Raw genomic sequence first — 109,820 nt, 5'->3', positions numbered from 1 at the left:
ACGCGCGGCGTGTAGACGATCGACAGGGCCAGCACGACATTGCCGGCCGAGGCGCCGAGCACGGCGACGAGGAAGATCGCCAGCAGGATGTCGGGCAGCGACATCAGCGCATCGACCAGCCGCATGATCGGGCCGTCGAGCTGCTTGAAATAGCCGGCAAGCAACCCGAGCGCCGCGCCCAGCGTGATCGAGATCACCACGACCGAAAAGCCGATGCCGAGCGAGGCGCGCGCGCCCCAAACGACCCGCGAGAAGATGTCGCGGCCGAGCTCGTCGGTGCCGAACCAGTTGACCTCGCTTGGCGGGCGCAGGCGCCGCACCACGCGCATTGCGCCCGGGTCGAAGGGCGAAAGCCAGGGCGCGAACAGCGCCAGCACGAAGGCGATCAGGAGCACGAGCGTCGCGACGAGCACCAGCTTGCGCCGGAACAGGCTGCGGCAGAAGGCGAGGACAGGTGAGTTCATCGTCGCCCCCTCAGTAACGGACGCGCGGATCGACCAGCGTGTAGATCAGGTCGATGAGGAGATTGATCAGGACATAGATCGCGGCGACCGCGAGCAGCGCGCCCTGGATCACCGGATAGTCGCGCCGCAGCACCGCCGAGACCACGAGATTGCCGACGCCGGGCAGCCCGAACACCGTTTCGGTCACGATCGCGCCGCCGATCAGCAGCGCCAGCGTCAGGCCGAGCACGGTGATGACCGGCACGAGGATGTTGCGGAAGGCATGCTCCAGCAGCACGCGCCGCTCGGACAAGCCCTTCGCCCGCGCCGTGCGCAGGAAGTCGGCGCTGAGGATGTCGAGCATGCTGGCGCGGGTGAAGCGCGTGATCAGCGCCGAATTGACCACGCCGAGCACGGCGGAAGGCAGCAGCAGGTGCTGGAGGCGCTCAGTGAGGCTGGCCTCCGGCGAGCCGTATCCCGCGACCGGGAACCAGCCGAGCTTGACCGCGAAGAGCTGGATGAAGATCAGCCCGAGCCAGAAGCTCGGGATATTCGCGGCGAGCATCGCAAGCCCGCTGACCGCCTGGTCGATCGGGCGCCCGCGCCAGACCGCCGAGGCGATGCCGGCCGGCACGCCGATCGCGGTGGCGATCGCAAGCGAGAACATCGCCAGGAAGAAGGTCGGCTCGGCCCGTTCGAGCAAGGCCTGCGTCACCGGCCGCTGCAGGAAGATCGAGTGGCCGAGATTACCGCTCGCGACCTCCTTCAGCCAGAGCACGAACTGCACCACCAGCGGCTTGTCGAGCCCGTAGGCAGTGCGCAGCTTGGCGATGTCCTCGGCCGTGGCCTGGTCGCCGAGCATCAGCGCGGCCGGGTCGCCGGGGGCCAGCCGCGTCAGGAAGAAGACCAGTGCGGCAACGATGAAAAGCACGAGCAGCAGGCCGGCGAACCGGCGTCCGAGATGCGCGAGCATCGGATACGCTCCGTTGGCTGGAGGCAGGCGTTTCGGGAAAAGGAGAAGCGGCGCGGTCGAGACCGCGCCGGGGAGGCGTCAGATGTGACGGCGATCCCTTGGGATCACTTGCCCAGTTCGACGTTCCAGAAGGACGGCCACGGCATCGCCGCGAAACCCTTCATCTTGGCCGAGGCGCCGGAGAGCGCGGCGAAATTGCCGGCGCGGATATAGGGCACCTCGTCATAGACGACCTGCTGGACCTTGGCCCAGAGCGCGCCGCGCTTGGCCGGGTCGGGCTCTGCGTTGAAGGCGGTGAGAGCGGCTTCCTTGGCCGGGCTCGACCACCAGCCGGGCGCGCCTTCGCCAAGCTGCGGCGGCGAGAGCATCGGCTCCGGCAGGAAGGCCGAGTGGGTGATGTAGATGTCCCAGAGCGCGGCATCGCCGCGGCGCTGGATCAGCGTCGCCCAGTCGACGACGTCGAGCTGCACCTTGAAGCCCGCCGCCTTCATCTGCTCGGCCATGACCAGCGCCATGCGATGATGGAAGTCGTACTGCTTGGAGTTCAGGATGCGGATCGGCGTGCCGTCATACTTGGCCTCGGCGAGCAGCTTTTTGGCGCCGGCAGCGTCGGCCTTGCTGTATTTGTCCTTGCCGGCTTCCGAGAAGAAGGGCGAGCCCTTCGGGAAATGCTCGGGCGCCAGCGCGAAAAATTTCGGGTCGCCGAAGCCGGCCATCAGCACCTCTTCGAGGTCGAGCGCCATCTGGAAGGCCTGGCGGACCTTCACATCGGCCATCGGCCCCTGCTTGGTGTTGGTCGGGAAATAGGGGAAGCCGAAGGGCATGGTCAGCACGGCGCGCGCCGCGCTGGCACCGGACAGCTTCTTGAAGGCCTCGACCGGCAGCTGGTCCGAGAACTGGTACTGGCCGGCGATCACGCCCTCGACGCGGGTATTGGCGTTCGGCACGGGAATGAAGCGCAATTCGTCGATCTTGGCTTCGCGCTTGCCGGCATAGCCGGAGGCCGGCTCGCTGCGCGAGGCGTAAGTGTCGTGCTTGACGAGGACGACGAACTGGTCGGGCCTGCGCTCGCGGAACTTGTAGGGGCCGGTACCAACGAATTCGACCAGCGGATTGGCGATCGATTCCTTCGCCATGATCGCGGCGAAGCCGGACGGCAGGGCGAGATGCGCCAGCAACGCCGGCTCGACCTTACTGAGCACGATCTCGACGCTCGACGGGCCCTTGGCACTCAGGCTCGCGACGCTCTTGGCCAGGCCCTTGCCGCGCGGTGTCATCTCCAGCCAGCGCTTCAGCGAGGCGACCACGTCCTCGGCATCGAGCTCGCGGCCGTTATGGAGTTTCACGCCCTTGCGCAGCTCGATCGCATAGGTCTTGCCGTCGGCCGAGACGGTCGGCTGGGCCGCCGCCAGCATCGGCTGGATCGCCCAATTGGCGTCGAAAGTGAACAGCGGCTCGTAAACGTGCTGCATGATCGTGCCGACGAGATCGGCGGTCGAGGCCATCGGATCGAGCGACTGCGGTTCGCCGACCATGGCGAGGTTAGCGCTCGTAGCGCCCTGCGCCAGGGCGGCGACCGGAGCGAGCATCGTCGAGGCCGCGAGACCGGCGGCAAGGCCGCCGAGGCCACGGCGCGTCAGGCCGGCACGAGACAGGACATCGTTCTGCATGATCACTCCCCGTAGAAGCCGCTATTTGCAGCGTTATGAAATTTTATTACGGATCATTTACCGCAGCGGCAGCCGAAAGGCAATCGAGATTCGTCGATACCCCCGCCATGGGCGCAGATCTGCCCGACTTCACCCAACGATCACCGCGGAGCGCTGAAGTCAAATATGTAATTTAATTCCTAAATCCGAACAGCTGAGCAGGTGGCATCTCACTAAGGATGGGGATTCCCGGCCTGACCGGTCCTGCTCAGGCCGCGCCGATCCGCGCCGCCGCAAAGCGCTCGCGCAGCCAGCGCGCCGCCGGTCCGCAGGGGCGCTGCTTGTGCCAGACCATCTCCAGCGCCACCGGCAGGTCGAAATCGTCGAACTGGAGGTCGGGCGTCACGAGATCGGCCGTCACCGGCGAATTCGCGATGACATAGCTGGAGACGAAGGCCCAACCGATGCCCTGCTTGACCAGTTGCAGGATCACCCAATGGCTCTCGACCCACCAGACCTCGGCAGCCACGCGCAGGCGCTGCTTCTCCGGCCCGTCTCCGCGCGCCGCCACGAGGATCTGGCGATGGCGCTTCAGCTCCTCCCAGTCGACACGCGTGCCGGCGAGCGGATGGTCCTTGCCGCAGACCAGCTTGATCGGCACCCAGCCGACCGTCTGGAAGCCGAGCTCCGGCGGCAGCGCCTCCTGGCGCCACATCACCCCGATATCGGCCTGCCCGGCCAGGACGAGCTGGCTGACATCCTCCATCAGCGGAAACAGCAGCTCCAGCTCGACATGCGGGAAATGCCGCGCGAAATCGGCGAAGAGTGCGCCCAGCAGATGCTCGGGATAAAGCTCGTCGATGGCGACGACGAGCCGTGTCTCGACAAGGCTCTCGAAACTGCTGGCGACGCCGATCAGATGCGCGCGCCGGTCCAGGATCACCTTCGCCTCACGCAGCAGGCGCTCGCCCGCCGCCGTCAGCACGGGATTGCGGCCGGCCCGGCTGAACAGCGCGACGCCCAAGTCCTCCTCCAGATTGGCGACCTGCGTGCTCACCGCCGACTGCGCCTTGCGCAGCGCGCGGCCCGCAGCCGAGAAGGAGCCCTGCTCGGCCGCCGCGACGAAGGCCTCCAGCTGCTCGAAGGAGAGATTCATCTATCTGATATCCAGATACAACCTAACTTGAGATAGCCAGATTTAGCGATAGAAGGCACCGCGTCAACGAGAACGACAGGTGTTTTAGATGTCCATGCGCTCCTTCCCCGATCGGGTTCGCCACACGGTGCTGTTCGAGGTCATCGGGCTGGCGCTGGTGATCCCCGGCGGCGCCATGCTCTTCAACCTGCCGGCGACCCATATGGGCGTGATCGGCGTCGGCTCGGCCACCGTCGCAACGCTCTGGAACTTCGTCTACAATCTCGGCTTCGACCACGCGATGCTTCGCTTCACCGGCCATACCCGCAAGAGCCTGCGGCTGCGCGTGCTGCATGCGCTGCTGTTCGAAGGCGGATTGCTGGTCCTGCTGCTGCCGCCGATGGCCTGGTATCTCGGCATGGGCCTGTGGGAGACCTTCGTGATGGACCTCGCCATCGTGGTTTTCTACGTGGTCTACGCGTTCCTCTTCAATCTCGCCTATGACCGGGTCTTCCCCGTCCCGGCGCAGCCACAGCTGGCCGTCGCCTGAGCCTCCCGCCGGCCTGACGCGGTCGTAGCGCTTAGGCCCTCCCAGCCTGCCGGCGATCTGTGCTACGGCAGCCATGGACATTCGCGGGCGATCGTATTCTGATCGCCCGGAACCTCCGGGGCGGCCTGCCCGTCCCGGCGCGAATGCATGTCGCGGCAGCAGGCCGCGCCTTGGGAGGAACGATGACAGGTAAGATCTATGACGGCCCGGCGGCTGCGCTGGAAGGGCTGCTCTTCGATGGCATGACGATCATGTCGGGTGGCTTCGGCCTGTCGGGCAATCCCGAGAGCCTGATCCCGCAGATCCGCGATTCCGGCGTAAAGAACATCACCGTGATCTCGAACAATGCCGGCGCCGATGGCTTCGGCCTGTGGATGCTGCTGCAGAGCCGCCAGATCAAGAAGATGATCGCGTCCTATGTCGGCGAGAACAAACTGTTCGAGCAGCAATACCTCGCCGGCGAGCTGGAGCTGGAACTGAATCCGCAGGGCACGCTGGCCGAGCGCATTCGCGCCGGTGGCGCCGGCATCCCGGCCTTCTACACCAAGACCGGCGTCGGCACCGTCGTGGCCGAGGGCAAGCCGGTCGAGGAATTCGAGGGCCAGCTCTATGTCCGCGAGACCTGGCTGCGCGCCGATGTCGCCATCGTCAAGGCCTGGAAGGCCGATACCGCCGGCAATCTCGTCTATCGGAAGACCGCGCGGAACTTCAATCCGAACATGGCGACCGCCGGCAAGGTGACCGTGGCCGAGGTCGAGGAGATCGTCCCGGTCGGCTCGCTCGATCCCGAGGCGATCCACACGCCCGGCATCTATGTCGACCGCGTCATCAAGAGCACGATCAACGAGAAGCGCATCGAGAAGCTGACCGAGCGCAAGAGGGAGGCAGCCTGATGGCCTGGACCCGCGAAGAGGTCGCCGCCCGCGCGGCCAAGGAGCTCAAGGACGGCTTCTACGTCAATCTCGGCATCGGCATCCCGACGCTCGTGGCGAACTACATCCCTGCAGGTGTGGATGTCACGCTTCAATCAGAGAACGGCCTGCTCGGCATCGGTCCCTTCCCCTATGAGGGCGAGGCCGATCCGGACCTGATCAATGCCGGCAAGCAGACGATCACGGTGCTGCCGAGCTCGAGCTTCTTCTCCTCGGCCGATAGCTTCGCGATGATCCGCGGCGGCCATATCGACCTGACCATCCTCGGCGCCATGGAAGTGGCCGCCAATGGCGACATCGCCAACTGGACCATCCCCGGCAAGATGGTGAAGGGCATGGGCGGCGCGATGGACCTCGTCGCTGGCGTGAAGAAGGTCATCGTCGTGATGGATCACGCCAACAAGGCCGGCGAATCCAAGGTGCTGGAGCGCTGCTCGCTGCCGCTGACCGGCGCGGGCGTCGTCGACATGATCATCACCGATCTCTGCGTGATGACCTGCGACAAGGCCAATGGCGGCGGGCTGACCCTGGTCGAGATCGCGCCGGGCGTCACGCTCGACGAGATCAAGGCGAAGACGCAGGCCGCCTTCGCCGTCGCGCCAAGCCTCGCAAAGGCCGCGTGAGCGGCCTCCTCCGCGCACGGCCGGCGACGACCCCAGCCATGCTGGCCGCGTTCTCGGACGCGGCCACGTTGCGTCATGCCCTCGCCTTCGAGGCCGAACTCGCGCGCGCCGAGGCGGCCGAGAGCCTGATCGGCGCCGAGGCGGCCGAAGCGATCGCTAAGCTTTGCGCCACGATCACGATCGACCCCGCAGAGCTCGCGGAGGAAGCGGCGCTCGCCGGCACGCTGGCGATCCCGCTGGTGGCGCGCTTGCGTGCCGCCCTGAGCGGTGACGCCGCCAAGGTCCTGCACAAGGGCGCCACCAGTCAGGACGTCGCCGACACCGTTCTGGCCTGCCAGATCCGCGCTGCGAGTGAATTGCTCGGTCGCGACCTGACGCGCATCACGACGGCGCTTGCCGTTCTCGCCAAGCGCCACGCCGCGACACCGGCGATCGGCCGCACGCTGTTGCAGGATGCCTTGCCGATCGGCTTCGGCCTGCGCATCGCGCACTGGCAGGCCGGCATCGCGGAATCCGCTGCCCGCCTGCACCATGAAGTCGAGACAGGTGCCGCCCTGCAATTCGGCGGCGCGGCCGGCTCCCGTGCCGGCCTCGACGGCAAAGCGGCGGCCGTCTCCGCCCGTCTCGCCGCGGCGCTCGGCCTGCCCGACGCGCCGCCCTGGCATGCTCGCCGCGGCGGCATCGCCGGCATCGCGACAGCGCTCGCCATTGCCATCGGCGCGCTCGGCAAGATGGCGCGCGACGTCTCGCTTCTCGCCCAGAACGGCATCGCCGAGGCTCGCGAACCCGTCATTCCCGGCCGCGGCGGCTCCTCCGCCATGGCCCATAAGCGTAACCCGACCGGCTGCCAGGTCGCGCTCTCCGCCAGCTTGCGCGCGCCCGGCCTCGTTGCCGGCATCCTCGCTGGCCTACCCGCCGAGCAGGAACGCGGCCTTGGCGGCTGGCAGGCGGAAGGCCCGGCACTGGCCGATCTCTTCCTGCTTGCGGCCGGCGCGACCGAGGCCATGGCGACGGTCGCGGAAGGGCTGGAAATCGACGAGGCCGCCATCGCCCGCAATCTAGCGGCAGCTGGGCTTGGCAACGATATCGGCGAGAGCGCGGCCCTGGTTGCCGCGCTGCTCGCCCAGCACGACTGAGGAACGCGCGATGCCTTTCGCAGCGAATAGCGGCGCCCGCATCTACTGGAAGCTGGAGGGCAGCGAGGACAAACCGGCGCTCGTCCTGCTGAACTCGATCGGCACCGATCTTGGTTTATGGGACGCGGCCATGCCGGCCCTGCTCGGCGCCTTCCGGACCTTGCGTCTCGACACGCGCGGTCACGGCGCCTCCGATGCCCCCGACGGCGACTACACGCTCGCCACGCTGGCGGGTGACGTCGCCGCCGTCATGGACGCAGCCGGCATCGCACGGGCGGCTGTAGCCGGCGTCTCGCTCGGCGGCATGATCGCGATGGAGCTGGCGCTCTCGCGGCCCGAGCGCGTCTCGGCACTCGCGCTGATCTGCACCTCCGCCACCATGGACAAGGCCGCCTGGCAGGACCGGATCACAAAAGTCCGCGCTGGCGGCACCGCCGCGATCGCCGATCTCGCGATGCAGCGTTTCCTGTCGCCGGCCTTCACGGCGGGGCAGACGGCCATCACTGAGAGTGTCCGGCGCAACCTCATTGCCATGAACAGCGAGGGCTATGCGGGAGCCGGCGCCGCGATCCGCGACATGGAGCTGATCGGCCGCATCCCCGCGCTCGCCTGCCCGACGCTGGTCGTCGTCGGCGAGCGTGATGCCTCCACCCCCTTCACTGGCCATGGCGAAAACCTCGTCGCCGCGATCCCCGGCGCTGCGCTGGAACGGCTCGATTGCGGCCATCTCGCCCCGCTGGAAGCGCCCGCCGCGCTGGCCGGCGCCCTGCGCGCCTTCCTCACGCCCGCCCCGGATACACAGGACGCGGCGGAGGCCCTGTTCGAAGCCGGTCTCAAGAACCGTCGCCGCGTGCTGGGCGACGCCTGGGTCGACCGTTCTCTCGCCAATCGCACGCCGTTCAACGCCGAGTTCCAGGCGATGATCACCCGTATCGCCTGGCAGGAGATCTGGAGCCGGCCCGGCCTCGACGACCGCACGCGTAGGCTGCTCGTGCTGGCGATCACCGCGAGCCTCGGCCGCTGGGAGGAATTCCGCCTCCATGTCCGCGCCGGCCTGACCCGCGGCGGCTTCACCCGCGACGACCTCAAGGAGGTGCTGATGCAGACGGCGATCTATGCCGGCGTGCCCGCCGGCAACACCGCCTTCGCTGAAGCCGCTGCCGTGATGAAGGAGATCGAGACGGCCACCTAAGCCACGTCAGGCCTTCGCCCGGTAATCCGAGGGCGACACGCCCGCCCGCTTGGCGAAGAAGCGCGAGAAATAGGCAGGATCGGCAAAGCCCAGCCGGAACGATATCCGCGAGATCGACATCGACGTGTAGACGAGATCACGCCGCGCCTCGATCATCAGCCGATCCTGAATGACCCGCGCGGCGGAGCGGCCGAGCAGTTCCCGGCAGGAGCGCGAGAGATGCGGCACCGAGGTGCCGAGCATCCGCGCATAATCCGTCAGCGCATCATGATGCTGGAAGCGCGTCTCGACCCGCTCGACGAAGCGGCGGACGAGATCGGCCCGCGCATCGCGCGCCGGCTCCGCGACCGCCCGCGCCCCGCGCATCGCCCGCACGAACCAGGCCGCGATCAGGTCCGCATAGGCGCCGAGGGAGAACTCCCGCACCGGCCGGTTGGCGGCGAATTCACCCATCGCCAGCCGGAGCGTGGCATCGAGCCCGGCATATGGCCCCTCGCCGACCGGCACATGCAGCACCGCCGCGCTACCGAGCAGCGCGCGCGCCTCCGGTTCGCTGGCGAACAGGCGCTTCAATGAGGTCGCGGCCGCGCTGGCGACGAAGCCGTCGGTATCGTCGAGGAAGGCGAATTCATGGATCGTCGAGGGCGGCAGCAGCAGCACCGAGCCGGGCGACAAGGCGTGCTCGCGCCCGTCCACGCGCGTGCGTCCTCCCCCCGCCGTGACGAGAAAGAACTGGAACAGGTCGTGATGCATATGCGGCTGGATCGTCCAGCCATGCAGGGAGCTGCGCGCCACGATCGGCTCGATATGCAGCGCGTCGGGAAAGCGCTCCGTCAGGCGTTCGCCATAGAGCCAGTAGGCGGGGACGCTTCTGCCGGGCATGACGCGCTCACGATCGATTTGTCCAAGACAATGCGCGAATCCTCCATTCCGTCAACAACAGCAAACGCATTAGCATCGACCTGCGGATCGAACGGTGCAAACCGCTGCTTCGCGGGAGGCAAAGAAGAACAATGCGGACGCAGGTCGCCATCATCGGCGCCGGGCCCGCGGGATTGCTGCTTGGGCAGCTCCTGTCGCGCGCCGGCATCGACAACGTCATCCTCGAACGGCGCAGCGCCGACTATGTGCTGTCACGCATCCGTGCCGGCGTACTCGAACAGGGCATGGTCGACCTCCTGCACGAGGCCGGCGTCGGCGAGCGCCTGGATCACGAAGGTCTCGTCCATGACGGCTTCTCGCTCGCTTTCGGCGGCGCGCTTCATCGCCTCGATCTGAAAGACCTGAGCGGCGGCAAGACGGTCACCGTCTACGGCCAGACCGAAGTGACGCGCGATCTGATCGAGGCCCGCCAGGCCCTCAGTCGCCCGGCGATCTACGAGGCCGAGGACGTCGCGCTCCACGATTTCGATGGCGCCGCGCCGCGCGTGACCTTCCGGGCGAACGGGCAGGAGCAGGAGCTGCATTGCGATTTCATCGCCGGCTGCGACGGCTATCACGGCGTCTCGCGCGCCTCCGTCCCGGCCAGCGCCTTGCAGACCTTCGAGCGCGTCTACCCCTTCGGCTGGCTCGGCCTGCTGGTCGACAAGCCGCCGGCCGCGCATGAACTGGTCTATGCCAATCACGAGCGCGGCTTCGCGCTCTGCTCGATGCGCTCGGCCGAGCGCAGCCGCTACTATGTCCAGGTCCCGCTGGAGGAAAATGTCGGGAACTGGTCGGACGACGCCTTCTTCGACGAATTGCGCCGCCGCCTGCCGGCCGAGATCGCCGATGCCGTGCAAACCGGCCCCTCGCTCGAAAAAAGCATCGCGCCGCTGCGCAGCTTCGTCGCCGAGCCGATGCGTTTCGGCCGACTTTTCCTCGCCGGCGATGCCGCCCATATCGTACCGCCGACCGGCGCCAAGGGGCTCAACCTCGCTGCCAGCGACATCCGCTACCTCTTCGATGCCTTCCGCGAGCACTATCGCGAGGGCTCCAATGCCGGGCTCGACGGCTATTCGGCGCGCGCGCTCGCCCGTGTCTGGAAGGCCGAGCGCTTCTCCTGGTGGATGACCAACCTGCTGCATCGCTTCCCGGAGCGCGACGGCTTCGACCAGCGCATCCAGCAGGCGGAGTTCGATTATCTCGTCCATTCCCGCGCCGCGGCCACCGCCGTCGCCGAGAACTATGTCGGACTGCCTTATTGAGGGCATTGCCCTCGCGGCAGAAAATTGCGTTGGTGACAACAAGAGGCACGGCGCCATGGCGGCGACCGGCCCGAGCAGCTAGAGCTTCGACCCACGCAAGGCATTTGCGGGATCGCAGGCAGGATCGGGAGGAGATGGAATGACCAAGGGTTTCCTGAACAGATTGCTGCCGGCCGGAGCGCTGGCGCTGGCCGGAGCGCTGGCGCTCGGCGCCACGGCCATGGCTGACACGATCAAGGTCGGCATCATCGGGCCGTTCTCCGGCCCCTTCGCCCTGCAGGGCAAGAATTTCCAGGCTGGCGCCGAGGCCTGGCTGGCGCAGAACGGCAAGACCGTCGCCGGCCACGATATCGAGCTGGTCTATCGCGACCTGCCGACAGCCAATCCGCAGCAGGCCCGCGCGCTGGCGCAGGAGCTGATCGTCCGCGACAAGGTGCAGTATCTCGGCGGCGTCTATTTCACGCCGGACGCGATGGCGATCACCCCGCTCCTGAAGCAGGGCAATGTCCCGCTGGTGATCTTCAACGCCGCGACCTCGGCGATCATGAATTCCTCGCCGCTGGCGGTGCGCACCTCCTTCACCCTGTCCCAGACCACGACACCGCTCGGCAAGGCAGCGGTGGAGCGCGGCGTCAAGAAATTCGTCTCGATCGTTAGCGATTACGGCCCGGGCGTCGATGCCGAGGGCGCCTTCAAGAAGGCGATCGAGGCGGCCGGCGGCGAGGTCAAGGAAGCGATCCGCATTCCCCTGAACACCACCGAGTTCAGCCCGATCATGCAGCGCATCCGCGATGCCGGGGCCGAGGGCGTCTTCGCCTTCCTGCCGTCGGGCCCGCCGACGCTCGGCTTCGTCAAGGCCTTCAGCGATACCGGACTGAAGAAGGCGGGTGTCAAGCTCTTCGCGCCGGGCGACCTGACCCAGGAATCGGACCTGCCGGCTCTCGGCGAGGCGGCGGCCGGCCTGATCACCTCTTTCCACTATGCGGTCTCGCATGATTCCGAGATCAACAAGCGCTTCGTCGCCGCAGCCGAAAAGGCGATCGGCGCACCCGATCTCGTCTCCTTCCCGGCCGTTGGCGCCTATGACGGGATGTTCGTGATCTCCAAGATGATCGCGGCCACGGCCGGCAAGCAGGACGCGGAAAAGGCGGTCGAGGCGGTGAAGGGGCTCGGCTGGGAAAGCCCGCGCGGCCCGGTCAAGATCGATCCCGAGACCCGCCACATCACGCAGACGATCTACCTGCGCGAAGTCGCGAAGGATGCGCAGGGTCGCTGGATCAACAAGGAAATCGCCAGCGTGCCGGAGCAGAAAGATTCCGGCCTGACGAAGTAACGGCCTTAAGCCTGAAACGCGGCGGGAGCGCGCAAGCTCCCGCCCTCCGCTCCCGTTCGACGAGGCCCGCAACATGCAGACCGCGCTGAGCATCGCCGTGGACGCGCTGGCCTACGGCATGGCGCTGTTCATCATCTGCATCGGCCTGTCGCTGACCATGGGCCTGATGCGGGTGGTGAACCTCGCCCATGGCGCCTTCGCCATGATTGGCGGCTACATCGCCTCCTATGCCGCGCGCGATCTCGGCCTCGGCTACGGCTTCGGTATCGTCCTCGCCATGATCGGCACGGTGATCATCGCCGTGCCGTTGGAGCGCCTGCTCTATCGCCGCATCTACGACCGTAGCGAACTCTCGCAGGTGCTGATGACGATCGGCATCACCTTCTGCGTCATCGGCATCACCAACTACTTCTTCGGCCCGACCCTGAAGACCATTCCCCTGCCGGCCGAGCTCGCCCGCTCGGTCGATCTCGGCTTCCGCAGCATCGCCGGGCACCGGCTCTTCGTCATCGCGAGCGGCCTCGTCGTCGCCGGCGGCCTGTGGTTCCTGATCGAGCGCACCGGCTTCGGCATCCATCTGCGCGCCGCCGTCGAGAACGCGCCGATGGCGCGCACGCTCGGGATCCGCACCGAGATCATCTATGCCGCGAGCTTCGCGCTGGCGATCGGGCTCGCGGCCTTCGGAGGCGTGGTCGGCGCCGAGTTCCTGCCGATCGAGCCCTATTACGCGCTGCGCTACATGGTGACCTTCCTCGTCGTCGTCTCGGTCGGCGGCGCGGGCTCGATTCCCGGCGCGCTCGCGGCCTGCCTGCTGCTCGGCGCCATCGACATCACCGCGCGCTATCTCGTCCCGGATTTCGGCAATTTCTTCTTTTATCTCGCAGTGATCCTGGTGGTCTGCGCCTTCCCGCGCGGCCTGATGGGGCGGGCGCAGTAAATGGCGAGCGCGACGCCCCTGGCCGCTGCCCCATCCGCAAGCCGCACGCTCGGCCGCGACCTCCTCGGCCTCGCCGTGATCGCGCTCGTGGGCCTGGCCGGCTACTGGCTCTTTCCCGACAACCTCGCCTTCCTCACCCGCGTCATCTCGGTCGCGCTGCTCGTGCTCTCGCTCGACCTGATCGTCGGCTATTGCGGCGTCGCCTCGCTCGGCCAGGGCGCGCTCTATGGCGCCGGGGCCTATGCTGCCGGCATCGCCTGCGTTCACGGCATCACGGACCCCGTCCTGCTGATCCTGATCGGCGCCGGGGCTGGTGCGGCCATGGGGCTTCTGATGGGCGCGATCATGCTGCGCGCCCATGGCTTGCCGCAGCTCGTGCTTTCGATCGCCATCGTCCAGCTCCTCCACGAGGCCGCCAACAAGGCCTCCTCGATCACCGGCGGCAGCGACGGCCTCTCCGGCATGAGCCCGGCACCGCTCTTCGGCCTGTTCGAGTTCGATCTCTGGGGCCGCAGCGCCTATCTCTTCGGCCTCGGCCTGCTCCTGATCGTCTTCGCCGTGCTGCGCTTCGTCACGCGCTCGCCGTTCGGCATGGTCTGCCGTGGCCTGAAGGAGGATCCGCTCAGGATCAGCGCGCTCGGCATCTACGCCTTCCCGGTCCTGCTCAAGATGTTCGTCATCTCCGGCATTGTGGCCGGCATGGGCGGCGCGCTCGCGGCCATCGCGACGCAGGTCGTGGGGCTCGACAGCGTGAGCTTCGAGGTTTCCGCCAATGCGCTGGTCATGCTGGTGCTCGGCGGCATCGGCCATCTCTATGGCGCGCTGATCGGCACGGTGATCTTCATGGCGCTCGAGCACATCGTCGCCGCGATCAACCCCTTCCACTGGATGACGCTGGTCGGCGCCGTGCTGATCGCCATCGTGCTCTTCGCCCCGCGCGGGCTCTCCGGCACGCTCGATGAATTCGCCCGCCTGCTGACGCGTGACCGCTGGAGGGCCGGGCGATGAGCGCGGTCTTCGAAGTCGCCCACCTTTCCAAGGCGTTCGGCGGTCTCAAGGTCAACAGCGACATCTCGCTGGCGATGAATGAGGGCGAGCGCCTCGCCCTGATCGGCCCGAACGGCGCCGGCAAGACCACCTTCGTCAATCTCGTCACCGGCCGCATCCCGCCAAGCGCGGGCAGCGTCCATCTCGCCGGCGAGGACATCACGAGCCTGGGCGCCGTGAAGCGCGTGCGCCGCGGCCTCGTCCGCACCTTCCAGGTCACGCGGCTCTTCCCGGACATGACGCCGGAAGAGCATGTCGTCATGACCATCCTGCAGCGCCTCGGCCGGGCGACGCGCATCCTCGCCCGCTTCCATGGCGATTCCGAAGCGACAGACGAAGCCGCCGAAATCCTCGCCACGCTCGGCCTGACCGAGGTCGCCCGCCGCAAGGTCGCCACCATCGCCTATGGCCAGCAGCGCCTGCTGGAAATCGCGATCGCTTTGGCGCAGCGCCCCAAGGTCCTCCTGCTCGACGAGCCCGCTGCCGGCGTGCCCTCCAGCGATACGCCGCGCATCGAGGAGGCGCTGGCGAGGCTGCCGGCCTCGCTGGCCGTGCTGATGATCGAGCACGACATGGACCTCGTCTTCCGCTTCGCCAAACGCGTGGTCGTGCTGGCGGCGGGCGAACTCATCTTCCAGGGCCTGCCGGCCGAGGTCGCCAGAGACCCCAAGGTCCGCGAAGCCTATCTCGGGAGCTATGCCCATGCCGGCGGCTGAGCTCGACATCCGCAACCTGAGCGCCGGCTACGGCCAGACCCATGTGCTGGAGGATGTCTCGTTCTCCGTGCCCGCGGGCGGGCGCCTCTCCATCCTCGGCCGCAACGGCATGGGCAAGACCACGCTGATGGCGAGCCTGATGGGCCTGACCCGCCGCTATGCCGGCAGCATCAGCCTTGGCGGACAGGATGTCACCGCGCTCGGCACGGCGGCCCGTGCCCATGGCGGCATCGGCCTCGTCCCGCAGACCCGCGAGATCTTCAAGGGCCTGACGGTGGAGGAGAATCTCTTCGCCGGATTGAAGGGCCGCCCACGCACGGCAATCGAAGAGGCCTACACACTCTTCCCGCGGCTCGGGGAGCGGCGCCGCAATCTCGGTTCCCAGCTCTCCGGCGGCGAGCAGCAGATGCTCGCGACGGCGCGCACCATCCTCGGCCAGCCCTCCGTGCTGCTGCTCGACGAGCCGCTGGAAGGTCTGGCGCCGGTCATCTGCGACATGCTGATGGAGGCGTTCGGCCGGCTCGCTGCCAGTGGCGCGATGACCATCCTCTTCGTCGAGCAGCGGCTGGAGAGCGCGCTCGCCTTCGCCGATGACGTCATCATCCTCGAACGCGGCCGCATCGTCTGGTCGGGCAAGCCTGACGCGCTGCGGGCGGATGCCGACGTGCTCGAACGCTATATCGGCGTCGGCGGGCTGCACTGAGCCGCCGACGCCGGCATTGTCTCACACCACCAGATCGAGCGGCGGCACCGGCTCGCCGCGCGAGACATGCTGCATGTTGGCGAACATACGCTTCACCACCGGCGCGAAATTGTCGGACGCCATGGCGGCGAGATGCGGCGTGGTCACGAGATTGTCCAGGGTCAGAAGCTGGCTGTCCGCCGGCAGCGGCTCGATTTCGTAGACATCCATCGCCGCGCCGGCGATCTCCTTCGCCCGGAGCGCCGTGACGAGATCGGTCTCGTTGACCACGCCGCCGCGCGCGCAATTGATCAGCACCGCCGTCTTCTTCATCTTCCTGAGCGCCGCGAGGTCGATCAGATCCTTGGTCTCAGGCGTCAGCGGGCAATGCAGCGAGACGACATCGGCCTGCGTCAGGATTTCCTCCATCGAGGCATGCTTGACGCCGAGCGCCGCCTCCTCGGCGGCATCGAGGGGCGTGCGCTTGCTGTAGAGGATCGTGCAGCCGAAACCCTTCAAAAGCTTGGCGAAATTCTTGCCGATCGCGCCGAAACCGACGACACCGACTGTCTTGCCGGAAAGCGTATAGGTGTCGGACGGCAACTGGCCCGTGCGCCAGTTGCCCTTCTTCAATTCGGCATTGCCATAGGCGATCAGACGGAGCGTCGAGATCGTCAGGCCGATGGCGAATTCCGAGACGGCGACCGCGTTGGAGCCGGTCGTGCGCGCGACCTTAATGCCGAGCTCCCTGGCGGTCTCGATATCGATATTGTCGTAGCCGACGCCCCATTTATGCAGGAGCTTCAGCTTCTTGGCGGCGCGCAGCACGTCGCCGGAGACGCCGACCTGGCCGGAGATCGCATAGTCGGCCTGGGCGATGATCTCCTTCATGTGCTCGTCGCCGCGGGCGGTGCCATGGGTCAGCACGAAGCCGTCAGGCAGGAATTCGCGCAGGCGGTCGGCCCGCTCGGGCGAGGTCATGTCGAGGAGGCAGATGGTCTCGGGCATGGGATGGTCCAGTCGCAGGATCGGTGAAGATATCGGGTCAGATGGTGAAGCGGGCACCGGCGCGAGCGAGCCCGCCGGAGATGGCGACGGGCGTGCCGTCGGCGCGCCAGCAGGCGGCGCCGGTCAAGGTGCCGTCGGGATTGAAGGCGATGGCGTTCATGCCGCCGGCAACGCGCGGCGAGCGCACGACCTTGTGGCCGCGCGCGATCAGCGCCTGCGCCACGACCTCGGGGATGGCTTCCTCGAGTTCGAGCACGCCGCCCTCGGTCCAGACGCGCGGCGCCTCGACCGCCTCCTGCAGGCTCATGCGGTGGTCGATCAGGTTGACGATGGCCTGCAGGGCCGAAGGGAAGATGCGCAAGGCGCCGGGCAGGCCGAGCGCGAAGGCGAGCCGGCCGTCCTTCACCGCCATCATCGGCGCCATCGAGGTGAAGACGCGCTTGCCCGGCGCGATCGAGAGCGCCCGGCCGGGATGCGGATCGAAGTTGAACATGTAGTTGTTGGCGATCATCCCCGTGCCGGGGATCTGCACGCAGGCGCCGAACAGCCCGTTGATCGTCTGCGTCGCGCTGACGACATTGCCCATGGCATCCGCGACGGTGACATGGGTCGTATCGGCGGATTCGCCGCCGGAGAGCCCGGCCGTCCAGCTCTTCGCCTGCCCCATCTCGATCAGCGCGCGGCGCTCGTCGGCATAGGCCTTGTCGATCAGCCTCGCGACGGGAACCTTGACGAAGGCCGGGTCGGCGGTTGCAACGGCGCGGTCGGCGAAGGCGATCTTCAGGGCCTCGGCAAGCAGATGCACGGCATCCGTCGAACCGAAACCGAGCGAGCCGATATCGTAACCTTCGAGGATGTTGAGCATCTGCGTGATGTGCACGCCCGAGGACGAGGGCGGCGGCGGCCCGATGATCTCATAGCCGCGATAGGAGCCCCGGATCGGCTCGCGCAATTCGATGCGGTAGTTGGCGAGATCGGCCTGATCGATCAGCCCGCCATTTTTCGCCATGTAGTCGGTCAGCGCCCGGCCGAGTTTGCCGCCGTAGAGCGCTTCCGGCCCTTCCGCCGCGATCAGCTTCAGGCTCGCCGCGTAGTCAGTCTGCACGAGCCGCATGCCCGGCTGAAGCGGCTGTCCGCCGGGCAGCAGCATCGCGGCCAAGCCGGGGTCGCGCGCGAGATCGGCGGCGTTGTCGGTGATGCAGTTCGAGAGATAGGGCGTGACCACGAAGCCGCGCTCTGCCAGCCCGATCGCCGGTTGCAACACCTCGGCCAGCGGCAGCGTGCCGAAGCGGGAAAGCGCCTCGCACCAGCCCTTGAGCGCACCGGGAACCGCGACCGCCTTGGCGCCGACCACGTTCTCGCGGTCACGCGTATCGCGCTGCTTGCCGATCTCGTCGGACAGGCACTCGTACATGTCGGCCGTCGCTTGGCCCGGCGCGGTCGAGAGATTGTCGATCACGACATGGCGCCCGTTGGCGAGCCGGATATGGCTTAAGCCGCCGCCGAGGATGCCGACCATCATCGGCTCGGCCACCGTCAGCGCGAAGAGCGAGGCGACGGCCGCATCGATGGCATTGCCGCCGGCGAGCAGGATCTGCGCGCCCGCCGCCGAGGCGAGCGGATGGTTGGTGACGACCATGCCGCGCGAGCCGGTCGCCGGCTTCTTCTCGCAGGTGAAGTCGGCGACGCGCGGGACGGATACGGGAGCGTTCATGACCGGCCTCGTCAGCCCTTCGCCGCGGCGATGGCGTCGAGCACCATCTTGGTCGCGCCGGAGATGTCGCCAAGCTTCTCGCCCGCCTTCACCCGGCCTTGCGTCTTCTCGCCCCGCTCCTGCCGGGCGATGGCGGCATCCGCGATCGCCTCGGCCTCGGCGCGGGGCAGCACCAGCACGCCGGATTCGTCGGCCAGGATCACATCGCCCGCCTTGACCGGGACATTGCCGCAGGAGATCGGCAGGTTGAGCGTGCCGCCGAGATTGTAGAGCCGCGTCGTGATCGGCGACATGCCGCGGCACCACATCGGGAAATCGGAATCCTCGATCTCGGTGAGGTCCGTGCAGGGTCCGTCGACGATGCCGCCGACCGCGCCGGCCGCCTTCGCCGCGACCGTGACGCCGCCGCCCCAGCAGGCATGCTTGTCGTCGCCGAGCCGGTCGACCACGAGGATGTCGCCGGGGCGCAGCAGGCCGAGCGTGTGGTGCAGCAAGGTCGAATCCTGCCCGGGGATCGCCAGAGTCACCGCCGCGGCGGCGATGCGCTTGCCGCGCAGCAGCGGCTGGATGCCGCGATCCATGAAGCCCCAGTGCTGGGAATGGCCGATGGTCGCGGTCTCGACCTTCTGCAGCTTCTCGACCAGCGCCGCCGGAAGCTGCTCGGGCATGGCTTCAATGCGATAATCAGGCATTTCTATCTCCTACTTTCCGACAGCGCGGGCGACGCCGACGAGGCGTTCGACCACGAGAACGACGGCAAGCGTCGCGACGATGAGCACCACGGACAGGGCCGCGATGAGCGGATCGGTGCGCCCCTCGACATAGCGCACCATCTCGACCGGCAGGGTCGAGGCGCGCGGACCGGCGATGAACAGCGAGATCACCGTCTCGTCGAAGGACAACAGGAAGGACAGGCAGGCGCAGGCGATCAGGCCGGGCGTCGCCAGGGGCAGCGTTACCCGCCGCACCACCCGCCAGGGCGTGGCGCCGAGCGTGGCGGCGGCCGCCTCGATATCATCCGGCAGGTTTGCGAGCGCCGTCGCCATCATCCGGATCACGAAGGGCACGGTCACCGTCATATGGCCGAGCACGAGGCCGGGCAGCGTCGCGGTCAGCCTGAGCGGCGAGAAGAACAGCAGCAGCGCGAGGCCGGTGATCAGCGTCGGCAGCAGCAGCGGCGCCAGAAAGAAGCTGGTCAGCGCATCCTTGCCGGGAAAACGCCCCTTCGCCAGAGCGAGCGCCGCGGGCACGCCGACCACGAGCGACAGCACGGTCACGACTGCCGCGATCTGGACGCTGAGCCAGAGAGCCGCCAGCAGGGGACCGTTGCCGGCAAGCTGCTTGAACCAGCGCAGCGAATAACCCGAAGGCGGGAACAGGATGAAATTATCCGCCGAGAAGGCCAGCATGACCACGACGACGATCGGCGCCAGGATCAGCACATAGACCAGTGCCGCGAAGCTGGAGAGAACGCGCCCCGCCCCGGTCATCGCTGCAGCCTCCGCGCCACCACGTTCGAGACCACGAGCAGCGCAAGCAGCAGGACAAGCGTGTAGATCGCGAGCACCGCAGCGACCGGCCAGTTGGTATTGGTCGTCGCCTGCTCGAAGATTTCGGTCGCCAGCACGAAGACGCGCCCACCGCCGAGCAGCTTCGGCGTGATATAGGCCGACATCGAGAGCACGAAGCCCAAACCCGCTGCCAATGCGATCGCCGGCAGACTGAGTGGCAGCGTGACGCGCCGGAAGGTTCGGAACGGCGAGGCGCCGAGCGAGCGAGCCGCCTCCTCCAGCGTGCGGTCGAGCCGGCCGAAGCCGGCGAGCAGCGCCAGGATCATATAGGGCATGATGCTCTCGGCAAGGCCGATGGTGACGCCGGTCCAGTTGAAAACGAGCTTCAGCGGCGTCGAGATCAGGCCGAGCGATTGCAGCGTCGTGTTGACCAGCCCGCGATCGCCGAGAATGGCAAGCCAGCCGAAGACGCGCACCACGCCGGAGACCAGCATCGGCATGATCGCGACGACCGCGAGCAGCCCACGGAAACGGGAATCTGTCCTGAACAGGAAGAGCGAGACGGGATAAGCCATGCACAGCGCGATCAGCGTCGACACCGCCGAGAGCCAGAGCGAGTTCAGCGTCAATTCGAAGGTGAAGCTGTCCTGGAAGGTCGCCCGCGCAGTCTCCAGCGACCAGGCCTCGACCATCGCGCCGGTCGGCCCGACCTCGTTGAAGGCATTGCGGAACAGCCCAAGCGACGGCCAGACATAGACGACGATGAGGAACAGCGTCGCCGGGATCAGCAATAGCGGCAGGCGGCGCGAGGCGGTCATGCTGCCTCACGCGCGAAGACGCGGCTCTCAGTCCGCGGCCAGACCACCGCGACCTCGGTTCCCTCAGCCGGCGCGGCCGAGCCCGAAGGCATCTCGACCGTAAGCTGGCCCCCAGTGCCTTCCACCAGTACCTCGACATGGTCGCCGACGAAGACGCTGCGCAGCACGCGGCCCGTCAGCCGCGCCGTATCGCCACCAGCCGGCTCGGAGACCGGCACGATCCGCATGCGCTGCGGGCGGACGAAGAGATCGGCATCATCAGCCGCCTCGACCGGCACGAGCTGTCCCCAGACGGTCGCGCGCCCCTGCCCGTCGCGGGTCAGCGGCAGGACATTGGCCCGTCCGACGAACTCGGCCACGAAGCGCGTCGCCGGCCGGTCGTAGATATCCTCGGCATTGCCGATCTGGGCGATGCGGCCGCGATGCATCACCGCGATCCGGTCGCACATCGTCAGCGCCTCGACCTGATCGTGGGTGACGAAGAGCGTGGTGATGCCGAGCGTGCGCTGGATCGAGCGGATCTCGTGGCGCATCGCATCGCGCAGCTTGGCGTCGAGATTGGACAGGGATTCGTCGAGCAGCAGCACGGAAGGCTGGATCACGAGCGCACGGGCCAGCGCGACGCGCTGCTGCTGGCCGCCCGAGAGTTCCTTCGGGCGGCGCTGCTCCAGGCCGCTGAGCCGGACCAGTGCCAGCCCCTCCTGAACGCGCTTGTCGATCTCGGCGCGGGAGACGCCGCGCTCCTCCAGGCCGAAGGCGATATTGCGGCCGACCGAGAGATGCGGGAACAGCGCGTAGGACTGGAAGACATAGCCCATGTTGCGCTTATGGGCCGGCAGCCTGGTGATCTCGCTGCCGTCGAGCGTCATCGTGCCCTTGTTCGGCTCGATCAACCCCGCGAGCATGCGCAAGGTCGTGGTCTTGCCGCAGCCGGAGGGGCCGAGCAGCGCGACGGACTCGCCCTGCTCCACCGAAAGCGAGACGTCGTCGACCGCGACGGAGTTGCCGTAGCGCTTCTGCAGCCCGGCGAGTTCGAGATAATTCATCGCCTGCCGCTCAACGTGCCGCCGAGATGACCTCGCGGCGCCAGCGGTTGTTCCACTGGTCGCGCACCTTCAGGACCTCGTTCCAGTCGACCGGGATCATCCGCGCGCGGTTTTCCGGCGAGGCGGCGGTGCGGGCCAGTGCCTTGGCGTCGATCTGCGCCTTGGCATTGGTCGGCGCATAGAACATCCGCTCGGTGAAGGCCTTCTGCGCGCCCTGCGACAGCGCATGCGCGACGAAGGCGGCGGCTGCGGCACGGTTCTTCGAGCCGGCCGTCAGGTTGATGGTGTTGACCTGGAAGACCGAGCCCTCCGGCGGCAACAGCGCCTTGATCTTGCCGCCGGTCTGGTCGGAATAGAGCTGCGCGCGGGCATTCCAGCCGGTCGCGACCTTCGCGACGCCGTTCAGGATCAGCGAGTAGCCGTCCGGATTGGGATCGAAGGTGTTCACGCCCGGCGCCAGCTCCTTCAGCCGCTTCATCGCGGCATCGATCGACTTGCGATAGTCGCCGCCTTCCATCTTCTCGGTCATGGCGGTCAGCGCGAGACCCTGAATGTTCGGCGGCGCCGAGAGCGCGATCTGGCCTTTGAGATCGGGCCGCCAGAGATCGGCGAGCTTGGCGAGCTGGGGGGTAAGCGCCGCGTCCTGGACGATGACGAGATGGTCGAAGGTCACGGCCGGACCGAATTCACCGCCGGCCGCGCGCGCTTCAGGCAGGAGCTCGTTCAGCACCGGAAACTCGGAGGGGCTGAGCTTCTCGAACAGCCCCTCGAGATTGCCGATGCTGGAGGTGGTGACGTCCATGATCGCGACATCGGTCTGCGGATCGGCCTTCTGGGCCCGGACGCTGCCGACCATCTGGGCCGAGGTGCCGCCGGGCACATAGTTCACCTTGACGCCGGGATGCGCCTGCTGGAACGGCTCGATCACCGCCTTGGTGTAGTTGTCCTGGAAGATGCCCGCATAGGACATCAGCGTGATCTGCCCCGAGAGCGTCTGGGCCCGCAGGACGGCCGGCATCGCGATGGTCGCGAGGCCGGACTGGATGGCGAGGCGGCGGGTGAGCATGACAATCTCCTGCTGTGGCGCCGCCTCGGGCGGCTGGTTGGCGCGCTGCCGGCTCAGGCCGGGACCTTGGCCGCGAAATGCGCGATGAAGCGGGCGCAGACGTCCGTCAGCTTCTCCGCCAGCTGCACGCCGGTCTCGGCCGAGCACAGCGTCGGATCGCCCTTGCCGACGCCGTCATGATAGACCTCGTCATATTCGTTGGGCATGCCCACTTCGGCGCCGTCGAAGCTCGCGGTGCCAAGCCCCGTGAAGGGCAGGTCGAGGACGGGGTCGCGCTTCATCGGCTTGCCGGCGGGGATGAAATCCTTGCGGATCAGCTCGGGGAAGAGGTGCAGGCCGAGGCTGGTCAGCGGATCGGCGCCGTGGCCGGAGACCTTGGCCGACTTCTCCGCGCCGACGATGCCCGGCAGCATGCCGTAGGCGATGCGCCAGAGATAAAGGCTCGGCAGCACGATGCGCTCGCGCTGGTAGAGTTCGCGCGCGACCTCGGAGATCGGCCCGACATTGCCGCCATGGCCGTTGATCACGATGATCCGGGTCAGGCCGTTGCGATGCAGTGAGTCGACCATCTCCGCGATGACCGCGGTCAGCGTGCCATGCGAGATGGCGATGCCGCCGACCATCGGACCGAACCAGTCGGCACCGCCATAGGGCAGAACCGGTGCGACCAGCGTGCGCGTGCCGGCCTTGCTCGCCTGCAAGGCGGCAAGCTCGGCGATCTTCTCGGCCAGCAGATAGTCACCCATCGGCGCATGCGGGCCCTGGTCCTCATGGCTGCCCATCGGCAGCAGGATGACGGGGTTGGACTTCAGCAGCTCGCGCGCCTCCCCGCCCGTGATGGTGCCCATATGGACGAGAGGATCGGTCTTGGTAGCCATGGCGTGGTCCTTCCTTGGAGTAGGCTTAGGTCTCGTCAGCGCTCGCTGGTGCGCGGATCGAGAATGTCGCGCAGAGCGTCGCAGAGCAGGTTCATGGCGAGGATGGTCAGGGTCAGCACGGCGCAGGGCCAGAGCAGCAGCAACGGGGCCTGCTCCATGGTCGAGCGCGCGCCGCGGATCATCAGCCCCCAGGACGGCGCCGGCGGCACGACGCCGAGACCGAGGAATGACAGGCCGCTTTCGATCACGACGGCGGCGGCAACGGCGAGCGAGAACTGCACGAGCAGGGGACCTGCGATATTGGGCAGCACGGTGCGGAACAACAGATGCGACTGGCTGGCGCCGAGCGCCCGCGTCGCCTCGACATAGTCGCGCCCCTTCACCGCCAGCACCTCGGCATAGGTCACCCGCGCGAAGCCGGGCAGGTAGAGCACCGAGAGCACGAGGATCAGCGTCCCGGCGCCGGGCCCGAGCAGCGTCACGACCAGCAACGCCAGCAGCACCGGTGGGAAGCACATGATGATCTCGACGCTGCGCACGGTGAGAAAAGCGCCCCAGCTGCGTGCCCAGCCACCGATCAGCCCAAGCGTGATACCGACGAGCCCGGCGAACAGCGCCGAGACGAAGGCGACGGAGAGGCTGGTGCGCGCACCCCAGACCAGCCGCGAGAGCACGTCGCGGCCGAACTCGTCGCGCCCGAGCCAGGAACCGGCCATCGGCCCGGCCAGGCGCCGCGCCACGTCCTGACGGATCGGGTCAGGCAAGGGCAGCAAGGGCGCCGCGATCGCGATGAGCAGGATCGCCGCGACGATGCCGCCGGGCAGGATAAGCCGTTTGATGCCGCGCCGCTTCATCCGTGCTGCACCCTTGGATCGATCGCCGCATGCAGCAGTTCGACGAGGAGGTTGATGAGCAGGAACAGCACCGAGATCGTCAGGATGATGCCGACCACCATCGGATAGTCGCGCCCTTCGACGGCGCGCAGCAGCGGCGTCGACAGGCCCGGCCAGTTGAAGACGTATTCGACCAGCACGGTGCCGCCGAGCAAGGTACCCATCTGGAGACCCAGCACGGTGACGACCGGGTTCAGCGCGTTGCGCAGCACGTGGACAACGAGGGTCCGCCGCGGCGACAGCCCCTTGGCGCGGGCCGTGCGGACATAGTCATGGGCGAGCGCGTCGAGCGTCGCGGCCCGCGTCATCCGGAACAGCACGGCAGCCAGCCCCTTGGCGATGGCGATGGCCGGCAGGGTCAGAAGCTTGAAATGCTGGCCCGGGTCCTGCGTGAGGGGAACGAAACCGCCGGCCGGCATCACCCGAAGCGTCTGCGCCAGCAGCAGGACGAGGAGCGTGCCGACGACGAAGACCGGCACGGCGAGCAGCAGCGCGGTGATCCAGGAGGCGACACGGTCGAAGGCGCCGCCGCGATGGACCGCCGCATAGACGCCGGCCGGAACGCCGATCACCACCGCGATCAGCGTTCCCGCCAGGATCAGTTCCAGCGTGCGCGGCAGCCGGAGCGCGATCTCCTGGATGACCGGATAATCGTCGACCAGCGAGGTCCCGAGATCGCCGCGAACCAGCCCGGCCAGGAACCGGCCGTACTGGACCATGAGCGGCTGGTCGAGCCCGAGCTTCTCGCGCAGTTCCTGCACTGTCGCCGGATCGGGCATGGCGCCGGAGGTCGAGAGCAGCAATTCGGCCGGATCTCCGGGCACCATGTGCAGCGCCAGGAACACGATCGTCGCGACGATCCAGGCCATCGCCAGGGTCAGGAACAGCCGCCGTCCGAGCCAGGCCGCGCTCATCCGAAATACGTCTCCTCGAGCTGGTTGCCGGAGGAGGTCGAGAGCGCACCGGGCAGGTTGGCGAAGCCCTGGATGCCCTTGTCCATGCCGTAGCCCTGCTCGCGCCAGGCGAGACCGACGAGCGGCACCTCCTCGAGGGCTGCGCGCTGCATCTCCCTGTAGATCTCGACGCGCTTGGCCTGGTCGAACTCGGCCCGGCCCCTGGCGAGCGCGGCGATGGTGCGCGGCGCATCGACCTTGAAGGAGCGGCCATGCGTCGGCGAGAGCGAGGTGTCGAGCACCACGGTCAGCCCATCCGGATCGTTGTTGTCCGAGGACACGCCGTGGATCGCCATGTCGTACTGGCCGCGCGTGCCGCGACTGACCCGCGTCGACCAGTCCGGCAATTGCAATTCGGCCTGAATGCCGATGGCGGCCAGATATTGCTGGACGATCTCGGCCGTATCCTTGTGCATGCCGAACTGGGCGGTCGCGAGCAGCGTGGTCTGGAAGCCGTTGCCGTAGCCGGCTTCCGTCAGCAGCGCCTTGGACCGGGCCGGGTCGTAGTTCCAGCCATGCGCCAGCTCCTTGTCGTACCAGGGCGTGCCCTCGACGATCGGCACGCCTTCGAGCGGTTTGCCGCGCCCGAAGAAGGCGACCTTGACGATATCCTCGCGCTTCACGGCATGGGCAACCGCCCGGCGCACGCGCGGATCGTTGAACGGGGGCTTGGTGCCGTTGAAGAGCACGTCCATGAACGGCCCTTCCTGCGTGTCCAGCTTGAGGCGCGGATCGGCCTGCACCGTCGCCATCGACTGCCACGGCACGTATTCGATCATGTCGACATCGCCGGAGATCAGCGCCGCGTTGCGCAGGTTCTCGTCGGCATAGACGATGAACTTGATGCCCTTCGCCTTGGGGATGCCCGGCTTGTAGAACTTGTCGAAGGCCGCAAGCTCCACCGAGGTGCCGCGCTCCTGTCCGACGAGGCGGAAGGGACCGGCGCCGATCGGCTCGTTCGCGTTGGATTTCCGCCAGATGATGAAGGTGTTGTAGTTCGCGAACCAGCTCGGCAGCGTGACCTGCGGTTCCTTGGTGACGAGGCGCACCGTCTGCGGATCGGGAATCTCGACGCGCTCGATCAACTGGAACTGCGTGCGCATATAGGCGGTCGATTTCTCGCCGGCGATCTGCTCGATCGACCATTTCACGTCGTCGGCCGTGACCGGCTCGCCATTGTGGAAGACGCAGCCCTTGCGCAGCTTGAAGACCCAGGCGCCATCGGCATCGCGCGACCAGGACTCGGCCAGCTCGCCACGCAGCTCACCCTTCGCGTCGTAGGAGACGAGACTGCGGTTGATCAGCATCTTGACCGTGCCGGCCGAGGCGCCCGTCGAGACCCAGGGCTGAAGATTCGGCGGGAAGGCCGAGAGACCGTAGCGGATGATGCCGGCGGCGCGTTGCGCGCTGGCAGGACGGATCAGGAAGGGCGAGGCCAGCAGCGGACCGGCAAGACCGGCACCAAGGACGGAACGGCGAGAGATGGTCATCGGCTGATCCTCTGCTGCTGGGTCCGGCTGTCCGCGGGGCGTTATGCCCTGTCGCGTCCCGATGGCGGGAAGGGCGGAGCCGGGCGGATGCGAGCAATAACCGCGCCAGCAATCCGACAGGCGCGGTCGCGCCCGGCCAAACGGCGCGGACTCCGGCTCTCTGTCACGATGGTGGCGTGTACGGTCATGCGGTTCCCCGGCGCGGCTTCACTGTAGACGAACAGATGAGCCACGCTCTTGATGCGTCATGTATACGTGGCGGATTTTTTGTTGTCTACTCTCGAAAGCCCTATGGAAGAGCGAAAGGGGCACGATGTCGATGGCCATGATCGAACAGGACGAGATGGCTGCCTTGCGCGGGAAGCCGACCCGGGAACGGGTCTATCTCTATGTGCGCGAGCAGATCCTGCGTGGCCGCTTCCTCGGCGGCTGCTTCATCGAGGAGGAGGAGATTTCCTCGGCGCTCGGCGTATCGCGAACGCCGGTCCGCGAGGCCTTCCATCGGCTCGAAGCCGAGCGCTTCATCGATCTGCTGCCGCGCCGCGGCGCGCTCGTCCGGCAGGTGACGGCGCAGGAACTGCTCGATCTCTACGAAGCCCGGCGCATGATCGAGGGCCACGCGATCCGACGGATCTGCCGCGAGGAATTGCCGCTGCCGGCAGACATGCATGCGATCCTCGCCGAGCTGGAGCGCCTGCCGCAGGGGGATTACTTCAACCGCGTCGAGCTGAACCGCGAGTTCCATTTCGTGATGATCGCCGCGGTCGGCAATGTCGTGCTGTCCGAGCTCTACCAATCGTTGGGCGCCCGTCAGCAGCGCGTCGCGATGACGGCCATCAATACCGACCCGAGCCGCGTCGTGCGGATCAGCAAGGAGCACCACGCCCTGGTCGCTGCCCTCTCCGAATGGGACGAGGAGAAGGCGCTGGCGATCCTCGAGCAGCACCTGCGCCCGATCGTCGGGGTAATCTCGCGGCTGCCGGAGCAGGCCGGCGAAATCTGACGCGTCAGACCAACTCCAGCATCGCGCGGACGGCATCGCGGCGCTCGCCCAGATGCCGCAGCAGCGGATCGAGATGGGGCACGCGGTCACCCGCCGCCGCGAAGGGAACGGCCTCCCGCACCAGCGCATGCAGCTTGCCGGTGATGGCGCCGAGCGGCTTCGCCTTCCGGATATCCACCGCCTGCGCCGCGACCATCAATTCGACCGCCGCGATCGACCGGCAGAGCGACGCGACCTCCCCGGTCTTGCGGGCGGCGAGCCCGGCCATGCCGGCCCGGTCGAGATTCCCGTTGGAATGGCTGGAGCTGGCGAGCTCATGCACGACGGGCGCGGTGGCGAGGCGCGCCTCGGATGTGATCGCCTTGTGGAACTGCGCCAGCCCGTTGAAGCCGGGCAGGCCGACGCCGTCTTCCTCGATCAGCCCGACGGTGAGGCCGGACCAGAAGGAATCGACCTGCTTGGCGACGCGCTCCGCCGAACTCGTCATCACCGGCGCGAAGCCGAGGCGAGCGATATCAAGCGCCATCGACAGCGAGACCGTGTCGAAATTCGCGACGGAGACCAGCGCCTGCTCCTCGATCGAGACGATCGGGTTGTTCTGGCTGGCGCTGAGTTCAGCCTCGACCTGGCCATAGGCGAAGGCGAGGCTGTCGGCCGCCGTGCCGTGGAGCAAAGGCAGCGAGCGGAAGCTCAGCGGGTCCTGCAGATGGCGCGGCCCGCCCTTGGCGAAGATGTAGCTGCCCGCGAGATAGGCCCGGATGCGCTCGCCATGCCGCTTCAGCCCGGCGAAGGGGCGCGACTGTAAGGCGGCGTTCGAGACGATCGAGGGATTGGCGGCGAAGCCTTCCATGCTGAGCGCGGCGATCAGGCTCCACTGGTCGAGAACATCGCGGAGATCGGCCATGGCCAGCGCCGCCGTGCCGAGCGCGAGCGCGCTGGAATTCAGCATCGCCAGCGCCTCGCCGGCCTGCAATTCGAGATCGCCATAGAGCGCCAGCGCCAGGTCGGTGATCGGCGCCATGTCGCTCTGGCCCATCGAGCCCCAGATATGGACGTCGATCGCGCGGCCTTCGTTCAGGGCGGCGGCCAGCCGCTCGGCCAGCAGCGGCCGCACGCCGAGGCGCCCGCTCGCCATCGCATTGAGCAGCACCGCCATCATCGCCCGCACGGCTTCGTCAGGCGCGAGCGGTCCATGCGCGACATTATGGGTCAGCAGCAGGCGACGGTTGAACTCGCCGATCCGGTCGGGCGCCAACGGCACGCCGGTCTTGGCGCCGACGCTGGTGGTGACGCCGTAGACCTTCTCGCCGCGCGCCACGGCATCGTCGACGACAGCGCGGGCCGCCTTCATCCGCTCGACCGCCTCCGCCGTGAGCGAAACCGGCGCCTTCTCTCTGGAAATGCGAACGAGCCCATCGATCGTCAGATCGAAACCGGTGATAGCGACATGGCTCATGGCAATTCCGTCCCCAGCAAGACAGCCCGGCATTCGGGGAGCTTTCCCCGCCCGGCCTGTTCTTCAGCGCGCATACGCTACGCAGCTCTGACCGATTCCGTGATGGCCGGGAAGCCGATGAGCGCGGCCGGGAAACGCTTTCATTTCATTGATTGAAATGATGCGTGCCAGCCCGGCCGCCGGCCCCGGATCGGCTAGGTTCACGCCATCGAAACGGGCGCAAGCGCATGGCGATCACCTACGATCTGGTCAAGGAGGTCACGGCCAATCTCTACGATTGGTCGCTGCGCCGGATCCCTGAATCCTCCAAGGCCGAGTTCCGCAAGGCCCTGACGACCGAAACCGAGCCGCAGGCCCGCCAGACGCTCGCCTTCATGCTCGACAGCGCCGAGCGCGCCGAAAAGACCGGCAAGTTCCTCTGCTCCGATGCCGGCGTGCCCAGCTACACCCTCAAGATCGGCTCCGGCGTCCGCATGGAAGGCGATATCCGCCAGGCTATCATCGACGGCTTCGCCGATCTCGTCCGCACGATCCAGCCGCCGCTCCTGCGCTTCGTCACCAACCCGCTGACCAATGAACGGAGCTTCCACGGCAAGGATATGCCGCTCGTCTCCTGCGAATTGATCGGTGATGTCGACTATCTCGACATCACCTGTGCGCCCAAGGCGCTCGGCGGCGGGCGCTGGGCCGCGATCGAGACCCTGGTCAGCCCGAGCCTGGAGGAGATCGAGCGCTGCATCCTCGAGCTTGTCCTGCGCGCGGGGGGACAGCACTGCCCACCCGTCGTGATCGGCGTCGGCATCGGCGGAACCTTCGACCATGCGGCGAAGCTCTCCAAGGACGCGACCCTGCGGCCCTTCGGCGAGCGCAATCCCGAGGCGATGGTCGCCGAGATGGAGGAGCGCCTGACCCGCGCGGTCAACCAGATGGGCTTCGGCCCGATGGGCGTCGGCGGCTCGACCACGACCTTCGGCGTCCATATCGAATACGCCTCGGGCCATGGCTTCACGCCCGTCGCGGTCTCCTTCAATTGCTGGATCAACCGGCGCACCCGCGCCCGCATCCATAATTCCGGAGTGGTGGAGCGGATCGAATGACGATTTCTCCGCCCCGTCGCCTCACCCTGCCCCTGTCCCGCGAGGATGCCCGGTCGCTGAAGCTCGGCGAGGTCGTGCTGCTCGATGGCGATGCGGTCGCGACCGTCGGCATGCCCACGCAGAAGCGCATGGTCGCGGAGCTGGCGGCCGGTCGCGACCTGCCCCTGCCGCTGCGCGGCGGCGCCTTCTTCCATATGGGCGTGAGCTATGAGGAAGCCGCGAACGGCCCCGGCCCGCTCCACTACGTCAACCCGACCACGTCGAGCCGCTTCGACCACCTGATGCCGACCTTGATCCGGACGCTGGGCTTGAGCGCGACCGGCGGCAAGGGCGGGCTCGGCCGCGAGAGCGTCGAGGCGATGCGCGAGACCGGCTGCGTCTATTTCTCCTTCGTCGGCGGAGCCTCGGCCCTGCTGAGCCAGGGCGTGCAGGCCGTGACGGACTGCGCCTGGACGGACCTGATCATGCAATTCCGCCTGAACCGCATCCGGCTCGACGGCTTCGGCCCGGTCATCGTCGCCATCGATGCCCACGGCAATTCGATCTATGAGCGCCTCATGGCTTCGGCGCGCGAGCGGATGCCCGACATCCTGCAATCGCTTCACCCCTCTGCGGGCAACAACGAGACATCGCGATGAAAGTGATCGAAATCACCCGGCCGGGCGGCCCGGAGGTCCTCGCCTTCGGCGAGCGCCCGCGCCCCGAACTCGGCCCGGCCGACGTGCTGATCCGCGTCCGCGCTGCCGGCGTCAACCGCCCCGACATCCAGCAGCGGCGCGGCCTCTATCCGCCCCCGCCCGGCGCGACCGATCTGCCTGGCCTCGATGTCTCCGGCGTGGTCGAGGCGGTCGGCGCCGATGTCGCCTGGCCCAAGCTCGGCGACAGCGTCTGCGCGCTCGCCAATGGCGGCGGCTATGCCGAGTTCTGCGCCGTGCCGGCCTCGCAATGCCTGCCCTTGCCCGGTGGATTCTCCTTCGCCCAGGCCGCCGCATTGCCCGAGGTCTTCTTCACCGCCTGGAACAACGTGATCTGGCTCGGCCGGCTGGCTGAGGGCGAGACCCTGCTGGTCCAGGGCGGCACCAGCGGCGTCGGCATGGCCGCGATCCAGATCGCCAAGCAGCTCCGGGGCGCCCGCGTCATCGCGACCGCAGGCTCGGCCGAGAAGCGCGCCGTCAGCCAAGAGATCGGCGCCGACCATGCCGTCGATTACCGCGCCGACTGGGTCGCCGAGATCGAGGCCGCGATCGGCAAGGAGAAGGTCGATGTCGTGCTCGACGCGCAGGCCGGCCCCTATACCGAAAAGCAGCTTGGCCTGCTGGCCCCTGACGGGCGCGTCGTTCTGATCGCCAGCCATCTCGGCCAGACGGCGGAGGTCAATGTCCGCAACATCGTCCGCCGCCGCCTGACCTTGACGGGCTCGACGCTGCGCCCGCGCGACGCCGCCTACAAGGGCCGGATCGCGATGGAGCTGGCCGATCAGGTCTGGCCCCTGCTCGCGAATGGCAGGATCCGCAGCCATATCTGCGCGACCTTCGACTGGGCCGATGTCCGCGACGCCCATGCGCTGATGGATGCCGGCGAGCAGATCGGCAAGGTCGTCCTGACCATGCCGGGCTGAGTGCCGCGGTCGCGGCCTGAAAAACTGCGAGCAAGCATTGCGGGTTCTGCACTAGTGTCGGCGTTCGTTGTCGTCACGCCGGACCTGCAGAGTGTTCTCCTTCGCGCCCGTTCAATCCGTCCTCAAGGCGCTGCGCCTGCTGACCGAGGTCAATCGTTCCAGCCCGGCGACGGTCGGCGAATTGCATCGCCGCACCGGCCTGCCGAAGCCGACCATCGTGCGCCTGCTGGAGACGTTGATCGAGGCGGGCTACGTCACCCGCGACGAGCGCATGCGCGGCTATCTCGTCACCTCCCAGGTCACGCAACTGAGCTCGGGTTTCCACGGCGCGCCGATGGTGATCGAGGCCGCGCGCCCCTGGGCGACGGCGCTGACCCGCCAGATCAAATGGCCCTGCACCGTCTGCCTGCTGGACTACGATGCCGTCATCGTCCGCTTCAGCACGATACCGGACAGCCCGATTTCGCCCTTCCATGCAACGCTCGGCTATCGCCTGAGCCTCGGCGGGCGGGCGCTCGGGCGCGCCTATCTCGCCTTCTGCCCGGATGCGGAGCGCGCCGTGCTGCTCGCGGCGATGCGCGCCTCTGCCGATGCCGAGAACAGCAGCCTGACCGACGAGGATATCGAGCGCTTGATCGCGCAGGCCCGCTGGCGCGGCTATACCGAGCGGGACACCGCCGTCGAGCCGCGCAATTCCGCGACGATCGCCGTGCCGATCAAGCTCGGTGAACGGGTGCTCGCGACCTTCGGCGTCACCTTCTTCCGCGCGGCCGTCGCCAATCCCGACGACAAGGCGCGGATCATCCATCCCCTCAAGAAGGCGGCCGCCAGCATCGAGGCGCAACTGGAGGCGCTGTCGCAATCCATGGGCGTCGCGTTTCAAGGTGAGAAATGACGCCCCATTTCCACAGCCACGCGACGGCGCGCCCCTAGTCTCCGCCCAACGCGTCCGCAGTGGCGCCGTGGGGAGGAACATTCGATGGAGCGACAGCTCTCACGCCGTGGATTCATGGCCGGGATCGCCGGAACAAGCGTCCTGGCAAGCAACGGACAGGCCTTCGCCGATACCTGGCCGAGCCGCGCGACCAATATCGTCGTGCCCTTCCCGGCCGGCGCCTCGACCGACGTGGTCGCAAGGCTTCTGGCGGATCGACTGCGCGGCGAGCTCGGCCAGGGCTTCATCGTCGAGAACAAGACCGGTGCCGGCGGCAATATCGCGGCGACCAGCGTTGTTCGCGCCGCACCGGACGGCTACACGCTGATGTTCTCGTCTTCGGGCCCGCTCGCGACCAACAAGCTGCTCTACAAGACGCTGTCCTTCGACCCCCTCGCCGATTTCACGCCGATCGCCTTGCTCGGCGACGTCCAGGGCATCGTCGCGGTGCATCCCTCCGTGCCGGCCAAGTCCTTCGCGGAGCTCGTCGCCTACGGCAAGGCCAATCCCGGCAAGCTCACCTTCGGCAGCCCCGGCTTCGGCCTGATGGGCCACATGATCGGCGAGCTGATCCAGCGCAAGGCCGGCTTCCAGATGACGCATGTGCCCTATCGCGGCTCGGCGCCGCTGGCGACGGACCTACTCGCCGGGGTCGTCAATGTCGCGATCGACTTCATCCCGGCCTATATCCCGCATGTCAAAAGCGGCGCGATCCGCGGGCTCGCGGTCACCAGCGACCAGCGCGCGCCGCAATTGCCGGAGGTGCCGACGCTGTCGGAAGCCGGTCTGCCCGACGTCAACACGGCCGGCTGGTTCGGCCTGGTCGGCCCCAAGGGACTGCCGGAACCCGTGGTTGCGCGCCTCGCCGCGATCACCCGCGCCTATGTCGAAAGCGCGGAAGGCCGCGACAAGCTCGCCGTGATCGGCGTACGCGCGCGCAGCGGCGATGCGGCGGCGATGCGCACGGCCCAAGCGATGGAAATCGCCAGATGGGCCGATGTGATCAAGGCCGCCGGCATTACGCTCGACTGAGTGCGAGGCGGCTTGGCGTTAAAGCAAGATGGCCCGGGAGAACCCGGGCCATTTTCGTTTAACCAGAGCCCATCATCCCGGGCGCAGCGAAACGGCAGCGTGCTTGGCTTCCTCGGGAAACACGCCGTCATCCCGGGCCTGCCCCGGGATCCATCGTAAGGCTCCGGAGCCCTACGATGGATCCCGGATCGGCGCTGCTGCGCAGCTTGTCCGGGATGACGGCGAGGTTCGATCAAAATCGGGATGGCTCTACGCTGCCTGACCGAGCCCCAGCAGCTCCGCCGCATGCCCGCCGGTCATCCGCTTGATCTCAGCTTCGGTGAACTGCAGGTCGAGCAGATGGCCGACGATCTCGCGATAGCCGTCGATCGGGCGCGGCGATCCGGTAAGCCCGAGATCCGAGCAGAGCACGGTGTTATCGACGCCCGCGACATCGATCACCCGGCGCAGCTCCGGCGGATCGAATTTCTTCGATTTGCCCTCGACGAACATGCAGATCGAATGCTCCATCACCGCGCCGAGTCCAACAAGATGGCGGATTTCCGCGTCGCTGCAGTTGTTGACCATGTAGGTCGGGTGGTTGACGAGCAGCTTCTTCACGCCACGGGCCCTGGCTTCCTCGAACACCGCGAAGAGCTCCGGCGTCGAGAGATGCCCGCCGGCCAGGATGATGTCGCCCTCCGCGATCAGGTCGAGGATCTGCTTGACCTCGTCGATCAGCTTGCCATCCGGGCCGAAGGCCGTCAGCGGGATCGGGTCGAGCATCTTCTGCGCGGTCTTCGGGAAGGTCTTCACGGCGCCGGAGGCCAGCACGTCGATATGGTTCTTGGCCGCGAGCGTCGGCAGCCAGACGATCTTGCCGCCGAGCTTGATCGCATGGTCGACCGCATGCGGATTGAAGCCGCCGGAGGCATTGTTCAGCGCGATGCCGGAGAACAGCCTGACGCCGGTATCCGGCACGAGCTTCTCCAGCAGGATCGCGTGCGCCGTGCCCAGATAGAAATGGTCCTTGTAGACGACGGCGCGGAACTTGGCCTCGGCGGCGTCCAGCATCGCCTCGTGATGGTCGAGGATGCGCGGCATCGCGGCCGGGCCGCTATGGCAGTGCAGGTCGACGGCGCCGACGAGGAGATCGGCGATCTGGCGGCTGCGCGCATCGGCGCTGGTAGCAATGGCGTTCATGTCCGTGGCCCTCACGCGGTTTCGCCGGGCATCGGGTAATCCGCGGCGTTGATGACCCAGCCGGGCTTCAGCGAGAAATCCAGGCGCGGCGGGGAGAAGATGTCGATCATCTGGTTCAGGCCCGGCAGGACCGAGCGCGAGGTATGGATCGACGGCGGCGGGATCACGGTGAGCGAGGGCGCGGCCATCAGCTCGTGCTCGTCCTCGCGCCAGATGCGCATGTCCGGCGTCCAGGGCCAGCGGATATCGTGGATATAGCCGCCGTCGATGACGAGCGAGCCCTGCTCGAAATCGTCGTGGTGATGCGGCGAAAGCGTGGTGATGTCGCGCAGGCCGAAGCGCGGATCGAGCATGTTCACCATCAATGTCGTGCAGCGGAAGATGCTGCCGAAACGCCCCGTGCCGCCGGCATCGACATCCAGGCTGTAGGCGCGGACCTTCCAGCCGCCGGATGGCTCCGGCCAGGGCTTGAGCAGCGCGACATTGGCGTGGGGCTCGGCATAGGACGCCGCGTTCGAGCAGGCGGCGGCCAGATCGGGCGCAGCGCTGGAGAAGATGCGGATCAGGCGCCCCTTCCCTGCCACCATCACCTTCGACGCACCGGGCGGAATGAAGGCGATCGAACGGCCGGGCACCTCGACAGTCTCGCCGCCGGCCGTGACCGTTGCGCCCAGCGTCTCCTCGGGCAGGATCAGGCAATATTCGTCGGGCTGCGCCGGGCGCTCCAACGCGGCACCGGCCTCGACATCGGAATAGGCGACGATGAAGTTCTGCCCGCGCGCCAGCCAGGTCTTGAACCCGGCGCCGGCCTGCTGCGGTGCCTCCGCGTAGAAACGGGCATAGTCGGCGCCGGCATAGGCCTTGACCGCTGGTGCCTTGGCCGCCGGCTGCGCCGCCAGTTGCGAGCGCGGATCGCTGGAAGGATAGCTGGACACGGGTTCGGTTCTCCTATCGCGCGCCGGCGGCTTCGACCCGGCTCCGGGCGGCCTGCATCTGTGAGAGGGTGTCGCTCGCGGCCTTGCGCAGGAAACCCTGGTCCGAGGAGAGGATGAAGGCGCTGGCGCCACGTTCGGCGAAGGCGGCGGATTCCTCGCCATTATCCGTCATCACGCAGACCGGCTTGCCGACAGCCTTGGCGGCCCGGAGGATCGCATCGACCGCGTCTCGGACGACCGGCGCATCGCGATTGGGCGCACCGAAAGCCACCGTGAGATCGCCGCGGCCGATGAAGACGGCATCGAGCCCTTCGACCGCGAGGATATCGTCGATCCGCTCCAGCGTGGAGGGGTCCTCGATCATGGCGATGGTGGCAACAGTCGCATCGGACGCGTCGACGAGATCCCACATCTTCGATCCGCCATAGCGGCCGGCCCGGGTAACACCGGAGAAGCCGCGCTTGCCGCCCCGGTAGCGGCAGGCCGCGACCAGCGCCTCGGCATCGGCGACCGTGGCGATATGGGGCGCGAGCACGCCCTCGGCGCCGCAATCGAGCACCGAGAGGATCGCGTCCGCCGAAAGCGTGGGCACCCGGACGACGCCTGCGATGCGGGCCGCACGTGCCGCGAGCAGGGCGATATCCGTCGCATTGCGGTCGAAGGGCGCGTGCTCCTGGTCGACGACGATGAAATCGTAGCCGCAGAAGCCGAGAATCTCGGTCGCATGGGCGGTCGGGGTCTTGATGAAGCTCCCCGCCAGGAAGGCGCCGCTAAGCAGGCGCTGGCGGAAGCTGTTCGGTGCGGGAGCCTGCATGATGCGACCTGCCGGTTTCGATGGTCGCGATGATGGGCATCGTCGCAGCCGCACGCGGCCGGAATTGGCCTCGTTTCACGTGACGAAATGCACCAATGCGCAACTGCCCCTGGGTCAGAAAGCCGGCAGGATCGCGCCGGGATCAACGAAACGGCGGATCGCACCGTCTGAAAGGCCATCCAAAATGAAGAAGCGCCTCCTGCTGCTCGCCGGCTTGCTTGCCGCCTCCGCCCTGCCCGCCACCGCCGGCACGCTCGAGAACGTCCGGGCGCGCGGCGAACTGGTCTGCGGCGTCAGCCCGGGCGTGGCCGGCTTCTCCGTGCCGGACGAGAAGGGGCTCTGGGGTGGCTTCGACGTCGATATCTGCCGCGCGGTCGCAGCCGCCGTGCTCGGCGACGCCAAGAAGGTGCGCTTCACCCCGCTCAGCCCGAAGGACCGCTTCGTCGCGCTGCAGACCAGCGAGATCGACGTCCTCTCCCGGCAGGCGACCTGGACGCTGGGGCGCGATACCCAGATGGGCCTGCGCTATGTCGGCGTCGCCTATTACGACGGGCAAGGCTTCATGGTCCGCAAATCCGCGAACATCGCCTCGGCCAAGGACCTGAACGGCGCCTCGGTCTGCGTGCCCACGGGGACCACGACCGAGCTCAACATCGCCGATTATTTCCGGGCGAACGGCATGAAATACGAGGGCGTCGCCTTCGAGGCCGGCGATCAGGTCGCAAAAGCCTTCGAATCCGGCCGCTGCGACGTGTTCAGCAACGACGTCTCGGCGCTCTCCGCCTATCGCCTGAAGCTGGTGAACCCGGCCGAATACGTCATCCTGCCCGACCTGATCTCGAAAGAGCCGCTCGGCCCCGTCGTGCGCCAAGGCGACGAGACCTGGACCAGCATCGTGCGCTGGGCGCTCTACAGCATGATCGTGGCCGAGGAGCTCGGCGTCACCTCCGCCAATGCCGACGGGCTCAAGACCAGCGGCTCGCCCGAAGTCCAGCGCCTGCTCGGCGGCAACGGCAATTTCGGCGAGTCCATGGGACTGAAGCCGGACTGGGCCCAGCAGATCGTCAAGCAGGTCGGCAATTACGGCGAGGTCTACGAGCGCAATGTCGGCACCGGCTCGAAGCTCGGCATCGGCCGCGGCCTCAACAAGCTCTGGACCCAGGGCGGCCTGCAATACGCTCCCCCGGTGCGCTGAGCGCCGCGACCGACGTGTGTGACGACCACGCCCGGCCACAGCGCCGGGCGTCTTGCATCGAGGACAGGCTGATGGCGACTTCGAATCTCTATCCGGCGGAGAGCCTGAAAAGCTTTGCCGTCGCGCTGCTCGAAGCGGCCGGCGCACCGGCCGACAATGCGGCCATCGTCGCGGAGGCCCTCATCGAAGCCGATAGCGAGGACTTGCCCTCGCACGGCCTGCTGCATCTGCCGATGTATCTCGCCCGGATCGCAGGCGGCTCCGTCGATCCCCGTGCCACCGGCGCGATCGTCGTCGACCAGGGTGCGCGCCTGAGCATCGACGCCAGCAACGGGCTGGGGCAGGTCACGGCCGAAACCGCCTGCGAGATCGCCATCGCCCGCGCCGAAACCCATGGAATCGCGCTGGTCGCCGTCCGCAACGCCTTCCATTTCGGCGCCGCCGGGCGCTTCGCCCGCAGGATCGCGCTCGCCGGCCAGATCGGCATCGTCATGGCGAATACGCGCCCGATGCTGCCCGCTCCCGGCGGAACCGAAGCCGTCGTCGGCAACAACCCGCTGGCGATCGCCGTCCCGACCGAGGGCGAGCCCGTCGTGCTCGATTTCGCGATGAGCGCTGGTGCCCTAGGCAAGATCAGGCTCGCAGCGAACAAGGGCGAGCCGATCCCGGAAGGCTGGGCGCAGACGGCGGAGGGCCTGCCGACGCGCGACGCGGTGGAGGCGCTGAAGGGCACGCTCCTGCCCGCAGCCGGCGCCAAGGGCTTCGGCCTCGCGCTGATGATCGATCTCATCGCCGGTGGCCTCTCCGGCGGCGGTATGGGCGAGGCGGTGCGACCGCTCTATGGCGACATGGCCCGCCCCTATGACAGCGCGAACCTCTTCCTCGCGATCCGGATCGAGGGCCTGCGCCCGCCTGCCGAATTCGCGGCAGCCGCATCGGGGCTAACCGATCGCGTTCGCGAGTCGCGGGTCGCGGCCGGAGCGGCTCCTGTCCGCGTTCCCGGCGACCGCGCGACTCAGGCACGCAGCCGCTTCACCGGCCATTGCCCTCTCGCAAAGGAGACGCTCGAAGCGCTGCGCAGCCATGCCGGCCGCCTCGACGTCCCCGTTCCCGAGGCTCTCGCAGCAACCAGCGCGACTTAAACCTCAAGCCGCGAGGGTCGGCCAGGGCCGCGACGGCGCGCGCATCTCCTCATAGGCACGCGCGAGGCGCAGCACGCCGAGATCGTCGAAGGCCTGCCCGATGATCTGGAGGCCGATCGGCAGGCCGGTGCCGGAATAGCCGCAATTGATCGAGACCGCCGGCTGGCCGCCCATATTGGCCGCGACCGTGAAGGCGATATGCTCGAAGGGCCTCTGCGGATCGTTGAAGGGCGAGGCCCATTCCGCCGGATAGGACGGTTCCGGCGCCGTAGGCGAGATGATGAAATCGACATCCTTGAGCGCGGCATGGAGCGCATTGCGCATCGCCTCGATCTGGGCGAAGCCGGAATAGACGTCGCCGCCCGTGAAGTCCTTGGCGCTCACGATCCAGTTGAAGATATAGGGCAGGATCTTGGCCTGCTGCTCCGGCGGCAGGCGGGAAACATCCTCATAGCCCCGTGCCCGCCAGAAGCGGTCGAGCCCGTCGATCATGGTGCGCGTCAGCAAGGGCTTGATCGGCACGATGGTCGCGCCGGCATCGACCAGCGCAGCCGCCGCGCCCTGCACCGCCGCGAGTGTCTCGGAGCCGACCTCCTGGCCGAAGCCCGCCTCCAGCCACAGGCCAATCTTCAGGCCCTTCACCGGCCTCGCGAGATCGAGCCAGTCGATATCCTGATAGGGCAGCGCCATCGTGTCGCGCCGGTCGGGCTTGGTCAGAACCGACATGTAGAGCGCGGCGTCAGCGACGGTTCGCGTCATCGGCCCGGCAACGCGCCCGATGAAGGGCGGATCGATCGGCAGGCGCCCGGCCGAAGGCTTCAGGCCGACAAGCCCGCACCAGCCGGCCGGCAGGCGGATCGAGCCGCCGATATCGGTGCCGACATGGAGCGGACCGTAGCCGGCCGCCGCCGCAGCTCCCGCGCCGGCGCTGGACCCGCCCGGATTGGTCGAGAGATCCCAGGGGTTGCGCGCGAGCCTGTGGAAGCTCGACAGACCTGAGGAGAGCATGCCGTAATCGGGCATCGTCGTCTTGGCGAGGATCACGCCGCCCGCCTCGCGGGTGCGCGCCGCCGGAGGCGCATCGGCGACGGCCGGCACCAATGTCATCGCGGCCGTGCCGAGCGGGACCGGCGTCCCCTTGGTCGCGATGTTCTCCTTGATCGTGAGGGGCACGCCGTCGATCGCGCCGCGCGGCTCACCCTTGACCCAACGCGCCTCGGATTGCCGCGCGGCTTCCCGCGCCGCCTCTGGATCATAGGCCCAGAGCGCATTGAGCTGCGGCTCCCAGGCGTCGATGCGCCGGGTGACCGCATCGACGACCTCGACGGGCGAAAGCCTACGGGCGCGATAGGCTTCGACGAGCGCAACCGCGCTCAGATCGGCAAGATCGGTCATGGAGCAGCTCTCGTCCTATCCGGCATCCACGGCCCGAAGGCCGCGGAAACGCCCTCACCCGTGGAAGATCGAAATGGTCTTCATGCTGGCGAAACCGTAGAGGGCCTCGAAACCCTTCTCGCGGCCATGGCCCGATTTCTTGACGCCGCCGAAGGGCAATTCGACGCCGCCGCCGGCCCCGTAATTGTTGATGAAGACCTGGCCGGCATGCGCGGCCCGCGCCATCCGCAATTGCCGGCCGCCGTCGCTCGTCCAGATGCCGCAGACCAGCCCGTAGGGCGTGCCGTTGGCGAGCGCGAGCGCCTCCGCCTCGGTGTCGAAGGGCATGATCACCTGCACGGGCCCAAAGATTTCCTCCTGCGCCAGCTTGTGATCGGGCGGAACGTCGCGCAGCAGGGTCGGCGCGACATAGGCACCTTCCGACGGCGCATCCGCGACGATCGTGCCCTGCGCCGCGACCTTCAGGCCGTCCTGGCGGGCGACGCCGAGGAAGTCCTCGACGATCGCTTTCTGGCGCTGCGAGACCACAGGGCCGACGGAGAGATCGGCCTCGGCCGGTCCGACCTTGAGCGCGCGGTATTTTTCGCTCATCCGCGTGATCACGTCCTCATAGACCGCGCGCTCGACGAGGATGCGCGAGGAGGCCGAGCAGGTCTGGCCGGCGTTCTGGATGCCGGCATTGACGAGGAAGGGCACGGCACGGTCGAGATCGGCATCGGCGAAGACGACCTGGGCGGATTTGCCGCCGAGCTCCAACGTCACCGGCACGGCGTTGCGGGCCGCAGCAGCCTGCACCATCTCGCCGGTCCGGGCCGAGCCGGTGAAGGAGATGTGGTTGATGTCGGTATGCGCGGAGAGTGCCGCGCCGGCTTCCGTGCCGAAGCCTGTGACGATGTTCATCGCACCCGCCGGCAGCCCGGCCTCTTGCGCGATCCGCGCGAACTCCAGAATCGTGAGGCAGGCCTCCTCGGCCGGCTTGACGACGGCGGCATTGCCCATGGCCAGCGCCGCGCCGAGGCTGCGGCCGAGGATCTGCATGGGGTAGTTCCACGGGATGATATGCCCGGTGACGCCATGCGGCTCGTAGATCGTCAGAACGGTGAAGCCGTTCTGGTAGGGAATGGTGTCGCCATGCACCTTGTCGGCGGAGGCGCCGTAAAATTCGAGATAGCGCGCCAGCGCCACGACATCGGCCCGCGCCTGCGTCAGCGGCTTGCCGACATCGCGTGCCTCGATCTCGGTGAGAAGGTCGATATTCGCCAGCACGCCGGTCGCGGCCCGGCTCAGGATACGCCCGCGCTCCGTCGCGGTCAGGCAGCCCCATTCGCCGGTGAGCGCCTGCCGCGCGGCGGCGACCGCCAGATCGACATCCTCCTGCCTGCCACGCGCAAGCTTCGCGAATACCTGCCCGGTCGAGGGATTGCGGACCTCGATATGCTCGCCATCCACGGCGTCGCGCCATTCATTCGCGATGAAATTGCTGTAGGTCTTCACGTCAGGCCTCGATCGGGTTTTGCTTTTCGGAGAGCTGCGCCTTGAGGCGGACAGCCGTCGCATGGATATGGGCCCGCGCGACGCGCTCGGCGTCGTCGGGCTGGCGCTTCTGGATGGCGTCGAGGATGTCACCGTGTTCGGCCACAGCAGCGGCGGCCCGCTCGCAGGACAGCGCGAAGGCCGGCGCGAAAACCTGGGAGGTCAGGTGCAGGAGCGGCACGAGCGGCGGCAAAGAGGCATTCCCGGCCGCATCGATGATCGCCAGATGGAAATCGATATTCGACTGCGAGTAGTCGCTCGCGTTCCAGTCCGCGATCAGCTTGCGCTGACGCTCGACCAGCTTCGCCAGCTCCCTGATCTGGGCCGGTGACGCCCGCTCGGCGGCATGGCGCGCCGCGACGCCGTCCATCGCCTCGCGCACGGCATAGGCATCGAGCAGCTTCGGCAGGTCGGCCGTCGCGACCCTGACCCCGCTGCCCGGCTTGTTCACGACGAGCCCGTCACGCTCCAGCACGCGGAAGGCCTCGCGCAGCGGCGTCCGGCTGATGCCGAACTCGGCCGCGATCCGCTCTTGCCGCAGCGTTGCGCCGGGTGCGTAGACCCCGGCATAGATGCGTTCACGCAGAGCCTGCGCCACTTCGTCGAGCAGGCGCGACTGGCTGCGCCATGCGAGCACCTGGCCCATCGACGTCTCCACAACCGTCGAAAATGGTATCCAGGATACAGGGGCTGTCAATCCAAGCGCGTGGCTGGGCGCCCCCTCGCGCAGGGCATGCCCTTCGGCCGGAGTGGAGAATTCAAAACCGGAGAAGCCGGAGCCTTGGGGGGCGCTAGCGCAGCAGGAAGCCGTACCGCAGCGGGTCGTCGCGGTCGATGAACCAGGTCGCCTGGCCGCAGAGATGCGCGCTGCCGGAGACTTCCGGGATGATCGCGTCGATCGCCCCGAGCCTGGTCTCCTGCAGAACCCGCCCCGTCATGACCGAGCCGACGATGGATTCGTTGACCAGGAGCTCACCGGGCTTCAGCAGCCCCTTGGCATGGAGCAGCGCCGTACGCCCGGCCGTGCCGGAGCCGGTCGGCGAGCGGTCGAGCTGCCGGTCGGCGAAGATGCAGCAATTGGCCTGCGTCGCCTTGGGGTCGAGCGGATCGCCATCGATGATCGTGCCGTAGATATGGTTCAGCTCGGGGATTTCCGGATGCACGACCGGGAAGGCCTTGTTGGCGGCGATCTTCACCTCGGCGCCGAAACGGATCAGCGCCTCGGCATTCTCGCGCCGGATCGCGAGACCGAAGGGGCGGCCATCCGTGTAGAAATAGAAGGCGCCGCCGAAGGCGATGTCGCCGGTGACGCGCCCATAGGTCGGCGTTTCCACGCTGACGTCGCGGTGGACGAGATAGGAGGGGACGTTGACGAAGCGGACGCTCGCGGCGCGCATCCCGTCCCAGGTCACGAAGGCCTCGATGAAGCCGCAGGGCGCGTCGATGCCGACGCGCGTTTCCGGCTCCGTGCGCTTGACCCAGCCCAGTTCGACGGCAGCGGTGGCCAGCGCGATGACGCCATGGCCGCAATGGTCGCTATAGCCCTCGTTATGCACGAAGATCACGCCGAAATCGGCATGGGCTGAGACCGGCTCGGTCAGGTAGCCCGCATACATGTCGGCATGGCCGCGCGGTTCGAAGATCAGCGCCTGCCTGATATCGTCGATATGGGTCTTCACCCAGTCGCGCCGCTGAACGATCGTCCGGCCGGGCAGGCGCGGCAAGCCGCTCGTCACGATCCGGAAGGGCTCGCCGCCGGTATGAACCTCCACGGTCTGGATGACGCGATCGGCCTGCATCGTTCCCCCTGATGCTGTGTTTCGGCACAGCCTTGAGCAGGTTCAGGCGCCGTCCGCAAGGGAGGCGCCTGAACCTGCGGTCTTCGTCTCAGCCGATGGTCATCAGGCTCGCATTGCCGCCGGCCGCCGTGGTGTTGATCGAGGTCGAGACCTCCTCAAGCAGCCAGTTCAGGCAATAGGCGTCGGGATCGCGCTTCAGCTCCTCCGTGCTCGCCGCCTGCACGAGAACGAGCGGGCCGGAGAGCCGGGCGATGCGGCGGTTCACCTCGCCGATCCGCGTGGTGTCGCCCTCGACCAGGGCGCCCGAGAACGGGCCGTCGGCCTCCCAATCCGAGGTCCAGCTGACGCGGGCTTCGACCGCAGCCGGCAGGCCCGACAGGGCGCCCTTCAGGCCGGAGGCCGCGTCGATGACGAGCTGGTTGCCCGTCGCCAGCGCAGCCGCGACCTGCTGATAGAGGCCGGTCTCCGTCTGCGGCACGAGCAGGATGCGGCCGCGCGGATGCAGCGCGTAGAGATTGCGCTCGCCGACCGGCCCGGCCAGCTCGACATGGAGGCCGAGCGCCGAATGGCCGCCGATCTCACGGGCGGTGTTCGCCTCAGTGTTCAGCCCCTTGCCCGAGAGCCAGGCGGCATATTCGAGCAGCGCCGGATCGGTATGGATCGAGCTGTGCTGCGGCGGGATCGGCGCCTTGCGCACGAGCCGGCCGATATAGAGCGGCCCGCCGGCCTTCGGCCCGGTGCCGGAAAGCCCGCGCCCGCCGAAGGGCTGCACGCCGACCACCGCGCCGATGATGTTGCGGTTCACGTAGAGATTGCCCGCCTTGATGCGGCTGGTGACATGGGCGATCGTTTCGTCGAGCCGCGTATGCAGACCGAAGGTCAGGCCGTAGCCGGAGCCGTTGACCTCGTCGATCAGCTTGTCGAGATCGTCGCGCTGATAGCGGATGACGTGGAGCACGGGGCCGAAGACCTCGCGCTTCAGGTCGGAGAGGCTCTTCAGTTCGACGATGGTCGGCGGCACGAAGGTGCCCTTGGCCGCGGCGTCCGGCAGCGGGAGCTGCTCGACCTTGCGGCCGAGACCGCGCATGCGCGCGACATGCTCGTCGATCTCGCGCTGGGCACCCTCGCTGATCACCGGGCCGATATCGACGCTGAGCTTGTCGGTTCGGCCGATCGTGAGCTCCTTCAACGCGCCCTGCAGCATGTGCAGCGTCCGGTCGGCGATGTCCTGCTGCAGGCAGAGCACGCGCAGCGCCGAGCAGCGCTGGCCGGCGCTGTCGAAGGCCGAGGCGATGACGTCGGCGACGACCTGCTCGGCCAGCGCCGAGGAATCGACGATCATGCCGTTCTGGCCGCCGGTCTCGGCGATCAGCGGGATCGGCTTGCCCTCCGTCGAGAGGCGCTCGGCGAGCTGGGCCTGGATACCGCGCGCGACCTCGGTCGAGCCGGTGAACATCACGCCAGCCGTCTCGGGTGCCGCGATCATCGCCGCACCGAAACGTCCGCTGCCGGGCGTGAACTGCAGAGCCCCGCGCGGGACGCCGGCCTCGTGCAGGATCCTGACGCTCTCATGCGCAATGATCGGGGTGACGCCGGCGGGCTTCGCCATCACGGCATTGCCGGCGACGAGCGCCGCCGCGACCTGGCCGGTGAAGATCGCCAGCGGGAAGTTCCACGGGCTGATGCAGACGATCGGCCCGAGAGGCGCATGGGCCGGGCCGAGCGTCTTGCGCGCCTGGTCGGCGTAGTAGCGCAGGAAGTCGATGGCCTCGCGCACTTCGCTGATCGCATTGGCAGCGGACTTGCCGGCCTCCCGCATAGCGATACCCATCAGCGTCTCGATGCGCGCCTGCATGATGTCGGCGGCGCGATCAAGGCAGGCAGCACGCTCAGTCGGCGACACGGCGGCCCAGGCCTTGCCGCCCTCGGCGGCGAGGCGCGCGATCTTCTGGGCATCCTCGACCGCAAGCTCGGTGACCTGCCCGACGACGTCGGAATGATCGGCCGGGTTCAGAACCGGGCGCGTCGTGCCGGCGGTGGAGTTGTCGGCGAGCAGCGGCACGGCGTGCCAGCTCTGCCCGACCGTCGCCGCGAGATTGCCGGCAAGCTCGGCCAGCGATGCTTCGTTGGAGAGGTCGATGCCCTTCGAATTGGCACGGTCGGCGCCGTAGAGGTCACCCGGCAACGCGATCTGGTCGTGCAGCATGCCGATGACCGGCATCGCCTCGACGACATCGACGGGGTCGGCGACGAGCGAGTCGATCGTCACCTTCGGATCGGAGATGCGGTTGACAAAGGAGGAGTTCGCCCCGTTCTCGAGCAGGCGGCGCACGAGATAGGCCAGCAGCGTCTCATGCGTGCCGACCGGCGCATAGATGCGGCAGGGCCGGTCGAGATTGTCCTGGCCGACGACTTCGTCATAGAGCGGCTCGCCCATGCCGTGCAGGCACTGGAACTCGTACTTTCCGACGGCGAAGTCGTTGCCGGCGAGATGATAGATCGTCGCCAGCGTCTGCGCATTATGCGTCGCGAATTGCGGGAAGATCGCGTCGGGCGCGCCCAAGAGCTTGCGGGCGCAGGCGACATAGGCGACGTCGGTATGGACCTTGCGGGTATAGACCGGAAAATCGGCGAGCCCGTCGACCTGGGCGCGCTTGATCTCGGCATCCCAATAGGCGCCCTTGACGAGGCGCACCATCATGCGCCGGCCGGAGCGACGGGCGAGATCGATGATCCAGTCGAGCACGAAGGGGCAGCGCTTGCCATATGCCTGCACCACGAAGCCGAGTCCGTTCCAGCCCTGCAGCGCATTGTCGAAGCTCAGCGCCTCCAGCAGGTCGAGCGAAAGCTCCAGCCGGTCGGCTTCCTCGGCATCGATATTGAGGCCGATATCGTAGCTCTTGGCGATCAGAGCGAGCTCGCGCACGAGCGGCAGCAATTCACCCATGACGCGGCCGGCCTGGGCGCGGCTATAGCGCGGATGCAGCGCCGAGAGCTTGATCGAGATGCCCGGGCCTTCATAGACGCCGCGCCCGTTCGCCGCCCTGCCGATAGCGTGGATCGCGTTCTCGTAGTCGCGATAGTAACGCGCCGCATCGGCGGCGGTCGTCGCGGCCTCGCCGAGCATGTCATAGGAATAGCGGAAGCCGCGCGCCTCCAGTGGGCGGGCGCGCTTCAGCGCCTCGTCGATCGTCTCGCCAGTGACGAACTGCTCACCCATCATCCGCATCGCCATGTCGACGCCGCGGCGGATCACCGGCTCGCCGGCTCGCGCGATGAGGCGCGTCAGGGCAGCCGCGAGGCTGCGGTCATTGACGGTGGAGGTGAGCTTGCCGGTGACGACGAGCCCCCAGGTCGCGGCATTGACGAAGAGCGACTTGCCGCCGCCGACATGGGACTTCCAGTCGCCATCGGCGATCTTGTCGCGGATCAGCGCATCGCGCGTCGCCGTGTCCGGAATGCGCAGCAGCGCCTCGGCAAGGCACATCAGCGCGACGCCTTCCTGGCTGGAGAGCGAATATTCCTGGACCAGCCCCTCGACGCCGGTGCCCTTGTGCTTGGCCCGCAGCGCCTCGATCAACCTGCGCCCCGTGCGGGCGATCTCCTGCTTGCTCGCCGGGGCCAGTTTCGCCGCTTCCAGCAAAGGCGGCAGGCATTCGGTCTCGGGGCGGCGATAGGCGGCGGTGATCGCCTGGCGCAGCGCCGACTGCTCGCGGATCGGCGGGGCGAAGCCCGTGAAGGGCGTCGGGCTGGTAGCGGTGGCGACGGCGGCAGCGGTGGCTTGGCTCATGGCTTTTCCCGGCGAGTTCGAACGCGACGGGCCGGGGGCGACACCCCTCTCCCGTTCTTGCGCGGGAGCTTATCACGAGCCCGATTCTCAAGCGGCCCAATTTTCGCTATCCTGCAGTCCATTCGGACTTCAGATTTGGAGATCACAAGTGAAGAAGCCCAAGGAAACGCCATTGGAAGGCGATCTGGACGCACTCGACCGCAAGATCCTGGACGTCCTCAGGGAGGACGGCCGGATTTCGATCGCCGAGCTCGGCGCGCGGATCGGCCTGTCCAAGACGCCGTGCCAAATCCGCTTCCGCCGGCTGGTGGAAGATGGCTACATCGAAGGCTTCAGGGCCACGCTGAATCCGGCAAAGCTCAAGCTCGATCACATCGCCTTCGCCGAGGTGAAGCTGTCCGACACCACGGAAAAGGCGCTGACGAAATTCAACGAGGAGGTCAAAAAGATCAAGGAGGTCGAGGAGTGCCACATGATCGCCGGCCGCTTCGACTATCTCCTGAAGATCAGGACGCCGGATATCCGGCGCTACCGGGCGGTGCTGGGCGAGAAGATCTCGAACCTGCCCCATGTCGCGAACACCTCGACCAATGTCGCCATGGAGACGGTCAAGGAAACCTGGTGATCACCGCGCTTTGCAGAAGGGGAGCCTGAAGCCGCGTCGGTAGCACGCGTGTCAGGCTCCGTCTTCGCTCAGGGTTTAAGCGGCGTCAGGCCTTGCAGCTCGATCGTCCCGAAGGACGGCATGGTGCCGAGCTGCTTCTCCAGCGCGGTCGGGTCGAGCGTCACCGGCTTTTCGGGCCAGTATGTGACCATCTGCGGGAAGGCGATCATCAACGCGACCAGGATGAGCTGCAGCACGATCCAGGGGATCGAGCCGAGATAGATGTCGCGGCTCTTCACCGTCGGCGGCGCGATGCCGCGCAGGTAGAACAGCGCGAAGCCGAAGGGCGGGTGCATGAACGAGGTCTGGATATTGGCGCAGATCAGGAGCGCGAACCAGATCAGGTTGATGTCCAGCTTCGCCGCCGCCGGCGCCAGCATCGGGATGATGATGAAGGCGATCTCGAAGAAGTCGAGGAAGAAGGCGATGAAGAAGATGAAGATCATCGTGAAGGTCAGGAAGCCGACCTGACCGCCGGGCAGCCCGGTGAGCATGTGCTCGATCCACAGGCCGCCGCCGACGCCCTGGAAGACCAGGCTGAACACGCGCGAGCCGATCAGGATCATCGTCACCATGGCGGTGATCCGCATGGTCGAGGACATCGCCTGATAGGTCAGCTTCCAGCTGAGCGTGCGATACATCGCGGCGAGCCCGATCGCGCCGACCGCGCCCATGGCGCCGGCCTCGGTCGGGGTGGCGAGACCCATGAAGATCGTGCCGAGCACGAGGAAGATCAGCGCGGCCGACGGCACGATGCCACGGATGCACTTCCTGACCAGCGCCCAGCCCCTCAAGGTGCGCGCCTCGGGCGGCAGCGCCGGAACGTCCCCCGGCTTGATGATCGAGAGGATCATCACCCAGATGCAGAACAGCGCGACCTGCACGATGCTGGGGCCGATCGCGCCGGCATACATGTCGCCGACCGAGCGGCCCATCACGTCGGCGAGCACGACCAGCACCAGCGAGGGCGGGATCAGCTGCGTGATCGTGCCGGACGCGGCGATGACGCCGGTGGCATGGCGCATGTTGTAGCCGTAGCGCATCATCACCGGCAGCGAGATCACGCCCATGGCGATGACCGAGGCCGCGACCGTGCCGGTGATGGCGCCGAGGATCGCGCCGACGAAGATCACGGCATAGGACAGGCCGCCGCGAACGCTGCCGAAGAGCTGGCCGATCGAATCCAGCAGGTCCTCCGCCAGCCCGCAGCGCTCCAGGATCGCGCCCATGAAGGTGAAGAACGGGATCGACAGCAGCAGGTCGTTCGAGATGCTCCCGTAGAGCTGGAAGGTCAGGTTGCCCATGTAGTTGGGCGTGATCACCCCCATCTCGATGGCGATGAAGCTGAAGAACAGCCCGACCGCCGCGAGCGAGAACGCGGCGGGATAGCCGATCAGCAGGAAGAGGATCAGCCCGCCGAACATCATCGGGCCGAGATTGGAGCGGATCGCGTCGATCATTGCAGCGGCTTCTCGTAGGCGTATTCGTGCTGGTGGAAGCCACGCAGCGCCGCGGCACGCTTGATCATCTCGGAGAGGCCCTGCGCCAGAATCAGGGTGAAACCGACCGGCAGGAGCAGGATGACGGGCCAGCGGCATCAGCTCGCGGCAGAAGAACCAGGCGATCGCAACGGTCGCAGCCATGCAGCCGACCGTCGCCAGCGCCAACCAAAGCTTGAACATGCGCTCCCCGCCCTGCGGTTGTCCGCTAACCCCTGGGAGTCGCAGCTACCAGCTAAACGCTTAGCTGTTCCATTGCGGAGAGGGGGCTATCGCATAGCCTCGGCATAACCGACGGCATCGAGCTGCTCCTGCGTGCGCAGGCGGTACCCGACGGCAAGCTCGGTGATGATGTAGATTGGCTGCGTCGGATCGGGCTCGATCCGATTGCGCAGCTTCTTCATCAGGATACGCAGGTACTGCACATCCTCCACAGGTTCCTGCGGCCAGAGCTCGCGCATGGCGATGCATCAGCACATGGCCATGATGGACCGCGAGGGTCCGCATCCGCGTCGCCGAGCTTCACGGCCAACGCCGCCGGGCCGGCCTGCCCGCTGGCGAGCCGGCAGAACAGCCACTGGTTTCCCGACAGGGCGATGGCGGCGGTGACGCTGCCGTCCGGGAGCGCCAGGAAAGCACGGGCCGCCTGTTCGAGCTCGGCGGTCAGGTCATCGGGAAAGGCTGAGCGTGCCGGCCGCAGGCCGCTGCCTCGTTCCAGCGGGGCGAAGAGCGCGACCGGACGGGCAAGCGCGTCGGACATATGGTCGGTGACGATGCCATAAACCGCCTCCACGTCGCTGGCTGCGGCGATAGCGCTGCCGAGTTCGTAGACATGGCGGACCGCCCGTTCGTTCTGCTGCGCGCGCAGCATCTGGGCACGCAGCCGCCCTGCCAGCGGACCGACGGTCAGCGCCACGGCGAGAGACGTCATGAGATCGATGAGCTGGGCCGGCTTGAAGACGAGAGGGCTGAACAGCGGCGGATAGAACAGCGACGTCATGAAGGCGCCGAGCAGGGCGGCAAGTACCGCGCAGCCAGTGCCATAGCGGATCGCGGCGACCAGCACCGGCAGCATGTAGACCGCCGAGACGCTGTCGATCGGTGCAAGCCAGGCCGCGATGCCCGCCAGCGCGGTGGCAAAGGCGACGAGCCCGACCGTCTTCAGATAGGGGAGGAGAAAACGAAGCGCGGGAGTGAACGTCGCTGCTCTGGTCATTGCGCCTCAGTATGGTCGAGCGCGGCGCAAAATCAGAAACTTAGCGAAAAGCCTTGGTGGAGCTGAGGTCAAATAAACCCCCGTCTTTCGGCGTTTCAGAGCGTCCACCAGCGTTCTTTTTCTCTCCGTAAAATCAGTGACTTCCGGCGCTCAGCGTCTTTTCACGTCCCGGATAGTTCTCTAAGATCGCAAGTCGAAACTAGGGCTGTAACTAGGGCTCAGAAATGAAGCGCCAGCTCCACCGACTGTCTGCTCGCTCTATCCCATCGCTGACCGAACCCGGCCGCCATGCTGACGGCGGCAACCTCTACCTCTCCATCAGCAAGGAAGGCGCCCGTCGTTGGGTGTTCTTCTACAAGATCGGCGCACGACAGCATGAGCTGGGCCTCGGTGCAGAGCGCGACATTTCCTTGGCGAAGGCGCGGGAGAAAGCAAAACGCTATCGGGGCATGCTCGCTGACGGCATCGATCCCCTCGCCGCCAAGCGGGCCGAGGATGGCATCCCTACCTTCGGCGAGGTCGCCGATATGGTCATCAAGACGGCGAAGGCTGACAGCAAGAACGAAAAGCACGGTTGGCAATGGGAGAACACGCTCAAGGTCAAGGCCAAGGAACTGTCGCCTATTCGCGTCGATAAGGTGACGGTCGATGATATCCTGAAGGTCCTGCAACCGCTTTGGGAAACGCAGAACGAGACGGCATCTCGGCTGCGCGGCAGGATCGAGCGCGTCCTCAAATATGCCAAGGTCCGGCGCTGGCGGTCTGGCGAGAACCCTGCCGCATGGGACGGCAATCTGGACGTACTTCTGGGCGCCCGTAGGAAACTCGTCAGGGGCCATCATAAGGCCCTGGGCTACGCCGATTGCCCGGCCTTCATCACCGACCTGCGGGCTCGTCAATCGACGGCAGCGCGGGCTCTGGAATTCCTAATCCTGACCGCCGCCAGAACCGGCGAGGTCATCGGCGCGACGTGGCAGGAGATCGACTTCAAGGCTAAGCTCTGGATCGTCCCCGGCGCGCGAATGAAGGCCGGCAAAGAGCACCGCGTCCCCCTTACCGACCGCGCGCTTGAAATCCTGGCCGAGATGAAGATCGGGCGGGAGGCCGAGCCGCAGGAATACCTCTTCCCCGGTCCTGGCGAAGGCGCTCCGCTCAGCAACATGGCCATGATCGCGCTGCTTAAGCGGATGAAGGTCGCGGTCACGCCGCACGGTTTCAGAAGCTCATTCCGAGATTGGGCCGGCGATGTCGCTGACGCTGATCGCGACGTGGCCGAACATGCTCTCGCGCATAATGTCGGCGATGAAACCGAAAGGGCCTATCGCCGGGCAAAGGCATTGGAGAAGCGCCGCAGGCTGATGGACGCCTGGGCTGCCTATCTCGACAATCCTAAAGCCGATGCCGGCAACGTTGTCACCATGGCCCCGGCCAAGAAAAAGACCGGCTAATGGACCCGGATTTGTGGACTATGGAACCGTGGGCGAGCGAGCTAACCGCCGCAGTTTCGTTCCTTGAGAAGTTCAACACGCGCGGCCGCGATACAGATGTGGTTCAATCGCTTGCTCAGCGGCTAGTCTATGAAACCGCTTGGGCAAAGAACTGGCGGATGAACAAACGTGTGCGGCCAGATCGCACGCGGCGCCGCACTTCGAACGTCAGCATTCTCCCCCGTGCGCGTTCGATCGCGGCGGACATGAAGCGGATGCTCGCTGCGCTCGACCGGGGCGGGATGGCGTTTGCGCTCGCATGGGTGGAGGCAAGTCCTGCCGCTCAGGCGAGACTGTCTGAAGAAAAGCCGCTCACCCTAAAAAACCTGATGAACCTCGAACTGATGCGTACGCTCATTGAGCGCGCGCTAGCATCTCCCGATATGAAGGGCCGGCCGCGTTCCGATGAAATCGACCGCGTGGCAATTGCGGCGCTAATCGCCTTCGAAGCTTTGCACGGGCCAGCAACGGCAACTCGCAAAGAGGTATTTGACCCCAGCGATGACACGGACATTGGTAGGAAGGCATTCTCGCCCGCTCATCAATTCCTAGTCGAGGCGTCACGACTGGTTGGCCTTCCCCTCGCTGGCCCTGGCGACGATGCTCGTCTGCGCCGTGTTCTTCGCGTCCGCTCTGCCGCAAAAACCTGACCTTTCTCCGGTTCGACCGCCGAAAACCTAGCCTGCACATTCGGAGCCATAGCTGCATCCCGCAGTCATGGAGATATCCAATGTCGAAAGCTTACCGGATCGAAGAGCTGGCCGAGAGCGGCCCCTTCTCCCGCAGCTTCCTCTATCGCCAGATCAGGGCCGGCGCTCTGGTCGCCCGCAAGTGCGGGCGGGTCACGCTCATCCTGGCGTCCGATTGGGACCAGTTCCTGGCCAGCCTGCCGGCCATCGAGCGCAAGGCCGCTTAGTCCTCCCGCCCTAGCACCGCCGCCCCTGCCGTCCTCCCCGGCAGTGATAGCGGCGACCGGCGCCGGCTGGCTGGATTTCCTTTGGCAGCCGGCCGGCGCCTCAAGACCCCCAATCATCGCCAAGAGCGAGACCGCCATGAAGCCAAGCAAGATGTTCTACTCTGAGACCGGCGCCGCTAAGGCCCAGGTCTACAGCACCCTCGCCGGCCGGCCTGTCGTCGGTGTCGGCATCCCGGTCGGCACCGGCCGGCGCCTGACCCTGGAACTCGGTATCGGTCAGGCTCGCGCTGTGCATGAGGTCTTGACCGTCGTGCTGAACGAGGTGGCGACAAAGCACTTCGGCCATGACGCCTACCGCGTCCCGCCTCGGCCCGCCGCCGATGGCGAGCACGAGGGCTAATTCATGCTCTCGCCCCTTCCCGCTTCCGGCTGGGCGACCAGTCCGCCGCCCCCCCGGGAATGGCTCATCCCCGGGCTCGTCCCCCTGGGCGCCGTTACGCTCCTGTCGGGCGATGGTGGTGTCGGCAAGTCCGCGTTGACGAAGCAGCTCGCCTTGTCCTGCGCCCTCGGCTCTGGCTGGCTGGGCCGCCCGGTCATGGGCGGTCCTGTCATCGGCTTGTACGCCGAGGATGACGAGGATGAGTGCGGTCGGCGCCTCATCCGCATCGCGGCCGGCGAGCGGCTGGACCTCGCTGCCGCATCCGACCTGCTCATCATCGCTTCCGAGCAGCTCCATTCCGGCGCGGCCTTGGCTACGAGCAGCGAGGGCAAGGTCAGCAGGACGGCCCTTTTTGAGCAGCTCGCGCAGCTCGTCGATGAAGTCAGGCCGGCCCTCATCGTTCTCGACCCGGCGGCCGAGATTGCCGGCATCGATGAGAACCGACGCAGCGAGGTCGCGGCCTTCATGCGGCTGCTGAACGGCCTTGCGGCCTCTTCCGGCGCGGCCATCGTCCTCATCTCGCATCCGTCACTGACCGGCATGAATTCCGGCTCGGGCCTCTCGGGTTCGACCGCATGGAATAACTCGGTCAGGTCCCGCCTGTACCTGACCGCGCCGGATACGAACGATCCTGATGCCCGCCGGCTCTCGCTGGTCAAATCGAATTACGCCCGGTCGGGCGTCAGCATCGACCTGCGGATCGCTGATGGCCGGTTCGTCGCCGTGGCCGGCGCGACCAGCGCCGAGGCCCGGGAAATGGAGGTCAAGGTCGAAGCTGTCTTCCTCGCGATCCTGCGCAGGATGACGGCCGAAAGGCGGCCTCTGTCTGCTTCGGCTAGCGCCACTTATGCCCCGGCGATCATGGCCAAGGAACCGGAAGCCAAGGGCATCGACAAGGCTGCCTTTCAGGCTGCCATGTCTCGCCTGTTCAAGTCCGGCAGGATCGTCATCGAAGAGGATGGCCCGCCGTCGAAGCGCCGCCAGCGCATCGTTGAGGCGCCTTCCAACGGGGGTGCCAACCACCCTACCGACGACCTTCCAACCGATTATCAGGGGGCTGAATTCGGGGCTTCCAACGCCCCTACCAACCCCACTGCCAACGCCCTTCCAACGCCTTCCAACCGCCTTCCTTCCAACCCCCCTTATACCCCCCGGGAGGTTGGAACGGGTCGGGAGGTCGGAAACGCGCCGGCTTCCGACCAGCATACTTCCGACCTTGGGTCGGAAGGCAGCCGGTCGGAAACCGGCCCCGACGAGGACGATTGGTCGTCGGCTTGGGCTGGCGCCGATGGCGCGCCGGATGGCTGGCGCTCCGAAGCTTGGCAGGAGGCCGCCGAGTAATGGGCGACCTCATCCCCTTCATCCGCCCGACGAAGAGGCTGGGCTCTAGGCCGGTCCTCGCCTCCCCGCATCCGGCTCTCGCCCGGGCGGCCCTAAACCTCATCGATCCCAGGAAGGACAACGACATGCTCATCGCCCGCATCAAGGCCTCCCCGGCCATCACCATGGCCGGCCAGTACGCCATCCGCCTCGCCATCGCCTCCCCTCTCGGCAGGGACATGTTCGCCATCTCGCTGCGTCAGGCCGAGCAGTTGCGGGCTGATCTCGAAGCCGTCCTGGCGCGCGTCAGGGCTGACGCCAAGCAGGCCGGCCACCCCCCTACCCGGTCTTAGGTTCTTCCACGCAACCGCAGCGTGCACGGGTGTGATCCCGCCGGCATTTCAATAGGTATCAGGAGCAGAAAACTTGGCTGCACTTCACGAAAATGGCCCTCGCGGGGCGTCTCTGTCGGCGCTGGCGGGGCACCTCTTCATCAGCAAGACGCGTATTCGGCAGCTCCAAGGGGACGGCATTTTTCCGCTCGGCATCGGGATTGATGAAGCTCGCCGGCTCTACATCGAATTTCTGCGCGATGCTGCCGCCAAGCGGGGCGATCAAGGCGCCGAGGCTCGGCGCTGGCAAGAGGCGCGCGCCAAGCGAGCCGAGCTGGCGCTTGCGGTCGAGGAACGGCAGCTCGTCCCCCTGGATGAAGTCCAGGCGCTGACGACCACCGTAGTCAGCATGCTGCTGTCCGGCCTGGACGGGCTGCCTTCCCGCATCTCGCCCGATCTGACCGTTCGGCGCGCGGCCGAGCGCGAGATCGATGCCTTGCGCGCTCGGGTCGCCGACCAGCTTGCCCGGCTCGAAGCCGAATACGGCGAGGGCGAATAATGCTCGCCGCCGCCATGGAACTGCTTGCCGATTTCGCTTGGCTCGCCGTTTTCGCCGTCCTGATCCTCATGTGGAGGGTGGCCCTGTGAAGGCTTTCCATTGTTGCGCCCGGGGTCAGGCCGAAGGCCGCGTCGTCGTCGAGGCTGTCGTCCGCGACCAAGCCGAGGCCATCCTTTACTCGACAGATTACGTGCCGCCGCCCGCCGCATTTCATGTGTGCGTGCATGAGGCCGCGCACGCCGTCGCGACCCATGCGCTGGGCGGTATCATCGATAGCGTTACAGTTGCCGATAGGCGCGTCGCCTTCGTCGCGAACCGGGACGCTGATAAACCCGTCGTCGTGATGATCGGCGGCCTTGCGGAAAATAAGCTTCGCGGTTGGCGGATTACGGCTTCCGACGAAGCACTCGCCCATCTGCTCGACCGGGCCGCCGCCGGTCAGCTCGGTCATACCTGCGATGAGTGCCGCCTTGGCCGCATGCTGACCGGCAGCTCTATCGATTTCGACATCGCCCGCGCCAAATCCGCCTTCCGCCGCGCGGAGGCCCATGCGCTCGCCATGCTGGATGAGCGGCCATTCTGGCTAGCGGTTCTCGCTGTCGCCCGGGCGCTCGATACCGACCAGACCCTGATTGGAGAAGACGTTCACGAAATCGCCGCCGGCTTCATGCCGGTCGGCGCCTATCCCTTCACGCCCTAAAATCAGGAGCTGGAAAATGTTCGATACGATCCTCAAAAAACTCCGCACGGCCCCGGAAACCTCGGCCGCGCTTCATATCGCAAACGCCGAGGCCGTCGCGGCCCGTCCGGCCGCCGTCACCGCGCTCGCTAACGCCGAGGCCGAGCGCGCTTCGCTCCTGCTCACTGGCTCCGATAAAGAAATCATTGCGGCCGAGGCCAGGATTACGTCTGCGCGCATCTCGCTCGACAGGATTGATGCCGCTGCGGCCGAGCTTGCGCGCCGTGCTGCCGAGGCCGAGAACCGGGAGGCGAATGAAGCTCTCGACCGGGAGCGCGATGCAGTGGAAGCGGTGGCGACCCGGATCGCTTCCACGCTTGTGCCGGACTACGGCAAGCACAGTGGAGCGCTCGCCGGGCTGCTGCGTAATCTGTCGAATGCGGAAGCGGCTGTCGCTTCCATCAACTCGAAATTGATCGCGGCCGGGCGCGGTGCGGACATTCTTCCGGCCGTGGAAACGCGCGTGCTTGGCGCCGCGAGCTGCCTCGAAAACGTTGCGAGCGTCCTCACGTTGACAAGCCTGCGCCCTGTCGCGGGTGCCGAAGGCTGGGGGACCGGCAAGGCTATCTCGCGCGAATATGCGCTTCCGGTGGGGGAGCGCTAAAATGGGCAAAATTGTCGAGGCTTCTGCCGTTATCAATGCCCGTACGGGCGACATGAGCGGTCTGGCGGCAATCAGCCGCCAGCTCGAAACCGTCAGCCGTGCGGGCGATGCGGTTAAGAAAGCCATGGGCGGCGCGTCTGCCGATCTCGCCAAGCGGGTCGAGGAAATCGGCGGCAAGCTGCGCTCTATCGACAACTTCCGGGGTATGTCCCGAGGCTTGGATTAGGCTGGCGTCGCTATGCGTCGCGCTGTCCAGGATGCCGCTCGCCTGAAATCCGAAATGGACGCCGTTGCCAAGCCGACGCGCCAGATGCAGCAGGAATATTCCCGGGCGTCTCTCGCGGTCGAGCGCGCTACCAAGGCATTCAGGGAGCAGGGGCAGGCGGTTCGCGCTGCGCGCTCTACGCTCGCGGATGCCGGAATTCCCGTAAATCAGATTGCCCGTCAGCAAGCTGTTCTGACCGCTGCGCTGGATAAGACTACGGCGGCGATGAAGCGTCAGTCCGATGCCGGCAGGATCGTCGGCCGGCCTATGTCGATCCGGCCCTTGATCGATAGGGCGGCGCCCGGCGGCGTTCCCGTCGCCGGCATCCCGGTTCGCCCGACGCATCTTCCTGTCGGCGAAGTCGGCGGCTTCATCGGCGCTGGCGCTGCGGTGAAAGGTGCGATTACGGCGGGCATGGACCTCGATACTGAGCGCGCCCAGGCAAGGCAGGGCGGCTGGACGCCCGATGAGATCGCAAGGGCGGAAACCGCCGCGCACGACCTTGCCGGCCGCTATGGTCTGGCGCCGGCCTCGGCGATGAACATCATTCGCGAAGCCCGGCCGACCTTCGGTGGCGATCTCAGCTCGACCCTGACCAATGTCGTGCCGTTCTTCGATGTGATGACGGCGATGCGTCAGAAAAGCCCTGGCGCCAGCGAGGCCGAGATCAACAATCAAGTCGGTCAGGTCGTGAAGGCCGGCGAAATCCTGGGCTATTCCAGCGATCCGGCTAAACTGAAATTGTACGCGGATTTTATGACGAAGATGGCCCAGGTTCACGGCTCAGCGCTGCGGGGCGAGGAAATCCTCAACTTCGCCAAGAGCGGCAAGAGCGCCGCTTCCGGCGTCTCTTTCGAGTACCTGATGTCTATCCTGCCGACTATGCTCCCTGAGCTTGGCGGCGATAGGCTCGGCACCGCCTCTATGACCCTTAGGCAGGCGTTGGTTGGCGGCAAGATGCGTAAGCGCGCTGCCGAGAACTTGGCCGAGTTGGGCATCGTTGATCGGGTCGGCATGATCGCGACCGCCGACGAGGACGTGAAAGGCGTTAGGCCGTCTGCGGTGAAGGGCGCCGGCCTGCTGGAGCGCAACCCGCTGGAATGGGTCAAGACGGTCCTTGTGCCGGCTATGGATGCGAAAGGCATCGCGCCTGATGCCAGGGCGGCAACCATCTCGACGCTCTTTAGCGATAGGAATGCAGAGTACCTTGTCGGGTTGCTCGTCTCGCAGATGGGCCGCCTGGAAAAGGATCGCGCGACCGTCGAGAAAGCTCTCGGCCTGCCGGGTGCCCAGGTCGCCCTTAAGGAAGACCCATACCTCACTGGCAAGCGGGTCAGCGGCGGCCTTGCGCAGGCCGGCAGCGCCCTTTCTGAGCCGTTCCTGGGGCCATTGAAGAACGCCGCCGATATTGCCGCCAGCAGCCTCACAAGCCTCGCCGAAACCGCTCGCGGGGATAAGACCTCAACCGGCGTCGGTGTCGCTGGCGGCGGGCTTATCGGTGCCTTGCTGGGCGGCATCGCCAGCGCCGGCTCCAGTATCTGGCTTCGCGGGGCCGGTATCGCGGCCGGCGGCGGCATGGGCGCTATCTCTGGCGGGCTCATGCTGCCCGTCATGGCTCGCGAGTTAATGAAGAGCCTTGAGGCCAGGGGGCCCGAAGGCAGCAAGAGCGTCTATGGTTCTGCTTTGCCGGGTTTCGCTGGCGAGCTGGACAAGAGCTATCAGGCTCAGCGCGATAGGATGCGCGACCCGGAGGCAGCTCGCGGCCGAGCGATGCTCGACCTGAGCCGCAGGACCAGCCTTGAGGTTGTCCAGCCTAAAGAGGTCGTCGCAAAGGTCGAGGGTAGCGCTACGGTCAGCGGCAACATCACCGTGACGCCGAGCCCCCTCTTCCTGGCCACGATTGACCAGCGGATCGAGGCGAAAGGGAACTTGAGCGCGGGGAATAACGGTCCCGGCTCCAATGGCCGCTCGCAGCCTGAGGCCGCCGCGCCGAACAACGGAAGTAGCGCGACCCCGTAGCGATCTAGCGGATTGCAATCACGCGCCGCCTTTACTCCAGCATACGAGCCTTCAACATGAAGGGCTTTAACAGCATCGCCGACCAATCACCGCGCGCATCCTGGGCGGCTGAGCCGCCGGATCAGGACGCATATATGGATGTGGCCTTGGCGGCGAATACGATGACGCGGTTCGCTATCCCGGCAGGGGCGTCATTCATTACCTACGGCCTCTGGGTCGGCGATGGGGCGCATTTCCGGGTCAGGCTCGGCGATAGCAACGTGACGGTCGCGATCCCCAGCGCGACCAGCGCCCTTGGCGCTGGCGTCGGTGGCGAAATGATGCCCAGCTATTCGCGCATCCCGTCTGGTCCGGGTATCGTCCGGCCGACGCATCTGGCCATCATCTCGCCGCTGGCGACCTACGGCTACATTGCTTTCTGGAGCTAGCCTCCGATCACCACCAGCATGAGCGCAGTGCGCAGGCCCGGCCGCAAGCCGGGCCATTTCTATCCTGCCTTCACGCCCGCCACGTATGCCTTCCAAAACGCCGCCGAAAAGCCTGCACGATCAGCGCGGAAGTCATCGAAGAAACTGGGGTCGTGCCCCGCAGCCCGCTCGGCGAGCTTGATCAGATCGGCCGCTCGGCTCACGATCCGAAAAAGCTCATCGTATGTCGGTGCTCCGGGCGCCACATCAAATACGCTATGAGCGACCTCATAATCGCGAAACGACCGCAACCTCCCAAGAGCATCTTGCATCGGGCAATCCGACTGATGGGAAGCCCATTCGGCCCGGAAAGTATCGATGGCAGCCTTCTGCTCGGCGCGGCTCAGAACGGGGTTGGGCGAGGCGCGCCCCAACAGGGCTTGCTCGACCTCCTGACGGCCGAGGTAGTGAGCGAGTAGCGGCAAGGATGCCTTGTTCTGCCGCTCGATAGGCCTGTTGCCGAGATCGAAGGCTCTACTCGTCGCAAGTACGATCATTAGCGCCAGCGCGTTTTGAACGGGGCCGTGGCCACGAACCGCTTCTACGGATACTCCAGCAAGTGCCGCCTTTACCGGATTGTTGCTCGCCTCTAGCAGTTCCATGTCCTCAATGCCGCGCCGCACATCGAGTGCAATCATCGGCACGACGCGATCAATGATTTCTAGGGCTCGTGCCGTCGTCGTTGGCGCTCTTGGTTGCGCTGGCATGATCCGCTGTCTCTCCCGATCTCATTCCGATGCCTGATGATAAGGCACAGGCGGCTGATAAGCTGAGCTAACAGTCCCCACCCATATCGACTGAGGAAAGGGCATCCGCTCCCTTGTTGAGCGAACCGCCTGATGCAAAGATTGGAGGGGCATTATGGCTGGGATGGGCGCAGAAATTGGAGCAAGCGAACCGTAAGCGCGCTCATGTGGAGCGAATTCTCCTGATTTGTGGCAATCAGAATGCCGGCAAGAGCCGGCTGCTTCGTCATATGCTGACCGATGCTCGGCTTGGCGGTCAAATTCCAACGCATCCGAAGGTCCCCCCAAGAGCGTTGTCGCGCGAGCGCTGCTTGACCGTAAGGATTACATCGCCACATGAAATGGATGAAACGCTGGACGAATTCGTCGAAAAAATCGATAGAGCCACGGAAATTGCGTGGAATAATTACTGGCGTTTCAATTATGCCTCCGCCATACAGCCACGAGCATTTAAAAAGATGCCGGGCATTGCGGACGTCTGTGCTCGGCTGAAGGCAGAGTTCTTGCCTGAACGCATTCGCGTTGTTCACCTCTTTCCAACTCAATCCGGCGATCTTTCCAGTCAGCTCACAGAGGCTGAAATCGACCAACTGAGGCGGCATGATGTTGAAGTAATTTCTATCGACGCCCGCCGGAGCTCATATCCTGCTGAACCGGGGAACGTTCGCGTATTGGCCGATTTTTTTGATTTTTCTTAAGGCTTCTCTGGTCGAAACTGTTCGAAAAACTTAGAGATAGCGGTGGCGACTGAGCGGCAAATACTAGGTAAATTCGGCGAGGATCAAGTCGTTCGGCAATGCTCCTGTCCGAGGTGCAAGCGGCCACCGAAGACGCTCGTTCGATTGCCCACAAACTTCAAATGTGCGGACGTGATCTGCGATTTTTGCGGCTATCTCGGGCAGGTTAAGGCGTCAGGCGTCAAGGACGTCAATTCTCCGCCAAAAAATGTCCTAGGCGCTGCGTGGGGGCCGCAGAAGCAGCGCATGGACGCGGGCATTTACTTCCCGTTGTTCCTCGTGCTGGTCGACAAGGCGATGGCTTCGCACGCGATCTACTACCTAGCCGCAGACTTGCAGCGGCCGGACATGTTCGTGCCGAGGAAGCCTCTTTCAGAGAATGCTCGAAGAGCCGGATGGCAGGGATTTATCTACGACTTGAGCACCGTCAGGGCTGGGCTCGTTCGCCTACGATGATGCGGGGCTAGGCGCATATTGCTTTGGCCGGCGGTCGATCATCGCGAATAGCTCGGCTTTCTGCAATCGCATGACAGCGCACGCAGATTTCAGGTTTCCAGCCGTCACCGTCGCGCACGGCATATCAGCCTCTGTTCGCGCGTAGTCGAAGTTGACGGAGCACCGCGCATAAATTTCGACGGCATCGAGGATATATTCTCGAACCGCGATTTCGTTTGTGCTCCTGTCTCGGATCATACCCTCAGTACGGGCGCGAAAAACCTGCATCTCGGCGATTATGGCGGCCAGCGCTCGGCCCTGCACAACAGGGATCGTCTTGATGACGTTTCCAAGCTGGGCAACTGCATCGACCGGAAAATCCGGCAAATCCTTGCCAAGCTGCTGAAAGGCGGCTTGTTCGCCGTGCTTCGGCAAAAATTTCTCCAGGATTTGCGCCGAGATTTCCGCGTACTGGCAGATCGTGCTCAGACTGAGAGGTAGAACTGCGCGAGCCGCCGCGCCCTCTCGCCCATAGCGTTCATCCTCATGCCGGTCGGCTTGCTTGATCTGTTGGCGAACGACATAGGAGGTGCCTAGCGCCGCAAGAAGAGCGAGTATCGCAGCCAGCGCGGTTTGATAGCGATTGAGCCAGAACTCGAAGCACCATGTTTCTTTACCTGTCGCATTCACGGCATCTTTTGCAACGCCGATTGAGCAAACAGGCTCAGAAAGTTCGTACCAAGCTCCGAGCCCCATTACCCACACGAGGAAGGCGCCCAATAGCGCGTATGACAGCCTCTTCAACATCGTGGCATTCCCCAGCTCGATCTTCCTTGAACCAACTCAAGCGGGATTTTGCAACGGGCAGCGATTGACATTTTTCCTAGGTAGGTTTTTTCTCCTTTCAATCACAAATCAGCGCGACGGCGACGAGCTGGCGGCGATGGCCGTTAGCGCGGCATGCGCTCTATTGATCGGAAATCAGAATGGGTGCCGCCGAGAAGCCGGAGCCGACAGACCCGTTAGCAGTGAGCGATGACGAGATCGACGCGGTTCTGGAGGAGGCCTGCGGCGACGCTCGCGAGGCCATCCGCATGCTCCTCCGCGATCTCGCGATCATGGCCGCAGATGCCGACGCTGCGGCCCCCAGAGGCTTTCTGCGCGGCCGGTTCTCGGAAGGTCGGCGCCGTCCTCGCGTCGTAGATGAGCTATGAGGCGCCGGGGCGACTTAACCCCCGGAAAAGTTGATAAGGGCTGGCCTTTTCAAGTGGCGGTCCGGTGCATCGCTGGGCAGAACCTTGGCCACGTAAACGCGTGCGGGCCGCTATCCTCATTGTGCTGGAAGCGCCATCACGTAGGAGATGGCTACTTCAATTTCGAGGTCTTCTGCTTCAGCGATAAAGCCCAGGCGGATTTGTTTCGTGACAACATCCGAGGCGAGCATTTCGATCCGCGCGATCGGGTCGGTTGGCGCTGGGATAGAGGGCGCGGCGCTCGTCGGGATGAGCGGCGACGGCAGCGCGGGTATTGATGCTGTAGTAGTTTTGGAGTGTTAGGCTCGATAGCGACCCTTCTCGCACCAGAAGCGAGCCGTTACTCCCGGTTGGGCTCGGTAGAGCTTGGCGGTCAGCTCGCAATTCTCTCGGTTATAGGCGTCGCCGTCCTTCGCATCGAAAGATGCTATATATATGCGCATGCCGGCGTCAGCGGGGCTGTTGCGGTACAACGTGTACGCGGTCCCCTTGATATCGCATGCGGACGCGGTGAGGACGCAGGCGATAACGCAAACTATCCGCCTACCACTAACCATCGGCTTCCTTTTGGGGCGACCAGTTCTTTCTTTTGACATGGCACGGCGTTGTATTCGAATGGAATAGTGTCTCAGTTTGATTTCGGTTGGTTTATCGGCAGGCTCTCGTAGAGGCTCATTACCGCCTGTCCAAAGTCCGATAGCGGCCTTTGATCGCAGAACGCGCGCAAACGCTGCTTTTGCGAAGCCGTCGGCATCCCCATAAGATTGCGCGTCGGCTCGTTTCGGAGACGCATTGGTACGTTGGTTGCGGACATGAAACCCTGCGCCCAGGCAAAAAATTGGGTTTCGGTGGAGCCGGGATTTCGACGGTAGCTCTCGCCAAACTCAGCACAGGTAATTACCCCGGGTCCTGCGATTACCGGAGTTTGCGCCATCGCATCAAAGGTAGCGACAGTGAAGAATAGTGCTGATAGCGCGCGACGCATGAATGCTCCTTGCCTCGCATTTAGCGCTGGGAAGCGAGCGTCCGCAACGGGTCGGAAGCGGAAGTCGATTGAGCGGTTTCCAGTTCCGCGACAACATGTCGTCCGCAGTGACTAGAGGTTGGCGGATGAGGATCAGGATCAGCTTTCTCGAAGTTGCCATCTTGCTGCTTCTCGGCTTGTTGCTGATCGCCTCGGTCTACGACCTCAATTCCGCTTGGCATGCCCGTGCGTGTTCTGAGCCGCCAGTCGGCTCCGCCGGGTGCTATCCGTGGGGAGGCGAAGGGCCTGTAGCTGGCTGGCCCAACTATCGGTCCAAGGATGCCTATATCAAGTCCGGGATGCTCACCTGCTTGACACTGGTCTTTGGGATAGCAGTTCCGTTTTTCGTGACACGTATTCGGTACGGCCTATTGGGGGTCGCTCTAGTCTTGCTGATAGGGCGGCTTTTGGTCGGGGTGGTTTGAGCGACAGGCTGCAAGGATCGAGCGTTCGCATCGCAGCGGTTAGGTGCTAGGCTAAGGTTGTTGGGTTGCGTAGCGGTGAGGTGTGTCATGCCGAACGCCGACGCCTTGATCATCAGATCGTATCCTCAGCGGAAGGCTGCGATTTTACGGGCTGCTCAGCTCCTATCGTCCTCGCCCGGTTCAGATGGCGAGCGGGAATTTGCGCAGCTCACCGAAGCCATCGCGGACTTCGATATCCGCCAGGAAGCTCTCGGCTATATTGAGATACCACGAGCGTTCGCCGTGTTCCTCTCCAGTCGCCATCATAAAGGGCTCTCGGCTGCGCCGCGCTAGGCTGCCTGTCGCATGCCCTTGCCCTAAGCTCACCTTGTCATGGCGCCCGGCAGCCGCATAGGCTGGCGACGGAGGCGAAATGGCTGACATCGTTCGCATAGGCTCTGGCGTGCCACGCATTCCACTGCGCCGAGCCGAGGAGCTGCAAGAATGGATCGTGTCTACGCGGGTCAACAGTAGCCGCTCGTCCGATGATGATCCGACCCTAGCCGACCCCGTAGAAGCCGCTCCTGTGGCCCCTCCAGCCCCGCCAGAAGAGCCGCCGCAAGGCATCTTGTTCTGATGGCCGAGCCTGTCCCCGACACTCCTCGGCAGTCCAAGCGCTATACGACCAAGCAGCTCGGCGACGCCTGCGAAATGCTGGTGGCAGCCGAGCTGACGCTAGCCGGCATTCCGGCGCTCAAGGTCCCCGATAACTGGCCGGGCTATGACGTTATCGCGCAGCCGATTGGCCAGCCGCCGCAGCGCATCTCGGTCAAGGGCCGAACCTACCAAAAGCAAAGCAGCCACTTCGCGGATTACTATGAAGGGTCGGAAGAATTCGACTGGATCGCCATCGTTCTCCTGCCAAACGCCGATCTTGCTGAGAGGCGCATCTATATCATCCCAAAACCGGCTTTCGATGCAGTCGCGCGAACATGGCCGGATAAGAAACTCGGCCGGACGCAGCGCTATGTCGCCCTAGTCCGCATTGAGCCGTTCTTCGGCGCCTTCCGAAATAACTTCGGCCTAAAGACGGAAGCAGAATTGGTTGCTCTACCGTCGGCAGCCGTCGCACGCTCTATACCGGGCGAAGCAATCAAGACTGAGGCCAACGTTGATGATGAATGAACGAGATAAGTCGGCAGAGGCTATCCCTGCCAGGACCGCAGTTGTTACAGTCGTCGATGCGGTTCCTGCCGACCATTGGCCAGCCTTGCAGCTTTGGGCTCAGCGGCTTCTGGCGCTACGCGAGCGGGATGTATCGCGCCTTCAAAAGATGCGGGAAGCGCTGAGGTTGACGCGTGACAGCAAGGTTGTCTGGCCTGCGGTCAAGATTGCGGCATCCAAAGCGAAACAAATTGGTTGGGACGATCGTTCGCCGAAGGCCAGGATCGGCCTTGGAGCGGCAGCCATTGGAGCAGCGGTTTTTGGCGGGAAAAGCGCCGGCATAGCGGCGCTAGGGACTGCGGTCGGTGTTCCCCTATGGGTTGTATTAGGAGCCGGGGCGTCTTTTGCTGCGGGTATCGTCGAGGAAATTTCCAGACGCTCGAAGCGCAGTGATGATGCAAGCTACTCAGTAACAATTGACGCGGTGCGCCGGGATGACGGATCGAAGAGCTAGCTATCAGCGGATGTTCCACCCTGGCCGATGAGCAGCAAGCAGTTCTCGCTCTACCGACACATAGTCAGGCGTCGCAAACCATTTCACCGCTACGATTGAGCCGGCCGCGAGCGCCTGATTGATCCGGGCATTCATCCGGCATTTCTGGAGCTGGCCGCCCGCATACGGATGGCGAGGCGATACCCTTCCGTATTGATCGCTCAGCCGGTTCCGCAGGTTCGCGGCTCGTCCGATATAGACAAGCTCATCATCCACGAACCAGCCATAGACGCCGCTTGCTCGCGGCGCATCGATACGGAAGCTGCAAAACAGCATATCGACCGCGAGCGCATAGCCGCGCGGGTTTGCAAAGCGATCCTGCGGCCGAAGCCCTAGCGAGGCGTTGACACCGGCCGAGTTGTCAAACTGCATTTCAATATTGCTGAATGACAGGGCCGTTTGTGTCATCGATGCCCTTCAACTGCTCTAATTCATCATTATTAGCCAGATGATATCGCGCAAACGCCGCTTCGTCGCTTGCTATGACTGCGAGATGAGTTAGCTGATCTCGCTCTGCACGGGCATAGATCATCCGAAGCGCATCGCCCGGCGAGGAAGCTATAGGGATATTGGGGCCGGATAGAACGGTCAAAAAGTGCGTCTGCAAATCGACGGACAGGATCGTCGCGTCCGTCTTCTTTGGAACTCTAACGTCCTCGACCCTCTTGATTAGGGGCGGAAGAGGCACTGGAATTGGTCGCTCGCCATTCTCATAGAATATGTAAGCCGAAGCGCACTTCTGTTGGCCGAGTTGGCCTAGTTGGGAGCCCCGTACAAAATGCTTCTGAGAAACATCCGCGTTCGGGCGGACGTATCGCTTTGCCTGAAATGTCAGCGGAACAATGCGAGCCGGTGGGCCAGCGAGATCAAGGATCAAGCCAAAATCGCCGCCGGTGGCTTGCTCGCCGCCTCCAATAGTTAAGTCCAAACTGTCTAGTCGAAGAGAAAGCCCTTTGCGCGCGAGGGGCTTCTCCATGATTTCGCGCCATCTCTCACAGGCCTCGCCGAGAGCGCGGAGAAGCATACCTGACAAATGGCTCTCAGAAGTTGGCCGCCCGCAATGGTCCATTTGCATCGCGCACGACGCGTCGTGTGCAGCCATGAGCAAGCACCAAAGCGATAAATCGGAAAAAAAGAGGGGCGTGCTCAGCATCGACTTCCGCCATTCGCTCAATGGTAGGAAGGAGGCCGCGTGGCCGTTCTCGTTTGTAAGGCCCGTGAGAAAACTGGAACCAGCAGAAGACAGCACTGGTGGAAGCCTAGTCAGAAACTGATCGCGCGTGAAATCTGACGTTTTGATCGCCCTGTCGAAGTCCTTCGCCGCACGATGGTTTCGTGGATGACTGAAATGCCTGTCTGCGGCGGCTCGGGCGGCCCCGACTTCAGCTAGGGAGATACCGTATTTGTCAATATGAGCCGCGTTCGGGTCGATGTCGGGCAAAGATGTCATCGGTGGTTGCTCGTCGGCTCGGCGGCTTGTCTACCTATCGGTACATTTCGCTCGGGATAACGTCGAGATCGGCAACGAGATTGGTGGAAAACGCCTGTGGCTACCCCGCCCTCCGCTTCAGCGCGAGGATGTATTAGCGTGTAGTAGCGCCAGGGGGATGGCCGCATGCTCAGCGCAGCTCTGGAGTTCGTGCGTTCGATCGACGCGAAGTCATTTACGGGCGGATTTGCGGTCGCTGGAGCGTTAGCAAAGGCATGGTCCTCGCATCGCAAGGCTCGTCAAGCCGAGGCAGCCGGCTCGCACTACATCGTCAAGAGTGGCGTTGATAAGGAAGGGCGGCGATGGTCAGCGCTGACGCTTAAAAGCTGGACTGGCGTCGAAATGCGCTTGCTGTCAGCCGAGCTGTGTTGGCCGCCGTTTACGCCCATTCGGTGCCTTACTGGCGCCGAGGTCGTCTATCCAGACATGTTTGAGGAGGCGCCGCAGCCCCGGCAACGCCTCGAAAGCAAAAATCTCGTCCTGTCGCCAGACAAGCCGATCACCGTCACAGTCGTTATCAAGCTTAACCGCTGGACGCGCATATGCGCTCGCTGGCAGGCCCGCGCACGCATCAAGGTCACGGCCGAGACGATTGATGCGCAGGCCCGGCGGACCTCCCTCAAGCTTCGCAGCCGCCCGGTCGATTGGGAACGACCGGCGCAGGAGTAACCGATGCCAACTGAAAAGTGGGAAACCATCCGCGCCGTGGCTTCTCGCGCCTATATCGACGCGATCGACGCGATGGCATGCATCGAGATACTGGAACGCGGCAATCATCTGTCGATTACAAAAGACCTCAATGACGCGGGCGCCGGCCGAGCCGCTACGATCCTCAAGCACGCACTATTCGATCGCATCCTATTCATCTCCATGCGGGCCTTCGATCCGATCAAGCCGGGCGATCGGCATCTCAAAGTCGCCTTTGAACTGCTCGCTGATCCGGCGGTAGCGGATCACGCGATACAGCCGGATGAGATCAGGCAAGCTCAGGCGCTATGGTCGGACGCCGTCTCCGATGACCGCCGCGCCAAGCTGCGGCACTACCGCAATAAGCATGCGGCGCACATCTCGACGCCTGATCCCGATATCGAGACGCCGATCGTAATCGAGCTTTTTGGCTTCGCCCGCCGGACTGCCTCGATTGCTGAGAAGCTCGCGCAGGCGACTGGCGCGATGGCCATCGCGTTGCGTGTTCAGCTCGCGGCGTATGAGAGAAGCGCGGACGCATTCTGGTCGCCATGGGGCGAGAACGATCGGCGCGGAGATAGATGAGATGGAAGCCGAAGACATTCTCAAGCAGCCGGGCTTTGATGAGATCATCGCGGAGATGAGAAAGGCGACAGATACCTCATTCGTTACGACCGTTACCGCCCGCATCGAGGATTGGCTTAAGGCCGCCATCGAGACAAAAATGACCGATGACCGGTCCAAGGAATTCAATAACAACCTGTTTGAGGGCTATGGGCCTTTGTCGAGCTTCTCGGCCAAAATCGATATCGCCTATGCCTTCAACATCATCGACAAGCCGCTCCACGCCGATCTCAAAACGATCAAGGACATTCGGAACAAGTTCGCTCATAGCAAGGACACGCTGCATTTCGACAGTCCCGCCATCAAGCAAGCGTTGCAGCGGCTTACCGGCTGGAAAAAGGATAGCCCGGCGCATTCCCTGTTTCTTGAGCGCATCGAAGCCGCGTTGAACGTCTGCAAGGTCCATCTCCAGACCAAGGCGCAGCTTATGGCTATCGAAGAGGTGGCCAAACGCTACCAGGATCGCGGCATCCAGGCGGAAAGGGATGGGGGATAATTGCGGCAGGTTGTCGCATTTCAGTGCGTCGCCGTCTCTCACCGTCCAGGGCGAGCGCGCGCAGAAAGTAGGGCTGCGGCTAGGGCTCATGAGAGCCCCTGCCATAACCATTTGATATTTCGATGGAATTAGAAAGCCTTGGTGGAGCTGAGGGGATTCGAACCCCTGACCTCTGCAGTGCGATTGCAGCGCTCTCCCATCTGAGCTACAGCCCCAAGGCGCTGGCCTTCTAGGCTGTGCGTCGCGTGGATGTCAATCACTTCCGCCATCTGTTTTTGGCAAGTGCGAGGGATATTCCGCGTCACCTTTCCGGACAGGCGCTAAAGGAAGATCGATGCGTGCCGTTCTCGACGTGGTTCTGCTCGCGCTGCAGATCTATGTATGGATTCTGATCGCCTCAGCGGTGCTGAGCTGGCTGATCGCCTTCAATGTCATCAACACGCGCAACCAGTTCGTCTCCACCGTCTGGGATGCGCTCTATCGCGTCACCGAGCCCGTGCTGCGGCCGATTCGCGAGCGCCTGCCCAATCTCGGCGGCCTCGACATCTCGCCGATCATCCTGCTGCTGATCATCTATTTCATCCAGAGCGTGATCGTCCGCTACATCTACCCGAACGTATTTTAGCGATCCCGCGCCCTGCACAGGGCGCGGCTCGCGCACCGCCACGACGCATTCGACGCGATGCCGGGCGGTATGCAGTATGGCGACCTCGCAAATCCGTTCGAGGTCGCCGCATGGCCGCTACCGCCACCCCCTATCGCAGCCAGAACTGGGCTCTGAGCAAACCTGCCGCGCGCGGGAAGCACGGCATCGTCGTCTCGCAGAGCCGGGAGGCGGCGGAAGCCGGCACCGCGATTCTCGAACAGGGCGGCAACGCCGCCGACGCCGCCGTCGCCGCCTGCTTCGCGCTCGCCGCGGTCGAGCCCTGGAACAGCGGGCTCGGCGGCATCGGCTTCGCGGTCGTGCTGAAGGCCGGCGAAACTCGCGCCCAGGTCGTCGATTTCGGACCGGTCGCGCCGCGCCGCGCCGACCCGGCCGACTATCCCCTGACCGGCGAGATGAAGAAGGACCTCTTCACCTGGCCGGAGGTGGTCGACGACCGCAACATCCACGGCCCCTTGTCCTTCGTCACGCCCTCCTCCGTCGCGGGCTATGCCAAGCTCAAGGAAACCTTCGGCTCGAAGCTGCCCTTGGCCGATATCCTCGCGCCGGCCATCGCGCTCGCGAAACGCGGCCTGCCGGCCGACTGGTACACGACGCTGAAGGTCGCCTCCTCGGCCTCGGTCCTGCGCCTTTATGCCGAAAGCGCGCGGATATACCTGCCGGGCGGTCTGCCACCGGTGCCGCCCTATCAGGGCATTCCGGGCTTCATGAAGCTCGGCCAGCTCGGCGATACGATCGAGCGGCTGGCCAAGGCCGGGCTTGACGATTTCTACCGCGGCGATGTCGCGAACCGGATCGTGGCGGATATCGCCGCGGCCGGCGGCGTCGTCGATGCGCAGGACCTCGCGGACTGCAAGGCCGAACTCCGCGATGCGCCGACCATCGACTGGCGCGGCAGCCACCTCATCCACACCGCCGGTGGCCTTACGGCAGCGCCGACCCTGGAGCGCGTCGTCGCCGGCATGGCCGATGCCTCGCTCGACAGCGACGGCCCCTCGGCCGCCTGGTTCGCGCAGCTGTCGCGCGTGATGCGCGAGGCCTACAAGGAGAGGCTAGACGGCCTCGGCGCCGCCATCACGGCCAAGGAACCGGGCGATACCTGCACGACCCACCTCACCGTGGTCGATGGCGAGGGCAATCTCGTCACCGTCACCACGACGCTGCTCTCCTCGATGGGCAGCCGCGTCGTGCTGCCCTCGACCGGCGTGCTGATGAACAACGGCATGATGTGGTTCGATCCGCGGCCCGACAGTGCCAATGCGATCGCGCCCGGCGCCCGTCCGCTCTGCAACATGTGCCCGGTCGTGGTCACGCCGAAGGATGGCGGCTGGCCGCGCCAGGCGATGGGCTCCTCAGGTGGGCGCCGCATCCTCGCCAGCATCTACCAGACACTGGCCTGGCAGCTCGATTTCGGCATGGGCACCGAGGCGACGGCGCATCAGCCGCGCATCGACGTCTCCGGCCCGGATTCGGCCAGCGCCGATTTGCGCCTGCCGGCCGAGACGCTTGCCGCGCTGGAAGCGGCGGGGCCGACCACGGTCGTCGAGCACAGCGTCCTGCCGATCAACTTCGCTTGCCCGAACTTCGTCCGCGTCGACAAGAGCGGTGCGGAAGGGTCGAGCGACGCCGCCTCGCCCTGGTCGGCAGCCGTGGCCGCGAAGCGCTGAAACAAAAAAGGGCGGCCGAAGCGGCCGCCCTTCTTCATGAGCACTACGCTCACCCTCTTTTGAGACCCCACGGATAGGGCGCCGAGCCGGCGAGCATCCCGGTCATGTCCTTGCGATAGGCGGTGCGGCTGACGAACTGGCCGAGCGGGATGGTCGCGACCTCCTCCAGCGCCAGCCGGGCCAGCGCCTTGGCGCTCTTCCGCTGTGCCGCCTCGTCAGGCGCGTAGAGCCACTCCTCGGCCAGGGCCTCGGCCGCATCGCTCTTCCACCAGCCGAACCAGCCCTTGTCGCCCTGCCCGCGCACCAGCGTCGACATCGCCGGATTGCCCCAGCTCGTCGCCGATCCCGTGGTGTGGAAGATGCTCCAGCCGCCCTTCTCCGTCGACTCGCGGCTGCCGCGGCGCTGCACGACGGTGCCCCAGTCGCTCGCCGCCATCTCGACATTCATGCCGAGCTGCTTGAGCAATTCGAAGGTCACCTCGCCGAGCGGGCCGATATCGGGGAAGTCGGTCGGGTTGATGATGACGACCTTCTCGCCATTGTAGCCGGATGCCTTCAACGCCGCCTTCGCCTTTTCCAGGCTCTGCGGCATCAGGTCTTCCTGCTCGCCGTCGTAATAGGGCGTGCCGCGCCACCACAGGCTGCGGCAGGTCTGCCAGAGCGTGGTGTCGTCGCCCTGGGCGGCGCGCATATAGTCTTCCTGCTTCACCGCCATGCGCACCGCCGCGCGCACCTTCGGATTGTTGAACGGCGCCTGCAGGTGGTTGAGGCGGATGATCGCGCCGCGCCCGGCCTTGTCGATGACCTCCTGCTTGATGTCCTTGTTGCTGGCCAGCATCGGCTGCAGATCGGTGAGCGGGCGCTCCCACCAGTCGACCTCGCCGCGCGTCAGCGCTGCCGCGGCCGTCGCCGGATCGGGCAGGACGTTCCATTCGATCCGCTGGAAATGCGCGACCTTGCCGCCGGCATTGCGGCTGGGCGGCTCGGCGCGCGGCTTGTAGCCCTCGAACTTCTCGTAGACGACCTTGCTGCCGGAGACATAGCCCGACGCCACGAACTTGTAGGGGCCCGAGCCGATCATCTCGGTCACTTGCGTGTTCGCATCGGTCTTGGCCAGGCGCTCCGGCATGATGACCGGCGGCTGGTCGGATTTCGCCAGGCAGTCCAGCATCATCGGGAAGGGACGCTTGAGCTTGATCTCCACCGTGCGTTCGTCCGCCGCAGCCCATTCCTCGACCGCGCGGCCGAGCAGCTGACCATAGGGGTCGCGCTGCGTCCAGCGCTTCAGGCTCGCGGCGCAATCGACTGCCTTGACCGGCGTCCCGTCATGGAAGCTCAGGCCCTCGCGCAGCCTGATGCGCCAGGTCTTGCCGTCGGCCGAGACCTCGTGCCCCTCCGCCATCTGCGGCTGCGGCTTCAGGTTCTCGTCCGCCCCGTAGAGCATGTCGAAGACATAGTAGCCATGGTTGTTGGTGACGGTCGCCGTGGTCCAGACCGGGTCCAGCGAGGACAGATTGGCCTGCGGCACGAACTTCATCAGCGTTGTGCTGGCTTGCGCCGCGGCGAGCCGCGGCAGGGCCGGGCCAGCCAGGCCGAGCGCGGCCGTCCCCATCAGAAAATCACGACGCTTCATCTGGACTCTCCCCATTATGATTGATTTGGAATGCGCGTCCGGGCTCAGGCGAAGCCCATGAAGTTCGGGCTCTCGCTGAGCGGCCGCGCCTTGGCGAGCTTGGCGAGGTCCGGCACCGGGCGCGCCGTCAGCGGATCGCCCGCGAGAGCCGCTTCAAGCGCCGCCGCCACGGCCAGAACCTTGGCGTCGCCGCCGCGCGGCCCGACGATCTGCAAGCCGAAGGGCATGCCGTTGCGGTCGAGCCCGACCGGCAGCGAGATCGCGGGATGGCCGACGATGGTGACGGCATAGGCAGCCGCCAGCCAGTGGAAATAGGTCCGGGTCGGCTTGCCGTCGATCTCGGAGGGGAAGAGTTCGGTCCAGAGCCGCGGGCTCAGCGTCACCGCCGGCGAGAGGATGACATCGTAACTCTCGAAAAAACGCTGCCAGTTCTGGTAGATCACCGTCTGCTGCTTCATCGCGCGGGTGACGTCGAGCGCGGAATAGCCCAGCCCCTCCTCGACATTAGCGCGGACATTCGGCCCGACCATGTCCGGCGTGTCGCGGACCTTGTCGAGATGCGCGGCGAGGAAATTGCTCGCGCGCAGGATCTCGAAGACCTCGTCCGTGCCCTCGCAATCCGGCGTCGTCTCCTCGGCGGCGTGGAACAGATGGCTGAACGCCTTGGTCTTGTCGAAGAACGTATCGCGGATCAGGCGCTCGGTCGGCGCGAAGCCGAAATCAGGCGTCAGCGCCACTTTGAGCGAAGCGAGATCGATCGCATCGGGGCGGGCGAAATCATCCGGCCGCCGCACGGTCTTGCCATGGATCGTCGTTGCGAGCGGGTCGGAGCCGGCATCGGAGACCATGGTCGAGAGCAGCAGGCAGAGATCCGGCAGGTTGCGCGCCATCGGGCCGAGCACCGGCAGCGGCGACCAGCCGAGCTGGCGCTTCTCGCTCGGCACCAGTCCGGGCGTCGGGCGGAAGCCGACGATACCGTTGAAGGCGGCCGGGTTGCGCAGCGAGCCGCCGGTATCGGAGCCGGTCGCCAGCGGCACCATGTTGGTCGCCAGCACCACGCCCGAGCCGCCCGACGAGCCGGCCGCGCTCTTCGAGGGATCGAACGGATTGCCGGTCGCGCCATAGACGGCGTTGCGCGTATTGGCGCCGGCGCCCCATTCCGGCGTGTTGGTCTTGCCGGCGATGATCGCGCCGGCCTTGCGCACGCAGGAGACGATGAGCTGGTCCTCTTTCGGCACGAAATCGCGATAGAGGGCGCTGCCATAGGTGGTGCGCAGACCGGCGGTGTTCTCGAGATCCTTGATGCCGATCGGCAGGCCGTGCAGGGCGCCCAACGCATCGCCGCGCGCCGTCGCCTCGTCGGCCGCAAGCGCATCCTGGCGCGCCTTGTCGTCGTCGCGCGCGACCATCGCGTTCACCGCCGGGTCGATCGCATCCATGCGGCGGATGCAGCTGTCGAGCAGTTCGCGGGCGGAGAGCTTCTTGGCGCCGATGAGGGCACGCGCAGCAACGGCGCTGAGATCGCAAGGTTCGGTCAAGGCAGGTCACTCCGGTGCGCTCAGCCCCGCGCAAGCGCCATGCCGCGCGGGGCAACCCTCGCAGACTAGGCGAGGAGGCCGAGATGTCCATGACCCGGCGGCGCATGCGGCCCCTTCCCCCCGCGCGGGTTCGTGAACGCTCCGCCGGCCCTTCAAAAGGCGTCTGGGCGAAGGCCGGCAGACGGGCTAAGCGATACCGCACCGCAACATCGACTTGACGAAGCCGCCGGTTTCCTGTTCGAGAGAGGCCATGGACAAGCCTGCTGAGCCATTCCCGCAGCGCCTGACGGAAGGCTATCGCTCCTTCCTCGACGATCGTTTCATCCGAGAGCAGAGCCGCTACGAAGAGCTCGGCGAGCACGGCCAGACGCCGCAGATCATGCTGATCGGCTGCTGCGACTCGCGTGTTTCGCCGGAGGTCATCTTCGATGCGAGGCCTGGCGAGATGTTCGTCGCGCGCAACATCGCCAATCTCGTGCCGCCCTTCCAGCCGGACGACCAGCTCCACGGCACCTCGGCGGCGCTCGAATACGCCATCCAGGCGCTGAAGGTGAAGCATATCGTCGTGCTCGGCCATGGCCGCTGCGGCGGCATCCGCGCCTTCGCCGACGACAGCCAGCAGGCGCTCTCGCCGGGTGACTTCATCGGCAAGTGGATCACACTGATCTCGCCCGCCGCCGAGCGCACCGGCGGACGCGGCCGCAACGAGAGCTTCGAGGACTATCTGCAGCGTCTGGAACTGGCTTCGATCCAGCAATCGCTCGCCAACCTGCGCACCTTCCCCTGCGTGCAGATTCTCGAGAGCAAGGGCCGCCTGCACCTGCACGGCGCCTATTTCGCCGTCGCCACCGGCGTGCTGATGATCCTCGACAACGCGACCGGCCAGTTCATCCCCGCCGTCGGCGAGATGCCCAAGCGCGTCCAGCAGATCCGCTGCTCCGAGGCGTGATCTCCGCACGTCATCCCGTGCGCGCTGCAGCGTGAAGCGCTGCGGCGCAGACACGGGACCGTCTCCCGGAAAAGCACCTTCTCGTCATGCGATCCCGCATCTGCGCAGCAGCACTGCGTGCCGCGGCGCGTGCGGGATGACATCCCGCCTCACTCCCCATCCGCGAGGGGGTGAAGATCGCGCACCATGCTCTTCAGGCGCTCGTCGAGGACGTGGGTGTAAATCTGCGTCGTCGCGATATCGGCATGGCCCAGCAGTTCCTGCACGACCCTGAGATCGGCGCCGTTCTGCAGCAGATGGCTGGCGAACGCATGGCGCAGGACGTGCGGGCTCAAGGCCGCCGCCGAAAGCCCCGCTGCTCCGGCCAGTGACTTGAGGTCCCTGGCGAAGACCTGCCGCGTCAGGTGCCCGCTCTCGCCCTCCGACGGGAAAAGCCAACGTCCATCCGCCGCTCCGGCTTCCTTCAGCGCCTCCAGCCAATCCCGCGCCGCGCCGCGTGCCGCATCGTTCAGCGGCACCAGCCGCTCCTTGTCGCCCTTGCCGCGCACGATCAGGAAGCGCTCCCGCGTCGTCGCCGCCGACAAGGGCAGCGCGATCAGTTCGGAAACGCGCAGGCCCGTCGCGTAGAGCATCTCGACGAGGCAGCGCATGCGCAGGGCCTTGAGGCGGGCTGCCTTCGATATCCCCTCCTGCTCGCAGGCGGACCGCGCCGTCTCCAGCAGGCGGTCGACATCCCCGACCGTCACCACCTTCGGCAGGGGCCGCCCGAGCCTCGGCCCGGAGATCGCCGCCGAGGGATCGGTACCCGCCAGCCCTTCCGTATAGAGGAAGCGGTGGAACTGGCGCACAGCCGACAGCCTTCGCGCCGCCGATGACGCCTTGAGCCCGCGCGCCGCCAGATCGGCGAGCCATCCCCGGATATTCTCCGCCGTGGCATCGCCCGGCGCCTTGCCGCCGAGGAATTCGAGGTAGTCCGCGATGTCGCGTTCATAGGCGTCGAGCGTGTTGCGCGCCGCGCCGCGCTCGGCTGCCAGCATGTCGAGGAAGGCGTTCAGCCGCTGGCGCCCCAGCCGGCTCATTTCGGTTGCAGCTTCGAGGGAGGCACGATCTCGATCATCTCGCGCTGGACCGGCTGGACGAAGGTGACGAGCGCGATCATGCCCCCGAAGATCAGCCCGGCGATGATCCCTATGAAAGCCAGGAAACGGAACAGCGTCGGCACGTCGGGCGGACTCTCGCAATCGCTTGGGTGCGCACGATCCCGGCACCGGGCTTGACTATCCCTGATCGCAACCGGCTCGCGCAAGGGCAGGCGAGCCACAGCCTCGTGCAAACCGCGTGACAGGGGCATGACGCAGCTGCCGGCCGGTGCTACAGCCGTGCCGAGGACACATTACCATGACCGCCGCCGCTTCCGTCGCCACGCCCGATATGACCGATCTCCGCGCCGCCCTCGGCCAGCGTGCGATCGTGCTCGTCGGCATGATGGGCTCCGGCAAGAGCTCGGTCGGCCGCCGGCTGGCCGGGCGCCTCGGCCTGCCCTTCGTCGATGCCGATACCGAGATCGAGACGGCCGCGCATATGACAATCCCCGAAATCTTCGCGCAGCGCGGCGAGGCGGAGTTCCGCGAGGGCGAGCGCCGCGTCATCAGCCGCGTCCTGACGACCCGCGCCCCGCTGGTGCTGGCGACCGGCGGCGGCGCCTTCATGAATGCCGAGACACGCGAGCGCGTGAAGGAACTCGGCATCGCGGTCTGGCTCAAGGCCGAGCCCGACGTGCTGATGCGCCGCGTCCGCAAGCGCTCGAACCGGCCGCTGCTCCAGACCGCCGATCCCGAGGCGACCTTGCGCCGGATGCTGACCGAGCGCGAGCCGGTCTATGCACTGGCCGACATCACCATCCTGTCGAGCGACGAGCCTCATGAAGTCGTGGTCGGCGAAACCATCGCCGCATTGGACGACTATCTGCGGCTGGCAGCCGGAGCGACAGCATCATGACCGCCGCCACGCCCGAGAAGACCGGCGCCCGCATCGTCGTCCCCGTCGCGCTTGAAGGCCGCGGCTACGACATCCATATCGGCCGCCACCAGCTCTGCGAGGCCGCGGCCCTGATCGCCGCCTTCGCGCCCGGCGCCAAGGCAGCTCTCGTCACCGACGAGAGCGTGGCTGCCCTGCACGGCGCCGCCTTCGAGACCTGCCTGCAGCAGGAAGGCATCACGGCGACCCGCATCACCATCCCGCCGGGCGAGGCCTCGAAGTCCTATGCCCAGTTCATCGCCCTCTGCGACGCGCTGCTGGCGGCGAAGATCGAGCGCAATGATCTCGTCATCGCCTTCGGCGGCGGCGTCGTCGGCGATCTCACCGGTTTCGCGGCGGCAGTACTCCGCCGCGGCGTGCGCTTCGTGCAGGTGCCGACCACCTTGCTCGCCCAGGTCGATTCCTCCGTCGGCGGCAAGACCGGCATCAACTCGCCTCATGGCAAGAACCTGATCGGGGCCTTCCACCAGCCGGCTTTGGTCATCGCCGATACCGCGCTCTTGGACACGCTGAGCGAGCGCGAGTTCAAGGCCGGCTATGCCGAGGTCGTGAAGTACGGGCTGATCGACGACCCCGATTTCTTCGATTGGTGCGAGGCCAACTGGAGCCGCGTCATCGCTGGCGGGCCGGAGCGCGACCATGCCGTCGCCGTCTCCTGCCGCGCCAAGGCCGCGATCGTCGCCCGCGACGAACGCGAGGAAGGCGACCGCGCCCTGCTCAATCTCGGCCATACCTTCGCCCATGCGCTGGAACGGCTGACGAATTACGAGTCCGCCCGCCTCGTCCATGGCGAGGCCGTGGCGATTGGCCTGGCACTCGCTTTCCGCTTCTCGCAGCGCCTCGGGCTATGCTCGGGCCAGGATGCAGGCCGCGTTTCCCGCCATCTCGATCATGTCGGCTTGCCCAGCCGCTTGCGGCAGGTGCCGGGCGGTGCCGGCAGCGCCGAGGAGATCGTCAACGCCATGGCGCAGGACAAGAAGGTCAAGCGTGGCGTGCTGACCTTCATCCTCGCCCGCGGCATCGGCAAGAGCTTCATCGCGCCGGGCGTCGCGGCCGATGAAGTGCGCGCCTTCATCGAGACGGAACTCGCCTCGAAGGACTGAAGCCGGTCAGACGAGCCCGGCCTTCGCCAGGAAATCGGTCGCGCGGTAGCCCGGCTCCACGCCGTGGACCAGCATCGCCGTGCCCCGCGAATTCTCGGTCCTGAGCGGCAGGATCGCGCGGTATTCCGGTGAATCATACCAGGCGCGTGCCCGGTCCATGTCCGGAAAGGCGATGAGCACGAGATCGCCCGGCCACGGCCCCTCGACGATCTCCGGCGTCATGCCATGGATCAGGAAGCGGCCGCCATGGGGTTCGAGCGTCGCGTCGATCCGGGCGATGTAGTCGACGATCTCCGGCCCGAGCCGGACATCCTGCAGATGGGCGATGGCGTAGGCGGTCATGGTTCTCTCCTGCAAACCGCGGCCGGAAGGCCGTTCGTTGCGGAGGACCATGACGCGTGAAGCGAATGGGGTCGATTACCACAGGGGTAATCGCGCTGCGATTACGGACTGAAGACCAGCACGAGGAAGACGAAGAACACGGCGAGATGCACCGCCCCTTCCAGCATGGTCGTGCGCGTGCCGGTGAAGGTCAGGGTCGAGAGCAGCAGCGTCATCGCCGCGATCACCATATTGGTCGCCGACAGGCCGAGCACGACCGGCTGGCCGGTGAAGACGCCGATCAGCAGCACGGCCGGCACGGTCATGCCCAGCGTCGAGGTCGCCGCGCCCAGGCAGAGATTCACGGCGCGCTGCAGCTGGTTCGAGGTGATCGCCCGGAGCGCCGCGATGCATTCCGGCGTGAAGACGACCATCGCGATCAGGATGCCGCCGAGCGCGGCCGGCGCACCGAGCTTGGCGATGCCGAAATCGAGCACCGCCGCCAGGCTCTTCGAGAGGATGACGATCGGCAGGATATTGGCGAGCAAGAGCCCGATACGCGGCAGCACCTCGCCCGCCGCCGACGGTGAAACCGGCTCGCCATCCGCGTCGACGGCAATGACCGGCTTACCGTCCTCGTCCGGCTCGCGAAAGAACATGCTGTGCCGACCGGTCTGCAGCGCGAGGAAAGCGCCGTAGAGCGCCACCGTGAAGATCGAGAAGGCGATCGCCTGGAAGGAGGTCAGCGTGCCGTCCGGCGTCGATGTCGTGAAATTCGGCAGAAAGAGCGGGATCACCGTCAGCGGAATGATCACGGCCAGATAGGACGACGCGCCCTTGAGGTTGTAGCGCTGCTGGAAATGCCGGAGGCCCCCGATCAGCAGGCCGATGCCGACGACGCCGTTGAGCACGATCATCAGCACGGCGAACATCGTGTCGCGGCCGAGCGTCGGTGCGCCCTTCGCACCAAGCATGACGGCGCCGACCAGCGCCACCTCGATGATGACGATCGAGAGCGTCAGGATCAGCGTGCCATAGGGCTCGCCCAGCCTTTCGGCCAGCTCCTCGGCTTCATGCACCACGCCGAAGGACGACCAGATGATGACGCCGAGCAGCCAGAGGAAGACGAGAAGCGACGGCAATGGCGCGCCGAGCTGGCCGAGCAAGGTGTCGCCGAACAGAAGGAAGGCGGCAACCGAGGCCCAGGCACAGGCAAGGCGGAGGATCATCATCGTTCGTCGTCACTCGGGATCGCGGGCGGAAAAGGCTCCAGTCCAATAAGCGGGAAAGGCGACATCGGCGCAACGCCTGATCGCGCCTGCGACCCCCGAAACGGCTCGAAAAACGCCGCTCGTCAGCCCGGCAGGATCTTTTGCGCGAGCGGGCTCGGCGTGTCCTCGGCGTGGGCCGACTTGTCGCTGACGAGATACTGCGCCCGCGCCAGCGCCGCGAAGCGTCCGCCCTTGGCGACGAGCTCATCGAAAGTGCCCATTTCCTCGACCTGCCCCTGCTCGAAGACCAGGATGCGGTCGGCATTGCGGATCGTCGCGAGACGGTGCGCGATGACGAAGGTGGTGCGCCCCTTCATCACCTCTTCCAGCGCCTTCTGCAGCTTAACCTCGGTTGCGGCGTCGAGCGCGGAGGTCGCCTCGTCGAGGATCAGCACCGGCGGGTTCTTGAGCAGCGCGCGGGCGATCGAGAAGCGCTGGCGCTCGCCGCCGGAGAGCGTGCGGCCGCGCTCACCGACCAGCGTGTCGAGCCCATCGGCCTGGCGCGCCATCACCTCGGCGGCCTGCGCGCGTTCGAGCGCCTGCATCATCTCGGCATCCGTGGCGTCCGGCTTGCCGACGAGCAGGTTCTCGCGGATCGAGCGGGCGAACAGCATCGGCTCCTGGAAGACGACGCCGATATTGCGCCGGAGCGAAAGCAGCGAAATCTCGCGGATATCCATGCCATCGACGGTGATCCGGCCCGATTGCGGATCGAAGGCGCGGTGCAGCAGCCCCAGCGTCGTCGACTTGCCCGAACCGGTCGAGCCGACGACGGCGATCGTCTCTCCGGGCTTCACCGCGAAGGAAACGTCGCGCACCGCCGCGCGCTTGCCGTCATAGGAGAAGGAGACGTCCTCGAAGGCGACCGCGCCTTCGAGCCGGCCGGGGTCCTTGGCGCCGGGCTGGTCGCGCACGCTCGGCAGCGTGTCGAGCACCTCGAAGAACTCCCGCATCTTCGGCGCCTGCATGAAGATGAAGTTCACGAAGCCGACGATCTGCTCCAGACGCCCGACCAGCATGGTGGCGAAGCCCATGAAGGTGACGATTTCGCCGACCGTCGTCTGGCCATGCATCAGCAGCCAGGTGCCGACGATGAAGATCAGCAGCACGGTCAGCGTCGCAGAGGCGCGCGTCGCGACATTGGCCACCGCCCACCAGGACAGGACCGGCAATTGCGCCGCCAGCACATTGGCGATGGTGGTGCGCAGGCCGCGCACCTCGGCCTCGATGCGGGTGAAGCTCTGGATCACCGGCACGTTGCCGAGCGCGTCCGAGGCCCGCTCCGCCAGGTTGGAGTGATAGGCCTCGACATTGCTCTGCAAGCGGTCAGTCTTGCGCAGCACATAGGCCGTCAGCGAGCCGAACAGCACCACCAGCGCGACCAGCAACAGCCCGAGCTGCCAGTTCTTCCAGATCGTGAAGGGCAGGAGCACGAACAGCGCCACGGCAGAGGCGCAATGCTCGCGGAAGAAGGACAGCCAGAGGCCCCACATCGCATTGGTGCCGTCGAGCATCACCTTGAGCACACGGCCGGAATGGGTCTGCGTGTGATAGGCCAGCGGCAAGGTGAGCGCATGTTCGAAATAGCGCGCCATCACCATCAGGCGCGCGCGATGGGCCAGTCGGTCGGCATGCAGCGCGACGAAGACGCCGAGCGCGATATTGGTCAGGCCGAAGCCGACCCAGGCGGCGATCAGCAGGTTGATGCTGGCCCAGGTCAGGGCGCCGCCCGAGGACTGGATCGTGGTCAGACGGTCGATCAGCGCGCCGAACAGCATCGGCTCGGCAAAGGCGACCGCCGCCAGCACGATATTGGCCAGCGCCAGGATGACGCCCAGCCGCCTTTCCGGACCGAGTTCGCCGAGGACGCGGGCATAGAGCGAGAGCAGAGACATCGCGTGGAGCTTTAGCGAAACCGGCGCTGGCGGCAAGCGGTCATCCAGCTCGTCGATCAGGAGGGCGGCGCCATGTTCGCCCGGCTCGGTCCGGCCGAACGGCTTCAGGCCCTAAGACCGCAGGGCTTCGGCCAAGGCGTCCACCGTCACCTCGGCCATCGCCATCTGCAATTTGTAGGCGCGCGTCTTCTCGCCCGGCTTCATCACCAGGATCACCGTCTCGTTGCCCGGGCAGGCGGGATCGGCGCAGATGATCTCGTTGACAGCGATCGCCGCCGTCTCGGGCAGGCCGAGCAATTCCCGGACCTGTCCCTTCAGTCGTTCGGCCAGCGCCTTGGCTTCGGCCTTCGCATCGCCGCCCTTGCGGGTCTCAGGCTTGCCGAAGAGACCAAAGCGCATCGCGCTCAGCCCGGCAGGACGAGCACGCCGGCCGCGCCGTCCTCGGCGCCGAAGGCGAGCCGCTTGCCGGCCTTGTCCCAGGCGAAGGCGCTGATCCCGCTGTCGCGCAGGGCCGGCCGCACCAGCAGTTCGGAGCCGTCGGTCAGGCGAACCATCAGGATGCAGCCATCGTCATAGCCGATCGCCAGCACCAGCGCGCCCGGATGGAAGGCGACGCGAGTGACGCGAGCATGGCGCACGCCGCATTCGCGCGGCGCCTTGCCCTGCGGCCCGTCACCCTGGAACGGCCAGACGATCGCACCGTCCGCCCCGCTCGACGCCAGCCAGAGCCCATCATGCGACCAGGACAGCGAGCGCGGCTTGGCCGGGTAGCCGGTCATCCGCATATGGCCGGGCTTGTCGCCGAGCTTCCAGCCATGCAGCGCGTTCTCCTGCATCGAGGAGACGACGAAGCGCCCATCCGGCGACCAGGCGACATCGATATGCGAGCCCTTCCACTCCAGGAATTCCGGCTTCGCCTCGGTGTTCGGATACCAGAGCGAGACGCCATTCATCTGGGCTATGGCCACGCGGTAGCCCTTCGGCGCGAAGACGAGGCCCTGCGGCGTGCTCGCCGCCTCCAGCGTGCGGATGCGGCCCTTCTCGTCGCGGGCCTGCACGCTCTTGCCGGTGTTCCAGGCGAGATTGCCTGATGGAGACAGCGTGATCGCGTCGACCCAGCGGCGCTTCTGGTCCTTCGCTATCTCTTCAGGCTCGCCTTCGAACCGCGTTGCGACGACGCGCCCGTCATCCCCGCCGGAGATCAGGCGCTCGCCGTCGCCGGTCGCGCAGAGAATGCCCCCGGCATGGGCCTCGACGCTGTCGACGAGGGCGCCGTCGCGCCAGCGCAGCACGCGCCCGTCGGCCAGCGCGAGCACGAGCCCCTGCTTCAGCCAGTGGGCCGCGACGACATGCGTCTCAGCAGTGATCGGGGTGACATGCTCGCGCAGCGAGACGGGTGGGGTCATCGTGGTCATGACGCGGCTTTAACTCAGGCCGCGCAGGCTTCAAACCCCTTGCGCAATTCGTTCTCGTTGAGATCGCGCCCGATGAAGACGAGGCGGCTCTCGCGGGTCTCGCCATCCTTCCAGTCGCGCTGCAGGTCGCCGTCCAGGATCATGTGCACGCCCTGGAAGACGAAGCGGCGCGGCTCGTTCTTGAAGGCCAGGATGCCCTTGGAGCGCAGGATGTTCGGCCCCTGGATCTGGGTGAGGTCATTGATCCACGGCATGAATTTCTCGGGATCGACGTCGCCCGGCACGGTCAGCGAGATCGAGCGCACGTCCTCAGCATGGTGATGGTGATGCCCGGCCTCGAGGAAATCGGGCTCGATATCGAGAATACGGTCGAGATCGAAGGCGTTGCGGTCGAGCAGGGCTGCAATATCGACATTGGCGCGCTCGGCCTTGTGCAGCTTGGCATAGGGGTTGATCGCGCGGATCGCAGCCTCGACATCGGCGAGCTCTTCCGCCGTCACGAGATCGGTCTTGTTGAGCACGATGACATCGGCGAAGGCGATCTGGTTCTTGGCCTCCGGCGCATCCTTCAAACGATCCTTCAGCCACTTGGCGTCGGTCACGGTGACGACCGCATCGAGGCGGGTAGCGTCGCCGACATCCTGATCGACGAAGAAGGTCTGCGCGACCGGCGCGGGATCGGCGAGACCGGTGGTCTCGACGATGATCGCGTCGAACTTGCCCTTGCGCTTCATCAGGCCGTCGAGGATGCGGATCAGGTCGCCGCGCACGGTGCAGCAGATGCAGCCGTTATTCATCTCGAAGATTTCCTCGTCGGCGCCGACGATGAGGTCGCCATCGATACCGGCCTCGCCGAACTCGTTGACGATCACGGCGAATTTCTTGCCGTGGTCCTCGGTCAGGATGCGGTTGAGGAGCGTGGTCTTGCCGGCGCCCAGATAGCCGGTGAGCACCGTGACGGGGATTTTCTCGGACATGGCTTGACCTGAATGACTGCGACGCGAGGAGGACACCGCCCGGTCAGGCCGGGCCGGCAGTCAGCGCCTTTTCGATCTCGCTTATATTGTGCTTCATCATCCGGATGTAAGTCCCCGCCGGCCCGCTCTCGGCCGAGAGCGCATCCGAATAGAGCCGGCCGCCGACCTTGGCGCCGCTTTCGCGCGCGATCTGCTCGACGAGGCGGGGATTGGTGACGTTTTCGAGGAAGACGGCCGGGATCTTCTGCGTCTTCACCTGCCGGATGATGCGGGCGACATCCCTGGCGGAGGCTTCGGCTTCGGTCGAGACGCCCTGCGGCGCGACGAATGCGATGCCATAGGCCTTCACGAAATAGCCGAAGGCGTCATGGGTCGTGATCGCCTTGCGCCGCTCAGCCGGGATGCGCGCGACGGCGGCCTTCACCTCGCCTTCGAGCGTGTCGAGCTCGACGAGATAGGCCGTGGCATTGGCCTCGTAGCTTGCCTTGCCGGCCGGGTCGGCCGCGCTGAGCGCATCCCTGATATTCGCGACATAGATCTTCGCGTTGGCAACGCTCTGCCAGGCATGCGGATCGTCATGGCCATGGGCATGCGCATGGCCGCCCTTGCCCTTGTCGTCATGGTCGTCATCGGCTTCGAGCGGGGTGATGCCCTTCGTCGCCTCGGCCATCGTCGCCTTGGTGCCCGAGGATTTCACCAGACGCGGCAACCAGCCCTCGAAATGCAGGCCGTTGACGAGGACGAGCTTCGCCGCGGCCATCGCCTTCGCATCGGCCGGCGTCGGCGAATAGACATGAGCGTCGCCGTCAGGGCCGACCAGCGTGGTCACACTGACGCGGTCGCCGCCGACCTGCCGGGCGAAATCGCCGAGGATCGAGAAGCTCGCCACCACCGGCAGCTTCTCCTGAGAGAAGGCACCGAACGGCGCGGCGACTGCGGCAAGCCCGAGAGCGAGGCCGACGACGAGGGCGCGACGGTTGGGCATGGGCGACTCCAAGAAATGAAACGATATAACGTTTCTATCTCTGGAGATGGGCCCGAGGCAAGAGGCGCCGCGCAAGCCCGTCCTGCGAGCCGAACAGGAGCGAGCCGATATAGATCGCGCCTGCGGCGAGAATAATCGACGGCCCCGCCGGCAGGCTCGACCCCGCCGCATAGGACACGACCAGCCCGGCATAGCCGGAAACCATGCCGAAACCGGCCGCGAGCAGCAGCAGGCGCGTGATATCCGCCGTCCAGAAGCGCGCGGCCGCTGCCGGCAGCATCATCATGCCGACGGCGAGCAAGGTCCCCAGCGCATGGAACCCCGCGACGAGATTGAGCACGACGAGCGCGAGGAAGGTCAGATGAACGAACCCGCCGGAGCGGCTGACCGAGCGCAGGAAGCCGGGATCGACGCATTCGAGCACCAATGGCCGATAGAGCGCTGCCAATGACAGCAGCGACACGGTCGCGACCCCGGCGAGCAGGATGAGCACCTGGTCGTCGAGCGCCAGCACATTGCCGAAGAGCACATGCAGCAGGTCGATCGCCGAGCCCCGGAGCGAGACGATGGTGACGCCGAGCGCGAGCGAGATCAGGTAGAAGGCGGCGAGCGAAGCGTCCTCCTTGAGCACGGTCGCGCGCGCCACCGCGCCGGCCGCCAGCGCCACTGCAAAGCCGGCCGCAAGCCCGCCGATCGTCATCGCCGGCAGCGAGAAGCCGGCGACGAGATACCCCAGCGCCGCGCCCGGCAGGATCGCATGCGCCATGGCGTCGCCGGTCAGGCTCATCCGCCGGAGCATCAGGAAGACGCCGATCGGCGCGCCCGAAACGGAGAGCGCCACCACGCCGACGAGGGCTCGCCGCATGAAGTCGAATTCGGCGAAGGGGCCGATGAGGATATCGTAGAGCATCGGCTTGGCCTGGCTGGACGGATCAGGCGGCGTCGCGCTGGCAGGGAACGGCGTGGCTGTCGAAAGCCTCGACCATGCGCCGCGCCTTCAGCAGGTTTTCGGGCGTCAGTACGGTCGCGGTCTCGCCCCAGGCCACAGCCTCGCGCGCCAGCAGCAATGTCTGCGGGAAGGCCTGCCGGACCGTCTCGATATCGTGCAGCACCGCGACGACGGTACGGCTCTCGCCATGCCAGCGCCGCACCAGCTCCAGCAGGTCGGCCGTCGTGCGCGCATCGATCGCGGTGAAGGGCTCGTCGAGCAGGATCACATCGGCGTCCTGCAATAGGAGCCGCGCGAACAAGGCCCGCTGCATCTGCCCGCCGGAGAGCGTGCCGATCGGCCGGCGCTCGAAGCCGGTCAGGCCGACGGCCGCGATGGCGTGCTCGATCTTGTGGGCCGCGCTCGCACCGATGCGGCCGAAGATGCCGGCCCGGTTCCACAGACCCATGGCGACGAGATCGTAGACATGGATCGGGAAGGACCGGTCGAGATCGGCCGATTGCGGGAGATAGGCGAGGCGCTTGCCCTTGGCGAGCGCAACGCCGCCCGACAGAGGCGCGAGCGCCCCGGCAATGCCCTTGAGCAAGGTCGACTTGCCGGCGCCGTTCGGCCCGACGATGGCGGTCAGGCTCCCGGCCGCGATCTCACCGGAGAGGTGGTGCACAGCCGGATGGCGGTCGTAGCCCAGCGTCAGGTCGGTCAGGCGGATGGCGGACATCGAACGCAAACTCACAGGATCACGGCCAGCGTCGCCAGCCAGAGCAGCGCGACGATGGCAGCGGCCAATCCCACGCGCGTCCCCGCCGACAGGCGCAGCAGCGACCACCCCGGAGCTTCCGAGGCAGCGCGATGCGTATGAGGGGCGTGCGCGTGAGCCATAAGAAACGATATAATGTTACGCTCACGCTGGAGCAAGGCGATTCCGCAACTGTCCAACGCCACTTGGGGCAGAGACATGCTCCGGCCCCCTGTCATTCCGGGGCGCGCCGCAGGCGTGAACCCGGAAACCACGACTGGGTAGAACGTCAGGTGCTCGGCTGCGAGCGGCTCACCCGGTCGTGGGTTCCGGGTTCATCGCTGCGCGAAGCCCCGGAATGACAAGGGTGGTGCCAATCAGGAATGCCCCGGCGCCTGGTCCCGTTCAGAACGGCAGGTACTGGTAGAGCCAGGTCTCGGTCAGCACGGTGTCGCCGGCCTTGAGATAGCAGCGCATCTCGACGGGCTCGCTGCCGCCGACGGTGAGATCGAACTGGGCGCGCCAATGGCCGGGCACATCGTCCGGCACCGCTTCCGTCAGGACATAGGAGAAGCTGCCGCGCGAGGTCGACAGCACCACCTCGGGCTTCACGCCGGAGGGGATCGATTCCAGCGCGGGCCCGAGGAACTCGACCATGAACTTGCGCACGCCCCGTGGCCGCGTCGTTCCCGGCTGGCCACCATTGCCCAGCCGCGTCGCGACGACCCGGCCGAGCTGCGTCGGGAAAGGCTCGTCGGCGAGCCAGTGCAGCTTGTAGCGGAAGTTGTAGGCGTTTCCGGCTTTCGCCGGCCCTTCGGGCACCCACATCGCGACGATATTGTCGTGGATCTCGTCATCGGTGGGAATCTCGACGAGCTGGACGGAGCCCCTGCCCCACTGCCCGTCGGTCTCGACCCAGAGGCTCGGGCGGCGCTCGTAATGCACGCCGTCGAGATAATGCCCGGTCTCGCGGTCGCGCTGCATCAGCCCGAAGCCGCGCGGATCGCTGTCGACGAAGGCCGACGCCATGGTGTGCGGGGGATTGTTGAGGGGGCGCCAGGCGCGCTCGCCTGAGCCCGTCCAGAGGGCGAGCCCGTCGGAATCATGCACCTCGGGACGCCAGTCGATCGCGGTCTGTTTCGCGGTCTCGGAGTACCAGAACATCGAGGTCAGCGGCGTGATGCCGAGCCGCGAGACATCCTTGCGCAGATGCAGCGCGGTCTCGATCTCCATGGTCACGCCCTTGCCGCGATGCATGCGGAAGCGATAGGCGCCGGCCACGCTCGGCCCCGAGAGCAGGGCGTAGATGACGACATATTCGGCGCCGGCCTGCGGCGTCTCCAGCCAGATATGGGTGAAGTCGGGAAACTCCTCCAGCTTGCCGGAAACCGCCGGATCGATCGCGACGCCGCGCGCCGACAGGCCATATTGATAGAGTTCGCCGATGGCGCGGAAATAGGAGGCGCCGAGGAAAGCGACCCAATCATTGGTCTTCCAGTCGAGCGCACCGCCATCGCGGCCGGGATGGCCGCTGCGGCTCTCCTGCAGGCGGAATCCGGCAAAACCGGCGCCGGCCGGCAGATCGCGCGCCGGGGAATTCGCCGGCATCTCGAAATAGCTGGCGTCGTAGACGATCTCGCGCGCCTTGCCGCCCTCGACGACATGCATCCTGACCGGCTTCTGGAAGAAGCGGCCGAGATGGAAGAAGGTCACCGGCCAGGGCGAAGACCCATCCGCCCAGAGCGCCGCTTCCGGCTTGAACCTGATCTTGCCATGGGCGTCGTAGTCGATCCGCTGCATCGCCTCGGGCCGCGGGCTCGGCGGCGCCTCATAGGGCTTGGTCGCCATGTCCTTCGCCCGCGCCTTCAGCGCCTCGAAGGTGAAATCCCTGGTATCGCCGAGCTTGAGACCCTGCTGCGCCAGCGCGTCCGGTGCGAAGCCGAGCGCGGCCAGCGCCGCTGTCGCACCCGCACCTGCGAGAAGAGTTCGTCGGTCGAGGCGAAGCCCCTGGCTGCTACCCTGCTCGGCACGGTCGTGCATGTCGTTCCTGATCGCTCGTTGCTCGGATGCCCGGTCACCAACCCATGGCGAGGTGACCGCACGAAACCGGAGATAGGCAGCCAATCGTGGCGAAACCAGTCCGGGCCTTCGGCTAAAGGCGGAGTTCCACCTTTCGTCGAGCGCTTCCCCTTTCAGGTTCAGCATGCTCTAAAATTGCGACAACTGGCCGCATGAGCCGGATCAGACATCCAGGGAGACATCATGAAATCGCTGTTCCGGGCCCCGCGCCTCGCTGGCCTTGCCGCTGCCCTCACGCTCGTCGCCGCGCCGGTCACCGCCAGCGCTCAGGACTTCATCAACGTCCTGACCGGCGGCACGTCCGGCGTCTATTACCCGATGGGCGTCGCGCTCTCGAAGATCTATGGCGAGAAGATTCCGAATGTCCGCCCGACCGTGCAGGCCACCAAGGCTTCGGTCGAGAACCTCCAGCTCCTGCAGCAGGGCAAGGGCGAGATCGCCTTCACGCTGGGCGATTCGCTCGACGCCGCCTGGAAGGGCGACGAGGAGGCCGGCTTCAAGGCGCCGCTGAAGAAGCTGCGCGGCGTCACGGCGATCTATCCGAACTACATCCAGATCGTCGCCTCGAAGGATAGCGGCATCAAGACGTTGGCCGATCTCAAGGGCAAGCGCCTCTCGGTCGGCGCGCCGAAATCCGGCACCGAGCTCAATGCCCGCGCGATCCTCGCCGCCGCCGGAATGTCCTACAAGGATCTCGGCAAGATCGAGTATCTGCCCTTCGCCGAGTCGGTCGAATTGATGAAGAACCGCCAGCTCGACGCGACCCTGCAATCGGCCGGTCTCGGCGTCGCCTCGCTGCGCGACCTCGCGACCTCCGTCGAGATCACCGTGGTCGAGGTGCCCGCCGCCGTCGTCGACAAGGCCGGCCCGCCCTTCGTCAAGGTCTCGATCCCCGCCAATACCTATACCGGGCAGACCGCCGCCGTGCCGGCCGCCGCCGTGGTCAACTATCTCGTGACCCATGAGGGCATGAAGGAGGAGACCGTCTACCAGATGACCAAGGCGGTCTATGACAACCTGGCCGATCTCGGCGCCGCCCACGCTGCCGCCCGCTCGATCAAGCTGGAAAACGCGCTGGAAGGCATGCCCCTGCCGCTGCATCCGGGCGCCGCGCGCTACTTCAAGGAAAAGGGCCTGAAGGTCGGTTCCTGAACCGCACCTTCCCACCGCAATGACGGGCGAGGCCGGCCTGACCGGTCTCGCCCTTTTCCATGCCGGGGGCGCCGGCATGAGCCCAGGGGCACAGCAGCATGAGCCGCGACGAAACCAGACCGCTTGCAGAGCAGGATCTCACGGGAGCGCCCGCGCCGGCGGCTGCGCCCTATGATCCCGAGCACGGCCTGCCGGCCACCTTCGGAACCGGCTGGAAGGGCCGGCTGCTGTTCTGGCTGGCTGTCACCTTCTCGGCCTTCCAGGTCGTCACCGCCTTCGGCATCCCGCTCGATTTCCGGCTGATCGGCTCCGTCGCCTGGCTGACGCCGATCACGCTGATCCGCGTCGCCTTCGTGCTCTGGCTCGCCTGGATCGTGCTCGGGCTCGTGCGCGGGCGTCCGATGCTCGAAGCCGCCATCGCCTTTCTTGCGCTTCTCGGCGCCTTCGAGCTGGTCTCGCTCTATACCGGCACGCTGCCCAACCAGGTGTTGCGCACCGTCCATGTCGGCTTCCTCGCGCTGATCGCCTGCGGGCTGCTCGCCAATGCCGACGAGACGGCGCCGCCGGCCCGCGCCTTCTGGTGGGCGGTCGGCATCATCGGCTTCGCCGTCGGTCTCTACCACTGGTGGAACTACATGGAGCTGGTGAACCGCGCCGGCGAACTCACCGACGCCGACATGGTCGTCGGCATCGCCGCGCTCGCGGTCCTGTTCCTGCTGGTCTGGCGCGCCATGGGCATCGCCCTGCCGCTCGTCGCCGGCACCTTCCTGGCCTATTGCCTGTTCGGCCGTTACCTCCCGGCACCGTTCGACCACCGCGGCTACAGCCTCGAACAGGTCATCGAGCAAATGGCCTTCGGCACCGAGGGCCTCTACGCCACGCCGACGGCGGTCTCGGCCACCTTCATCTTCCTTTTCATCCTGTTCGGCGCCTTCATGGAGCGTGCCGGCGTCATCGATTTCTTCAACGATATCTCGATGGCGGTGTTCGGCGGCAAGCAGGGCGGACCGGGCAAGGTCTGCGTCGCTTCGTCGGCGCTGATGGGAACGGTCTCGGGGTCCGGCGTCGCCAATGTCGTGGCCTCCGGCCAGTTCACGATTCCCCTGATGAAGCGCTCGGGCTTCAACGGCGCCTTCGCCGGCGGCGTCGAGGCGACCTCCTCGATGGGCGGCCAGATCATGCCGCCGGTCATGGGCGCCGTCGCCTTCATCATGGCCGAGACCATCGACGTGCCCTATTCCAAGATCGTCGAGGCCGCGATCATCCCAGCCTTCCTCTATTTCGCCGCCTGCTACTGGGCGGTGCATCTGGAGGCCGGCAAGCTCGGGCTCACCGGCCTGCCGAAATCGGAACTGCCGAGCGCCCGCGCCGAACTGCGCAAGAGCTGGTACCTGATCGCGCCGCTCCTGGTGCTGGTCTATCTCCTGTTCGCGGGCTTCACGCCGCTCTTCGCGGGCGCGATCGGCCTTGCCCTCACCGTCGCCCTCATCCTCGCGCTGGCGATTTCGGCCGGCCTTGCCACGCCGGCGCTGCGCGTCGTCTTCTGGGTCGGTTTCGCGCTGATCTCGGCCGCGTCGATGGCGATCAGCGTCGCGACCGTGCTCGGCGTCGTCCTGCTGCTCGTCATCTGGAACGTGCTGCGCGGCCGCTCCGGGCGCGAGGTTCTGACCGCCTGCATCGAAGCGCTCGCCGACGGCGCGCGCCAGGCCCTGCCGGTCGGCCTCGCCTGCGCGCTGGTCGGCATCGTCATCGGCACCATGACGCTGACCGGGATCGGAACGATCTTCGGGTCCTGGCTGATCGGCATCGGCAAGGAAAGCATGTTCCTGGCGCTCGTCCTGACGATGATCTTCAGCCTGATCCTCGGCATGGGCATCCCGACCATCCCCAACTACATCATCACCTCCTCGCTCGCCGCGCCGATCCTGCTGCAGCTCGACGTGCCGCTGATCGTCAGCCACATGTTCGTCTTCTATTTCGGCATCATGGCCGACCTGACCCCGCCGGTGGCGCTGGCCGCCTTCGCGGCGGCGCCGATGGCCAAGGTCTCCGGCATGAAGATCGGCGTGCAGGCGGTGAAGATCGCGCTGCCCGGTTTCGTCGTGCCCTATATGGCGGTCTACGATCCCACGCTGATGCTGCAGCCGGTCGCCGGCCTGACGGGCGCCGGCTACTGGCTCGCGGTCGTCTACATCGTCGTCAAGGCGACGCTCGCCATGCTGCTCTGGGGCATGGCCTTCGTCGGCCAGTTCATGCGTCCCCTGTCGATGTGGGAGCGGATTCTGGCGGCGGTCGGCGCCGGCTTCCTCGTCGCCGCCGTTCCGCTGACCGACGAGATCGGCTTCGCCATCGCGGCGGTCATGATCGGCCAGCATCTCTGGCGCATCCGCGCGGCGAAGATCGCCGCATGAGTCTCTGCCTCGCGGCCGGCGCGCTCGTGGTGGCGCTCGGCACGGGCGAGATCACGCTGGGCTGGCGCCATTCGGTGCAGAAGACGCTCTGGGAGGAGGTCTGGCGGGAAACGCCCGCCGGGCTCGAAATCGTCGAGGCGCGGATCGAGGGCTCCGGCGCCGGCATGGACCCGCCCGACGGCGCGAAGCTCGTCGATGGCTTCTGGCGCTGGCATCCGGCCTTGCCGCCATTGAAAGAAGTGGTGATGCGCCGCTCCGGCGCGACGGCCGACTGGCGCATCTGCACGACGTCGGGCTGCCGCGCGATGGGAGACTATCTCCCGGCGGATGCCGACCCGGTCACGTTGAAGATCTGCGATAAGTAGCGCCGTCATTCTCGGGCGGAGCGAAGCGCAGACCCGAGAATCTCTTGAAAGCGAGGCGCGGGAGCCTCTTTCGGCATGAGATAGCCGGGTCAAGCCCGACCATGACGCTTGATCAATCGACCTCGGTCAGGTGCTCGATCTTGAGCATGCGGCGCATCAGGTTGACCAGGCCGTAGCCGGCGAAGACCGAGAACACCGCCATCATGATGTATTCGAAGATGGTGCCGAGCTCGAACAGGCCGGCCAGTGCCCAGCCGGCCGCCAGCGCCACGCCGAACAGCTCGACGGCGATCAGGATCCCGAACGAGGAGACCATGATCAGGTTGCGCCAGTTCATATGCCGTCCGGCCATGCTGTCCTTCCTTCACGCGCGGGCCGCCTTGCGCGGCCATGCGCCCCACGCACCTAGCGGAGCTTGCCGCCCCATGCAACAAATTCGCGCCCATCGTGCAGATGGGCATGATCTCCGCGCTTGAAAAGTCCTGATGCTCGATACGCCCGTCTTCGCTTCCGCCGCCGTCGCGGCCCCTCATCGCCTCGCCTCCGAAGCGGGCCGCGCCATCCTTGCCGAAGGCGGCAACGCCATCGAGGCGATGGTCGCGATGGCCGCGACGATCGCCGTGGTCTATCCGCATATGAACGGCATCGGCGGCGACGGCTTCTGGCTCGTGCATGAGCCCGGTGGAAAGATGCACGGCATCGAGGCTTGCGGCCCGGCCGGCGCGCTCGCGACGATCGAGCGCTATCGCGGCAAAGGCTATGACGCCCTCCCTTCGCGCGGGCCGGAAGCGGCAATAACCGTCGCCGGTGCCGTCGGTGGCTGGCAGCTCGCCCTCGATCTCTCTCGCGCGCTCGGCGGGCGCATGCCGCTCAATGAATTGCTGCTGGACGCGATCGGCCATTGCCGCGAGGGCTATGCGGTCTCGGACTCCGAGCTCGGCAACAAGCCGAACGAGCTGGAGGCGCTGAAGGCCGCGCCCGGCTTCCTCTCCAGCTTCTGGAGCGACGGCGCCCCGCCCAAGCCCGGCGCCCGCCGCAAGCCGGAGGCGCTCGGCGCCGCCCTGCAGCAGCTCGCCGATGCCGGGCTCGACGATTTCTACCGTGGCGATGTCGCCCGCGAGATCGCCGCCGATCTCGAACGCATCGGCGCCCCCGTCACCCGCACCGACCTCGAACGCTATCACGCGCGGTCGGTCGCGCCGCTCACGCTGAAGCTCCCCGGCCTCAGCGTCGCCAACCTGCCGCCGCCGACGCAGGGCCTGGCCTCGCTGCTGATCCTCGGCATCTTCGAGCGGTTGGGCGAGGCGAGGCTCGACTCGTTCGAACACCATCACGGGTTGATCGAGGCGACGAAGCGCGCCTTTGCCATCCGCGATCGCTATGTCACCGATCCCGCCGAGCTCGACCACCCGCCTGCCGATTTCCTGACCGACGCCGCCCTGATGCGTGAGGCGGCGGCCGTGGACATGAAGCGGGCGGAGAAGCTGCCGCTGCGCCATGGCGACGGCGACACGATCTGGATGGGCGCCATCGACGGCAAGGGCCTCGCCGTCTCCTATATCCAGTCGATTTATTGGGAATACGGCTCGGGCTGCGTGCTGCCCGCGACCGGCATCCACTGGCAGAACCGTGGTGTCTCCTTCTCGCTCGACAGGAACGCCGCGAACCCGCTGAGACCCGGCCGCAAGCCCTTCCACACGCTGAATCCGGCCCTTGCCCGCTTCGACGACGGGCGCGTCCTGCCCTATGGCTCGATGGGCGGCGACGGCCAGCCGCAATTCCAGGCGCAGATCCTGACGCGCTACCGCGCCGGCCAGAACCTCGCCACGGCGGTCGATGCACCGCGCTGGCTCTTCGGCAAGACCTGGGGCGCGGGCTCGACCAGCCTCAAGTTCGAAAGCCGCTTCGACCCGTCGCTGCTGGAGCGGCTCGATGCCGCCGGCCACCCGGTCGAGGAGAGCGGCCTCGCCTATTCCGAGGGCTTCGGCCATGCCGGCATGCTGGTGAAGCACGCGAAAGGCCATGTCGAGGCCGTGCACGATCCGCGTTCCGACGGCGATTCCAGGGGGATCTGACGCCAGATGACTTTCGACGATCCGTTCCGCTGCTTCCTTCCCTATCCCGACGCGCCCGTGAAACATGCGGTCGCCGGCCCGCTCGCCGGTTTGACGCTGGCGGTGAAGGACCTCTTCGATATCAAGGGCTACCCGACCGGGGCTGGCTCGCCGCTGGTGCTGGCGCAGTCCGGCATCAAGACCAAGACCGCGCCAATCGTGAAGGATCTGCTCCAGGCCGGCGCCCGCTTCGTCGGCAAGACCCATACCGATGAGCTCGCCTTCTCGCTCAACGGCCAGAACGCGCATTTCGGCTCGCCGATCAATCCGGCTGCGCCCGAGCGTATCACCGGCGGTTCCTCCTGCGGCTCGATGGCCGCAGTCGCCGGTCGCCTCGCCGATATCGCTGTGGGATCCGACACCGGCGGCTCGGTGCGCGCGCCGGCAAGCTATGGCGGCCTCTTCGGCATCCGGCCGAGCCATGGCCGCCTCTCCCTGAAGCGTGCCTGGCCGCTGGCGGAAAGCCTCGACACGCCCGGCTGGTTCGCCCGCGACGGCGACATCTTCGCCCGCGTCGCCAATGTCCTGTTCGGCCCCGACAAGACCGAATTGCCGGAAGCGCCGCGCCTCCTGATGGCCGACGACATGTTCGCCCAGGCCGTGCCCGAGGCCGAGACGATCCTGCGCAATGTCGTGCAACGCACGGTCCCCACGCTCGGCCAGCCCGAAGGTGTCAAGCTCGTCCGCGATCTCGATGCGCTCTACTGGGCCTTCCGCTGGATCCAGGGCCGCGAGGCCTGGCTGTCGGACGGCCCGATGATCGAGCGCTTCAACCCGCCGCTCGGTCCGGGCGTGAAGGAGCGCTTCGCCTTCTCGAAGGCCGTGACCGACGCAGAGTACGCGAAGGGCGAAACCACCCGCAAATCCTTCCGCACCAAGCTTTCGCGCCTGCTCGGCCAGAACGGGGTGCTGATCCTGCCGACCATGCCGGACGTCGCCCCGCTGATCGCGGCCAAGGAATCCGAGCTGGAGGATTTCCGCAACCGGGCGCTGCGCCTGCTTTGCCTCGCCGGCCTGTCGGGCTTCCCACAGGTCACGATTCCCGTGGCGCAGCGCGAGGGCGCCCCGCTCGGCCTGTCGCTGATCGGGCCGAAGGGCTCCGACCGCTCGCTCGTCGCCTTCGCGGTGCGCTACGAGCGCGCCGCCCGCATCCGGATCGCCTGAGAGGAGGCCGCCATGAGCGGACATCACCACCACGATCACGATCATCACCACGACAACCATTTCACCGCGATCGAGGCGCGGGTGAAGGCGCTGGAAACGCTGATGGTCCAGAAGGGCTATGTCGACCCGGCCGCGCTCGACGCGATCATCGACACCTACGAGACCAGGATCGGCCCGCGCGACGGCGCCCGCATCGTCGCCAAGGCCTGGACCGATCCGGCCTTCGCCGAACGGCTCAAGGCGGACGGTACGGCGGCGGCGGCCGAGCTCGGCTATGGCGGCCGCGGCGGCGAGCATATCGTCGCCTGCTTCAACACGCCCGAGCAGCACAACCTCATCGTCTGCACGCTCTGCTCCTGCTATCCGTGGCCGGTGCTCGGGCTGCCGCCGGTCTGGTACAAATCCCCGCCCTATCGCGCCAAGGCGGTGATCGACCCGCGCGGCACGATCGCCGATTTCGGTGTGACGCTGCCGGAGAGCCAGCGCGTCCGCGTTTGGGATTCGACCGCCGAGACCCGCTTCATCGTCATCCCGATGCGGCCCGCCGGCACCGAGGGCTGGAGCGAGGAGAGGCTCGCCAGCATCGTCACGCGCGATTCGATGATCGGCACCGGTCTCCCTCGCGTGGAGGACGCGGCATGAACAGCGCCCACGATCTCGGCGGCCAGATGGCCTTCGGCCCGGTCGTTCCCGAGCCGAACGAGCCGGTCTTCCATGGCGACTGGGAGAAACGTGTGCTCGCGATCAATGTCGCGGCCGGCGCCATGGGCGCCTGGAGCATCGATGAGATCCGCCACGCCCGCGAGAGCCTGCCGCCGGCGCAGTACCTCTCCTCGACCTATTACGAGATCTGGCTCGCCGCGCTCGACAAGGTGCTGGTCAAGCACGGCTTCCTAAGCGCCGATGAACTCGCCAGCGGCAAACCGGCACCCGAACGCCGCGAGCCCAAGCGCGTGCTCAAGGGCGAGGAGGTCGCGGGTGTCCTGCGCCGCGGCTTCCCCTATGAGCGCGAGGCCGAGACGCCCGCGCGCTTTGCCGTCGGCGACAAGGTCCGCACCATCGTGATGCACCCGCAGCACCACACCCGCCTGCCGCGCTATGCCCGCGGCAAGGCCGGCGTGGTCGAGCGCATCACCGGCTGCCATGTCTTCCCGGATACGGGCGCGCAGGGACAGCCCGAGACGGCGCAATGGCTCTACACGGTGGTCTTCGACGGACGTGAGCTCTGGGGCCGCGACGCCGATCCGACCTCCACGGTTAGCATCGAGGCCTGGGAGAGCTATCTTGAGCCGGCCTGAGATCGATCTGGCGGCGGCCTTGGCCGCGGACACGCCGATCCCGCGCGATGCCGAGGGGCCGATCTTCGCCGAGCCCTGGCAGGCCCAGGCCTTCGCTTTGGTCGTCGCGCTCCAGAACAAGGGCGTCTTCACCGCCGATGAATGGGCGCAGGCCCTCGGCGCTGAAATCCGCGAGGCGCTCGCGGCCGGCGGCTGCCGCGACGGCTCGGATTATTACGAGCGCTGGTGCGAGGCGCTGGAGCACCTGTTGATCGCGAAGGGGCTGACCTCCCATGACGGCGTCGACGCGCTGGCCGCCTCCTGGGCCCGCGCCGCCGAGGCGACGCCGCATGGCAAGCCGATCCTGCTGGAGAACGATCCGCTGCGATAATTCGCCGTCATGCTCGGGCTTGACCCGAGCATCTCGGAAACCAGCGTCTTCTCGTCACAAGATTCTCGGGTCTGCGCTTCGCTCCGCCCGAGAATGACGCCAAACCTAGCTCCCCGCCCCGCCGATCCAGAGACCAGTGAACAGCGCTGCGCCGAGCACGGCGACGAAGGCGGCCGCCAGCAGTTCGAGCCCGGCGATCAATCGCGCCGAGCGCAGGCTGCCCCCGCCGGCCAGTTTCAACGCCGCGAACTTGAAGAACACCGCGAACGCCGCCAGCGCTCCGGTGGTGATTGCAGTACCCAGCGCCATGGCGAAGGTCGCGGCGATGCCGGCCCAGAACAGGCCCTGGGCACTCGCGAAGACGAGGATGATCAGCGCCCCCGCGCAGGGCCGCGCACCCGCCGCGACGACCACCCCGGCCATGTCGCGCCAACCGGCGAGCCGCGAGACCTGCTCGGCATCGGGCATATGGACATGGTCGCAAGCCGCCGGATCATGCGCCCCACCGGCTTCCAGCCGGACCAGCGCACCCGCCTTGCGCCAGAGCATCAGCAGCCCGACTAGCGCGACCAGCAGGAAGCTGCCCTGCTCGATCACGGTCGTCGCGGCATTCATCTGCATGGCCGTGACCCGCAACAGCAAGGTCGCCACCGTCACGATCGCGATCGCGACCAGCGCCTGCAGGAGCGCGGCCGCGAAGCTCAGGCCAAGGCCCCGCTTCAGGCTGCGATTATCGGCGACGATATAGCCGGAGATCACCGCCTTGCCATGGCCGGGCCCGGCCGCATGGAAGACGCCATAGCCGAAGGAAAGCCCAAGCAGACCCCAGAGCGCACCGGGCGCGGTCGCAATCGCTTTCAGCGTCGCCGTCAACTCACGATAGAAGCTCGACTGCCAGGCAAGCAGAACCGCACCGAAGCCGGTCGTGGACGGCAGAGCCTCGCGCGGCAGCGCCGTGCCGAAAGGATTGCGCGGCGGTGGCGGAGGCGGCGGGCTCACGCTCGCAATCAGCAGTGCCAGCAGGGCAACCACGCCCCCGACCAGCAGCAGCGCCAGTGCGCAGGCGATCAGGCGTCGCGACAGCGGCGCACCAGCCGGGCGTGCTGTCTCAGTCGCCGTCACGGACATGCCACCAGCGCCCGCGTCACGATCTCGAGCCCGCTGACATCGGGCGTCGCGGTGATATCGGCCTCGGCGAGCCGCTTCTGCGTGGCATCATCGAGCTTGGGTGGGCGGTTGACCCGCACGACGCAGCCCTGCGGCGCGCCCCTGGTCACCACCGCATCGGGCTCGTCGACGATGGAGAAGGCGACGAAATAGGTGGGGTCGCCGATCTCGATGCCGAAGGAGCGCGCCTTGGCCGGTGTCTTCAGCGGCAGCGTGAAGACCAGCGTCAGCACCTTGTTGTCGAAGGTCATCACCTGCTCGCCCGGCGTGCCGAATTCCTGCTTGCGGCCGTTCAGCTTGGCGGCGGTGAAGAACTCGACATCGGGCAGCGATTCGACATTGATCTTGGCGAGTTCCGCGAGTTCGTCCGAGGTCAGCTTGCCGTCGCGGTTCTTGTCGAGGCCCTGCGTGATATAGGCCGAATAGGCCTCGTCGAAGCTCCAGCGGTTCCGGATCGCCTGCACCGAACCATCGGCTGTGAAGACGATCTCGGCCTTGGCCGTGACGAAGACATGCGGGTGCGCAGCCGCCGGCCCGGCCGCGATGGCGGCCAGCAAGAGGCCCGATAGGGCCGTGAGATGCGCGCGTCGCGTCAAAGGCGAACCCTCCGTGATCCCGCTTGCGTGGATCATGGTTAAGCGATCGTCAACGGGCGCGTCGTCGCGCTTGATCGCTGCGACAGCCTTCCCCGCCAAACGGGGCCAAATCGCGGCGCCTCCTGCGTAGCGCGCACCGGCCGCGCCCGCAAATCTCTGGACCGGGCCGTGAAAACTGGAATGATACCAGATCAATTGACCGCCTCCGGTCGATATGTCAGCCTTGCTGACATATTCGCCGCAGAGACGGCGAAGCATGAGGCCGGGATTACCGGCCCGTCGGCGGGAACGATGATCCGGGAGGCCGAACATGGCCGAGACACCGCGGAAATCCGGCACCGAGGCGGGAGCGCTGCGGAGCGTCGCGCTCGACGACAAATACGATCTCGACAAGCGAGAGGTCTTCCTCACCGGTACGCAAGCCGTCGCCCGCATGCTGCTGATGCAGCGCGAGCGTGACCGGCAGGCTGGGCTCGACACGGCGGGCTTCGTCTCCGGCTATCGCGGCTCCCCGCTCGGCGGGCTCGACCAGCAATTGATGCGGGCGTCCAAGCCGCTCAAGGCAGCCAATATCGTCTTCCAGCCGGGTCTCAACGAGGATCTGGCCGCCACCGCGATCTGGGGCACGCAGCAAGCGGGGCTCAGCGGCGAAGGCAAGCATGATGGTGTCTTCGCGCTCTGGTACGGCAAGGGGCCCGGCGTCGACCGCTCCGGCGACGTCTTCCGCCACGGCAACATGGCTGGCACCGATCCGAAGGGCGGCGTGATCTGCCTGATGGGCGACGATCACACGGCGGAATCCTCGACCAACGCCCACCAGACCGAATTCGTCCTGGTCGACCGGATGATGCCGATCCTCAACCCGGCCGGCGTGCAGGAGATCATCGATTACGGCCTGCACGGCATTGCGCTCTCGCGCTTCGCCTCGGTCTGGGTCGGCATCAAATGCGTCAAGGACAACATCGAATCGACCGCATCGATCGATGGCTCGCTCGACCGCGTCAGCATCGTTACGCCGACGGATTACACCCCGCCGCCCGGCGGCCTCGCTATCCGCCGCGAGCTCGATTTCGTCGAGCAGGAACGCCGGATGCATCTCTACAAGCGCGATGCGATGCTGGCCTATCTGCGCGCTAACAAGCTGAACCGCATCGTCACCCATGGCGGCAAGAAGCCGCGCATCGGCATCGCCACGGTCGGCAAATCCTATCTCGACGTGCAGCAGGCGCTCGCCGATCTCGGCATCGACGAGGTCCGCGCCAATGATCTCGGCATCCGCCTGTTCAAGCTCGCCTGCCCCTGGCCGATCGATCCGGCCGAGCTGAAATCCTTCGCTGGCGGGCTCGACCTGATCATGGTGGTCGAGGAGAAACGTTCGCTGATCGAGGTGCAGGTCCGCGAGGAGCTTTACGGCGCCAAGCACCAGCCGATGGTGATCGGCAAGAAGGACGAGAACGGCGACTGGCTCTTCCCGGTCCATGGCGCGCTCGACCCCAACGATATCGCGATCGCGCTGGGCGGCCGCCTGCTGCAATACCGCGACGACCCGGCGCTCCGCGCCCGGCTGGAGGAGATCGCCGCGGCGCAGGGCCGCCTCGCCGAGGCGCAGGAGATCGCCCGCCGCACGCCCTATTTCTGCTCGGGCTGCCCGCATAATTCCTCGACCGTGGTGCCTGAGGGCTCGCGCGCCTATGCCGGCATCGGCTGCCATTACATGGTGCAGTGGATGGACCGCGACACCGCCGGCTTCACCCAGATGGGCGGCGAAGGCGCGAATTGGGTCGGCGAGGCGCCGTTTTCGAAGCGCGGCCATGTCTTCCAGAATCTCGGCGACGGCACCTATACCCATTCCGGCTCGCTCGCGATCCGCTGGGCCGTCGCCTCCGGCGTTACCCTCACCTACAAGCTGCTCTACAACGACGCCGTAGCCATGACCGGCGGCCAGCAGGCGGAAGGGCATCTCTCGCCCGACCAGATGGCCCGGCAGGTCGCGGCCGAGGGCGTGCAGCGCATCGCCGTCGTCAGCGACGACCCCGGCAAATATCCGCCGGGCACGCAATGGCCGGCCGGCACGACGCTCCACCATCGCGACGAGCTCGACGCCGTCCAGCGCGAACTCGCCACGGTCTCCGGTGTCTCGCTCCTGCTCTACGACCAGACCTGCGCCACCGAGAAGCGCCGCCGACGCAAGCGCGGCGCCTATCCGGACCCCGACAAGCGCGTGATCGTCAACGAGCTCGTCTGCGAGGGCTGCGGCGATTGCGGCGTGCAGTCGAACTGCGTCTCGGTCCAGCCGCTGGAGACCGAATTCGGCCGCAAGCGCCAGATCGACCAGTCGAACTGCAACAAGGACTTTTCCTGCGTGAAGGGCTTCTGCCCGTCCTTCGTCACGGTCCATGGCGCAAAGCCCAAGAAAGCCGACCCGCTCCGGCTCGATGCCTCGGCGCTCAGCGAAGCCGAACTGCCCGAACCGATCGTGCCGGCGCTCGACCGCAGCTTCGCGGTGATCGTCACCGGCGTCGGCGGCACCGGCGTCGTCACCATCGGCGCCATCCTCGGCATGGCCGCGCATCTCGAAGGCAAGGGCTGCGGCATGATCGACATGGCCGGCCTCGCCCAGAAGGGCGGCGCGGTCTTCAGCCATGTGAAGCTCGCGCCGCATCCGGACGATATCCATGCCATCCGCGTCACGGCGGGGCAGGCCGATCTCGTGCTGGGCTGCGACCTCACCGTCACCGGCTCGAAGAAGGTGCTCGGCGCGATCCGGCCCGAGCGCGCCGCCGTGATCGTCAACACGGCCGAGAGCCTGCCGGGCGACTTCACCCGCAATGCCGATTTCTCGCTGCCGACGGAGCGGCTGAAGCGGGCGATCCTCTCGGCCGCCGGCCGCGAGCAGACACATTTCATCGATGCGACCGCGGCCGCCGTCGCCTTTCTCGGCAATGCCATCGCTGCCAACATGTTCATGCTCGGCCATGCCTGGCAGCTCGGGGCCGTGCCGCTCTCTCGCGAGGCCCTGATCAAGGCGATCGAACTCAATGGCGAGGCTGTCGCCATGAACAGGCAAGCCTTCGATCTCGGCCGCCGCGCCGCGCATGATCCCGAAGCCCTCGCCGGCCTCCTGTCGCAGACCAGGGCGGCAACGCCCGCACGCCAGCTTTCGCAGACGCTGGAAGAGATCATCGAGCGCCGCGTCGCCTTCCTGACCGCCTATCAAAACGCCGCCTATGCGGCGCGCTACCGTCATCTCGTCGCCCGCGCCCAGACGCGGGAAGCGGCGGTGATGCCCGGCCAGACGGCGCTCAGCGAGGCCGTTGCCCGCAACCTCTTCAAGCTGATGGCCTATAAGGACGAATACGAGGTCGCCCGGCTCTACAGCGACGGCGCCTTCCGCAAGCAGGTCGCCGCGACCTTCGAGGCGGAAGCCGGCGACGGCAAGCCATTGCGCTACGAGTTCCACCTCGCCCCGCCGCTGCTGGCTCGGCGCGATCCCAACACCGGCCTGCCGCGCAAGCTGAGCTTCGGCCCGTGGATGATGGGCGCCTTCTCCGTGCTGGCGAAGCTCAAGGGCCTGCGCGGAACCGCCTTCGACATTTTCGGATACACCGACGAGCGCCGCACCGAGCGCCGGCTGATCGCGGATTACGAGGCGCTGTTGAATGAGCTGCTGACCCGTCTCGCGCCGGAGAACCACGCGCTCTGCGTGGCGCTGGCCGCGCTCCCGGAAAAGATCCGCGGCTTCGGCCATGTCAAGGAGCGGCATCTGAAAGCGGCAAAGACCGAGGAGGCGATGCTGCTTGGGCAGTTGCGCGATGGGCCGCCTGCCAGCGCCTTGCCGCAGGCTGCGGAATAGCCGGCAGCGCTCCGCACCGTCATGCTCGGGCTTGACCCGAGCATCTCGTGAGAAGAAGGCTCAGGAGCCTCTTCCTGAAGGAGATTCTCGGGTCTACGCTCCACTTCGCCCGAGAATGACGCCACGCCTCCCGAAGCCTGCTTCTGCAACCCGGACAACCGCCACCTTGATCACCCCCGAGGAACTGCGCGCCATCGCCTCCTGGTCCCACGACCTGTCCGAGGCCGAGTTCGAGGAGGCGCGGCGTGGCATCTCCTTCAAGAGCTACGGCAAGGGTGCCTCGATCTGCCATGTCGGCGACCGGCTCGAGGCTTGGACCGGCGTGGCCGAGGGGCTGGTCAAGATGGCGACGACCTCGAAGACCGGCAAATCGGCGACCCTCGCCGGCCTGCGCGCCGGCGCCTGGTTCGGCGAGGGCACGGTGATCAAGGCCGAGGCGCGCCGCTACGAGCTGGTAGCGCTGCGCGAGTCGCGGATTGCCCTGATGCGGCGCTCGACTTTCCTCTGGCTGTTCGAGCATTCGGCGGCCTTCAACCGCTTCCTCGTGCACCAGTTCAACGAGCGCCTCGCGCAGTTCATCTCGCTGGCCGAGACCGAGCGCACGCTCGATTCCACCGGCCGCCTCGCCCGTAACCTCGCCTGGCTGTTCAACCCGATCCTCTATCCCGATCTCGGCCGCACGCTGGCGATCTCGCAGGAGGAGCTTGGCATGCTCGCCGGCATCTCCCGCCAGATGGCCAATCAGGGCCTTGCGAAGCTCGCCGATCTCGGCCTGATCGAGCTCGGCCATGGCAGCGTCACTATCCGCGACCTCGACCGGCTCGCCCGCTACGAAGGTTGAAAATTGTTGCAGGGCACCAAATCGCGTTTCGCGCGTTCCTTCTCCCGAACAGCCACGGCTGAGAAAGGAACCGCCCCTATGTTTGGCCTCCTCGACCTCATGACGAAACGGGTCAACGACCAGATCGCCGAATACGCTGCAGCCCAGTCCGACATCGCCCGCCGCCTCTGGGGCAATTGGCTCGATCCGTTCCACGCCTGCAAGCCTGTGAAAGTCCGCGCCACCCGCGGGAATCCCGGCTGGGCGTCGGAGCATTCGCCCGCGCAGCAGCGCCGTCATATCTGAACGGCAGCCAACACCGGCATTCAGGTAACATTGCGCCGGGACTTGCTTTGATGAAGCACGTCGAAAGAGAAGGAGACGACCATGCGTGGAATTCTTGTAGCCGCTGGCCTTGCTCTCGCTGCGATCGCCGCAACACCGGCCGCAGCCGCGCCCGTGACGCTCCCGCAGGCCGACGCTCTCGATCGCCTGCCCGCCGAATACACCCGCCACAACCGCGAACACCGCATGTGGGAAATCGAGCGCAACATGGAGCGGCAGGACCGGTATGGCCGTCATCGCTACGGCCGCGACTATGACCGTGGCTACGGCTATGGCCGTCGCCACGGTGGCCCGCCGCCCTGGGCACCGGCTCATGGCTATCGGCGCCATCACTACGAGCGCTTCTGACGAGCGCCCGCCACGATTCAGCGGCCCGGCATCCCCGGATGGCGGGCCTTTCTACACCTCCGACAGAGGTTTCAGTCACGGCAGAGGCGGCTACACCGGCGCGTTGAACACCGCCTCGATCGCATAGCCGTCGGGATCGACCACGAAGGCCGCGTAGTAATGCGGCCCGTAATGCGCGCGCAGGCCAGGCGCGCCGTTGTCGCGCCCGCCATGTCGAAGCGCAGCCTCGTGGAAGCGATCGACCGCCCCACGATCCGGCGCGGCAAAGGCGAGATGGAAGCCCGGCCCCGGCGGCGTCTGCCCCTCAGGCCTGTGCTTCAGCGCGAGCTTGTCGCCCCCGCCCGGCACACCGTAGCCGACCGCCTGCCCGGCTTCGCCCGGTCGCAGATCCTGCCAGACCCTGATATAGCCGAGCGGCGCCAGCACCGCGTCGTAGAAGGCGCAGGCACGCGCGATATCGGCAACACCGAAAGACAGATGATGAAGCATGAGTCGGTCCGCCATCGCCGCGGACACGGCTCCGCCCGCCGATTCATTCTGCCGAATTCGTGAGGAAAATCAGGGCTGAAGCAGAAAGGTCGCGCAACACAACTGCGTGAAAAGCAAACTTCGGCGGGACAATAGTCACCAAAAGGCGAATTGTCTGTCAAGCGGGTCCTTGCAAGGATGATGGCCGCCTGCAAGTCTTGCATGAGAACGAGGCCGGAAACCGGCCCGCGGAAGTCGCCACGACGCATGGCGGCTCGACAGGGAGAACGCAATCGTGGCAAGCGGCACCGCCGGCCAGGCGGATACCTTTCCGAAATTGCTGTTGCGCAACGCGAAGGAGCGCGCCTCGCGCGTCGCCTTCCGCCACAAGGATCTCGGCATCTGGCAGTCCTGGAACTGGGCGGAGGTCGCGGAGCATGTCCGCAACTTCGCCAAGGGCTTGGCAGACCTCGGCCTGAAGCGCGGCGAGAAGGTCGCGATCATCGGCCAGAACCGGCCGCGGCTCTACTGGTCGATGTGCGCGGCGCAATGGATCGGCGCGATCCCCGTCCCGGTCTATGCCGATGGCGTCGCCGAGGAGATGGCCTATGTCCTCGACCATGCCGAGGCCGTCTTCGCCGTGGTGCAAGACCAGGAGCAGGTCGACAAGCTGCTCTCGATCGCCGATCGCCTGCCGCATCTCCGGCACATGCTCTATGACGAGCCTCGGGGCCTGCGCGACTACGACCACACCAAGCTCCACGCCATCGAGACCGTGATCGCTGACGGCGCCAAGGCGCTGAAGGACCCGCAGGCGCAAGCCGCGCTTGCCCGCGAGATGGAACAGGGCCAGGGCTCCGATCTCGGCATCATCCTCTACACCTCCGGCACCACCGGGCGGCCCAAGGGCGTGATGCTCAGCCATTACAACGTGCTGATCGCCGCCGAGATCGGCTGCGGCTTCGACGGCCTCAACGAGACCGACGAGGTCATCGCCTATCTGCCGATCGCCTGGGTCGGCGACCACGTCTTTTCCTACGCGCAGGCGATGCTGGCCGGCTTCTGCGTCAACTGCCCGGAAAGCCCGGACACGGTGATCGACGATCGCCGCGAGGTCGGCACGACCTACGCCTTCGCCCCGCCGCGCGTCTTCGAGAACATGCTGACCGTGACCATGGTGCGCATGGAGGATGCAGGCCGCCTGAAGCGGAAGATGTTCCACTACTTCCTGGATGTCGCGAAGCGCTATGGCGAGCAGATCCTGAACGGCGAGAGCGTGCCGCTGAAGGGCCGCCTGCTCTACAAGCTCGGCGATTGGCTGGTCTACGGCCCGCTGCGCAACCGCTTCGGCCTGACCAATATCAAGGTCGGCTACACCGCCGGCGAGGCGATCGGCCCCGAGCTTTTCCGCTTCTATCGCTCGATCGGCATCAACCTGAAGCAGCTCTACGGCCAGACCGAGGCCGGCGTTTACATCACCATGCAGCCCAACGGCGAGATCAAGGCCGATACGGTCGGAAAACCCGCGCCGATGGTCGATATCCGCATCGACGACAATGGCGAGGTGCTCTACCGCTCGCCCTCGATCTTCGGTGGCTATTACAAGGACCCGGACAAGACCGCCGAGACCATGACCGCCGACGGCTATGTCCGCTCCGGCGATGCCGGCTTCTTCGACGAAGGCGGCCATCTCAAGATCATCGACCGCGCCAAGGATGTCGGCAAGCTCGCGAATGGCGAGCTGTTCCCGCCGAAATACATCGAGAACAAGCTGAAATTCTATCCGAACATCAAGGAAGCCGTCGCCTTCGGCCAGGGCCGCGACCATGCCACCGTCGCGCTGAACATCGACCTCATCGCCGTCGGCAACTGGGCCGAGCGCAACAACGTGGTCTACGCGTCCTATCAGGAGCTCGCCGGCCACGATCTCGTCTACGACATGATCGCGAAGCATGTCGACGAGGTGAACCGCTCGCTCGCCTCCGAACCGATGATGGGCGGCGCCCAGATCAAGCGCTTCCTGATCCTGCACAAGGAACTCGACGCCGACGACGGCGAGCTCACCCGCACCCAGAAGGTCCGGCGCGGCTTCATCGCCGAGCGCTACGCCCCGCTGGTCACCGCGCTCTATGACGGCTCGGACGCTGCCGACATCTCGACCGAAGTCACGTTCGAGGACGGCCGCAAGGGCGTGATCTCGGCCCGCGTCAAGGTGCGCGACGCCAAGATCTACCCGACCGGGCAGGAGGCGCCGTCGCCGGCGAAGGCGGCATGAACGCGGAGCCGATGAACGTGACGGGCACTCCCATCCGCGCCAAGGGCGAGGTTCTGCTCTCGGTCGAGAACATCTCGCTGCGCTTCGGCGGCGTGAAAGCGATCACCGATGTCTCCTTCGACATCCGCAAGGGCGAGATTCGCGCCATCATCGGGCCGAACGGCGCCGGCAAGACCTCGATGCTCAACTGCATCAACGGTTTCTACCAGCCGCAGGAAGGCCAGATCGTCTTCAAGGGTGAGCGCCGCGCCAAGATGCGCCCGCACCGCGCCGCTGCCGGCGGCATCGCCCGCACCTTCCAGAACGTCGCGCTGTTCAAGGGCATGTCGACGCTCGACAACATCATGACCGGCCGCACGCTCAAGATGAAGAAGGGCTTCTTCTGGCAGGCGCTGCGCCATGGCCCGGCGATGCAGGAGGAGATCGCGCATCGCCGCGTCGTCGAGGACATCATCGACTTCCTGCAGATCGAGCACATCCGCAAACTGCCGGTCGGCAAATTGCCCTACGGCCTGCAGAAGCGCGTCGAGCTTGGCCGCGCGCTCGCCATGGAGCCGGAGCTGCTCCTGCTCGACGAGCCGATGGCCGGCATGAACCTCGAGGAGAAGGAGGACATGTGCCGCTTCATCCTCGACGTGAACAACCAGTTCGGCACGACCATCGCCCTGATCGAGCACGATATGGGGGTCGTCATGGACCTGTCCGACCGCGTCGTCGTGCTCGAATACGGCCGCAAGATCGCCGACGGCACGCCGGAAGAGGTCAAGGCCGACCAGCGCGTCATCGATGCCTATCTCGGCGTGGCGCATTGAGGAGCGTGGAGACATGAGCGACATCGCCACCCGCCCCGCCCCGAACCTTCTCGCCAACCCGCTGGTCAA

Annotated in this window: 112 protein-coding genes and 1 tRNA gene (1 of these 113 only partly in view); 60 read left to right on the top strand and 53 right to left on the bottom strand. The window is 66.3% G+C overall.

The genetic code is table 11. The features are described from left to right. The 4 genes from AC07NY_RS01345 to AC07NY_RS01330 form a co-directional block, all read right to left on the bottom strand. On the bottom strand, positions 1-464 hold the 5' portion of the coding sequence (locus AC07NY_RS01345) for an ABC transporter permease (protein WP_494581214.1). The gene continues 382 nt to the left of window position 1, outside the view; the window shows 464 of its 846 coding nt (coding positions 1-464); its start codon is at positions 462-464; the stop codon falls past the left edge of the window. Positions 465-474: 10 nt separating this feature from the next. After that, a complete protein-coding gene (locus AC07NY_RS01340) occupies positions 475-1,416 on the bottom strand; it encodes an ABC transporter permease (protein ID WP_494581212.1) in 942 nt (313 codons plus the stop codon). Positions 1,417-1,520: 104 nt separating this feature from the next. Further along, positions 1,521-3,086: an ABC transporter substrate-binding protein gene (locus AC07NY_RS01335; RefSeq protein ID WP_494581210.1), complete on the bottom strand. Its 1,566-nt coding sequence runs from the start codon at positions 3,084-3,086 to the stop codon at positions 1,521-1,523. A gap of 247 nt (positions 3,087-3,333) precedes the next feature. Then, on the bottom strand, positions 3,334-4,221 hold the full coding sequence (locus AC07NY_RS01330; RefSeq protein WP_494581208.1) for a LysR family transcriptional regulator: 888 nt from the start codon (positions 4,219-4,221) through the stop codon (positions 3,334-3,336). Between the two features lie 88 nt (positions 4,222-4,309). On the opposite strand from AC07NY_RS01330, the gene AC07NY_RS01325 reads away from it, so the two are divergent. The 5 genes from AC07NY_RS01325 (at position 4,310) to pcaDC (ending at position 8,633) form a co-directional block, all read left to right on the top strand. After that, positions 4,310-4,750 carry a PACE efflux transporter gene (locus AC07NY_RS01325; protein ID WP_494581206.1) on the top strand — a complete coding sequence of 147 codons (441 nt, stop codon included), beginning with the start codon at positions 4,310-4,312 and terminating at the stop codon, positions 4,748-4,750. A 182-nt stretch (positions 4,751-4,932) separates the two neighbouring features. After that, positions 4,933-5,643 carry a CoA transferase subunit A gene (locus tag AC07NY_RS01320; protein WP_492285798.1) on the top strand — a complete coding sequence of 237 codons (711 nt, stop codon included), beginning with the start codon at positions 4,933-4,935 and terminating at the stop codon, positions 5,641-5,643. Further along, entirely contained in the window at positions 5,643-6,305 is a 663-nt protein-coding gene (locus tag AC07NY_RS01315; protein WP_494581204.1) for a 3-oxoacid CoA-transferase subunit B, read from the top strand. Before AC07NY_RS01320 ends, AC07NY_RS01315 begins: the two co-directional genes overlap by 1 nt. Next, positions 6,302-7,441 (top strand): lyase family protein, encoded by a 1,140-nt coding sequence (locus AC07NY_RS01310; protein WP_494581203.1) that lies wholly within the window; start codon positions 6,302-6,304, stop codon positions 7,439-7,441. The genes AC07NY_RS01315 and AC07NY_RS01310 overlap by 4 nt, the downstream gene beginning before the upstream one ends. 10 nt (positions 7,442-7,451) lie before the next feature. Beyond that, the gene (gene pcaDC, locus AC07NY_RS01305) at positions 7,452-8,633 is read left to right on the top strand and encodes a bifunctional 3-oxoadipate enol-lactonase/4-carboxymuconolactone decarboxylase PcaDC (protein ID WP_494581201.1); all 1,182 of its coding nucleotides are present in this window, start codon (positions 7,452-7,454) and stop codon (positions 8,631-8,633) included. Positions 8,634-8,639: 6 nt separating this feature from the next. On the opposite strand, the gene AC07NY_RS01300 is transcribed toward pcaDC, so the two are convergent. Beyond that, a complete protein-coding gene (locus AC07NY_RS01300; RefSeq protein ID WP_494581200.1) occupies positions 8,640-9,515 on the bottom strand; it encodes a helix-turn-helix domain-containing protein in 876 nt (291 codons plus the stop codon). A 131-nt stretch (positions 9,516-9,646) separates the two neighbouring features. Here AC07NY_RS01300 and pobA point away from each other — a divergent pair, with 131 nt between their 5' ends. The 6 genes from pobA to AC07NY_RS01270 all read left to right on the top strand — a co-directional run bounded on the left by pobA (position 9,647) and on the right by AC07NY_RS01270 (position 15,555). Further along, complete coding sequence (gene pobA, locus AC07NY_RS01295) at positions 9,647-10,819, top strand: 4-hydroxybenzoate 3-monooxygenase (protein WP_494581198.1); 1,173 nt, start codon at positions 9,647-9,649, stop codon at positions 10,817-10,819. A 139-nt stretch (positions 10,820-10,958) separates the two neighbouring features. Further along, entirely contained in the window at positions 10,959-12,152 is a 1,194-nt protein-coding gene (locus AC07NY_RS01290; RefSeq protein ID WP_494581197.1) for an ABC transporter substrate-binding protein, read from the top strand. A gap of 73 nt (positions 12,153-12,225) precedes the next feature. Next, positions 12,226-13,089 carry a branched-chain amino acid ABC transporter permease gene (locus AC07NY_RS01285; RefSeq protein WP_494581195.1) on the top strand — a complete coding sequence of 288 codons (864 nt, stop codon included), beginning with the start codon at positions 12,226-12,228 and terminating at the stop codon, positions 13,087-13,089. Then, entirely contained in the window at positions 13,090-14,097 is a 1,008-nt protein-coding gene (locus tag AC07NY_RS01280) for a branched-chain amino acid ABC transporter permease (protein ID WP_494581193.1), read from the top strand. Then, positions 14,094-14,852 carry an ABC transporter ATP-binding protein gene (locus tag AC07NY_RS01275; RefSeq protein WP_494581191.1) on the top strand — a complete coding sequence of 253 codons (759 nt, stop codon included), beginning with the start codon at positions 14,094-14,096 and terminating at the stop codon, positions 14,850-14,852. Before AC07NY_RS01280 ends, AC07NY_RS01275 begins: the two co-directional genes overlap by 4 nt. Then, positions 14,839-15,555 (top strand): ABC transporter ATP-binding protein, encoded by a 717-nt coding sequence (locus tag AC07NY_RS01270; RefSeq protein WP_492285808.1) that lies wholly within the window; start codon positions 14,839-14,841, stop codon positions 15,553-15,555. Before AC07NY_RS01275 ends, AC07NY_RS01270 begins: the two co-directional genes overlap by 14 nt. A 21-nt stretch (positions 15,556-15,576) precedes the next feature. On the opposite strand, the gene AC07NY_RS01265 is transcribed toward AC07NY_RS01270, so the two are convergent. From AC07NY_RS01265 to AC07NY_RS01215, 11 genes are read right to left on the bottom strand one after another with little or no spacing between them, the layout of a single operon-like run. Further along, positions 15,577-16,542: a 2-hydroxyacid dehydrogenase gene (locus tag AC07NY_RS01265; protein ID WP_494581189.1), complete on the bottom strand. Its 966-nt coding sequence runs from the start codon at positions 16,540-16,542 to the stop codon at positions 15,577-15,579. Between the two features lie 37 nt (positions 16,543-16,579). Further along, positions 16,580-18,256 (bottom strand): cephalosporin acylase I, encoded by a 1,677-nt coding sequence (locus tag AC07NY_RS01260; protein ID WP_494581187.1) that lies wholly within the window; start codon positions 18,254-18,256, stop codon positions 16,580-16,582. A gap of 11 nt (positions 18,257-18,267) precedes the next feature. Then, positions 18,268-18,948, bottom strand: a complete 681-nt coding sequence (locus AC07NY_RS01255; RefSeq protein WP_492285811.1) for an RraA family protein — start codon at positions 18,946-18,948, stop codon at positions 18,268-18,270. A 9-nt stretch (positions 18,949-18,957) separates the two neighbouring features. Next, complete coding sequence (locus AC07NY_RS01250; RefSeq protein WP_494581184.1) at positions 18,958-19,746, bottom strand: ABC transporter permease; 789 nt, start codon at positions 19,744-19,746, stop codon at positions 18,958-18,960. After that, entirely contained in the window at positions 19,743-20,585 is an 843-nt protein-coding gene (locus AC07NY_RS01245) for an ABC transporter permease (RefSeq protein WP_494581183.1), read from the bottom strand. Before AC07NY_RS01245 ends, AC07NY_RS01250 begins: the two co-directional genes overlap by 4 nt. Further along, positions 20,582-21,631 carry an ABC transporter ATP-binding protein gene (locus AC07NY_RS01240; RefSeq protein ID WP_494581181.1) on the bottom strand — a complete coding sequence of 350 codons (1,050 nt, stop codon included), beginning with the start codon at positions 21,629-21,631 and terminating at the stop codon, positions 20,582-20,584. Before AC07NY_RS01240 ends, AC07NY_RS01245 begins: the two co-directional genes overlap by 4 nt. Before the next feature lie 10 nt (positions 21,632-21,641). Then, entirely contained in the window at positions 21,642-22,697 is a 1,056-nt protein-coding gene (locus AC07NY_RS01235) for an extracellular solute-binding protein (RefSeq protein WP_494581179.1), read from the bottom strand. Between the two features lie 53 nt (positions 22,698-22,750). Beyond that, a complete protein-coding gene (locus AC07NY_RS01230) occupies positions 22,751-23,575 on the bottom strand; it encodes a creatininase family protein (RefSeq protein WP_494581178.1) in 825 nt (274 codons plus the stop codon). A gap of 35 nt (positions 23,576-23,610) precedes the next feature. Further along, complete coding sequence (locus AC07NY_RS01225; RefSeq protein ID WP_492285817.1) at positions 23,611-24,429, bottom strand: ABC transporter permease; 819 nt, start codon at positions 24,427-24,429, stop codon at positions 23,611-23,613. Continuing rightward, the gene (locus AC07NY_RS01220; protein ID WP_494581177.1) at positions 24,426-25,382 is read right to left on the bottom strand and encodes an ABC transporter permease; all 957 of its coding nucleotides are present in this window, start codon (positions 25,380-25,382) and stop codon (positions 24,426-24,428) included. Before AC07NY_RS01220 ends, AC07NY_RS01225 begins: the two co-directional genes overlap by 4 nt. Next, positions 25,379-26,911 carry an ABC transporter substrate-binding protein gene (locus AC07NY_RS01215; RefSeq protein ID WP_494581175.1) on the bottom strand — a complete coding sequence of 511 codons (1,533 nt, stop codon included), beginning with the start codon at positions 26,909-26,911 and terminating at the stop codon, positions 25,379-25,381. The genes AC07NY_RS01220 and AC07NY_RS01215 overlap by 4 nt, the downstream gene beginning before the upstream one ends. A gap of 319 nt (positions 26,912-27,230) precedes the next feature. Here AC07NY_RS01215 and AC07NY_RS01210 point away from each other — a divergent pair, with 319 nt between their 5' ends. Continuing rightward, positions 27,231-27,914, top strand: coding sequence for a GntR family transcriptional regulator (locus AC07NY_RS01210; RefSeq protein WP_257735216.1), 684 nt, complete (start codon positions 27,231-27,233; stop codon positions 27,912-27,914). 4 nt (positions 27,915-27,918) lie between these two features. On the opposite strand, the gene AC07NY_RS01205 is transcribed toward AC07NY_RS01210, so the two are convergent. Further along, entirely contained in the window at positions 27,919-29,370 is a 1,452-nt protein-coding gene (locus AC07NY_RS01205; protein ID WP_494581173.1) for an aromatic amino acid lyase, read from the bottom strand. Positions 29,371-29,597: 227 nt separating this feature from the next. Here AC07NY_RS01205 and AC07NY_RS01200 point away from each other — a divergent pair, with 227 nt between their 5' ends. From AC07NY_RS01200 to AC07NY_RS01180, 5 genes are all read left to right on the top strand, one after another. Continuing rightward, on the top strand, positions 29,598-30,467 hold the full coding sequence (locus tag AC07NY_RS01200) for a fumarate hydratase (RefSeq protein ID WP_494581171.1): 870 nt from the start codon (positions 29,598-29,600) through the stop codon (positions 30,465-30,467). After that, positions 30,464-31,105 carry a fumarate hydratase C-terminal domain-containing protein gene (locus AC07NY_RS01195; protein WP_494581170.1) on the top strand — a complete coding sequence of 214 codons (642 nt, stop codon included), beginning with the start codon at positions 30,464-30,466 and terminating at the stop codon, positions 31,103-31,105. Before AC07NY_RS01200 ends, AC07NY_RS01195 begins: the two co-directional genes overlap by 4 nt. Beyond that, positions 31,102-32,085, top strand: a complete 984-nt coding sequence (locus AC07NY_RS01190) for an NAD(P)H-quinone oxidoreductase (RefSeq protein WP_494581168.1) — start codon at positions 31,102-31,104, stop codon at positions 32,083-32,085. The genes AC07NY_RS01195 and AC07NY_RS01190 overlap by 4 nt, the downstream gene beginning before the upstream one ends. 91 nt (positions 32,086-32,176) lie before the next feature. After that, positions 32,177-32,980, top strand: a complete 804-nt coding sequence (locus AC07NY_RS01185) for a DNA-binding transcriptional regulator (RefSeq protein ID WP_494581167.1) — start codon at positions 32,177-32,179, stop codon at positions 32,978-32,980. An 84-nt stretch (positions 32,981-33,064) separates the two neighbouring features. After that, the gene (locus AC07NY_RS01180) at positions 33,065-34,051 is read left to right on the top strand and encodes a Bug family tripartite tricarboxylate transporter substrate binding protein (RefSeq protein ID WP_494581165.1); all 987 of its coding nucleotides are present in this window, start codon (positions 33,065-33,067) and stop codon (positions 34,049-34,051) included. Positions 34,052-34,300: 249 nt separating this feature from the next. On the opposite strand, the gene AC07NY_RS01175 is transcribed toward AC07NY_RS01180, so the two are convergent. The 3 genes from AC07NY_RS01175 to AC07NY_RS01165 are packed head-to-tail and all read right to left on the bottom strand — an operon-like array spanning position 34,301 to position 36,982. Further along, positions 34,301-35,233, bottom strand: a complete 933-nt coding sequence (locus AC07NY_RS01175; protein ID WP_494581163.1) for a DUF6282 family protein — start codon at positions 35,231-35,233, stop codon at positions 34,301-34,303. An 11-nt stretch (positions 35,234-35,244) separates the two neighbouring features. Further along, positions 35,245-36,168, bottom strand: coding sequence for a cupin domain-containing protein (locus AC07NY_RS01170; RefSeq protein ID WP_494581161.1), 924 nt, complete (start codon positions 36,166-36,168; stop codon positions 35,245-35,247). A gap of 13 nt (positions 36,169-36,181) precedes the next feature. Further along, entirely contained in the window at positions 36,182-36,982 is an 801-nt protein-coding gene (locus AC07NY_RS01165) for an HpcH/HpaI aldolase family protein (protein ID WP_494581159.1), read from the bottom strand. A gap of 184 nt (positions 36,983-37,166) precedes the next feature. On the opposite strand from AC07NY_RS01165, the gene AC07NY_RS01160 reads away from it, so the two are divergent. Next, positions 37,167-38,177, top strand: coding sequence for an amino acid ABC transporter substrate-binding protein (locus AC07NY_RS01160; RefSeq protein ID WP_492285830.1), 1,011 nt, complete (start codon positions 37,167-37,169; stop codon positions 38,175-38,177). A 71-nt stretch (positions 38,178-38,248) separates the two neighbouring features. Then, complete coding sequence (locus AC07NY_RS01155; protein ID WP_494581157.1) at positions 38,249-39,319, top strand: Ldh family oxidoreductase; 1,071 nt, start codon at positions 38,249-38,251, stop codon at positions 39,317-39,319. Between the two features lie 3 nt (positions 39,320-39,322). On the opposite strand, the gene AC07NY_RS01150 is transcribed toward AC07NY_RS01155, so the two are convergent. From AC07NY_RS01150 to putA, 5 genes are all read right to left on the bottom strand, one after another. After that, positions 39,323-40,714, bottom strand: coding sequence for an amidase (locus AC07NY_RS01150; protein WP_494581155.1), 1,392 nt, complete (start codon positions 40,712-40,714; stop codon positions 39,323-39,325). Between the two features lie 54 nt (positions 40,715-40,768). Next, positions 40,769-42,208, bottom strand: coding sequence for an aldehyde dehydrogenase family protein (locus AC07NY_RS01145; protein ID WP_494581153.1), 1,440 nt, complete (start codon positions 42,206-42,208; stop codon positions 40,769-40,771). 1 nt (position 42,209) lies between these two features. Beyond that, positions 42,210-42,893, bottom strand: a complete 684-nt coding sequence (locus AC07NY_RS01140) for a GntR family transcriptional regulator (protein ID WP_494581151.1) — start codon at positions 42,891-42,893, stop codon at positions 42,210-42,212. 145 nt (positions 42,894-43,038) lie between these two features. Next, positions 43,039-44,046 (bottom strand): trans-3-hydroxy-L-proline dehydratase, encoded by a 1,008-nt coding sequence (lhpH, locus tag AC07NY_RS01135; protein ID WP_494581149.1) that lies wholly within the window; start codon positions 44,044-44,046, stop codon positions 43,039-43,041. Positions 44,047-44,134: 88 nt separating this feature from the next. Further along, a complete protein-coding gene (gene putA, locus AC07NY_RS01130) occupies positions 44,135-47,836 on the bottom strand; it encodes a trifunctional transcriptional regulator/proline dehydrogenase/L-glutamate gamma-semialdehyde dehydrogenase (protein ID WP_494581147.1) in 3,702 nt (1,233 codons plus the stop codon). 172 nt (positions 47,837-48,008) lie between these two features. Here putA and AC07NY_RS01125 point away from each other — a divergent pair, with 172 nt between their 5' ends. Next, positions 48,009-48,461, top strand: coding sequence for an Lrp/AsnC family transcriptional regulator (locus AC07NY_RS01125; RefSeq protein ID WP_494583640.1), 453 nt, complete (start codon positions 48,009-48,011; stop codon positions 48,459-48,461). Between the two features lie 68 nt (positions 48,462-48,529). Here AC07NY_RS01125 and AC07NY_RS01120 read toward each other — a convergent pair whose 3' ends face one another. The 3 genes from AC07NY_RS01120 to AC07NY_RS01110 all read right to left on the bottom strand — a co-directional run bounded on the left by AC07NY_RS01120 (position 48,530) and on the right by AC07NY_RS01110 (position 51,215). Beyond that, positions 48,530-49,960 (bottom strand): TRAP transporter large permease, encoded by a 1,431-nt coding sequence (locus AC07NY_RS01120; RefSeq protein ID WP_494581145.1) that lies wholly within the window; start codon positions 49,958-49,960, stop codon positions 48,530-48,532. Between the two features lie 308 nt (positions 49,961-50,268). Beyond that, positions 50,269-50,403 carry a hypothetical protein gene (locus AC07NY_RS01115; protein ID WP_494581143.1) on the bottom strand — a complete coding sequence of 45 codons (135 nt, stop codon included), beginning with the start codon at positions 50,401-50,403 and terminating at the stop codon, positions 50,269-50,271. Continuing rightward, positions 50,403-51,215 carry a DUF4118 domain-containing protein gene (locus tag AC07NY_RS01110; protein ID WP_494581141.1) on the bottom strand — a complete coding sequence of 271 codons (813 nt, stop codon included), beginning with the start codon at positions 51,213-51,215 and terminating at the stop codon, positions 50,403-50,405. The genes AC07NY_RS01115 and AC07NY_RS01110 overlap by 1 nt, the downstream gene beginning before the upstream one ends. Positions 51,216-51,439: 224 nt before the next feature. On the opposite strand from AC07NY_RS01110, the gene AC07NY_RS01105 reads away from it, so the two are divergent. The 12 genes from AC07NY_RS01105 to AC07NY_RS01050 all read left to right on the top strand — a co-directional run bounded on the left by AC07NY_RS01105 (position 51,440) and on the right by AC07NY_RS01050 (position 60,323). Continuing rightward, positions 51,440-52,663 carry a tyrosine-type recombinase/integrase gene (locus tag AC07NY_RS01105; protein ID WP_494581139.1) on the top strand — a complete coding sequence of 408 codons (1,224 nt, stop codon included), beginning with the start codon at positions 51,440-51,442 and terminating at the stop codon, positions 52,661-52,663. Next, positions 52,663-53,352 (top strand): hypothetical protein, encoded by a 690-nt coding sequence (locus tag AC07NY_RS01100; RefSeq protein ID WP_494581137.1) that lies wholly within the window; start codon positions 52,663-52,665, stop codon positions 53,350-53,352. Before AC07NY_RS01105 ends, AC07NY_RS01100 begins: the two co-directional genes overlap by 1 nt. Before the next feature lie 80 nt (positions 53,353-53,432). Beyond that, on the top strand, positions 53,433-53,618 hold the full coding sequence (locus tag AC07NY_RS01095) for a helix-turn-helix domain-containing protein (protein WP_494581135.1): 186 nt from the start codon (positions 53,433-53,435) through the stop codon (positions 53,616-53,618). Positions 53,619-53,754: 136 nt separating this feature from the next. Beyond that, positions 53,755-54,018 carry a hypothetical protein gene (locus tag AC07NY_RS01090; protein WP_494581133.1) on the top strand — a complete coding sequence of 88 codons (264 nt, stop codon included), beginning with the start codon at positions 53,755-53,757 and terminating at the stop codon, positions 54,016-54,018. A 3-nt stretch (positions 54,019-54,021) separates the two neighbouring features. Then, positions 54,022-55,398, top strand: coding sequence for an AAA family ATPase (locus AC07NY_RS01085; protein WP_494581131.1), 1,377 nt, complete (start codon positions 54,022-54,024; stop codon positions 55,396-55,398). Next, positions 55,398-55,730: a hypothetical protein gene (locus AC07NY_RS01080; RefSeq protein ID WP_494581129.1), complete on the top strand. Its 333-nt coding sequence runs from the start codon at positions 55,398-55,400 to the stop codon at positions 55,728-55,730. Before AC07NY_RS01085 ends, AC07NY_RS01080 begins: the two co-directional genes overlap by 1 nt. Before the next feature lie 73 nt (positions 55,731-55,803). Next, a complete protein-coding gene (locus tag AC07NY_RS01075) occupies positions 55,804-56,268 on the top strand; it encodes a hypothetical protein (RefSeq protein WP_494581128.1) in 465 nt (154 codons plus the stop codon). Between the two features lie 85 nt (positions 56,269-56,353). Then, complete coding sequence (locus AC07NY_RS01070; protein WP_494581126.1) at positions 56,354-56,968, top strand: hypothetical protein; 615 nt, start codon at positions 56,354-56,356, stop codon at positions 56,966-56,968. A gap of 16 nt (positions 56,969-56,984) precedes the next feature. After that, entirely contained in the window at positions 56,985-57,611 is a 627-nt protein-coding gene (locus AC07NY_RS01065; protein WP_494581125.1) for a hypothetical protein, read from the top strand. Position 57,612: 1 nt separating this feature from the next. Next, a complete protein-coding gene (locus AC07NY_RS01060; protein ID WP_494581123.1) occupies positions 57,613-57,837 on the top strand; it encodes a hypothetical protein in 225 nt (74 codons plus the stop codon). Positions 57,838-57,891: 54 nt separating this feature from the next. Beyond that, positions 57,892-59,895, top strand: a complete 2,004-nt coding sequence (locus AC07NY_RS01055; protein ID WP_494581121.1) for a hypothetical protein — start codon at positions 57,892-57,894, stop codon at positions 59,893-59,895. 56 nt (positions 59,896-59,951) lie between these two features. Next, on the top strand, positions 59,952-60,323 hold the full coding sequence (locus tag AC07NY_RS01050; protein WP_494581119.1) for a hypothetical protein: 372 nt from the start codon (positions 59,952-59,954) through the stop codon (positions 60,321-60,323). A gap of 59 nt (positions 60,324-60,382) precedes the next feature. On the opposite strand, the gene AC07NY_RS01045 is transcribed toward AC07NY_RS01050, so the two are convergent. Then, positions 60,383-61,069, bottom strand: coding sequence for an AbiU2 domain-containing protein (locus AC07NY_RS01045; RefSeq protein ID WP_494581117.1), 687 nt, complete (start codon positions 61,067-61,069; stop codon positions 60,383-60,385). 113 nt (positions 61,070-61,182) lie between these two features. Here AC07NY_RS01045 and AC07NY_RS01040 point away from each other — a divergent pair, with 113 nt between their 5' ends. Both AC07NY_RS01040 and AC07NY_RS01035 read left to right on the top strand, forming a co-directional pair. Beyond that, on the top strand, positions 61,183-61,806 hold the full coding sequence (locus tag AC07NY_RS01040) for a hypothetical protein (protein WP_494581115.1): 624 nt from the start codon (positions 61,183-61,185) through the stop codon (positions 61,804-61,806). Positions 61,807-61,848: 42 nt separating this feature from the next. Next, positions 61,849-62,301 (top strand): DpnI domain-containing protein, encoded by a 453-nt coding sequence (locus tag AC07NY_RS01035; RefSeq protein WP_494581113.1) that lies wholly within the window; start codon positions 61,849-61,851, stop codon positions 62,299-62,301. On the opposite strand, the gene AC07NY_RS01030 is transcribed toward AC07NY_RS01035, so the two are convergent. Then, positions 62,293-63,087 carry a hypothetical protein gene (locus tag AC07NY_RS01030; RefSeq protein WP_494581112.1) on the bottom strand — a complete coding sequence of 265 codons (795 nt, stop codon included), beginning with the start codon at positions 63,085-63,087 and terminating at the stop codon, positions 62,293-62,295. The two genes, AC07NY_RS01035 and AC07NY_RS01030, sit on opposite strands and share 9 nt — an antisense overlap. Positions 63,088-63,266: 179 nt before the next feature. Between AC07NY_RS01030 and AC07NY_RS01025 the strand changes: the two genes are divergently transcribed. Continuing rightward, positions 63,267-63,494: a hypothetical protein gene (locus AC07NY_RS01025; RefSeq protein WP_494581111.1), complete on the top strand. Its 228-nt coding sequence runs from the start codon at positions 63,267-63,269 to the stop codon at positions 63,492-63,494. A gap of 667 nt (positions 63,495-64,161) precedes the next feature. On the opposite strand, the gene AC07NY_RS01020 is transcribed toward AC07NY_RS01025, so the two are convergent. After that, positions 64,162-64,518, bottom strand: a complete 357-nt coding sequence (locus AC07NY_RS01020; protein WP_494581109.1) for a hypothetical protein — start codon at positions 64,516-64,518, stop codon at positions 64,162-64,164. A gap of 551 nt (positions 64,519-65,069) precedes the next feature. Between AC07NY_RS01020 and AC07NY_RS01015 the strand changes: the two genes are divergently transcribed. The 3 genes from AC07NY_RS01015 (at position 65,070) to AC07NY_RS01005 (ending at position 66,639) form a co-directional block, all read left to right on the top strand. Continuing rightward, on the top strand, positions 65,070-65,315 hold the full coding sequence (locus AC07NY_RS01015; RefSeq protein ID WP_494581107.1) for a hypothetical protein: 246 nt from the start codon (positions 65,070-65,072) through the stop codon (positions 65,313-65,315). 282 nt (positions 65,316-65,597) lie between these two features. Next, a complete protein-coding gene (locus tag AC07NY_RS01010; protein ID WP_494581105.1) occupies positions 65,598-66,146 on the top strand; it encodes a hypothetical protein in 549 nt (182 codons plus the stop codon). Next, a complete protein-coding gene (locus AC07NY_RS01005; RefSeq protein WP_494581104.1) occupies positions 66,136-66,639 on the top strand; it encodes a hypothetical protein in 504 nt (167 codons plus the stop codon). The genes AC07NY_RS01010 and AC07NY_RS01005 overlap by 11 nt, the downstream gene beginning before the upstream one ends. A gap of 3 nt (positions 66,640-66,642) precedes the next feature. Here the strand turns inward: AC07NY_RS01005 and AC07NY_RS01000 are convergent, their stop codons facing one another. Both AC07NY_RS01000 and AC07NY_RS00995 read right to left on the bottom strand, forming a co-directional pair. Further along, entirely contained in the window at positions 66,643-67,086 is a 444-nt protein-coding gene (locus tag AC07NY_RS01000) for a GIY-YIG nuclease family protein (RefSeq protein WP_494581102.1), read from the bottom strand. Next, positions 67,052-68,128, bottom strand: coding sequence for a hypothetical protein (locus tag AC07NY_RS00995; RefSeq protein WP_494581100.1), 1,077 nt, complete (start codon positions 68,126-68,128; stop codon positions 67,052-67,054). Before AC07NY_RS00995 ends, AC07NY_RS01000 begins: the two co-directional genes overlap by 35 nt. A gap of 165 nt (positions 68,129-68,293) precedes the next feature. On the opposite strand from AC07NY_RS00995, the gene AC07NY_RS00990 reads away from it, so the two are divergent. Genes AC07NY_RS00990 through AC07NY_RS00980 form a run of 3 tightly spaced genes read left to right on the top strand, consistent with a single transcriptional unit; the run spans position 68,294 to position 69,974 of the window. After that, positions 68,294-68,836, top strand: coding sequence for a hypothetical protein (locus AC07NY_RS00990; protein ID WP_494581098.1), 543 nt, complete (start codon positions 68,294-68,296; stop codon positions 68,834-68,836). A gap of 3 nt (positions 68,837-68,839) precedes the next feature. Then, complete coding sequence (locus tag AC07NY_RS00985; RefSeq protein WP_494581096.1) at positions 68,840-69,439, top strand: AbiU2 domain-containing protein; 600 nt, start codon at positions 68,840-68,842, stop codon at positions 69,437-69,439. Between the two features lies 1 nt (position 69,440). Continuing rightward, the gene (locus AC07NY_RS00980; RefSeq protein WP_494581094.1) at positions 69,441-69,974 is read left to right on the top strand and encodes an MltR family transcriptional regulator; all 534 of its coding nucleotides are present in this window, start codon (positions 69,441-69,443) and stop codon (positions 69,972-69,974) included. A gap of 139 nt (positions 69,975-70,113) precedes the next feature. On the opposite strand, the gene AC07NY_RS00975 is transcribed toward AC07NY_RS00980, so the two are convergent. Continuing rightward, positions 70,114-70,189 (bottom strand) — tRNA-Ala (locus AC07NY_RS00975). A 119-nt stretch (positions 70,190-70,308) separates the two neighbouring features. On the opposite strand from AC07NY_RS00975, the gene AC07NY_RS00970 reads away from it, so the two are divergent. Then, positions 70,309-70,599, top strand: a complete 291-nt coding sequence (locus tag AC07NY_RS00970; RefSeq protein WP_257733630.1) for a YggT family protein — start codon at positions 70,309-70,311, stop codon at positions 70,597-70,599. A gap of 110 nt (positions 70,600-70,709) precedes the next feature. Beyond that, complete coding sequence (locus AC07NY_RS00965; protein ID WP_494581092.1) at positions 70,710-72,305, top strand: gamma-glutamyltransferase; 1,596 nt, start codon at positions 70,710-70,712, stop codon at positions 72,303-72,305. Between the two features lie 49 nt (positions 72,306-72,354). Here the strand turns inward: AC07NY_RS00965 and AC07NY_RS00960 are convergent, their stop codons facing one another. Beyond that, positions 72,355-73,938: an ABC transporter substrate-binding protein gene (locus AC07NY_RS00960; protein ID WP_494581090.1), complete on the bottom strand. Its 1,584-nt coding sequence runs from the start codon at positions 73,936-73,938 to the stop codon at positions 72,355-72,357. 44 nt (positions 73,939-73,982) lie between these two features. Continuing rightward, the gene (locus AC07NY_RS00955; RefSeq protein ID WP_494581088.1) at positions 73,983-75,476 is read right to left on the bottom strand and encodes an amidase; all 1,494 of its coding nucleotides are present in this window, start codon (positions 75,474-75,476) and stop codon (positions 73,983-73,985) included. Between the two features lie 250 nt (positions 75,477-75,726). Between AC07NY_RS00955 and AC07NY_RS00950 the strand changes: the two genes are divergently transcribed. Continuing rightward, positions 75,727-76,425 carry a carbonic anhydrase gene (locus tag AC07NY_RS00950; protein WP_492285872.1) on the top strand — a complete coding sequence of 233 codons (699 nt, stop codon included), beginning with the start codon at positions 75,727-75,729 and terminating at the stop codon, positions 76,423-76,425. Between the two features lie 149 nt (positions 76,426-76,574). Here AC07NY_RS00950 and AC07NY_RS00945 read toward each other — a convergent pair whose 3' ends face one another. Both AC07NY_RS00945 and AC07NY_RS00940 read right to left on the bottom strand, forming a co-directional pair. Next, on the bottom strand, positions 76,575-77,504 hold the full coding sequence (locus AC07NY_RS00945) for a site-specific tyrosine recombinase XerD (RefSeq protein ID WP_494581086.1): 930 nt from the start codon (positions 77,502-77,504) through the stop codon (positions 76,575-76,577). Beyond that, positions 77,501-77,647 (bottom strand): histidine kinase, encoded by a 147-nt coding sequence (locus AC07NY_RS00940; protein ID WP_199093353.1) that lies wholly within the window; start codon positions 77,645-77,647, stop codon positions 77,501-77,503. The genes AC07NY_RS00945 and AC07NY_RS00940 overlap by 4 nt, the downstream gene beginning before the upstream one ends. Before the next feature lie 176 nt (positions 77,648-77,823). Here AC07NY_RS00940 and AC07NY_RS00935 point away from each other — a divergent pair, with 176 nt between their 5' ends. After that, positions 77,824-78,423, top strand: coding sequence for a shikimate kinase (locus tag AC07NY_RS00935; protein WP_492285875.1), 600 nt, complete (start codon positions 77,824-77,826; stop codon positions 78,421-78,423). Beyond that, the gene (aroB, locus tag AC07NY_RS00930; protein WP_494581083.1) at positions 78,420-79,565 is read left to right on the top strand and encodes a 3-dehydroquinate synthase; all 1,146 of its coding nucleotides are present in this window, start codon (positions 78,420-78,422) and stop codon (positions 79,563-79,565) included. Before AC07NY_RS00935 ends, aroB begins: the two co-directional genes overlap by 4 nt. 6 nt (positions 79,566-79,571) lie before the next feature. Here the strand turns inward: aroB and AC07NY_RS00925 are convergent, their stop codons facing one another. The 11 genes from AC07NY_RS00925 to AC07NY_RS00875 all read right to left on the bottom strand — a co-directional run bounded on the left by AC07NY_RS00925 (position 79,572) and on the right by AC07NY_RS00875 (position 90,154). Next, positions 79,572-79,907, bottom strand: a complete 336-nt coding sequence (locus AC07NY_RS00925) for a DUF1330 domain-containing protein (protein ID WP_494581081.1) — start codon at positions 79,905-79,907, stop codon at positions 79,572-79,574. Positions 79,908-80,008: 101 nt separating this feature from the next. Further along, positions 80,009-81,118, bottom strand: a complete 1,110-nt coding sequence (locus AC07NY_RS00920; protein WP_494581079.1) for a calcium:cation antiporter — start codon at positions 81,116-81,118, stop codon at positions 80,009-80,011. A gap of 122 nt (positions 81,119-81,240) precedes the next feature. Beyond that, complete coding sequence (locus AC07NY_RS00915) at positions 81,241-83,052, bottom strand: glucan ABC transporter ATP-binding protein/ permease (RefSeq protein WP_494581077.1); 1,812 nt, start codon at positions 83,050-83,052, stop codon at positions 81,241-81,243. A 111-nt stretch (positions 83,053-83,163) separates the two neighbouring features. Beyond that, positions 83,164-83,451: a hypothetical protein gene (locus AC07NY_RS00910; protein ID WP_494581075.1), complete on the bottom strand. Its 288-nt coding sequence runs from the start codon at positions 83,449-83,451 to the stop codon at positions 83,164-83,166. A gap of 5 nt (positions 83,452-83,456) precedes the next feature. Beyond that, complete coding sequence (locus AC07NY_RS00905) at positions 83,457-84,467, bottom strand: WD40 repeat domain-containing protein (protein ID WP_494581073.1); 1,011 nt, start codon at positions 84,465-84,467, stop codon at positions 83,457-83,459. Between the two features lie 14 nt (positions 84,468-84,481). Beyond that, on the bottom strand, positions 84,482-85,444 hold the full coding sequence (locus AC07NY_RS00900) for a CobW family GTP-binding protein (protein ID WP_142114002.1): 963 nt from the start codon (positions 85,442-85,444) through the stop codon (positions 84,482-84,484). A 43-nt stretch (positions 85,445-85,487) separates the two neighbouring features. After that, entirely contained in the window at positions 85,488-86,429 is a 942-nt protein-coding gene (locus AC07NY_RS00895; protein ID WP_494581071.1) for a metal ABC transporter substrate-binding protein, read from the bottom strand. 34 nt (positions 86,430-86,463) lie between these two features. Next, positions 86,464-87,339, bottom strand: coding sequence for a metal ABC transporter permease (locus AC07NY_RS00890; RefSeq protein WP_494581069.1), 876 nt, complete (start codon positions 87,337-87,339; stop codon positions 86,464-86,466). Positions 87,340-87,361: 22 nt separating this feature from the next. Then, the gene (gene aztA / locus AC07NY_RS00885; protein ID WP_494581067.1) at positions 87,362-88,096 is read right to left on the bottom strand and encodes a zinc ABC transporter ATP-binding protein AztA; all 735 of its coding nucleotides are present in this window, start codon (positions 88,094-88,096) and stop codon (positions 87,362-87,364) included. A gap of 11 nt (positions 88,097-88,107) precedes the next feature. Next, positions 88,108-88,257, bottom strand: coding sequence for a hypothetical protein (locus AC07NY_RS00880; RefSeq protein WP_377842713.1), 150 nt, complete (start codon positions 88,255-88,257; stop codon positions 88,108-88,110). A 262-nt stretch (positions 88,258-88,519) separates the two neighbouring features. Next, positions 88,520-90,154: an OpgD/OpgG family glucan biosynthesis protein gene (locus AC07NY_RS00875; protein ID WP_494581064.1), complete on the bottom strand. Its 1,635-nt coding sequence runs from the start codon at positions 90,152-90,154 to the stop codon at positions 88,520-88,522. A gap of 222 nt (positions 90,155-90,376) precedes the next feature. Between AC07NY_RS00875 and AC07NY_RS00870 the strand changes: the two genes are divergently transcribed. The 3 genes from AC07NY_RS00870 to AC07NY_RS00860 all read left to right on the top strand — a co-directional run bounded on the left by AC07NY_RS00870 (position 90,377) and on the right by AC07NY_RS00860 (position 94,121). Continuing rightward, positions 90,377-91,345, top strand: coding sequence for a TAXI family TRAP transporter solute-binding subunit (locus AC07NY_RS00870; protein ID WP_494581062.1), 969 nt, complete (start codon positions 90,377-90,379; stop codon positions 91,343-91,345). 98 nt (positions 91,346-91,443) lie between these two features. After that, positions 91,444-93,756 carry a TRAP transporter permease gene (locus AC07NY_RS00865; RefSeq protein ID WP_494581060.1) on the top strand — a complete coding sequence of 771 codons (2,313 nt, stop codon included), beginning with the start codon at positions 91,444-91,446 and terminating at the stop codon, positions 93,754-93,756. Continuing rightward, a complete protein-coding gene (locus AC07NY_RS00860) occupies positions 93,753-94,121 on the top strand; it encodes a DUF1850 domain-containing protein (RefSeq protein WP_494581058.1) in 369 nt (122 codons plus the stop codon). Before AC07NY_RS00865 ends, AC07NY_RS00860 begins: the two co-directional genes overlap by 4 nt. A gap of 112 nt (positions 94,122-94,233) precedes the next feature. On the opposite strand, the gene AC07NY_RS00855 is transcribed toward AC07NY_RS00860, so the two are convergent. Further along, the gene (locus AC07NY_RS00855) at positions 94,234-94,473 is read right to left on the bottom strand and encodes a hypothetical protein (RefSeq protein WP_494581057.1); all 240 of its coding nucleotides are present in this window, start codon (positions 94,471-94,473) and stop codon (positions 94,234-94,236) included. A 133-nt stretch (positions 94,474-94,606) separates the two neighbouring features. On the opposite strand from AC07NY_RS00855, the gene AC07NY_RS00850 reads away from it, so the two are divergent. The 5 genes from AC07NY_RS00850 to AC07NY_RS00830 are packed head-to-tail and all read left to right on the top strand — an operon-like array spanning position 94,607 to position 99,067. Beyond that, positions 94,607-96,196, top strand: coding sequence for a gamma-glutamyltransferase family protein (locus tag AC07NY_RS00850; RefSeq protein WP_494581055.1), 1,590 nt, complete (start codon positions 94,607-94,609; stop codon positions 96,194-96,196). Between the two features lie 6 nt (positions 96,197-96,202). Next, positions 96,203-97,399, top strand: coding sequence for an amidase (locus AC07NY_RS00845; RefSeq protein ID WP_494581054.1), 1,197 nt, complete (start codon positions 96,203-96,205; stop codon positions 97,397-97,399). Positions 97,400-97,411: 12 nt separating this feature from the next. Next, positions 97,412-98,041: a nitrile hydratase subunit alpha gene (gene nthA / locus AC07NY_RS00840; protein WP_494581052.1), complete on the top strand. Its 630-nt coding sequence runs from the start codon at positions 97,412-97,414 to the stop codon at positions 98,039-98,041. Beyond that, positions 98,038-98,697 (top strand): nitrile hydratase subunit beta, encoded by a 660-nt coding sequence (gene nthB, locus AC07NY_RS00835; RefSeq protein ID WP_494581050.1) that lies wholly within the window; start codon positions 98,038-98,040, stop codon positions 98,695-98,697. The genes nthA and nthB overlap by 4 nt, the downstream gene beginning before the upstream one ends. Continuing rightward, a complete protein-coding gene (locus AC07NY_RS00830; RefSeq protein ID WP_494581048.1) occupies positions 98,684-99,067 on the top strand; it encodes a nitrile hydratase accessory protein in 384 nt (127 codons plus the stop codon). Before nthB ends, AC07NY_RS00830 begins: the two co-directional genes overlap by 14 nt. A 105-nt stretch (positions 99,068-99,172) precedes the next feature. On the opposite strand, the gene AC07NY_RS00825 is transcribed toward AC07NY_RS00830, so the two are convergent. Both AC07NY_RS00825 and AC07NY_RS00820 read right to left on the bottom strand, forming a co-directional pair. Further along, positions 99,173-100,195 (bottom strand): nickel/cobalt transporter, encoded by a 1,023-nt coding sequence (locus tag AC07NY_RS00825; protein WP_494581047.1) that lies wholly within the window; start codon positions 100,193-100,195, stop codon positions 99,173-99,175. Further along, complete coding sequence (locus tag AC07NY_RS00820) at positions 100,186-100,830, bottom strand: DUF1007 family protein (protein WP_494581045.1); 645 nt, start codon at positions 100,828-100,830, stop codon at positions 100,186-100,188. The genes AC07NY_RS00825 and AC07NY_RS00820 overlap by 10 nt, the downstream gene beginning before the upstream one ends. 310 nt (positions 100,831-101,140) lie before the next feature. Between AC07NY_RS00820 and AC07NY_RS00815 the strand changes: the two genes are divergently transcribed. From AC07NY_RS00815 to AC07NY_RS00800, 4 genes are all read left to right on the top strand, one after another. After that, entirely contained in the window at positions 101,141-104,683 is a 3,543-nt protein-coding gene (locus tag AC07NY_RS00815) for an indolepyruvate ferredoxin oxidoreductase family protein (RefSeq protein ID WP_494581043.1), read from the top strand. A 166-nt stretch (positions 104,684-104,849) separates the two neighbouring features. Further along, complete coding sequence (locus AC07NY_RS00810; RefSeq protein ID WP_454654673.1) at positions 104,850-105,524, top strand: Crp/Fnr family transcriptional regulator; 675 nt, start codon at positions 104,850-104,852, stop codon at positions 105,522-105,524. Positions 105,525-105,602: 78 nt separating this feature from the next. Further along, positions 105,603-105,809, top strand: a complete 207-nt coding sequence (locus tag AC07NY_RS00805) for a hypothetical protein (RefSeq protein ID WP_492285897.1) — start codon at positions 105,603-105,605, stop codon at positions 105,807-105,809. A gap of 81 nt (positions 105,810-105,890) precedes the next feature. Further along, the gene (locus AC07NY_RS00800) at positions 105,891-106,196 is read left to right on the top strand and encodes a hypothetical protein (RefSeq protein WP_492285898.1); all 306 of its coding nucleotides are present in this window, start codon (positions 105,891-105,893) and stop codon (positions 106,194-106,196) included. A gap of 90 nt (positions 106,197-106,286) precedes the next feature. Here the strand turns inward: AC07NY_RS00800 and AC07NY_RS00795 are convergent, their stop codons facing one another. Further along, on the bottom strand, positions 106,287-106,685 hold the full coding sequence (locus AC07NY_RS00795) for a VOC family protein (RefSeq protein WP_494581040.1): 399 nt from the start codon (positions 106,683-106,685) through the stop codon (positions 106,287-106,289). Between the two features lie 271 nt (positions 106,686-106,956). Between AC07NY_RS00795 and AC07NY_RS00790 the strand changes: the two genes are divergently transcribed. Both AC07NY_RS00790 and AC07NY_RS00785 read left to right on the top strand, forming a co-directional pair. Continuing rightward, positions 106,957-108,939, top strand: a complete 1,983-nt coding sequence (locus tag AC07NY_RS00790) for an AMP-dependent synthetase/ligase (RefSeq protein ID WP_494583638.1) — start codon at positions 106,957-106,959, stop codon at positions 108,937-108,939. Between the two features lie 11 nt (positions 108,940-108,950). Continuing rightward, entirely contained in the window at positions 108,951-109,751 is an 801-nt protein-coding gene (locus AC07NY_RS00785; protein ID WP_492286107.1) for an ABC transporter ATP-binding protein, read from the top strand. Positions 109,752-109,820: the final 69 nt, after the last annotated feature.

This window comes from Allobosea sp. GW821-FHT09G06, from assembly GCF_059416005.1.
This window is presented reverse-complemented; position numbering and strand designations above follow the sequence as displayed.

What these genes read in the sequence shown, in the direction of transcription:
- AC07NY_RS01340 (WP_494581212.1), bottom strand. Translation starts at nt 1,416, where the DNA reads ATGCTCGCGCATCTCGGACGCCGGTTCGCCGGCCTGCTGCTCGTGCTT.
- AC07NY_RS01335 (WP_494581210.1), bottom strand. Translation starts at nt 3,086, where the DNA reads ATGCAGAACGATGTCCTGTCTCGTGCCGGCCTGACGCGCCGTGGCCTC.
- AC07NY_RS01330 (WP_494581208.1), bottom strand. Translation starts at nt 4,221, where the DNA reads ATGAATCTCTCCTTCGAGCAGCTGGAGGCCTTCGTCGCGGCGGCCGAG.
- AC07NY_RS01325 (WP_494581206.1), top strand. Translation starts at nt 4,310, where the DNA reads ATGTCCATGCGCTCCTTCCCCGATCGGGTTCGCCACACGGTGCTGTTC.
- AC07NY_RS01320 (WP_492285798.1), top strand. Translation starts at nt 4,933, where the DNA reads ATGACAGGTAAGATCTATGACGGCCCGGCGGCTGCGCTGGAAGGGCTG.
- AC07NY_RS01315 (WP_494581204.1), top strand. Translation starts at nt 5,643, where the DNA reads ATGGCCTGGACCCGCGAAGAGGTCGCCGCCCGCGCGGCCAAGGAGCTC.
- pcaDC (WP_494581201.1), top strand. Translation starts at nt 7,452, where the DNA reads ATGCCTTTCGCAGCGAATAGCGGCGCCCGCATCTACTGGAAGCTGGAG.
- AC07NY_RS01300 (WP_494581200.1), bottom strand. Translation starts at nt 9,515, where the DNA reads ATGCCCGGCAGAAGCGTCCCCGCCTACTGGCTCTATGGCGAACGCCTG.
- pobA (WP_494581198.1), top strand. Translation starts at nt 9,647, where the DNA reads ATGCGGACGCAGGTCGCCATCATCGGCGCCGGGCCCGCGGGATTGCTG.
- AC07NY_RS01290 (WP_494581197.1), top strand. Translation starts at nt 10,959, where the DNA reads ATGACCAAGGGTTTCCTGAACAGATTGCTGCCGGCCGGAGCGCTGGCG.
- AC07NY_RS01285 (WP_494581195.1), top strand. Translation starts at nt 12,226, where the DNA reads ATGCAGACCGCGCTGAGCATCGCCGTGGACGCGCTGGCCTACGGCATG.
- AC07NY_RS01280 (WP_494581193.1), top strand. Translation starts at nt 13,090, where the DNA reads ATGGCGAGCGCGACGCCCCTGGCCGCTGCCCCATCCGCAAGCCGCACG.
- AC07NY_RS01275 (WP_494581191.1), top strand. Translation starts at nt 14,094, where the DNA reads ATGAGCGCGGTCTTCGAAGTCGCCCACCTTTCCAAGGCGTTCGGCGGT.
- AC07NY_RS01270 (WP_492285808.1), top strand. Translation starts at nt 14,839, where the DNA reads ATGCCGGCGGCTGAGCTCGACATCCGCAACCTGAGCGCCGGCTACGGC.
- AC07NY_RS01265 (WP_494581189.1), bottom strand. Translation starts at nt 16,542, where the DNA reads ATGCCCGAGACCATCTGCCTCCTCGACATGACCTCGCCCGAGCGGGCC.
- AC07NY_RS01260 (WP_494581187.1), bottom strand. Translation starts at nt 18,256, where the DNA reads ATGAACGCTCCCGTATCCGTCCCGCGCGTCGCCGACTTCACCTGCGAG.
- AC07NY_RS01255 (WP_492285811.1), bottom strand. Translation starts at nt 18,948, where the DNA reads ATGCCTGATTATCGCATTGAAGCCATGCCCGAGCAGCTTCCGGCGGCG.
- AC07NY_RS01250 (WP_494581184.1), bottom strand. Translation starts at nt 19,746, where the DNA reads ATGACCGGGGCGGGGCGCGTTCTCTCCAGCTTCGCGGCACTGGTCTAT.
- AC07NY_RS01245 (WP_494581183.1), bottom strand. Translation starts at nt 20,585, where the DNA reads ATGACCGCCTCGCGCCGCCTGCCGCTATTGCTGATCCCGGCGACGCTG.
- AC07NY_RS01240 (WP_494581181.1), bottom strand. Translation starts at nt 21,631, where the DNA reads ATGAATTATCTCGAACTCGCCGGGCTGCAGAAGCGCTACGGCAACTCC.
- AC07NY_RS01235 (WP_494581179.1), bottom strand. Translation starts at nt 22,697, where the DNA reads ATGCTCACCCGCCGCCTCGCCATCCAGTCCGGCCTCGCGACCATCGCG.
- AC07NY_RS01230 (WP_494581178.1), bottom strand. Translation starts at nt 23,575, where the DNA reads ATGGCTACCAAGACCGATCCTCTCGTCCATATGGGCACCATCACGGGC.
- AC07NY_RS01225 (WP_492285817.1), bottom strand. Translation starts at nt 24,429, where the DNA reads ATGAAGCGGCGCGGCATCAAACGGCTTATCCTGCCCGGCGGCATCGTC.
- AC07NY_RS01220 (WP_494581177.1), bottom strand. Translation starts at nt 25,382, where the DNA reads ATGAGCGCGGCCTGGCTCGGACGGCGGCTGTTCCTGACCCTGGCGATG.
- AC07NY_RS01215 (WP_494581175.1), bottom strand. Translation starts at nt 26,911, where the DNA reads ATGACCATCTCTCGCCGTTCCGTCCTTGGTGCCGGTCTTGCCGGTCCG.
- AC07NY_RS01210 (WP_257735216.1), top strand. Translation starts at nt 27,231, where the DNA reads ATGGCCATGATCGAACAGGACGAGATGGCTGCCTTGCGCGGGAAGCCG.
- AC07NY_RS01205 (WP_494581173.1), bottom strand. Translation starts at nt 29,370, where the DNA reads ATGAGCCATGTCGCTATCACCGGTTTCGATCTGACGATCGATGGGCTC.
- AC07NY_RS01200 (WP_494581171.1), top strand. Translation starts at nt 29,598, where the DNA reads ATGGCGATCACCTACGATCTGGTCAAGGAGGTCACGGCCAATCTCTAC.
- AC07NY_RS01195 (WP_494581170.1), top strand. Translation starts at nt 30,464, where the DNA reads ATGACGATTTCTCCGCCCCGTCGCCTCACCCTGCCCCTGTCCCGCGAG.
- AC07NY_RS01190 (WP_494581168.1), top strand. Translation starts at nt 31,102, where the DNA reads ATGAAAGTGATCGAAATCACCCGGCCGGGCGGCCCGGAGGTCCTCGCC.
- AC07NY_RS01180 (WP_494581165.1), top strand. Translation starts at nt 33,065, where the DNA reads ATGGAGCGACAGCTCTCACGCCGTGGATTCATGGCCGGGATCGCCGGA.
- AC07NY_RS01175 (WP_494581163.1), bottom strand. Translation starts at nt 35,233, where the DNA reads ATGAACGCCATTGCTACCAGCGCCGATGCGCGCAGCCGCCAGATCGCC.
- AC07NY_RS01165 (WP_494581159.1), bottom strand. Translation starts at nt 36,982, where the DNA reads ATGCAGGCTCCCGCACCGAACAGCTTCCGCCAGCGCCTGCTTAGCGGC.
- AC07NY_RS01160 (WP_492285830.1), top strand. Translation starts at nt 37,167, where the DNA reads ATGAAGAAGCGCCTCCTGCTGCTCGCCGGCTTGCTTGCCGCCTCCGCC.
- AC07NY_RS01155 (WP_494581157.1), top strand. Translation starts at nt 38,249, where the DNA reads ATGGCGACTTCGAATCTCTATCCGGCGGAGAGCCTGAAAAGCTTTGCC.
- AC07NY_RS01150 (WP_494581155.1), bottom strand. Translation starts at nt 40,714, where the DNA reads ATGACCGATCTTGCCGATCTGAGCGCGGTTGCGCTCGTCGAAGCCTAT.
- AC07NY_RS01140 (WP_494581151.1), bottom strand. Translation starts at nt 42,893, where the DNA reads ATGGGCCAGGTGCTCGCATGGCGCAGCCAGTCGCGCCTGCTCGACGAA.
- lhpH (WP_494581149.1), bottom strand. Translation starts at nt 44,046, where the DNA reads ATGCAGGCCGATCGCGTCATCCAGACCGTGGAGGTTCATACCGGCGGC.
- putA (WP_494581147.1), bottom strand. Translation starts at nt 47,836, where the DNA reads ATGAGCCAAGCCACCGCTGCCGCCGTCGCCACCGCTACCAGCCCGACG.
- AC07NY_RS01120 (WP_494581145.1), bottom strand. Translation starts at nt 49,960, where the DNA reads ATGATCGACGCGATCCGCTCCAATCTCGGCCCGATGATGTTCGGCGGG.
- AC07NY_RS01115 (WP_494581143.1), bottom strand. Translation starts at nt 50,403, where the DNA reads ATGAAGAAGCTGCGCAATCGGATCGAGCCCGATCCGACGCAGCCAATC.
- AC07NY_RS01110 (WP_494581141.1), bottom strand. Translation starts at nt 51,215, where the DNA reads ATGACCAGAGCAGCGACGTTCACTCCCGCGCTTCGTTTTCTCCTCCCC.
- AC07NY_RS01105 (WP_494581139.1), top strand. Translation starts at nt 51,440, where the DNA reads ATGAAGCGCCAGCTCCACCGACTGTCTGCTCGCTCTATCCCATCGCTG.
- AC07NY_RS01100 (WP_494581137.1), top strand. Translation starts at nt 52,663, where the DNA reads ATGGACCCGGATTTGTGGACTATGGAACCGTGGGCGAGCGAGCTAACC.
- AC07NY_RS01095 (WP_494581135.1), top strand. Translation starts at nt 53,433, where the DNA reads ATGTCGAAAGCTTACCGGATCGAAGAGCTGGCCGAGAGCGGCCCCTTC.
- AC07NY_RS01090 (WP_494581133.1), top strand. Translation starts at nt 53,755, where the DNA reads ATGAAGCCAAGCAAGATGTTCTACTCTGAGACCGGCGCCGCTAAGGCC.
- AC07NY_RS01085 (WP_494581131.1), top strand. Translation starts at nt 54,022, where the DNA reads ATGCTCTCGCCCCTTCCCGCTTCCGGCTGGGCGACCAGTCCGCCGCCC.
- AC07NY_RS01080 (WP_494581129.1), top strand. Translation starts at nt 55,398, where the DNA reads ATGGGCGACCTCATCCCCTTCATCCGCCCGACGAAGAGGCTGGGCTCT.
- AC07NY_RS01065 (WP_494581125.1), top strand. Translation starts at nt 56,985, where the DNA reads ATGTTCGATACGATCCTCAAAAAACTCCGCACGGCCCCGGAAACCTCG.
- AC07NY_RS01060 (WP_494581123.1), top strand. Translation starts at nt 57,613, where the DNA reads ATGGGCAAAATTGTCGAGGCTTCTGCCGTTATCAATGCCCGTACGGGC.
- AC07NY_RS01055 (WP_494581121.1), top strand. Translation starts at nt 57,892, where the DNA reads ATGGACGCCGTTGCCAAGCCGACGCGCCAGATGCAGCAGGAATATTCC.
- AC07NY_RS01050 (WP_494581119.1), top strand. Translation starts at nt 59,952, where the DNA reads ATGAAGGGCTTTAACAGCATCGCCGACCAATCACCGCGCGCATCCTGG.
- AC07NY_RS01045 (WP_494581117.1), bottom strand. Translation starts at nt 61,069, where the DNA reads ATGCCAGCGCAACCAAGAGCGCCAACGACGACGGCACGAGCCCTAGAA.
- AC07NY_RS01030 (WP_494581112.1), bottom strand. Translation starts at nt 63,087, where the DNA reads ATGTTGAAGAGGCTGTCATACGCGCTATTGGGCGCCTTCCTCGTGTGG.
- AC07NY_RS01025 (WP_494581111.1), top strand. Translation starts at nt 63,267, where the DNA reads ATGGGTGCCGCCGAGAAGCCGGAGCCGACAGACCCGTTAGCAGTGAGC.
- AC07NY_RS01020 (WP_494581109.1), bottom strand. Translation starts at nt 64,518, where the DNA reads ATGCGTCGCGCGCTATCAGCACTATTCTTCACTGTCGCTACCTTTGAT.
- AC07NY_RS01015 (WP_494581107.1), top strand. Translation starts at nt 65,070, where the DNA reads ATGCCGAACGCCGACGCCTTGATCATCAGATCGTATCCTCAGCGGAAG.
- AC07NY_RS01010 (WP_494581105.1), top strand. Translation starts at nt 65,598, where the DNA reads ATGGCCGAGCCTGTCCCCGACACTCCTCGGCAGTCCAAGCGCTATACG.
- AC07NY_RS01005 (WP_494581104.1), top strand. Translation starts at nt 66,136, where the DNA reads ATGATGAATGAACGAGATAAGTCGGCAGAGGCTATCCCTGCCAGGACC.
- AC07NY_RS01000 (WP_494581102.1), bottom strand. Translation starts at nt 67,086, where the DNA reads ATGACACAAACGGCCCTGTCATTCAGCAATATTGAAATGCAGTTTGAC.
- AC07NY_RS00995 (WP_494581100.1), bottom strand. Translation starts at nt 68,128, where the DNA reads ATGACATCTTTGCCCGACATCGACCCGAACGCGGCTCATATTGACAAA.
- AC07NY_RS00990 (WP_494581098.1), top strand. Translation starts at nt 68,294, where the DNA reads ATGCTCAGCGCAGCTCTGGAGTTCGTGCGTTCGATCGACGCGAAGTCA.
- AC07NY_RS00985 (WP_494581096.1), top strand. Translation starts at nt 68,840, where the DNA reads ATGCCAACTGAAAAGTGGGAAACCATCCGCGCCGTGGCTTCTCGCGCC.
- AC07NY_RS00980 (WP_494581094.1), top strand. Translation starts at nt 69,441, where the DNA reads ATGGAAGCCGAAGACATTCTCAAGCAGCCGGGCTTTGATGAGATCATC.
- AC07NY_RS00970 (WP_257733630.1), top strand. Translation starts at nt 70,309, where the DNA reads ATGCGTGCCGTTCTCGACGTGGTTCTGCTCGCGCTGCAGATCTATGTA.
- AC07NY_RS00965 (WP_494581092.1), top strand. Translation starts at nt 70,710, where the DNA reads ATGGCCGCTACCGCCACCCCCTATCGCAGCCAGAACTGGGCTCTGAGC.
- AC07NY_RS00960 (WP_494581090.1), bottom strand. Translation starts at nt 73,938, where the DNA reads ATGAAGCGTCGTGATTTTCTGATGGGGACGGCCGCGCTCGGCCTGGCT.
- AC07NY_RS00950 (WP_492285872.1), top strand. Translation starts at nt 75,727, where the DNA reads ATGGACAAGCCTGCTGAGCCATTCCCGCAGCGCCTGACGGAAGGCTAT.
- AC07NY_RS00945 (WP_494581086.1), bottom strand. Translation starts at nt 77,504, where the DNA reads ATGAGCCGGCTGGGGCGCCAGCGGCTGAACGCCTTCCTCGACATGCTG.
- AC07NY_RS00935 (WP_492285875.1), top strand. Translation starts at nt 77,824, where the DNA reads ATGACCGCCGCCGCTTCCGTCGCCACGCCCGATATGACCGATCTCCGC.
- aroB (WP_494581083.1), top strand. Translation starts at nt 78,420, where the DNA reads ATGACCGCCGCCACGCCCGAGAAGACCGGCGCCCGCATCGTCGTCCCC.
- AC07NY_RS00925 (WP_494581081.1), bottom strand. Translation starts at nt 79,907, where the DNA reads ATGACCGCCTACGCCATCGCCCATCTGCAGGATGTCCGGCTCGGGCCG.
- AC07NY_RS00920 (WP_494581079.1), bottom strand. Translation starts at nt 81,118, where the DNA reads ATGATGATCCTCCGCCTTGCCTGTGCCTGGGCCTCGGTTGCCGCCTTC.
- AC07NY_RS00915 (WP_494581077.1), bottom strand. Translation starts at nt 83,052, where the DNA reads ATGTCTCTGCTCTCGCTCTATGCCCGCGTCCTCGGCGAACTCGGTCCG.
- AC07NY_RS00910 (WP_494581075.1), bottom strand. Translation starts at nt 83,451, where the DNA reads ATGCGCTTTGGTCTCTTCGGCAAGCCTGAGACCCGCAAGGGCGGCGAT.
- AC07NY_RS00905 (WP_494581073.1), bottom strand. Translation starts at nt 84,467, where the DNA reads ATGACCACGATGACCCCACCCGTCTCGCTGCGCGAGCATGTCACCCCG.
- AC07NY_RS00900 (WP_142114002.1), bottom strand. Translation starts at nt 85,444, where the DNA reads ATGTCCGAGAAAATCCCCGTCACGGTGCTCACCGGCTATCTGGGCGCC.
- AC07NY_RS00895 (WP_494581071.1), bottom strand. Translation starts at nt 86,429, where the DNA reads ATGCCCAACCGTCGCGCCCTCGTCGTCGGCCTCGCTCTCGGGCTTGCC.
- AC07NY_RS00890 (WP_494581069.1), bottom strand. Translation starts at nt 87,339, where the DNA reads ATGCTCTACGATATCCTCATCGGCCCCTTCGCCGAATTCGACTTCATG.
- aztA (WP_494581067.1), bottom strand. Translation starts at nt 88,096, where the DNA reads ATGTCCGCCATCCGCCTGACCGACCTGACGCTGGGCTACGACCGCCAT.
- AC07NY_RS00880 (WP_377842713.1), bottom strand. Translation starts at nt 88,257, where the DNA reads ATGGCTCACGCGCACGCCCCTCATACGCATCGCGCTGCCTCGGAAGCT.
- AC07NY_RS00875 (WP_494581064.1), bottom strand. Translation starts at nt 90,154, where the DNA reads ATGCACGACCGTGCCGAGCAGGGTAGCAGCCAGGGGCTTCGCCTCGAC.
- AC07NY_RS00870 (WP_494581062.1), top strand. Translation starts at nt 90,377, where the DNA reads ATGAAATCGCTGTTCCGGGCCCCGCGCCTCGCTGGCCTTGCCGCTGCC.
- AC07NY_RS00865 (WP_494581060.1), top strand. Translation starts at nt 91,444, where the DNA reads ATGAGCCGCGACGAAACCAGACCGCTTGCAGAGCAGGATCTCACGGGA.
- AC07NY_RS00860 (WP_494581058.1), top strand. Translation starts at nt 93,753, where the DNA reads ATGAGTCTCTGCCTCGCGGCCGGCGCGCTCGTGGTGGCGCTCGGCACG.
- AC07NY_RS00855 (WP_494581057.1), bottom strand. Translation starts at nt 94,473, where the DNA reads ATGGCCGGACGGCATATGAACTGGCGCAACCTGATCATGGTCTCCTCG.
- AC07NY_RS00850 (WP_494581055.1), top strand. Translation starts at nt 94,607, where the DNA reads ATGCTCGATACGCCCGTCTTCGCTTCCGCCGCCGTCGCGGCCCCTCAT.
- AC07NY_RS00845 (WP_494581054.1), top strand. Translation starts at nt 96,203, where the DNA reads ATGACTTTCGACGATCCGTTCCGCTGCTTCCTTCCCTATCCCGACGCG.
- nthA (WP_494581052.1), top strand. Translation starts at nt 97,412, where the DNA reads ATGAGCGGACATCACCACCACGATCACGATCATCACCACGACAACCAT.
- nthB (WP_494581050.1), top strand. Translation starts at nt 98,038, where the DNA reads ATGAACAGCGCCCACGATCTCGGCGGCCAGATGGCCTTCGGCCCGGTC.
- AC07NY_RS00825 (WP_494581047.1), bottom strand. Translation starts at nt 100,195, where the DNA reads ATGTCCGTGACGGCGACTGAGACAGCACGCCCGGCTGGTGCGCCGCTG.
- AC07NY_RS00815 (WP_494581043.1), top strand. Translation starts at nt 101,141, where the DNA reads ATGGCCGAGACACCGCGGAAATCCGGCACCGAGGCGGGAGCGCTGCGG.
- AC07NY_RS00805 (WP_492285897.1), top strand. Translation starts at nt 105,603, where the DNA reads ATGTTTGGCCTCCTCGACCTCATGACGAAACGGGTCAACGACCAGATC.
- AC07NY_RS00800 (WP_492285898.1), top strand. Translation starts at nt 105,891, where the DNA reads ATGCGTGGAATTCTTGTAGCCGCTGGCCTTGCTCTCGCTGCGATCGCC.
- AC07NY_RS00795 (WP_494581040.1), bottom strand. Translation starts at nt 106,685, where the DNA reads ATGCTTCATCATCTGTCTTTCGGTGTTGCCGATATCGCGCGTGCCTGC.
- AC07NY_RS00785 (WP_492286107.1), top strand. Translation starts at nt 108,951, where the DNA reads ATGAACGTGACGGGCACTCCCATCCGCGCCAAGGGCGAGGTTCTGCTC.